The sequence below is a fragment of the Vibrio sp. D401a genome (assembly GCF_030248515.1).
In the GTDB taxonomy this organism is placed as follows: Bacteria; Pseudomonadota; Gammaproteobacteria; order Enterobacterales; family Vibrionaceae; genus Vibrio; species Vibrio rotiferianus.
The window spans coordinates 1-115,343 of the sequence record NZ_JAHGAI010000008.1 but is presented as its reverse complement, the minus strand read 5'-3'; the positions used below and the strand labels follow the sequence as shown (position 1 = coordinate 115,343).

At 43.6% G+C, this 115,343-nt stretch carries 103 protein-coding genes and 2 pseudogenes; 60 read left to right on the top strand and 45 right to left on the bottom strand.

The features are described 5' to 3' along the window. Positions 1-130 precede the first annotated feature (130 nt). On the bottom strand, positions 131-1,144 hold the full coding sequence (locus tag KIV41_RS04780; protein WP_010451711.1) for an AraC family transcriptional regulator: 1,014 nt from the start codon (positions 1,142-1,144) through the stop codon (positions 131-133). Between the two features lie 159 nt (positions 1,145-1,303). Here KIV41_RS04780 and KIV41_RS04775 point away from each other — a divergent pair, with 159 nt between their 5' ends. The 4 genes from KIV41_RS04775 to KIV41_RS04760 are packed head-to-tail and all read left to right on the top strand — an operon-like array spanning position 1,304 to position 5,232. After that, positions 1,304-2,425, top strand: a complete 1,122-nt coding sequence (locus tag KIV41_RS04775; protein ID WP_285335790.1) for an HlyD family secretion protein — start codon at positions 1,304-1,306, stop codon at positions 2,423-2,425. Continuing rightward, positions 2,415-3,428 (top strand): DUF2955 domain-containing protein, encoded by a 1,014-nt coding sequence (locus tag KIV41_RS04770; RefSeq protein ID WP_285335789.1) that lies wholly within the window; start codon positions 2,415-2,417, stop codon positions 3,426-3,428. The genes KIV41_RS04775 and KIV41_RS04770 overlap by 11 nt, the downstream gene beginning before the upstream one ends. A 29-nt stretch (positions 3,429-3,457) precedes the next feature. Continuing rightward, entirely contained in the window at positions 3,458-4,579 is a 1,122-nt protein-coding gene (locus tag KIV41_RS04765) for an AI-2E family transporter (protein WP_285335788.1), read from the top strand. Beyond that, complete coding sequence (locus tag KIV41_RS04760) at positions 4,576-5,232, top strand: potassium channel family protein (RefSeq protein WP_285335787.1); 657 nt, start codon at positions 4,576-4,578, stop codon at positions 5,230-5,232. Before KIV41_RS04765 ends, KIV41_RS04760 begins: the two co-directional genes overlap by 4 nt. A gap of 71 nt (positions 5,233-5,303) precedes the next feature. Here KIV41_RS04760 and manA read toward each other — a convergent pair whose 3' ends face one another. The 5 genes from manA to uhpT form a co-directional block, all read right to left on the bottom strand. Continuing rightward, on the bottom strand, positions 5,304-6,527 hold the full coding sequence (gene manA, locus KIV41_RS04755; RefSeq protein WP_285335786.1) for a mannose-6-phosphate isomerase, class I: 1,224 nt from the start codon (positions 6,525-6,527) through the stop codon (positions 5,304-5,306). A 118-nt stretch (positions 6,528-6,645) separates the two neighbouring features. Then, positions 6,646-7,986: an MFS transporter gene (locus tag KIV41_RS04750; RefSeq protein ID WP_038896700.1), complete on the bottom strand. Its 1,341-nt coding sequence runs from the start codon at positions 7,984-7,986 to the stop codon at positions 6,646-6,648. A 5-nt stretch (positions 7,987-7,991) separates the two neighbouring features. Further along, the gene (uhpB, locus tag KIV41_RS04745) at positions 7,992-9,491 is read right to left on the bottom strand and encodes a signal transduction histidine-protein kinase/phosphatase UhpB (protein ID WP_039839243.1); all 1,500 of its coding nucleotides are present in this window, start codon (positions 9,489-9,491) and stop codon (positions 7,992-7,994) included. Further along, positions 9,491-10,099: a transcriptional regulator UhpA gene (uhpA, locus tag KIV41_RS04740; RefSeq protein ID WP_005435246.1), complete on the bottom strand. Its 609-nt coding sequence runs from the start codon at positions 10,097-10,099 to the stop codon at positions 9,491-9,493. Before uhpA ends, uhpB begins: the two co-directional genes overlap by 1 nt. A 136-nt stretch (positions 10,100-10,235) precedes the next feature. After that, entirely contained in the window at positions 10,236-11,633 is a 1,398-nt protein-coding gene (gene uhpT, locus KIV41_RS04735; RefSeq protein ID WP_045388798.1) for a hexose-6-phosphate:phosphate antiporter, read from the bottom strand. 389 nt (positions 11,634-12,022) lie between these two features. Between uhpT and KIV41_RS04730 the strand changes: the two genes are divergently transcribed. From KIV41_RS04730 to KIV41_RS04710, 5 genes and pseudogenes are all read left to right on the top strand, one after another. After that, on the top strand, positions 12,023-13,036 hold the full coding sequence (locus tag KIV41_RS04730) for a helix-turn-helix transcriptional regulator (protein ID WP_285335785.1): 1,014 nt from the start codon (positions 12,023-12,025) through the stop codon (positions 13,034-13,036). Between the two features lie 116 nt (positions 13,037-13,152). After that, on the top strand, positions 13,153-13,413 hold the full coding sequence (locus KIV41_RS04725) for an amidohydrolase family protein (protein ID WP_045388792.1): 261 nt from the start codon (positions 13,153-13,155) through the stop codon (positions 13,411-13,413). A gap of 80 nt (positions 13,414-13,493) precedes the next feature. After that, positions 13,494-14,126 (top strand): DUF3299 domain-containing protein, encoded by a 633-nt coding sequence (locus KIV41_RS04720; RefSeq protein WP_010451735.1) that lies wholly within the window; start codon positions 13,494-13,496, stop codon positions 14,124-14,126. Between the two features lie 111 nt (positions 14,127-14,237). Further along, positions 14,238-15,465: pseudogene (locus KIV41_RS04715) on the top strand (carbohydrate porin). Positions 15,466-15,564: 99 nt separating this feature from the next. Further along, the gene (locus KIV41_RS04710) at positions 15,565-15,783 is read left to right on the top strand and encodes a DUF6500 family protein (RefSeq protein WP_005446898.1); all 219 of its coding nucleotides are present in this window, start codon (positions 15,565-15,567) and stop codon (positions 15,781-15,783) included. 44 nt (positions 15,784-15,827) lie between these two features. Here KIV41_RS04710 and KIV41_RS04705 read toward each other — a convergent pair whose 3' ends face one another. Beyond that, on the bottom strand, positions 15,828-17,531 hold the full coding sequence (locus KIV41_RS04705) for an FAD-dependent oxidoreductase (protein WP_252042717.1): 1,704 nt from the start codon (positions 17,529-17,531) through the stop codon (positions 15,828-15,830). A 151-nt stretch (positions 17,532-17,682) separates the two neighbouring features. On the opposite strand from KIV41_RS04705, the gene KIV41_RS04700 reads away from it, so the two are divergent. The 3 genes from KIV41_RS04700 to KIV41_RS04690 are packed head-to-tail and all read left to right on the top strand — an operon-like array spanning position 17,683 to position 18,858. Beyond that, on the top strand, positions 17,683-17,976 hold the full coding sequence (locus KIV41_RS04700) for a helix-turn-helix transcriptional regulator (RefSeq protein WP_010451739.1): 294 nt from the start codon (positions 17,683-17,685) through the stop codon (positions 17,974-17,976). A gap of 25 nt (positions 17,977-18,001) precedes the next feature. Continuing rightward, complete coding sequence (locus tag KIV41_RS04695; protein ID WP_010451740.1) at positions 18,002-18,403, top strand: YeeE/YedE family protein; 402 nt, start codon at positions 18,002-18,004, stop codon at positions 18,401-18,403. A gap of 14 nt (positions 18,404-18,417) precedes the next feature. Beyond that, on the top strand, positions 18,418-18,858 hold the full coding sequence (locus KIV41_RS04690; protein WP_285335784.1) for a YeeE/YedE family protein: 441 nt from the start codon (positions 18,418-18,420) through the stop codon (positions 18,856-18,858). A 16-nt stretch (positions 18,859-18,874) separates the two neighbouring features. Here KIV41_RS04690 and KIV41_RS04685 read toward each other — a convergent pair whose 3' ends face one another. Then, a complete protein-coding gene (locus KIV41_RS04685; RefSeq protein ID WP_010451742.1) occupies positions 18,875-19,738 on the bottom strand; it encodes an endonuclease/exonuclease/phosphatase family protein in 864 nt (287 codons plus the stop codon). A 307-nt stretch (positions 19,739-20,045) separates the two neighbouring features. Between KIV41_RS04685 and nrdD the strand changes: the two genes are divergently transcribed. After that, positions 20,046-22,166, top strand: a complete 2,121-nt coding sequence (gene nrdD, locus KIV41_RS04680; protein WP_010451743.1) for an anaerobic ribonucleoside-triphosphate reductase — start codon at positions 20,046-20,048, stop codon at positions 22,164-22,166. Between the two features lie 86 nt (positions 22,167-22,252). Beyond that, complete coding sequence (nrdG, locus tag KIV41_RS04675; protein ID WP_010451744.1) at positions 22,253-22,723, top strand: anaerobic ribonucleoside-triphosphate reductase-activating protein; 471 nt, start codon at positions 22,253-22,255, stop codon at positions 22,721-22,723. Positions 22,724-22,871: 148 nt separating this feature from the next. Here the strand turns inward: nrdG and KIV41_RS04670 are convergent, their stop codons facing one another. Continuing rightward, on the bottom strand, positions 22,872-24,257 hold the full coding sequence (locus KIV41_RS04670; RefSeq protein ID WP_252042718.1) for an MATE family efflux transporter: 1,386 nt from the start codon (positions 24,255-24,257) through the stop codon (positions 22,872-22,874). Between the two features lie 155 nt (positions 24,258-24,412). Here KIV41_RS04670 and KIV41_RS04665 point away from each other — a divergent pair, with 155 nt between their 5' ends. The 3 genes from KIV41_RS04665 (at position 24,413) to KIV41_RS04655 (ending at position 27,300) form a co-directional block, all read left to right on the top strand. Beyond that, a complete protein-coding gene (locus KIV41_RS04665) occupies positions 24,413-25,270 on the top strand; it encodes an AraC family transcriptional regulator (RefSeq protein ID WP_252043311.1) in 858 nt (285 codons plus the stop codon). Positions 25,271-25,425: 155 nt separating this feature from the next. Then, positions 25,426-26,613, top strand: coding sequence for an amino acid aminotransferase (locus KIV41_RS04660; protein ID WP_252042724.1), 1,188 nt, complete (start codon positions 25,426-25,428; stop codon positions 26,611-26,613). 12 nt (positions 26,614-26,625) lie between these two features. Continuing rightward, on the top strand, positions 26,626-27,300 hold the full coding sequence (locus KIV41_RS04655) for a RimK/LysX family protein (RefSeq protein ID WP_038883119.1): 675 nt from the start codon (positions 26,626-26,628) through the stop codon (positions 27,298-27,300). Between the two features lie 31 nt (positions 27,301-27,331). On the opposite strand, the gene KIV41_RS04650 is transcribed toward KIV41_RS04655, so the two are convergent. Continuing rightward, positions 27,332-27,880, bottom strand: coding sequence for a hypothetical protein (locus KIV41_RS04650; RefSeq protein WP_038883116.1), 549 nt, complete (start codon positions 27,878-27,880; stop codon positions 27,332-27,334). A 137-nt stretch (positions 27,881-28,017) separates the two neighbouring features. Then, positions 28,018-28,389 carry a YgiW/YdeI family stress tolerance OB fold protein gene (locus KIV41_RS04645; RefSeq protein ID WP_252042725.1) on the bottom strand — a complete coding sequence of 124 codons (372 nt, stop codon included), beginning with the start codon at positions 28,387-28,389 and terminating at the stop codon, positions 28,018-28,020. 164 nt (positions 28,390-28,553) lie between these two features. Here KIV41_RS04645 and KIV41_RS04640 point away from each other — a divergent pair, with 164 nt between their 5' ends. The 4 genes from KIV41_RS04640 to modC all read left to right on the top strand — a co-directional run bounded on the left by KIV41_RS04640 (position 28,554) and on the right by modC (position 32,653). Further along, entirely contained in the window at positions 28,554-30,005 is a 1,452-nt protein-coding gene (locus KIV41_RS04640) for a cobyric acid synthase (protein ID WP_285335782.1), read from the top strand. A 90-nt stretch (positions 30,006-30,095) separates the two neighbouring features. Next, positions 30,096-30,848 carry a molybdate ABC transporter substrate-binding protein gene (gene modA, locus KIV41_RS04635; RefSeq protein ID WP_252042727.1) on the top strand — a complete coding sequence of 251 codons (753 nt, stop codon included), beginning with the start codon at positions 30,096-30,098 and terminating at the stop codon, positions 30,846-30,848. Positions 30,849-30,860: 12 nt separating this feature from the next. Beyond that, the gene (gene modB / locus KIV41_RS04630) at positions 30,861-31,550 is read left to right on the top strand and encodes a molybdate ABC transporter permease subunit (RefSeq protein WP_285335781.1); all 690 of its coding nucleotides are present in this window, start codon (positions 30,861-30,863) and stop codon (positions 31,548-31,550) included. Further along, complete coding sequence (gene modC, locus KIV41_RS04625; protein WP_252042730.1) at positions 31,547-32,653, top strand: molybdenum ABC transporter ATP-binding protein ModC; 1,107 nt, start codon at positions 31,547-31,549, stop codon at positions 32,651-32,653. The genes modB and modC overlap by 4 nt, the downstream gene beginning before the upstream one ends. Positions 32,654-32,719: 66 nt before the next feature. Here the strand turns inward: modC and KIV41_RS04620 are convergent, their stop codons facing one another. Next, positions 32,720-33,157 (bottom strand): DUF3069 domain-containing protein, encoded by a 438-nt coding sequence (locus KIV41_RS04620; protein ID WP_010451758.1) that lies wholly within the window; start codon positions 33,155-33,157, stop codon positions 32,720-32,722. Between the two features lie 179 nt (positions 33,158-33,336). Here KIV41_RS04620 and KIV41_RS04615 point away from each other — a divergent pair, with 179 nt between their 5' ends. The 3 genes and pseudogenes from KIV41_RS04615 to KIV41_RS04605 all read left to right on the top strand — a co-directional run bounded on the left by KIV41_RS04615 (position 33,337) and on the right by KIV41_RS04605 (position 36,381). Beyond that, positions 33,337-34,296, top strand: coding sequence for a diguanylate cyclase (locus KIV41_RS04615; RefSeq protein ID WP_045388746.1), 960 nt, complete (start codon positions 33,337-33,339; stop codon positions 34,294-34,296). Between the two features lie 12 nt (positions 34,297-34,308). Then, positions 34,309-35,280 (top strand): Solitary outer membrane autotransporter beta-barrel domain, encoded by a 972-nt coding sequence (locus tag KIV41_RS04610; protein WP_082038737.1) that lies wholly within the window; start codon positions 34,309-34,311, stop codon positions 35,278-35,280. A 126-nt stretch (positions 35,281-35,406) separates the two neighbouring features. After that, positions 35,407-36,381: pseudogene (locus KIV41_RS04605) on the top strand (Solitary outer membrane autotransporter beta-barrel domain). A gap of 37 nt (positions 36,382-36,418) precedes the next feature. On the opposite strand, the gene KIV41_RS04600 reads toward KIV41_RS04605, so the two are convergent. Next, on the bottom strand, positions 36,419-37,663 hold the full coding sequence (locus KIV41_RS04600; protein WP_010451764.1) for a GGDEF domain-containing protein: 1,245 nt from the start codon (positions 37,661-37,663) through the stop codon (positions 36,419-36,421). 250 nt (positions 37,664-37,913) lie between these two features. Between KIV41_RS04600 and KIV41_RS04595 the strand changes: the two genes are divergently transcribed. From KIV41_RS04595 to KIV41_RS04545, 11 genes are all read left to right on the top strand, one after another. After that, entirely contained in the window at positions 37,914-38,282 is a 369-nt protein-coding gene (locus tag KIV41_RS04595; protein WP_010451766.1) for a late competence development ComFB family protein, read from the top strand. Between the two features lie 55 nt (positions 38,283-38,337). Then, positions 38,338-38,619 (top strand): HlyU family transcriptional regulator, encoded by a 282-nt coding sequence (locus KIV41_RS04590; protein WP_010451768.1) that lies wholly within the window; start codon positions 38,338-38,340, stop codon positions 38,617-38,619. A gap of 430 nt (positions 38,620-39,049) precedes the next feature. After that, complete coding sequence (locus KIV41_RS04585; RefSeq protein ID WP_252042731.1) at positions 39,050-40,606, top strand: Re/Si-specific NAD(P)(+) transhydrogenase subunit alpha; 1,557 nt, start codon at positions 39,050-39,052, stop codon at positions 40,604-40,606. A gap of 12 nt (positions 40,607-40,618) precedes the next feature. Beyond that, positions 40,619-42,013 carry a Re/Si-specific NAD(P)(+) transhydrogenase subunit beta gene (pntB, locus tag KIV41_RS04580; protein ID WP_010451772.1) on the top strand — a complete coding sequence of 465 codons (1,395 nt, stop codon included), beginning with the start codon at positions 40,619-40,621 and terminating at the stop codon, positions 42,011-42,013. Between the two features lie 154 nt (positions 42,014-42,167). Next, on the top strand, positions 42,168-43,616 hold the full coding sequence (gene vxrA, locus KIV41_RS04575; protein ID WP_071236343.1) for a sensor histidine kinase VxrA: 1,449 nt from the start codon (positions 42,168-42,170) through the stop codon (positions 43,614-43,616). Beyond that, a complete protein-coding gene (vxrB, locus tag KIV41_RS04570; protein ID WP_010451776.1) occupies positions 43,591-44,253 on the top strand; it encodes a response regulator transcription factor VxrB in 663 nt (220 codons plus the stop codon). Before vxrA ends, vxrB begins: the two co-directional genes overlap by 26 nt. Positions 44,254-44,255: 2 nt before the next feature. Further along, positions 44,256-45,134 (top strand): DUF2861 family protein, encoded by an 879-nt coding sequence (locus tag KIV41_RS04565; protein ID WP_252042733.1) that lies wholly within the window; start codon positions 44,256-44,258, stop codon positions 45,132-45,134. Positions 45,135-45,193: 59 nt separating this feature from the next. Beyond that, positions 45,194-46,321, top strand: a complete 1,128-nt coding sequence (locus tag KIV41_RS04560) for a conjugal transfer protein TraF (protein ID WP_038883094.1) — start codon at positions 45,194-45,196, stop codon at positions 46,319-46,321. 43 nt (positions 46,322-46,364) lie between these two features. Beyond that, the gene (locus tag KIV41_RS04555; protein ID WP_005427041.1) at positions 46,365-46,520 is read left to right on the top strand and encodes a YoaH family protein; all 156 of its coding nucleotides are present in this window, start codon (positions 46,365-46,367) and stop codon (positions 46,518-46,520) included. Between the two features lie 856 nt (positions 46,521-47,376). Further along, positions 47,377-47,835: a MaoC family dehydratase gene (locus KIV41_RS04550; protein ID WP_252042735.1), complete on the top strand. Its 459-nt coding sequence runs from the start codon at positions 47,377-47,379 to the stop codon at positions 47,833-47,835. Positions 47,836-48,291: 456 nt separating this feature from the next. Then, a complete protein-coding gene (locus KIV41_RS04545) occupies positions 48,292-49,359 on the top strand; it encodes an acyltransferase (RefSeq protein WP_088880163.1) in 1,068 nt (355 codons plus the stop codon). 30 nt (positions 49,360-49,389) lie between these two features. Here the strand turns inward: KIV41_RS04545 and yciH are convergent, their stop codons facing one another. The 4 genes from yciH to KIV41_RS04525 form a co-directional block, all read right to left on the bottom strand. Next, on the bottom strand, positions 49,390-49,701 hold the full coding sequence (gene yciH, locus KIV41_RS04540; RefSeq protein WP_285335779.1) for a stress response translation initiation inhibitor YciH: 312 nt from the start codon (positions 49,699-49,701) through the stop codon (positions 49,390-49,392). 2 nt (positions 49,702-49,703) lie between these two features. Then, positions 49,704-50,087, bottom strand: a complete 384-nt coding sequence (locus tag KIV41_RS04535; protein WP_038883086.1) for a DUF3319 domain-containing protein — start codon at positions 50,085-50,087, stop codon at positions 49,704-49,706. Positions 50,088-50,235: 148 nt separating this feature from the next. Continuing rightward, complete coding sequence (locus tag KIV41_RS04530) at positions 50,236-51,234, bottom strand: D-alanine--D-alanine ligase (RefSeq protein WP_010451797.1); 999 nt, start codon at positions 51,232-51,234, stop codon at positions 50,236-50,238. A gap of 149 nt (positions 51,235-51,383) precedes the next feature. Further along, the gene (locus tag KIV41_RS04525; protein ID WP_010451799.1) at positions 51,384-51,956 is read right to left on the bottom strand and encodes an SPOR domain-containing protein; all 573 of its coding nucleotides are present in this window, start codon (positions 51,954-51,956) and stop codon (positions 51,384-51,386) included. 235 nt (positions 51,957-52,191) lie between these two features. On the opposite strand from KIV41_RS04525, the gene KIV41_RS04520 reads away from it, so the two are divergent. Beyond that, positions 52,192-54,831, top strand: a complete 2,640-nt coding sequence (locus KIV41_RS04520) for a bifunctional acetate--CoA ligase family protein/GNAT family N-acetyltransferase (protein ID WP_045392132.1) — start codon at positions 52,192-52,194, stop codon at positions 54,829-54,831. Positions 54,832-54,908: 77 nt separating this feature from the next. Here KIV41_RS04520 and KIV41_RS04515 read toward each other — a convergent pair whose 3' ends face one another. Beyond that, complete coding sequence (locus KIV41_RS04515; RefSeq protein WP_252042755.1) at positions 54,909-55,796, bottom strand: LysR family transcriptional regulator; 888 nt, start codon at positions 55,794-55,796, stop codon at positions 54,909-54,911. Between the two features lie 237 nt (positions 55,797-56,033). On the opposite strand from KIV41_RS04515, the gene KIV41_RS04510 reads away from it, so the two are divergent. Then, the gene (locus KIV41_RS04510) at positions 56,034-58,172 is read left to right on the top strand and encodes a TonB-dependent hemoglobin/transferrin/lactoferrin family receptor (protein ID WP_252042756.1); all 2,139 of its coding nucleotides are present in this window, start codon (positions 56,034-56,036) and stop codon (positions 58,170-58,172) included. Between the two features lie 341 nt (positions 58,173-58,513). On the opposite strand, the gene galE is transcribed toward KIV41_RS04510, so the two are convergent. After that, positions 58,514-59,530 carry a UDP-glucose 4-epimerase GalE gene (gene galE, locus KIV41_RS04505; RefSeq protein WP_252042757.1) on the bottom strand — a complete coding sequence of 339 codons (1,017 nt, stop codon included), beginning with the start codon at positions 59,528-59,530 and terminating at the stop codon, positions 58,514-58,516. Between the two features lie 53 nt (positions 59,531-59,583). Beyond that, positions 59,584-61,545, bottom strand: a complete 1,962-nt coding sequence (locus tag KIV41_RS04500) for a diguanylate cyclase domain-containing protein (protein WP_285335777.1) — start codon at positions 61,543-61,545, stop codon at positions 59,584-59,586. Between the two features lie 424 nt (positions 61,546-61,969). On the opposite strand from KIV41_RS04500, the gene KIV41_RS04495 reads away from it, so the two are divergent. Genes KIV41_RS04495 through KIV41_RS04485 form a run of 3 tightly spaced genes read left to right on the top strand, consistent with a single transcriptional unit; the run spans position 61,970 to position 64,340 of the window. Beyond that, positions 61,970-62,725 carry a 5-oxoprolinase subunit PxpA gene (locus tag KIV41_RS04495; RefSeq protein WP_029561102.1) on the top strand — a complete coding sequence of 252 codons (756 nt, stop codon included), beginning with the start codon at positions 61,970-61,972 and terminating at the stop codon, positions 62,723-62,725. Then, positions 62,725-63,408, top strand: a complete 684-nt coding sequence (locus KIV41_RS04490) for an allophanate hydrolase subunit 1 (protein ID WP_252042761.1) — start codon at positions 62,725-62,727, stop codon at positions 63,406-63,408. The genes KIV41_RS04495 and KIV41_RS04490 overlap by 1 nt, the downstream gene beginning before the upstream one ends. Continuing rightward, positions 63,405-64,340 (top strand): biotin-dependent carboxyltransferase family protein, encoded by a 936-nt coding sequence (locus KIV41_RS04485; RefSeq protein WP_252042763.1) that lies wholly within the window; start codon positions 63,405-63,407, stop codon positions 64,338-64,340. The genes KIV41_RS04490 and KIV41_RS04485 overlap by 4 nt, the downstream gene beginning before the upstream one ends. A gap of 34 nt (positions 64,341-64,374) precedes the next feature. Here KIV41_RS04485 and KIV41_RS04480 read toward each other — a convergent pair whose 3' ends face one another. From KIV41_RS04480 to KIV41_RS04470, 3 genes are all read right to left on the bottom strand, one after another. Then, entirely contained in the window at positions 64,375-65,808 is a 1,434-nt protein-coding gene (locus KIV41_RS04480; protein ID WP_285335775.1) for an FAD-dependent oxidoreductase, read from the bottom strand. A gap of 354 nt (positions 65,809-66,162) precedes the next feature. Beyond that, positions 66,163-68,619, bottom strand: a complete 2,457-nt coding sequence (locus KIV41_RS04475; RefSeq protein WP_285335774.1) for an ABC transporter permease — start codon at positions 68,617-68,619, stop codon at positions 66,163-66,165. Continuing rightward, a complete protein-coding gene (locus tag KIV41_RS04470) occupies positions 68,616-69,311 on the bottom strand; it encodes an ABC transporter ATP-binding protein (protein ID WP_010451815.1) in 696 nt (231 codons plus the stop codon). Before KIV41_RS04470 ends, KIV41_RS04475 begins: the two co-directional genes overlap by 4 nt. Between KIV41_RS04470 and tesA the strand changes: the two genes are divergently transcribed. The 4 genes from tesA to KIV41_RS04450 all read left to right on the top strand — a co-directional run bounded on the left by tesA (position 69,310) and on the right by KIV41_RS04450 (position 75,020). After that, complete coding sequence (gene tesA / locus KIV41_RS04465; protein ID WP_010451818.1) at positions 69,310-69,912, top strand: multifunctional acyl-CoA thioesterase I/protease I/lysophospholipase L1; 603 nt, start codon at positions 69,310-69,312, stop codon at positions 69,910-69,912. The two genes, KIV41_RS04470 and tesA, sit on opposite strands and share 2 nt — an antisense overlap. Before the next feature lie 83 nt (positions 69,913-69,995). Then, positions 69,996-71,195 carry an enoyl-ACP reductase FabV gene (gene fabV / locus KIV41_RS04460; protein WP_088880171.1) on the top strand — a complete coding sequence of 400 codons (1,200 nt, stop codon included), beginning with the start codon at positions 69,996-69,998 and terminating at the stop codon, positions 71,193-71,195. 186 nt (positions 71,196-71,381) lie between these two features. Then, entirely contained in the window at positions 71,382-73,292 is a 1,911-nt protein-coding gene (locus tag KIV41_RS04455; RefSeq protein ID WP_285335772.1) for an EAL domain-containing protein, read from the top strand. Between the two features lie 72 nt (positions 73,293-73,364). Further along, positions 73,365-75,020 carry an ABC-ATPase domain-containing protein gene (locus KIV41_RS04450; RefSeq protein WP_285335771.1) on the top strand — a complete coding sequence of 552 codons (1,656 nt, stop codon included), beginning with the start codon at positions 73,365-73,367 and terminating at the stop codon, positions 75,018-75,020. 114 nt (positions 75,021-75,134) lie between these two features. Here the strand turns inward: KIV41_RS04450 and KIV41_RS04445 are convergent, their stop codons facing one another. Together KIV41_RS04445 and KIV41_RS04440 are read right to left on the bottom strand one after the other, a co-directional pair. Next, positions 75,135-75,755: a DNA-J related domain-containing protein gene (locus KIV41_RS04445; RefSeq protein WP_285335770.1), complete on the bottom strand. Its 621-nt coding sequence runs from the start codon at positions 75,753-75,755 to the stop codon at positions 75,135-75,137. A 113-nt stretch (positions 75,756-75,868) separates the two neighbouring features. Then, positions 75,869-76,708: an isopenicillin N synthase family oxygenase gene (locus KIV41_RS04440; protein WP_285335769.1), complete on the bottom strand. Its 840-nt coding sequence runs from the start codon at positions 76,706-76,708 to the stop codon at positions 75,869-75,871. 223 nt (positions 76,709-76,931) lie between these two features. Between KIV41_RS04440 and KIV41_RS04435 the strand changes: the two genes are divergently transcribed. Then, a complete protein-coding gene (locus tag KIV41_RS04435) occupies positions 76,932-77,528 on the top strand; it encodes a DUF2238 domain-containing protein (RefSeq protein ID WP_071234496.1) in 597 nt (198 codons plus the stop codon). Here the strand turns inward: KIV41_RS04435 and cutA are convergent. The 5 genes from cutA to KIV41_RS04410 all read right to left on the bottom strand — a co-directional run bounded on the left by cutA (position 77,490) and on the right by KIV41_RS04410 (position 80,538). Next, complete coding sequence (cutA, locus tag KIV41_RS04430; protein WP_045385244.1) at positions 77,490-77,822, bottom strand: divalent-cation tolerance protein CutA; 333 nt, start codon at positions 77,820-77,822, stop codon at positions 77,490-77,492. The two genes, KIV41_RS04435 and cutA, sit on opposite strands and share 39 nt — an antisense overlap. 9 nt (positions 77,823-77,831) lie before the next feature. Further along, positions 77,832-78,083 (bottom strand): hypothetical protein, encoded by a 252-nt coding sequence (locus tag KIV41_RS04425; protein ID WP_285335768.1) that lies wholly within the window; start codon positions 78,081-78,083, stop codon positions 77,832-77,834. Beyond that, positions 78,067-79,773: an SgrR family transcriptional regulator gene (locus KIV41_RS04420; protein ID WP_285335766.1), complete on the bottom strand. Its 1,707-nt coding sequence runs from the start codon at positions 79,771-79,773 to the stop codon at positions 78,067-78,069. The genes KIV41_RS04425 and KIV41_RS04420 overlap by 17 nt, the downstream gene beginning before the upstream one ends. 79 nt (positions 79,774-79,852) lie before the next feature. Beyond that, on the bottom strand, positions 79,853-80,086 hold the full coding sequence (locus KIV41_RS04415; protein WP_285335765.1) for a DUF3389 domain-containing protein: 234 nt from the start codon (positions 80,084-80,086) through the stop codon (positions 79,853-79,855). Between the two features lie 17 nt (positions 80,087-80,103). Next, positions 80,104-80,538, bottom strand: coding sequence for a hotdog fold thioesterase (locus KIV41_RS04410; RefSeq protein ID WP_038883062.1), 435 nt, complete (start codon positions 80,536-80,538; stop codon positions 80,104-80,106). Positions 80,539-80,733: 195 nt separating this feature from the next. Between KIV41_RS04410 and KIV41_RS04405 the strand changes: the two genes are divergently transcribed. Continuing rightward, positions 80,734-81,519: a M48 family metallopeptidase gene (locus KIV41_RS04405; RefSeq protein WP_138942430.1), complete on the top strand. Its 786-nt coding sequence runs from the start codon at positions 80,734-80,736 to the stop codon at positions 81,517-81,519. 73 nt (positions 81,520-81,592) lie between these two features. On the opposite strand, the gene KIV41_RS04400 is transcribed toward KIV41_RS04405, so the two are convergent. Further along, positions 81,593-82,621 (bottom strand): site-2 protease family protein, encoded by a 1,029-nt coding sequence (locus tag KIV41_RS04400; protein ID WP_285335869.1) that lies wholly within the window; start codon positions 82,619-82,621, stop codon positions 81,593-81,595. A 412-nt stretch (positions 82,622-83,033) separates the two neighbouring features. Between KIV41_RS04400 and KIV41_RS04395 the strand changes: the two genes are divergently transcribed. From KIV41_RS04395 to KIV41_RS04375, 5 genes are all read left to right on the top strand, one after another. Next, positions 83,034-84,284: an outer membrane protein transport protein gene (locus tag KIV41_RS04395; protein WP_285335763.1), complete on the top strand. Its 1,251-nt coding sequence runs from the start codon at positions 83,034-83,036 to the stop codon at positions 84,282-84,284. Positions 84,285-84,304: 20 nt separating this feature from the next. Then, complete coding sequence (locus tag KIV41_RS04390) at positions 84,305-86,701, top strand: VolA/Pla-1 family phospholipase (protein ID WP_285335762.1); 2,397 nt, start codon at positions 84,305-84,307, stop codon at positions 86,699-86,701. 136 nt (positions 86,702-86,837) lie between these two features. Beyond that, on the top strand, positions 86,838-87,047 hold the full coding sequence (locus tag KIV41_RS04385) for a YgdI/YgdR family lipoprotein (RefSeq protein ID WP_010451852.1): 210 nt from the start codon (positions 86,838-86,840) through the stop codon (positions 87,045-87,047). 258 nt (positions 87,048-87,305) lie between these two features. Further along, on the top strand, positions 87,306-87,863 hold the full coding sequence (locus tag KIV41_RS04380; RefSeq protein ID WP_010451854.1) for a PhnA domain-containing protein: 558 nt from the start codon (positions 87,306-87,308) through the stop codon (positions 87,861-87,863). A 171-nt stretch (positions 87,864-88,034) separates the two neighbouring features. Then, the gene (locus tag KIV41_RS04375; RefSeq protein ID WP_285335761.1) at positions 88,035-88,940 is read left to right on the top strand and encodes a homocysteine S-methyltransferase family protein; all 906 of its coding nucleotides are present in this window, start codon (positions 88,035-88,037) and stop codon (positions 88,938-88,940) included. Positions 88,941-89,040: 100 nt separating this feature from the next. Here KIV41_RS04375 and KIV41_RS04370 read toward each other — a convergent pair whose 3' ends face one another. The 3 genes from KIV41_RS04370 to KIV41_RS04360 all read right to left on the bottom strand — a co-directional run bounded on the left by KIV41_RS04370 (position 89,041) and on the right by KIV41_RS04360 (position 92,803). Further along, positions 89,041-89,232, bottom strand: coding sequence for a hypothetical protein (locus KIV41_RS04370; RefSeq protein ID WP_010451858.1), 192 nt, complete (start codon positions 89,230-89,232; stop codon positions 89,041-89,043). Positions 89,233-89,511: 279 nt separating this feature from the next. Then, on the bottom strand, positions 89,512-90,531 hold the full coding sequence (locus tag KIV41_RS04365; RefSeq protein ID WP_038884051.1) for a TerC family protein: 1,020 nt from the start codon (positions 90,529-90,531) through the stop codon (positions 89,512-89,514). A gap of 529 nt (positions 90,532-91,060) precedes the next feature. Further along, positions 91,061-92,803: a bifunctional UDP-sugar hydrolase/5'-nucleotidase gene (locus tag KIV41_RS04360; RefSeq protein ID WP_285335760.1), complete on the bottom strand. Its 1,743-nt coding sequence runs from the start codon at positions 92,801-92,803 to the stop codon at positions 91,061-91,063. Between the two features lie 274 nt (positions 92,804-93,077). On the opposite strand from KIV41_RS04360, the gene KIV41_RS04355 reads away from it, so the two are divergent. After that, on the top strand, positions 93,078-94,712 hold the full coding sequence (locus KIV41_RS04355) for a DUF2813 domain-containing protein (RefSeq protein ID WP_285335759.1): 1,635 nt from the start codon (positions 93,078-93,080) through the stop codon (positions 94,710-94,712). Between the two features lie 140 nt (positions 94,713-94,852). Here the strand turns inward: KIV41_RS04355 and KIV41_RS04350 are convergent, their stop codons facing one another. Next, positions 94,853-95,332 (bottom strand): DUF1097 domain-containing protein, encoded by a 480-nt coding sequence (locus KIV41_RS04350; RefSeq protein ID WP_045385212.1) that lies wholly within the window; start codon positions 95,330-95,332, stop codon positions 94,853-94,855. A gap of 288 nt (positions 95,333-95,620) precedes the next feature. After that, positions 95,621-96,526, bottom strand: coding sequence for a LysR substrate-binding domain-containing protein (locus KIV41_RS04345; protein WP_010451883.1), 906 nt, complete (start codon positions 96,524-96,526; stop codon positions 95,621-95,623). 285 nt (positions 96,527-96,811) lie between these two features. Here KIV41_RS04345 and focA point away from each other — a divergent pair, with 285 nt between their 5' ends. Next, on the top strand, positions 96,812-98,263 hold the full coding sequence (focA, locus tag KIV41_RS04340) for a formate transporter FocA (RefSeq protein WP_285335758.1): 1,452 nt from the start codon (positions 96,812-96,814) through the stop codon (positions 98,261-98,263). 120 nt (positions 98,264-98,383) lie between these two features. Here focA and KIV41_RS04335 read toward each other — a convergent pair whose 3' ends face one another. The 3 genes from KIV41_RS04335 to KIV41_RS04325 all read right to left on the bottom strand — a co-directional run bounded on the left by KIV41_RS04335 (position 98,384) and on the right by KIV41_RS04325 (position 99,906). Further along, a complete protein-coding gene (locus tag KIV41_RS04335; protein WP_010451889.1) occupies positions 98,384-98,953 on the bottom strand; it encodes a YceI family protein in 570 nt (189 codons plus the stop codon). After that, positions 98,950-99,489 (bottom strand): cytochrome b, encoded by a 540-nt coding sequence (locus KIV41_RS04330; protein ID WP_010451892.1) that lies wholly within the window; start codon positions 99,487-99,489, stop codon positions 98,950-98,952. Before KIV41_RS04330 ends, KIV41_RS04335 begins: the two co-directional genes overlap by 4 nt. A 174-nt stretch (positions 99,490-99,663) precedes the next feature. Continuing rightward, on the bottom strand, positions 99,664-99,906 hold the full coding sequence (locus tag KIV41_RS04325) for a DUF2164 domain-containing protein (RefSeq protein WP_038884045.1): 243 nt from the start codon (positions 99,904-99,906) through the stop codon (positions 99,664-99,666). A 130-nt stretch (positions 99,907-100,036) separates the two neighbouring features. On the opposite strand from KIV41_RS04325, the gene KIV41_RS04320 reads away from it, so the two are divergent. After that, on the top strand, positions 100,037-100,669 hold the full coding sequence (locus tag KIV41_RS04320) for a hypothetical protein (protein WP_038884043.1): 633 nt from the start codon (positions 100,037-100,039) through the stop codon (positions 100,667-100,669). Between the two features lie 197 nt (positions 100,670-100,866). Further along, the gene (locus KIV41_RS04315; RefSeq protein ID WP_045385205.1) at positions 100,867-101,655 is read left to right on the top strand and encodes an EAL domain-containing protein; all 789 of its coding nucleotides are present in this window, start codon (positions 100,867-100,869) and stop codon (positions 101,653-101,655) included. A 31-nt stretch (positions 101,656-101,686) separates the two neighbouring features. On the opposite strand, the gene KIV41_RS04310 is transcribed toward KIV41_RS04315, so the two are convergent. Continuing rightward, positions 101,687-102,940, bottom strand: a complete 1,254-nt coding sequence (locus KIV41_RS04310) for a DEAD/DEAH box helicase (protein WP_285335757.1) — start codon at positions 102,938-102,940, stop codon at positions 101,687-101,689. A 75-nt stretch (positions 102,941-103,015) separates the two neighbouring features. After that, on the bottom strand, positions 103,016-103,612 hold the full coding sequence (locus KIV41_RS04305) for an ACP phosphodiesterase (RefSeq protein WP_045385200.1): 597 nt from the start codon (positions 103,610-103,612) through the stop codon (positions 103,016-103,018). Between the two features lie 677 nt (positions 103,613-104,289). Between KIV41_RS04305 and KIV41_RS04300 the strand changes: the two genes are divergently transcribed. After that, a complete protein-coding gene (locus KIV41_RS04300; RefSeq protein ID WP_285335756.1) occupies positions 104,290-105,720 on the top strand; it encodes a methyl-accepting chemotaxis protein in 1,431 nt (476 codons plus the stop codon). A gap of 523 nt (positions 105,721-106,243) precedes the next feature. Here KIV41_RS04300 and KIV41_RS04295 read toward each other — a convergent pair. The 3 genes from KIV41_RS04295 to KIV41_RS04285 all read right to left on the bottom strand — a co-directional run bounded on the left by KIV41_RS04295 (position 106,244) and on the right by KIV41_RS04285 (position 109,506). Further along, positions 106,244-106,906 (bottom strand): HAD-IA family hydrolase, encoded by a 663-nt coding sequence (locus tag KIV41_RS04295; protein ID WP_010451912.1) that lies wholly within the window; start codon positions 106,904-106,906, stop codon positions 106,244-106,246. A 225-nt stretch (positions 106,907-107,131) separates the two neighbouring features. Beyond that, a complete protein-coding gene (locus KIV41_RS04290) occupies positions 107,132-108,928 on the bottom strand; it encodes an HD domain-containing phosphohydrolase (RefSeq protein ID WP_010451914.1) in 1,797 nt (598 codons plus the stop codon). A 68-nt stretch (positions 108,929-108,996) separates the two neighbouring features. Next, positions 108,997-109,506 carry a flavodoxin gene (locus KIV41_RS04285; protein ID WP_285335755.1) on the bottom strand — a complete coding sequence of 170 codons (510 nt, stop codon included), beginning with the start codon at positions 109,504-109,506 and terminating at the stop codon, positions 108,997-108,999. 151 nt (positions 109,507-109,657) lie between these two features. On the opposite strand from KIV41_RS04285, the gene KIV41_RS04280 reads away from it, so the two are divergent. The 4 genes from KIV41_RS04280 (at position 109,658) to glgC (ending at position 115,134) form a co-directional block, all read left to right on the top strand. Next, positions 109,658-110,131, top strand: a complete 474-nt coding sequence (locus KIV41_RS04280) for a CreA family protein (RefSeq protein WP_285335754.1) — start codon at positions 109,658-109,660, stop codon at positions 110,129-110,131. A 131-nt stretch (positions 110,132-110,262) separates the two neighbouring features. Then, on the top strand, positions 110,263-111,567 hold the full coding sequence (locus KIV41_RS04275) for an inosine/guanosine kinase (protein WP_010451921.1): 1,305 nt from the start codon (positions 110,263-110,265) through the stop codon (positions 111,565-111,567). A 237-nt stretch (positions 111,568-111,804) separates the two neighbouring features. Continuing rightward, positions 111,805-113,553: a formate--tetrahydrofolate ligase gene (locus KIV41_RS04270; RefSeq protein ID WP_285335753.1), complete on the top strand. Its 1,749-nt coding sequence runs from the start codon at positions 111,805-111,807 to the stop codon at positions 113,551-113,553. Between the two features lie 366 nt (positions 113,554-113,919). Further along, positions 113,920-115,134: a glucose-1-phosphate adenylyltransferase gene (gene glgC, locus KIV41_RS04265; protein WP_285335752.1), complete on the top strand. Its 1,215-nt coding sequence runs from the start codon at positions 113,920-113,922 to the stop codon at positions 115,132-115,134. Positions 115,135-115,256: 122 nt separating this feature from the next. Here glgC and KIV41_RS24865 read toward each other — a convergent pair. Continuing rightward, positions 115,257-115,343, bottom strand: an 87-nt coding sequence (locus KIV41_RS24865; protein WP_373417596.1) for a cellulose-binding domain-containing protein, incomplete at its 5' end; no start/stop codon positions are given.

Sequence of the window (115,343 nt, the reverse complement as noted above, 5' to 3'; positions counted from 1 at the left end):
GTATGATTGTTTACTTTCGAGTTCAGGACGTAGAAGTGCTTTGCGATGAAATAGACCTCGCAACGCTGATGCAAGCCAAACTCAAGCAATTACCAAATACCAAGCCTCAAATGGACTGAGCAGTATAACGTCACGAAGTGCTGGAAGCGTTCAGCGCTATCGACTGTTTATACACTTTAGGAGATAACCCGGACACTCTTTTAAATGCGCGTGAAAAGTGCGAAATACTGGTGTAGCCAAGTTGATTGGATATATAAGTGAGAGAGTGTCCTTCTTCCATCAATTCGCAAGACACAGAGAACATCAATGACTCTTTAATATGCCGAAAAGAAGTCCCTTCATTCTTTAACTTTCGTTGAAAGGTTCGAACAGAATAGCTCAGCAACTGAGCCGCTTCTTCTATCGATAAATTACGCTCTCGCACATAAGGGCGAAGGAGTTCAAACACGCTATCAGTAAAACTCGTATGCCACTGGAGCTGACTAGGTTTGGCGCCTAATTGAGAGTCTGATATTTGGATTGGTACGGCCAGAATATCTTCTGGTATGTAAACGCCAGCTTTTTCTTGACCCACAAAGATCTGGCATTGGTTAGGCACGATACTTTTTACGATGTCGCTGTTGTGCCCTTGTAGACGCACCTTGCTTGGATACCACGTGGTTTTGGTCAAAATGCTGATGAGCTCAGTAATGTAAATGACTGCAAATGCTTCTGACCAGTCGGCGATTTGAGTGTCTTTCTGTTCTGAGAAACGACAGAACCAAGCGTGACCGTGGTGGATTTCGAAAGAAACGTTACTTCCGGGTGAGTCTAAACTGAATATCTCGTCGATGTGTTGCATCGAATCACCAATGGTCTGAAATGGCACAAACTGATGCAAGACATTAGGTATGACACGACGACGAAAGATGAGTACTAATAAGTCAGTAAACTTGCGGACACCAAGTTGAGAAGAGGTTAAGTGGATTAAACGTTTTATCGATTCAGATGGAATGTAGTCGCTGTCAGACTGGAATAGATCCGCTGGTAGTCCGGCGTCACTGAGTAGTTTGTGCTTGTCCAAACCATAGTTGGCAAAGACTTCTACCATAATTCGTGCGTAGTTGCTTTGAACAACGGGGAAATGAAACGCGGGATTTGGCATTAAGCGGATACTCCATGTATAGCCAATTAACCTCAAACTATCTTAGCGCATAACTCTTGCTTTTAGATATAGCTCGATAATTATTGTTCAATTAATGGCAGGTTGGACAGGACGGTATATTCTTAAAATGTTCAATCTATTCAATGGCAAGGGGATAACATGTCCGAGAACGAAAACGAGAAACAGCCAACGGAAGTGGCGGAAAACAAAGAGACGAATAAAAAAGATAAAGTAAAGACGGTCACCAACTATCTGCTTTTATTTATTGTTGTCATGCTCGGCTTCAGCATTGTGTCAGATCGCATCATTCCAGTGACCGACAATGCGCGTGTTAAAGGTTATATCGTGCCAATAAAGCCCCAGGTTTCTGGCAATGTCCTCAATATTAATGTTCGTCCGAACCAACTTGTTGAAGAAGGTGATGAGCTCGCCGTTCTCGATAAATCTGATTACGAGATCGCGGTAAAGCAAGCTGAAGAGAGTCTTGAAATTGCTGGGCAGAACGTTGGTGCACAAACCGCGTCAATCGCTTCGGCTCAAGCAAGGTTAACGTCTGCGATTGTTGAACGCCAAAACACCGAAGCGCAAGCCAACCGTGTTCTTGCCATGGCAGAGAAAGGTGTTGTGTCGAAATCAGACGCGGACAAAGCGAGAGCATCATTGGCAACGGCGAGAGCAAACGTAGTAAATGCAGAAGCGGATCTTGAAAAAGCGAAACAACAACTTGGCGCAGAAGGTGAAGAAAACAGTCAAGTTAAGGCAGCATTGCTGGCACTTGAGCAAGCTCAACTGAACTTAGAACGTACTGTGATTCGTGCGCCAACTCAAGGTGGTGTTTCGAACTTCAGTTTGACCGAAGGCTTCTACGCTTCAGCCGGTCAGCCAATCATGACGTTTGTGTCGACAGAAGACATTTGGATTGAAGCGTACTTCCGTGAAAACAGCTTAGGCAACGTTAGCATTGGTGACGAAGTAGAAATCGCCCTCGATTTTGTTCCCGGCAAAGTCATCAAAGGTAAAGTGAGCAGCATCGACTGGGGTGTCGATTGGGGACAAAACCAACAAGCGGGTAAGCTGGCGCAAGCCAACCAACAAACAGGCTGGTTACGCCAAACGCAAATGCTACCAATCGCTATCGAGTTTGATCGTGAAGAGGTAACGGGAATGCTACGTGTTGGCGGTCAAGCAGACGTGATTGTTTACAGCGGTGACAACTTCGTGTTCAACACCCTTGGCAAACTTTGGATTCGTCTACTGAGCGTACTGTCTTATGTCCGATAATCTGAGAATTGATAACGCAACTCAACGCCGGATTCTGCGCTTCACCATTGGTGTAGGTCTGGCGGTGTTTCTCGCTGCTTGGATTAATTGGCAACTGGCGTTTGTCGCGCCAGTATTTACCGCGAAGTTCTTGGTCGATAAGCCAAACCTTCATAGAGAAACGATTTACGAGTTGCTGCTGGCATTGATTGCCACCATGGGGTTGGGGTTGCTCCTTTCAGGAGGCATTACTCAGTACCCAATTGTTCTACTGATTGCCGTCGGTTTGATGATGGCATGGGGTTACTACTTGTTTACTGACCCCAAATGGAATCTGTTCGCGACCATTTTGTTGATTGCGGTGTTGATGTTGCCGTTTATGGCAATAAATAACCCAGCAATTTCTGTTGTGCTCGCGAGTGGCTTGGCAATTTCCGGTGCGGTATCGGTGGCGATTTTTGCCCTGGTTCATATTTATCTACCAGAGCCAGACAGTGAGTTCGCGGGTTATGCGGCTCCACCAATTGGTAAAGAACAACGTTGGCATGCGTCATTTCGAGCCATGTTGATTTCGTTTCCTGTGGTGTGCTTCTTCTTTGTCTTTCAGATTTCAGAAGCATTGCTCACCATGATGTTTGTCGCGTTGCTGTCTTTGATGATTACGTCAGAGAAGTCAGTCAAATTAAGCGCGTTCTTAATCATCAGTAACGGTATCGGCGGGATACTTGCCATCTTGGCTTTCTCGATTCTCGCCATTGTGCCAAGCATATTCTTTTACACCGCCTTTATTGCGTTATTGGCGGTATTGATAGGGAAGAAGATTTACACCGTGCCAGAGAAGGCACCGATATTCGCTACGGCGTTCAGTACCTTGCTTGTCTTGATCGGCAGCACGCTAATGAGCTCCGGAGATATCGACAGCAATACATTTATCCGAATCTTCCAATTGGTGTTGGTCGGGACGTACATGATCCTCGCATCACTCTTTTTGGAAACCCGACAATGGAAGTTTTTGCAAACATAACACTTAACAGACAGTGAAAAGGTAACGCTATGAAAGCTTCAAATGATTTCTCTAAACAGGCGATAGACGCCGCTATCAAGACCGGAGCCGTAGCGTTACTGATCTGGTGGTGTTTCTCTATCCTCAATCCATTCATTATGTTGGTCGTGTGGGGCGGTATTATTGCCATCGCGCTCTACCCAGTCATGATGTCCCTTCACAATCGGTTAGGTATTTCAAAAGGTAAGGCGAGTGCGCTCCTCAGTACTATCGGTGTGCTGTTACTTTTAATCCCACTTATCGCGCTCTCATCCGGTCTATATACCAGTGGTACCGAGGTCGTCACTGGGCTGCAAGACGGCACCTTAGTTGTACCTAAGCCACAAGAAAGCTTAAAAGAGATCCCTGTCGTGGGCGACAAAATGTTCGTTGCGATTAACTATGCATCGACCAACATGGAAGGCTTCTTGGTTAAGTATGGCGAACAAGTGAAAGGCTTCCTTTCTCAAGCAGCATCTATTGTTGGCTCGGTAAGTGGTGGTTTCATCCAGTTCATCATTTCGACCATGATTGCAGGTGCGTTCATGAGCAATGCTGAAGTTTGCCAAAAAGGTTTTACCAAGCTAGCAGACCGCCTTACCAACAAGAAAGGCGAAGCGTTGATTGATCTTTCAAAATCGACCGTTCGCAGTGTCGTTCAAGGTGTGATTGGCGTTGCACTGATTCAATCTGTCATGGCAGGTGTCGGTATGGTCGCGGTTGGCGTTCCTGCTGCTGCACTTTGGATGGTTGCCGTAATTCTGATTGCGATTGTTCAACTGCCACCGATTCTGGCACTGATTCCTGCGATTATTTACGTGTTTAGCGTCGAATCGACACTGGTTGCTGGCATATTCCTAGTTTGGTGTATCTTGGTTAGTGCAAGCGACGCGGTACTTAAACCTGTTCTTCTAAGCCGTGGTTCAGACACACCGATGCTTGTGACACTGCTAGGTGCACTGGGTGGTATGGCAATGTCAGGCATCGTTGGTCTTTTTGTCGGTGCCGTGGTACTGAGTCTGACTTATCAATTGATGGTGAACTGGTTAGAAGAAGATGACACTGAAGCAAACAAAGCACTAAGCATTGACCAAAAAGCGAAGGAGGAAGATAAAGTAGAGGTGGACTCATGAAGTCTATGACTAGGGAAGATAACTTTTACTTTTTGTTTTTTGCACTGATCGCGCTGTTTTTCGGCTGTGCTGTAATGCACCAGTTCTATCCAGACGGGCAAGAATTTGTTCTTGCTCTTTTGGTGGTAACACTAGGTGCTTCGATTGCAGGTATCAACAAGAAAAACAAAACCAACCGAACATGGTATGGCGTGTTACTGATTGTGGCCGTCATCTCCTACGGGATGTCGTTCTTAGAGCATTTAGATCTGTCCATTTTGACGCTAGGTGCGTTACTGGTGTTCTTGTTTTCGCACATATACTCGGCGCTAAAGCAGGTGGTGTTAACTAAATCGGTGACGACGAACCACATCATCGGTTCGATTTGTATCTATCTGCTACTAGGGCTTGCATGGGCGGTGATTTACTTGTTGGTATTGGAGTTTTTCCCAAGCTCTTTCACAGGACTAGAAGCGAAACCTTGGCTGTCGAACTTATTTAATACTTTGTACTTTAGCTTTATTACGTTGACGACGGTGGGGTATGGAGACATTTCACCAACGGTTCCAGTGGCTCAGTTCTTCGTTTTCTTTGAGGCGATAGTCGGGAGCTTCTATCTGGCCATCATGGTGGCAAGTTTGGTGAGTATTCGTTTGGCTCAAGCGCAGAGCTAGATATAAGACGGAGTGATTTGAATGGCGGAGCTGAAGAGTCTCCGCCATTTCTATTTTACTAGGAAATGAACTTAGCCATTAAATGCACGAGCGACGCGACCTTCGCAACTGATTGTGTAGTTCCCTACATAAGCAGGAATGAAAGCCGATTGCCCTTTACCAAGTACTAATGTTTCGCCGTTTTCTGCAAGCAGCGTTACGTCCGCATCGATTGGCATTAAGATTTCTGCACTGGTCATCTCGACTTGTTGATCTTTTGGCTCTTGGAACACAGAGAACTTGAAGTCTTGCACAGGAACAGGGAAGTGATGCTCACAGCCATTGATTTCTGCTTGGTTTAGCAGTGTGTTCATTGGTTTTGGAATGAAGTCGGTACACTTAACCAGTTCTTCCACATCCATGTGTTTTGGTGTTAAACCTGCGCGAAGTACGTTATCTGAGTTAGCCATGATTTCCAGACCGGTACCTTTAATGTACGCGTGGGGCGTTCTTGCGCTTAGGTACATGGCTTCACCCGGCTTGAGCGTAATAACGTTTAGTAGCATTGGAGCAAACAAACCAACGTCATTCGGGTATTGAGCAGCAAGGTCTGAAATCAATTCGCATACTGAACGTTCTTTGTTCATTGCTGCGTAACTTAATAAGTGATCCACTGCGTTAACCTTACGTGCTTCTTCCATAGAAAGAATCTCCACGAAGAAGTGACACAAGCCGTCTTGGTTAGGGTTACGCTCAAACTGTTCTAGGTAGCCGTTAATCTCAGGAATGTCACACAGGCGGAACTCAGCGATGATTTCATCAAACGGACGAAAGCCGTTCATCGCTTGGTATTCAGTAAGGGCGTAAACCAGCTCAGGCTTGTGGTTGGCATCTTTGTAATTACGATTAAATGCATTTTGCGGTACACCTAGCTGTTGTTCTTTTGCATAACCAAGCTCTGCATCTTGCTTGTTTGGATGCACTTGAATCGACAACGCTTTATCTGCGGCAAGAATCTTGAAGAGGAAAGGTAAGTCACCAAAGGCTTCAGCCGTGCTTTGCGATAGAAACGCTGACGGATCCTGATTGATCAATTCTGATAACGAAACAATTGTACTTAAAGCAGTGGTACTTCCTTGTTTAACGATAGAGCAACCATTTGGATGAGTGCCCATCCAAACCTCGGCTTGAGGTTGTTGAGCTTCGTTAGCAAAACCAAACAAATCCTGGATAGCCGTGCGGCTTCCCCAGTCGTAGTTTTGGATCTTGTTGTCCATTTTGAAGAAGCATTTTGATGAAATAGTATTCGAATTCATGAATTTTACCCGTAGAAAACCCTCCGAACTGAATCGGAAGCAAAAAATAGTGGAGATTAGGTGGGTGAGCGGTTAACTCACCCTAAGAGGTGTAGAAGTCGCTTCTACAATGATGTGTCTACAACCTAAGCTTGGGAGCGAGCGGCTTTCTGGAAGGTTGAGCCTGTAAGAACGGTAATAACAACAAGCCAATAACGGCTGCGCATACCGAGATGGTGATAAAGAAACCAGTCCAGCTGTATTCTTCAAGAATCAATGCCAATGGGTAGCCAGAAAGTGCGGCGCCCATGTAAGCAAATAAACCAACAAAGCCCGTTGCTGCACCAGCGGAATCTTTGTGTGAACATTCCGCTGCCGCCATGCCAATCAACATTTGTGGGCCAAACACGAAGAAACCAATCGAGAATAGGCCCGCAGCTTGGAACGCGAAGTTGGTTAATGGCATCAACCACAGTGCAGCGACAGATAAGAATATACCTGCGGCAAACAAGAGGTTCATTGGGCCTCGGTTACCACCGAACAGTTTATCCGAGCCCCAACCAGCCACCAGAGAACCAACAAAGCCACCAATCTCAAACATCGACAGCGCAGCGTTAGCGTTGATTAGGCTGTAGTGGTGTTGTTCTGTCAGGTACAAGTTCCCCCAGTCATTGATGGCAGTACGCACGATGTATACCAGTACATAACTGAACGCGAGTAACCAAATGTACTTGTTGTTGAACACGTATTGTTTGAGGATTTCTTTGTAGCTCAGCCCTTGTCCGTGATTTTCTTGCGCCAGTTCTAACTTGTCATCACGCCATTGACCAACCGTTGGCAGTCCTTGAGTGGTCGGTTTATCGCGCAAGCGCCAACAAACAATGACACCAAGAATGACGCCGATAATGCCCGGTACGATAAAGCCTTCTCGCCAGCTGTAATGGAATGTAAGAAATCCAACGAGTAGGGGAATCAAAGCGCCGCCTACGTTATGGGCGGTGTTCCAAATTGCCCACAAGAAACCACGTTCTGAGCGCGAATACCAAGTGGTAAGTAACTTAGAGCACGAAGGCCAACCCCAACCTTGAAACCAAGCGTTCATAACCCACAAGGCTGCGAGTGCAACCAAAGAGCTAGAGAAGCCAAATGCGATATTGATAAGGCCAGTCGCGATTAAACCTACACCCATGAAAAATCGAGGGTTAGAACGGTCAGAAATGGTGCCCGAGATAAACTTCGACAAACCATAGGTGATGTAGAAAAGCGTACCAATCATACCGATATCGGCTTTATCTAAACCTAAATCAGCAATCATTGCGGGTGCAGCGTAGTTGAAGGTTTTACGAGTGAAGTAAAAGCCTGCATAACCAAGATACATACCCAGCATGATGTGTAGACGCCAATAGCGGTAGCGTTCATCCACCTGGTCTTTACTAAGGGGAGCTTGGTTGTAGCTCGGAGACTGAAATAATCCAAACATGCTCGTTACACCTTAGGTAATGTGATGGCGATTTGCGTGCCATCCACATGATCATTCAAAGAGTAGATATACATTTTGCCGCCGAGCGCTTGCACGCGTTCTTGCATGCCGCGAACGCCCATGCCTTTCATGCAGTCTTCGGTTTTGAAACCAATGCCGTTGTCAGCGATGTTCAACGAAATGTTCTCGTCAATCGACAGCTCGATTACGATAGACGTCGCATTCGCGTATTTAGCTGCGTTGTTTAACGCTTCCTGACACAAACGGAATAGGGTGACTTTTAACGTGTCGCCCAAAGACTCATAGTCGCCTTGCCAATCAAGCACAACGCGAGTGCCATGATTGTCGAACTCCATTTCACGGGTTAGCTGGTGAACGGAATCTTTCAAATCCAAATCATCGAGCATTTTCGGACGTAGTTTGCTCAGCAGATGTTTGGTGGTGTCATAAACATTGAGTGAGAGGTTCTCGATCATGTCGGCACAACGTGTGTTCATTTCTGCGTTATCAACGCGCTTAATGATGCTCGCTTGGGTACGAATAGCCGTGATGTTCTGACCAATCTCATCGTGCAGTTCTCTTGCCACGTCACGACGAACCGATTCTTCCGCTTGAATGAGTTGTCGGGACAAGGTTTGGTTTCTCGACAATTCGCCACGAAGCTTTTGGTTAAGATCTTTTTGTTTCTGCACCGCTAAACCGAGCATGATGCCCGTTAAGGTTTGTGCCGAAAGGGACAACAGAAGGTCGGTGATTTCCAGATTCGAAACACCACTTCGCGCAGCAATCAGCGCAATACTATTTAACATGGTCGCAAGAAGAGCGCCTTGCCAGCCATAGCGTAGCGCCAGCACAATGATTGGGATTGCCATACAGAAAGGCGCGAAACGTTTTAACTCATCTGGCAAACTGGTTTGAACTAAAATGCTGGCAATCAATAGCACGCTATAAAGCAGAATATGACGAACTTTGAACTGAACTTCGTTGGCTAACAAATTCGAGGTCAGCGGTGACCAAGGGCTTTGGAAGAGGTAGTTCCAGAGTAGGTAACACATTGGCAGCACCAACAACCCCCCCGCAATGCTCGCTAACCACGCCATGTAGACAGATTGAACGTGATAACCAACCGCAAGTACGTTAATGCAAGACGTCACGAGTAACACGACCGCCATCACCGCTAAGTGCTGATTCTGATCGCCTTTGTAATAACGTTTAGCAAGGTAAACAACCGGAATGCTCAGTACGCTGGCCACCAACACCATCAACCATTGTGGCTGTTCAAGAAGTAAAGCGAGTGCAACGGTTAATCCCCATTCGGCGAGATAAATCGTTGCCCAATACTTTGTACGCGTGTGCAGTGTTAACCCCAAACGTAATGCGAAGGGGAACAGCAAGATCGCCAGTTCAGCATCATTCACAAAGTAATAAGCGATCACCCACAGGCAGAACCACGAGCATCCCGTCATGAATAAACCGCAAATAGAGGTGATGGTGTAGCTACGCATTAAAACGACTCTTGCGAGAACAGTTTGGCAAGCTCAACGTTGTTCTTTACGCCAAGCTTGTCCATGGCGTTTGCACGGTGAACGTGAACGGTTTTATGGCTTAAGCCAAGCTCAGTGGCGATTGATTTCACATCTAAACCACGAGCCAGCAATTGGCATACTTCGTTTTCTCGGCGAGTCAGTTGAGTCAGCGTCGCCGCTTTGTCACTTGGTGTGGCGAGCTTCAACGCAATATCAGGCGTTAGGTAACAACCGCCCGATGCACTGGTTCGTACAGCTTGAATCAACTCGTCAGGGCTACAACGTTTACTTAGGTAACCTTTTGCGCCGAGTTTAAGTGACTTTTCAACCATTGCCGGAGAGTCATGCACGCTAAGCATGACACAAGCAATGCCAGAAGGGATTTCGGAGAGTAGTGTAAGCCCACTTTCGTCTGCCATCGAGATATCTAGGATAACCACATTTGGCTTGCACGCAGGTAATCCTACTCGAGCTTCTGCTACCGAGCTAAATTCACCTACAACATTCATGTCTGTTTCAAGGCTCAGCAATTGAGCAAATCCAGAACGAACAATGACATGGTCATCAACAAGCGCTACGTTAATCATCTTAAATACCAAACTTCAGCAATACACAAACGAAAATGAGCTCTCAAAGAGCTCAATAAAAACCTACTATGATACTAAATTGACCAAGTTTATTTAATGATCTAGCGCGCTTTGACTGGCAAAGCGCGCTGTTTGATTAAGCTTGGTTTTCTGCGAGTTCAAGCTTCTTCTTGTTTTGACGAATCTTTTTCTCTTCTGCGATAGCAACGAAAGCAAGCAAAATAATACAAATCATTGCTGAGGTATCTAGGGCAGCGAACGTACCTTTCCAACCCGTAAGACCAAAGATTGGTGTACCGTCTGCAATCATACCTAGACCCAGTTTCGCGAAGCTGTCACCAATTAGGTAAGCGAATGTGCCTTTTACGCCGTCTGCCACACTGATTGCTTTCTTAGGAACAAAGCCAACCGCGGCAACACCGATAAGCAGTTGAGGACCAAATACTAGGAAGCCAAGAACAAATAGCGACGCTAGGTACATGAACTCACTGGTTGCGTGTTGGTAGAACTCAAGTGATACGATGATCAAACCCAAAGAAACACAAGCCACTAGCGCACGGCGACCATTTGCAAGGTCAGATAGGTAACCCCACATCAAAGTACCCACAAGCGCACCCACTTCGAATAGGGTAAAGCCAGAGATTGCTGCTTCTTTTGATAGACCAAGTTCTTGGTATGCGTAAACCGTTGACCATTGGTCGATACCGATACGCACGATGTAAAGGAAGATGTTTGCGAAGCAAAGTAGCCAGATCACTTTGTTTTTCAGAACGTACTCAACAAAGATCTCTTTCTTAGTCATTTGATTGCCTTCAGCCGCTTCGTCTTCTTCGCTGACTGCTTCATCAAATAGCTCTTCTACTTTACCTAGACCGTAGGCTTCAGGAGAGTCGTTACCATAGCGCATACCGATGAAACCAACGATGATCGCAATGATAGAAGGGAACACGAACATGCCGATTACGTGACCGTCGAACAAGTAGTTTGCACCAAACAGAGCCACACCTGCAGCACCCGCGCCACCTACGTTGTGAGACATGTTCCAAAGACCCAGGTAAGAACCACGCTTGTTACGCGGTGTCCACTTAGTGATGGTCGAGTAACTAGAAGGACCACCAGTACTTTGGAAGAAACCACTTAGTGCGTAGAACGCTACCATCAAGAACAAGCTCGCGCTGCCTCCACCCATGCTGAAACTGAAACCAAGCATTGCCAGACCAGAAAGGATAAGCATGAAAGGAAGGAACTGCTTAGTGTTTTTACCATCAGCGTAGTAGGAAACTACGGTCTTACCGATGCCGTAAGTAATCGAGAAACCGAGGCCAATCAAACCTAGATCTGTCATCGACAAACCGTAAGTAGAAATCATGTCGTTTTGCGCGACGTTGAAGTTTTTACGGATCAGGTACATGGTCAAATAGCCAATAAATACCACTAGGTAAGATTGGATAAATGGTTTGAACCACATTTTTCTACGCGCTTCGACCGGAAGGTCTAGGGTAGGCTTCCGGACTTGTTCAAGGAATTTTAACATCGTGAACTCTCTTGTATTAGTGTGATGCACTTGCGTGCTCGCTTTCTTTTAACTGTCGGCGATTGTAGAGAGTCCGCTTTTGAACCACATGAGAGGAGGGCTTAGATCGACTAGGAAAAATTCCTAGAAAACTAAAATTGAACCTGAAAGCGTGAAAATCGTCACATTCATAGTTCTATAAATAGAAGTGCGAACAAGTATATATGGCGTGAATTGGCAAGTATTAATATGGCTGGAGAGTTATGTTCTCATATCCAGACGAATAGACTCGTCTAGCCCTGAGTGAGTCGTCTCTCAATATCACATAGCACTTAGGGCGCGACTAATGACAGCATGGACGTTTGTGCATAAACTAGAATAATCCTCGGTATTTTAAGATGATAGCTTGCATGTCCAATACAGATATCCCTTTGGTCCACTCGGAAGAAGTAAAGTTGTTTGCCACGATGCTCAACGAACTCGATGGCGATATTCATTCCTTACTTGAAACCGCACGTATGCCACAAGATATTCTGTCCAACAATTCCCTTGATACGTTTGTTCCGGAAAGTGCACTAAAGTCAGTATTCCAAACCTTAGGTGAGCGTGCATCGCCTGAGAAGTTTGCCTTGCTAACTTGGACGCTTTGCCACGACATCTACGTCCCTAGGTTTGCCAATCAAATTACCCAAACGCACTCACTTAAAGTGGCATTAGAAGAAGTCTCTGAACTACTAAAACAGATCTCCGATAACGTCAGTATTTCTGTCCAATCTGGTGGCGGTAAATGGTGGCTCGTCAGAGAAAAGCAGAACGCTGATAGAGAGTGGTTTCGTTATGCAGAAATGTTCTCTGCCATGTTTATGAATGAATTGTTGAAGAAGTTGATTGGTACGCAATGGAGACTAGCAGAAGTCGGAATCCAAGATGTCGAAGCAGAGCCGTTCCACCAGCTCCCGGGAATGAAAAGTGCCCAGTTTTTTACTGGACGCCCCGTTACCGCAATTTCTATTCCTAATGAATGGATTGATAAAGCGATAGTTTTTTCGCCATCACAAGCCGTTCATCATACAGCTATTCGTGGTGATGACGATAAGTTTAGTGCCGCCTTAGCAAGAGCACTAACCCCATACCTCTCTATGGGTAAAATCTCTATCCAGTTTGCTGGAGAGTTGATTGACATGAATGCTCGCACCATACAAAGGCGGCTAGCAAATGAGGATACGACGTATAGAGAGGTGATCGAAGGCTTGGTGCTTAAACAAACGCTAGAGCTTTTAGCGGACCGAGACCTGAGTATCACGCATATTGCGCTCAAAACAGGCTACTCCGATTCTGCTCATTTCACGCGTGCATTTAAGCGAATGATGAAAATGACACCTAAAGCGTACCGTCAATCTTTGTTGAGCCCCTCCGCTAAATGAAACGTAACACATAAAACCTCTGAATTTTTGGAGTTTTTAGTGTGAATTCACATTACAGAGTTAATATCCGCATGTTGTCATGTAAAGGCAATTAACCTTGCTTGAAGTTCTTCATTATGGTTCGGGTGGGAAAAGTCGGGTTTACGCCGTATCAGATCATGAAAATGGGCACATCGAACGCAGCGGAAGTCTTGAGCTGGTCGGGCGGTATGAACCCTTATAAATACGGAAAACTAGGCGTGGTAGAGCCGGGGGCTTATGCTGATGTTGTGCTGGTGGACGGAAATCCTCTGCAAGACATCACAATTCTTAACGATTACCAAGATAAATTCAAAGTAATTATGAAAGACGGCAAGATCCACAAGAACACCTTGTAGTAAACTCTTTCGACTATTTGGGGGCACAGGTTGTCCCCAAATTTTTCTCAAAAAGACAAAGAACCTATTCAAGGGAACGTATGAAGAAGTACCTATTGGCTGGCTTAGTTTTGCTAGCTTCATCGAATGTATCTGCCGATCAATTGAGCTGGGAGCAACTGCTGCCGGTGAATGTTCCTCAAATTGAAGACCCATTTGTAAAACTCACCGATCAACAGCTTTTCGAACTTGGTTCTCTTGCTAGGTATCGCGATTCTCAAAATCTCAATGACCAGCAAAAGCAAACCATGAAAGAGTTGGAAGATAGCTTAAAAGCTGACGATTTAGACATTGAATGGCTGTTCAAAAAGCGCAAAGAAATTACTCAACATCGTCGCATGCTAGCGTCGACGCCAAACGTAACACTAACAGAAGAAACGTATGAAATTCCTGGTTTTGTAACGCCTGTAGAATTTAACAATGACGTTGTCACAAAATTCTTTCTTGTTCCAACCATGGGCGCTTGTATCCATACGCCACCACCACCAGCAAACCAGATTGTATTAGTCGATTACCCGAAAGGCCTAAAGCTCACATCTCTTTACGAACCTATTTGGGTTAAAGGGGATCTGCACATTAAAAAGACCAAAGCGGATGTATCTTATTCGGATGGAGCTGCAAACGTAGAGACTATTTACCAAATGGATGATGTCTCTATTCGACCTTATCAGTAAGAATCGAATACAGAAAACTCAGAAAGCAGTGAGCTGTCGCTTAATGGCAATTTTCAAAAATCTGAATCATTAAACTCTTGTTGTATACATCAACTTAATGAGAAGCCAGATATGAAAGTAACTGTTCCAAAGCTTAGTTCTATTGCTCTTTCACTTGTAGTGGCGTCATCGGTTAACGCGGCAAACTTCGGTAGCCCAAATTCGGTAGACAATACTATTACAGAGAACACTCGTGAAAAACGCACATGGCGAGAGTCGCTAGCCGAAAATCATAGCTTAACGTTTGGTTTGGATTACCAAGCGCTTGGCTTAACTGCCTCTGACCCACAACGTGCCGGTGAAGATGCCGCAAGTGCTGGCGTAGCGCGTTTTTATGGTAGTTGGAATTTGGTTGGTCTTGAATCTGGTAATACTGGTGGATTGGTTTGGAAAGTGGAACACCGCCATGCTTACAGTAAATTATCGCCAAAAGAGTTTAGCTTTATTGGAAACGGGTTAGGTTACGCGGGCATGATTGGTTCTGCATATAGCGATCAAGGCGCGCGTTTGACCAACCTTTACTGGCAGCAGCAACTGAATGGTGGAAAAACCGCGTTCATGGTCGGCTTTTTAGATACAAGTGACTATGTTGATACATATGCATTAGCCAGTCCTTGGACAGGTTTTACTAACCTTGCTTTCAGTACAGGCGGAGGGGCAATTGGTCTGCCTGATGATGGTATTCTCGGCTTAGCCGTTGGACACATGCTGACAGATAAACTTCTATATGGTTGCTGGTGTGGCTGATGGTAAAGGGCGTTCAGACAAGCCTTTTGATGGTTTCGATACCTTATTCAACGATCATAAATTGTTTACGACGTTTGAACTGGGTTGGACGGCTTCTCAAGATCAAATCTATACCGATAACGTCCACCTAACGGCGTGGCATTTGGATGGTGATACGCAGCATAACTTGACGAATAAAGACAGCGGTCAGGGGATTAACTTCTCAGCAAGTTACTTTGCTACAGAGCAATTGATGCCATTTGTTCGCGGTGGTTTCTCGGAAGGTGATGTAGCGCTTTATGATCGCTCGCTAACGGTGGGGATTGGTTACTTTGGTTTAGGTAAACCAACCAACAACCTAGGCTTCGCGGTTAACTGGAGCCATGTAAACGATAACCTAGAACACGCTTATGGTGTGGATGACTCTGAACAATTTACCGCCGAGCTTTACTACAACATGCAGTTGAACGACTACATTCAAATCACACCGGATATTCAGTACATCAAAGACCCAGCATTTTCGAACAAAAGTAGCACTTGGGTATTAGGTCTTCGCGCGAGAATATTCATCTAGATGATTACGTTTATTTGCCTTACCAAGAATAGCTGTATATAAATACAGTTATTCTTGTTTTGGGTTAATTTTGCTATCGCAAAGAGAAAGGGAAAGGCAATGAACATCGCGTTAAGAGACAAAATCATTCAGGTGTGTAAGAAGAAAATAGAGCAGAAAGGCGACAATGTTGGCGTGTCCTTTTATGCCTTTTTCGCTAATAAGAATGACAATCCTGAGTTATTGATGGAAGCGGCGACTTGGTGGATTCAAACTCATCAACTCGACCACTTTGAAAAAGCGACTAAGATTATTCAATTAGTCGAATCCGAGATGTAAAAAGGGGCACATTACGTGCCCCTTTGTCCAAGCAAAATTAGAGATTAAGCTTTTGCGAACTTGTAAGTACGGTAACCGCCAAGCAGGTTACATGCTTTAAACCCTGAGTTTACAAGTTGACGATAAGCGACGTTACCGCGTAAACCGACCTGACAATAAATCACGATCTCTTTGTCTTTCGGCAGTTCATTCATACGTTGACGAAGTTGGTCAACAGGAATGTTAATAGCGCCTTCAATGAAGCCTACAGATTCCAACTCTCCCGGATTACGAACATCAAGCAGCACTTGGTCTTCTGACAGATTGTCGATTTCATCAAAGTGAATCGCAGTTGCATCGCCTTTAATGATGTTGCTGGCAACAAAAGCTGCTTGGTTAATCACGTCTTTTGCAGAGCCATACGGTGGCGCATAAGTTAACTCTAGATGCTGAAGCTGTTCTACGGTCATTCCAGCACGTTGAGCTACAGCCATTACGTCAATTCGCTTATCGACACCATCTTTACCTACGGCTTGCGCCCCTAAGATCTTGCCGGATGCAGGATCAAACAACATTTTGAATGATACAGTTTCTGAACCAGGGTAGTAGCTAGCGTGGCTTGCGGCATGAACATACACTTTTTCATAAGCGATGTTTTCACGTTTAAGCTGTTTCTCATTTTTACCGGTAGAAGCCACTGCTAAATCAAAGATCTTACAGATCGCAGTACCTTGTGTTCCTTGGTAAGTTTCTTGGCGGCCAAGCATGTTGTCTGCCGCCATACGGCCTTGACGGTTTGCTGGGCCAGCCAAGGGAACAAGCGTTTGTTCACCAGTGACAAAGTCTTTCTCTTCGACTGCATCACCAACCGCATAGATTGAGGGATCGCTGGTTTGCATGTATTCGTTGGTGTAGATACCGCCGAGGGCGCCAATTTGTAGCCCCGCTTCTTGTGCGAGTTTTGTCTCAGGACGCACACCAATCGCCATGATCAGGATATCGGTATCCAGTTGCTCACCATTGTTGAGTGATAGTGTTAGCTTGCCTTGAAGGTGTTGATGCTCATCATCTTCACCTGCTTCTGTGTTAGCGACAGATTGGTTCGCAACGTATTCGACCGAAGAAAGGGCAACGCCTAAGCGCAGGTCGACGCCTTTCTCACGAATCTCGGCATGAGCGAAGCCAGCCATTTCACGGTCTACTGGCGTCATTACTTGATCCGCCATCTCAACTAATGTGGTTTTCACGCCTAGCTGGTGGAATGCTTCCATCATTTCTAAGCCAATAAACCCTCCACCAACAACCGTTGCATGTTCAACTTTGTTAGTCTCAATTGTTTTGATGATGCCATCCATGTCAGGGATGTTACGCAGAGAATGCGTCAGTGGGTTATCAATGCCCGGGATAGGCGGGACAACTGGACCTGCACCAGGGCTTAATAGAAGAAAATCGTAGCTTTCTTGGTATTCAGAACCATCAAGTAAGTTCTTTATGGTTACGCTTTTGTCTTGACGATTAATTGAAACCACTTCGTTCATCACACGAACGTCTACGTTGAAGCGGGTTAAAAAACTCTCCGGAGTTTGAAGTAGTAATTTGCTGCGTTCTTGGATGTCACCACCAATGTGGTATGGCAAACCACAGTTTGCGAAAGAAACAAATGGACCGCGTTCAAACATAATGATTTCTGCGTCTTCACTAAGACGACGGGCACGAGCTGCTGCAGACGCACCGCCAGCAACGCCACCAATAATCACGATTTTGCTCATGGATTTCTCCTACTGAATGATCGAAAACGCCTACACCTTACTTAAGTAAATTAGTAGTGTCTAATGTTATTTATTCTACATTAGTATTGACTTAATAATGTTAATTAGTAATATCTAATAAAAGTTAACGTATTGATGAAGGGGCATAAGAATGGGCGACAGTATGCTACAAAGCGCAACTGAAGCGAGTGATCTACTTAAAATTATGGCTCATCCAGAGCGTTTAATCGTAATGTGCAAGCTGATAGAGGGCGAAAAAGGGGTTGGAGAGTTGTTTGAAGGTTCTACTTTAACCCAATCTGCTTTTTCACAACATTTAACCGTTTTGAGAAAACACGACATTATCAAAGCCCGCAAGGTTTCTCAGCACGTCTTCTATTCTATTTCAGATGAAAGAGTTGGGCCGCTTATTGAAGCGTTTAACCAAGTTTTCTGTAAGCAATAATTCAAAGTTTATTTTGGTGGTAGCTATGTTTGAAGTTCCTTGGATGTCGTTATTAGGCGGCATAATGGTTGGCGCATCGGCAGTCATATTGATGTTATTTACTGGTAAGACTGCTGGAATTAGTGGGATCTTAAATGGTGCAGTTGAGAATGCAGATCGCGTTTGGCGAATTGTCTTCTTAATTGCGATGGCATTGGGCGGTGTGTTTGCTGTTTATGCCCTTGGCAGGCATGTACCAACTGAGTACAGCGGCTCTCTTGCTTTAGTTGTCGCTGCTGGCTTATTTGTCGGTGTCGGTACCCGTATCGGTAATGGCTGTACGAGTGGTCATGGCATTTGTGGAATGGGGCGTTTCTCTATCCGTTCTGTAGTCGCTACGTGTACTTTTATGGCAACAGCCATGTTAACTGTCTTGCTAGTATCGTGAGGGATAGTGTCGTTATGAAAACTGATGTTTTGAAAAATGTTAAGCAAATTTCCATCGTTGCGTTTTCTGGTGCGCTCTTCGGAATTGGAATGGTAATTTCCGGTATGGCTGATCCGGCAAAGGTGATTGGTTTTCTTGATATCACAGGTGCATGGGATCCAAGCTTAGCCTTTGTTATGGGCGGGGCTCTTGCTATTTTCGTTCCGGCTTATCTTCTATTAATAAAGCCAAGAAATGAATCTGTGTTTGGTGACGAGATTGTCTGTCCGACTTCTAAAACGATAGACAAAAAGCTAGTTGTTGGTGCGGCACTGTTTGGTATCGGGTGGGGCTTGCTGGGAGTGTGTCCGGGTCCTGCGGTTGCCAGCCTTTTCACTGGCAACACGCAAGTCCTGCTATTTATTGCAGCGATGCTGGTCGGTTCGTTCACCGCCAAAAGAATGGTTCAACGCTAAAAAGAGTTCTTCAATGCTAAAAAGTGAGCGTCGTAGAAACCGGGCAATGGTCACTCAGTTTATAGTCAAGCACATCTTGTGTTTTGAAAACGTTTTGCACACCAGAAGATGCATTTAAATCACCGCTCACAATAATGTGGTCTATCACTGAGCGGAATTGGTGGGTTTTATTCGGATTACGATTAGAGCGCACCTTACATTCCGCTTTGGTGTTTTTGGTCACTAGCCTTGCATCGGTATTATCCGATAGCACTTCCCATAACCAATCACCTCGATAACCTAGGTTGTGGTTAAAGTCGCCCAGCACGACATATTGTTGTTGATTGTCCTCGCGCGCTTTTATCCACTTGGCTAGCGCCTGTCCTTGTTGTTTCACAATCTTACAATCGCGGTTATTGCGATACGCGCCACTGCAACCCGCTTTTAGATGTACAGAGAGTAGGTGAGTCTCTTCATCTTGATTTGGATTCAAAACAAGGTAGCTAGCGAAGCGCAGCTTGCTATTGCCTCGTGTGATAGAAAAATCGGGCTTATCTAACACACTCACACCGCTACGTACTGCGAAGCCCGTGTACTGATTGGTGTCGTTGAACTGAAGATGTTGGTTAGACTTGTTAGCGCGATCAGACAGATAGATAGTGAAATTATTACCAACGGCTTTTTGTATAGCAGCGGCGCTTTCTACTTCTTGGAAAGCAAGAATGCCCACCTGGGTTTTATCCACATAGTGGTTCAGTTTTTCAAAATCTTGTGATGTTCTAGAAACTTTACTGCCATCTATAGATAACCATTCAATATTCCAGCTGGTTAATTTGATTGAATTTTGAGCAAATGAAAAAGAACTAAAAAGTAATATCGTCGTAACAAAAAGTGATCGCATTTTGGTCTGTTGCACTCCTATTTTTTAGCGCATTCCTTTCCATCCTTTATCCTATAAGACCTCTAAAAAAAGCAAGTGGATTTCGCTCCAATTTTGCAATTTTCACAGTTTTCTTCGCAACTGAGATCAACTCCGATAAGATCGATTTGATCTTATCCGCTAGCCAATTTTTATTGATCAAAATCAATGTTTTCAGTTGGTGCTTCTCGTTAAATACGCCACAATATATTGTGTCAGTCGAATAAAAATTAGCCCTATATAGTGTGTTTGTGGATAAGTCTGTGAACATTCTGGGTAAGGAGAAAAAGTGAAACCAATCGTAATCAAGCGTGACGGCTCAAGAGCTCCGTTTAGCAGGGATCGTATTCAATCAGCAGTGGAATCTGCAGCGGAGAAAAAAGACAAAGATATCGCAATTCATGCATTAAATGTTGCGCTTGCTGTTGAGCTTAAGTTACAGGGTCACGATGAGGTTCACATTCATGAGATTCAAGATCTAGTCGAAAATGAACTCATGCAAGGTCCTTACAAGTCACTTGCACGTTCGTACATTGAATATCGTCACGATCGCGACATCGCGCGTGAGAAGCAAAGCGCACTGACTCGCGAAATTGAAGGTTTGATTGAAGAAAGCAACCTAGACCTAATCAATGAAAACGCGAACAAAGACGGTAAAGTAATTCCGACTCAACGCGACTTATTGGCAGGTATTGTAGCGAAACACTACGCGAAGACACACATCCTTCCACGAGATGTGGTTCAAGCGCACGAAGTGGGCGATATCCACTACCACGATTTGGATTACGCACCGTTCTTCCCAATGTTTAACTGCATGCTTATCGACCTTAAAGGCATGCTAACGCACGGCTTTAAAATGGGTAACGCTGAGATTGATACTCCAAAATCAATTTCAACAGCAACAGCAGTAACGGCACAGATCATTGCTCAAGTAGCGAGCCACATTTACGGCGGTACAACCATCAACCGTATTGATGAAGTTCTAGAACCGTACGTAATGACAAGTTACGAGAAACACCTAGAGATCGCTAAAGAATGGGATATTGCGCAGCCTGAAGAGTTTGCAAAAGCGCGTACAGAAAAAGAGTGTTACGACGCGTTTCAATCTCTAGAATACGAAGTAAACACGTTGCATACCGCAAACGGTCAAACACCATTTGTTACGTTCGGTTTCGGTCTTGGTACAAGCTGGGCATCTCGCCTTATCCAGAAATCTATTCTGAAGAACCGCATTGCTGGTCTAGGTAAAAACCGTAAAACAGCGGTATTCCCGAAACTGGTATTTGGTATTAAAGATGGTTTGAACCACAAATCAGAAGATCCAAACTACGACATCAAACAACTTGCGCTTGAGTGTGCGACAAAACGCATGTACCCAGACATTCTTAACTACGACAAAGTAGTAGAAGTGACAGGTTCATTTAAAACGCCAATGGGTTGTCGTAGCTTCCTAGGTACCTATGAAGAGAACGGTGAGCTAATCCACGAAGGTCGTAATAACCTTGGCGTAGTGAGCTTGAACCTTCCTCGTATCGCTATCCGTGCAAACGGAAGTGAAGAGAAGTTCTACGAGTTACTCAACGATCGTCTTCGCCTTGCTCGTAAAGCACTAGAGACACGTATCCAGCGTCTAGAAAACGTGAAAGCACGTGTAGCGCCAATCCTATACATGGAAGGTGCGTGTGGTGTTCGCCTAAAAGCTGATGACTCTATCGCAGAGATCTTCAAGAATGGTCGAGCATCTATCTCTCTTGGCTACATCGGTGTACATGAGACAATCAACGCGCTATTCGGTACAGAAGCGCACGTATACGACGATGCGGTTCTGAGTGAAAAAGCAGTAGCTATCATCAAGCACCTAAAAGATACGGTTAATGGCTGGGCTGATGAAACTGGCTATGGTTTCAGCTTATACGCAACACCAAGTGAAAACCTATGCAGCCGTTTCTGCCGCATCGACGCAAAAGAGTTCGGTGTAATTAAAGGTGTAACAGACAAAGGCTACTACACCAACAGCTTCCACTTAGATGTAGAGAAGAAGGTGAATCCATACGACAAGATCGACTTTGAGATGCCTTACCCAGAAATCTCAAGCGGCGGCTTTATCTGTTACGGTGAGTTTCCGAACATGCAGCGTAACGTTGAAGCTTTAGAAAACGTATGGGATTACAGTTATACACGTGTTCCTTACTACGGTACCAACACACCAATCGATGAGTGTTACGAGTGTGGCTACAACGGTGAGTTTGACTGTACAAGTAAAGGCTTCACTTGCCCAAGCTGTGGCAACCATGACTCCACGAAAGTGTCAGTAACACGCCGTGTTTGTGGCTACCTAGGCAGCCCAGATGCACGTCCGTTTAACTTCGGTAAACAAGAAGAAGTTAAGCGTCGAGTTAAGCACCTGTAAGGTTTACTTAAACTCAGACCCAAATAATGAAAATCAACCTGTCGTGGGTTGATTTTCTTTTCTAGCCAGCAGAACAAGGCACGATTATGAATTACCACCAATATTATCCAATCGACGTTGTTAACGGACCAGGTACACGCTGCACGCTGTTTGTGTCGGGCTGTGTACACCAGTGTCGCGGCTGTTATAACCAGTCGACACAACGTTTGGACTCGGGTGTGTTTTTCACGCAAGAAGCTGAAGATAAAATCATCGCAGACTTAAACGACACGCGCATCAAACGCCGTGGTTTATCTCTGTCTGGTGGTGATCCTCTGCATCCAGCAAACGTGCCGCACATTCTTAAGCTCGTGAAACGGGTAAGAGAAGAGTGCCCAGGCAAAGATATTTGGGTTTGGACGGGTTACACGCTTGAAGAACTCGATGACGCGCAGCGTGAAGTGACGCAGTACATCGACACCTTAATCGATGGGAAATACGAGCAAGATAAACGAGACCTCAATCTAGAATGGCGAGGCAGTTCGAATCAAATTATCCATCGATTCACTGACCTCTAAGCGTTCCAACTCAAGAAAAGCCAAATATAAAAAGGGCACATTCGTACATTTCGAATGTGCCCTTTTGGTGTGAGTTCTTTAAAGCTATTCATTATAAACAGAGACTTATGCTAGCTCTTGCTTGTATAAACATAGCATAATCTTATAGTTACGCTGTCACTCCGGAGTCATCTTCAACCATATTATTAATCCAACGCTTAGACTGGATGCGATGGGTGGTCAGAATGCCTTTCACTAGTTCCTCAAAAAGTAGGGACATCAACACCCAATGCAGTGGTAAACCCAATACCATCCCAGTGTAGTAAGTGAGCGGAATACCAATCGCCCATTGACCAAACGTGTCGATGAAGATGCTATAGCGGATATCTGCGCCACTTTTCAACACGCCGCCGATGCCGACCATGTTGAATACTCGCAGAATCATACCTAGTGCTAACACCAAGCATACATTTAGTGCCATTTGCTTATCGGTAAGTGGACTCATCTCAAGTAAGTTCAAAATCAATGGTGAACACGCCCAAACGACTAAGAATAATATTGTTGCAAGCACAGCGCTGGTAAACACATACCACCAAGCGGTTTTCTCCACTCGGTCATATTCTTGAGCACCAATGTCATTGCCCAGCAGCACGGATGCAGCGACAGCAAATCCCATAAAGGTTGAAATCAATACACCTTCAATCGGGGATAGGAAAGAGATAATCGCGAGCTCCGTGACACCTAATTGACCGTAAATAATGCTGTAGACAATCAAGCCGCCGGTCCACAACGCATCGTGGATCAACATTGGCATCGACACTTTGAAATATTTGTTTCGGTACTTCTTTACTGTCCCTTCAAGCCAATCTGAACGAGTAGGGAGAAGATGTGAATATCGACGACAAAAGAAGTAACCCAGCACTGCAGTTTGGAAAAAGCGCGAGATAAAAGTACCGACAGCAGCTCCAAATACGCCCCATTGTGGGAACCCAAGTAAACCAAAGATTAAAACCGCATTGAGGAAGACATTCACAACGATGGCAGCAATGCTTACATAAGTTGGCATCTTTGCTTCGCCTACTGATCTCAAGACTGACTCAATAGGTACCACGACAGCTGTGCCTAATAAACTCAATCCAGTCACCACCAGATATTCACGAGCATAGCTAACATACTCAGGGTCATCTGCCATGAATGAGACAATCTCTTTGTCATAAACCACATACAGCCAAATGAATGGTAAGGTAACAAGCATCGAAATAAACCAAGATTGGGCAAGTGTTCGACGTATACCAGCCATGTTGCCAGAGCCAAAATATTGAGACGCTAATACCGTCACTGCGCCACACAATCCGAATACGACGGCCAAGTTAAAGAAAAAGATTCGGTTGCCAACACCAACAGCTGCAGTGGCTGATTCACCAAGTTGACTCACCATAAAAATGTCTACAGCACCCAGCAGAGAAAACAACATGGATTGCAGTGACACAGGAACACCAATTGCAACCAGTTTTTTCCAAAATGCTTTGTCTATGTATTCGCGTGTTAAGAGCATCGCATTTCTCCTTTAAGAACAATGCGAGTAGTTTATCCCCATGATTTGACGTTGTATTTTTCAAATACATCCAAAAGTTTTGTCAAACTATCCAGTGTCTGTCGATTGTTTGATAGAGCACGCTTTCCCTTAGTGCACTTGTGAGCCATCGGATCATGGAAGAAAAGCAAGAACGTTACACAATTTCAGAGAAGACCTACCAAGAGTTCGTTGACCATACGCGAGTCCTTGCCCTCGAAGAAAGGGGGATCGTCCAATGTGGTATCGCCACTTGTCGAGAGTTCTTTTCTGTTTACCGCAAAAACCAGAAGAAACACATGTTGCTGTATACGGTTCGTGGAAAAGGCTGGTTACAGAGCGGCGCCTGCCGCTATGATTTGGAGCCAGGATCGTTAGTGATCGTGCCCGCGGGTATTGAAAATGGCTTTGGAATGGAAGATGAAACGTGGCAAATCGCGTGGGTATTCCTTTCTCAAAATAAAGGATGGCCGATGGTGAATGAAGAGATCGAATATCAACTTACATCTGCACCAGAAGTGATGTATTCCTGCATTCAAACGCTATTACGTAGTATTAATCTGCCTATCGATTATGGCGGTGAGGTAGGGGCGCATAGCGTTGCTCAGCTCGAACTCATGCTGAACATGCCACATTCAGATTCTATATCACGTAATCAATTAAAACTGCGTCGTGTGTTTGACTTGGTTCAAAGGCAGCTTCACAAAGACTGGACGGTTGAACAACTTGCTGCGTTGTACCCATGTTCTGAACCGCACCTACACCGTTTGACTCAGCAGCAGTTTGGACGAAGCCCAATGGCGCACCTAACCCGCATGCGAATGGAATATGCGGCGCGTTTATTGCGGTCAACTGAATGGTCAATTCAGCATATAGGCGAGATAGTAGGGTACCCAACAGGGGCGAACTTCAGTACGCGATTTAAAGCCTGGTCGAGCATGACGCCACGTGAATTTAGGAAAAACGGAAAGCTTGATTCGCACTTTGATGAGTGAATTGTACTTTTTGTGAACGATTGAGTTCATAAAATTCCGCAGTCACCAGAATTTTGTACTCTAATTGGCGAAATGAGTGAAAAATAGTTTCGCCATTTTTAACGAAAGTGTTACCGTGAGGTTCGATACTTGAATTTCAAAGGGTTATGACTTTCATGTTTTCTAATCTACCAACTCCCGTATTAGATCCTATTTTATCTCTTTCCGTCGCATACCGCGGCGATGAACGTCCAAACAAGGTTGACCTTGGTATTGGCGTGTACAAAAACAGTGCTGGCGAAACACCAATCATGAAAGCCATTCAGATGGCGCAAGAAGTGGTTATCGAAAATCAAAAGACCAAATCTTACGTTGGTCTAGCAGGCTGTGAAGAATTCAACCAAAGCATGATCGATCTTCTTCTGACGGATACGTCAGCAATGGATCGTGTAGCCGCTATTCAAACGCCTGGTGCGAGTGGAGCATTGCGTATGTTGGGTGACCTAATGAAGGTTGCACAACCAGATACGACAGTTTGGATTTCAAACCCAAGCTATGTAAACCACAAGCCAGTAATGGAAGCAGCTGGACTGAAAGTGAAGTTCTACCATTACTTCTCACCAGAAACGAAACAAGTTGATACGGCGAAAATGCTAGAAGACCTATCTAAAGCAGGCCCTTCTGACGTTGTGCTTCTGCACGGCTGTTGTCACAACCCAACGGGTGCGGATATTGATTTCTCTGCGTGGCAAGCGATCACCGAACTTTCGCAAAGAAACGGTTTTACGCCATTTGTCGACATTGCGTACCAAGGCTTTGGTGACGGTCTAGAGGAAGATGCAAAAGGTCTCCGCTTTATGGCTGACAATGTTGAAGAAATGCTGATCACAACTTCATGTTCGAAAAACTTCGGCCTGTACCGAGAACGAACTGGTGCTGCGATTGTGATCGGTAAGAACACCCAGGATGTAGCAAACGCGAAAGGCAAGCTGCTAACATTAGCGCGTTCGACTTACACGATGCCGCCAGACCATGGTGCCGCATTGGTAAAAACGATCCTGCAAGATGCAAATCTGACTTCAGTTTGGAAACAAGAACTAAGCGGAATGCAGCAACGCTTGCTGAATCTTCGTCAAACTTTATGTAACGAGTTGAGAAATAACCATAATACAGATCAATTTGATTTCATTGAGAGCCACAAAGGCATGTTTACTGTGCTAGGCTTTAGTGAAAACCAAATGGCGCAACTGCGTGAAGATTATGGTATTTATGGTGTCGGTGATGGTCGTATTAACATCGCTGGTTTGACCGAAACTCATATTCCTTACGTTGCTGACGCTATTCAAAAAGTATCTCAACGTTAATTGGGAGAGTTGATGAAGAACTGGAAACTGATTCTGCCGCTAATGATGAGCGGCGGTCTTATTGCGTGTACGTCGACGCCAACGACTACTGAGCCTGTTGAGCCAGATACACCAAAGGTAGAGCAACCAGTCGATGTACCGGAAGTGAAACCAGAAATTGAACCTAAGCCTGAGGTTAAACCCGAACAAAAACCTGAAGTTAAACCAGAGGTTAAGCCTAAGCCTGAAAAGCCACCGAAGGTAACAAAAACGCCGGATGGGAAATTGGTTTTAGGTGCGGAAGAATGGGTTTATGTACCAGCTATTGACCAGACATTTAAAGCTCGTATCGATACTGGAGCAACAACATCGTCAATTAGTGCAACAGATATTGTACCGTTTGAGCGGGACGGTAAAGACTGGGTGCAGTTCAAAATTGATGTGAATGGCAAGGCCAGCAAAGAGTTCAAGCTACCGGTGGAGCGATGGGCGAAGATCAAGCAGTCATCAAGTGATGAAGTTGATAAGCGAGCGGTTGTTGTGGCGTACATACAGGTTGGTGATATGAATGAACAAACCGAGTTTACGCTAGCTGAACGAGGCCATATGAAGTTTCCAATTCTACTTGGGCGTAGTTTTTTTAGAGACGTGGCAATCATAGATGTGTCTCAGAAATATGTTCAGAAAAAACCAAACAAGAAAAAGTAAATAAAAAAGCCTTCCATATGGAAGGCTTTTTTTAAAATGAAAATCTTGCAGCCATGGCTACCTGAGAACCGTAAACACCAGTATTTCTTACTTCTAAGCCAAGAGATAGCTGTTGGGTCGAATGAAAACGGCCCCCTAAAGAGTAGGTTGTTGCGTTACCGTCATTTGCAATCAACTGTCCAAATTGAGCATGTACCTCAATATCTTGCATCAACCACATTCTGGTACCTAAATTTACTTCTGCACGCCAGTTATTATCGTAGTAAGAGCTATACTGCTCGACGACTTCTTCATTAATATTATGAACGAGCATTTGGCCAAATATATCTGCAAATTGACCTGCTGGGCCATTAAAACCTATACCTCCAGCTACATCCCAATCAGAATTAAACTCGGTATCTCCACGGATGATAAAGTGAGTGTTTTCAGTAAAATAAGTTGTAAACTCACCACCAAAGGTGCCCGGGCTTGTCCCCATTCTAAACTCCAACATGTTGTAGTTGAAATTATTAGCATGTGATGAAAGTGGTAATAGGGCACACACGCCGATAGCTGTTAGTTTGAGAGCCTTTGCTAGCATGATGTCTCCGGGCTTTATAAAGTGAAAAAACAATAATATAGAAAAAGGCCTGCAATTAGCAGGCCAAAGTTGTGTTTTATATCACTTTTCTGAGATTACCTATGCTAGGTTAGACAGTAAGCATAGGTACTTGAGCTTTACAGTACCACAAGGTGCTCTACTTCAATTTCTGGTTTGTTACCACCTTCGAACTCACCAAACAGACGTACTTTCGTGGTTTGGTCGATTGGCGTCGTTAGTCGAATATCGTCATCTAGCTCAACCATGATTTCACCAGAACCGTCGCTGAAGATAAATTGGTCGGCGCGCGTTTGACGAAGTAGGTTACCTTCTACAACCACGTCTTTCTCGGTAAACATGCTTGAATCTTTAATCAAAGCGTCGACTTTCTCTACCGTAACAGGGCCATTAAATTGAATGCTTGATTGGCCGTGGTTGTCGTCTTTCGCCATTGCAACAGTAGGAGCGATAGCAAGTACAGCGATAGTAGCGATAACAGTGTTTTTCATAATTTGGCTTCTCTATATAGGTGTTCGTTTTTGATGGTGCTATTAAAACAAACCTTATTTGAACCATTACTGATTCGAACATTCATATTCGATTCATTTTCTTGAGTCCTATGCTGAGATAACGTTATGATTGTTCACCTTCTTTTTTCTCTTATTAAGCGTTCATGAAATCACCAATCCCATCATTAATGGTTCAAGGCACAACTTCAGATGCCGGAAAAAGTGTCCTTGTGGCAGGGTTATGCCGTGTGTTGGCAAGGCGAGGGGTAAAAGTTGCCCCATTCAAGCCACAGAATATGGCTCTGAATAGTGCAGTTACCAAAGATGGGGGGGAAATTGGGCGTGCTCAAGCCGTTCAGGCGCAAGCTTGCAACGTTGAGCCTACGGTTCACATGAATCCTGTGCTAATTAAGCCTAACAGCGACACAGGTGCTCAGATCATCTTACAAGGCAAAGCATTGTCGAATATGGACGCAGTCGGGTTTCATGATTATAAGAAAGTCGCAATGGGAACGGTGCTGGATTCATTTACACAACTGACGGACGAATACGAATCGATTATGATTGAAGGTGCTGGCAGCCCAGCAGAAATCAATTTAAGAGAAAATGACATCGCTAACATGGGCTTTGCTGAAGAAGCCGACGTTCCAGTCATTATTATTGCGGATATCGACCGTGGTGGTGTATTTGCCCATCTGTACGGAACGCTAGCATTACTATCCGAATCCGAACAAGCTCGCGTTAAAGGCTTCGTAATAAACCGTTTCCGTGGCGATATCAGCTTGCTTGAATCTGGCCTTGAATGGTTAGAAGAAAAGACAGGCAAACCAGTGTTGGGGGTATTGCCGTTCTTGCATGGTTTAAACCTAGAGGCAGAAGACGCCATTACGGCTCAGCAAGAGCTATCTTCACACGTTAAACTCAATGTTGTGGTGCCCGTATTAACACGCATTAGTAATCATACCGATTTTGATGTTTTGCGTCTTAATCCAGACATTAACCTTCGCTACGTTGGTAAAGGCGAAAAGATCGACAAAGCCGACTTGGTTATCTTGCCGGGCACTAAGTCAGTTCGCGACGATTTGGATTATCTGCGTAGCCAAGGCTGGGATAAAGACATTCAACGCCATATCCGACTTGGCGGAAAAGTCATTGGTATCTGTGGTGGCTACCAAATGCTTGGTAAGATTATTAACGATCCCAATGGTGTGGAAGGCACCCCTGGCCAAAGTGAAGGGTTAGGGTTGTTAGACGTCAATACGATTCTAACCAACAGCAAACAATTAACGCATACACAAGCGCAGATTTGCCTAAACGGTAAAACTGTAGATGTAAAAGGCTACGAAATTCATGTTGGTCGAAGTGAAGTGCAGGGCGCTCAACCTCTGACATTGAGTTCTGGCGAAGCAGAGGGCGCGATAAGTGAGTGTGGCCAAGTAATGGGAACATACCTTCACGGGTTCTTTGATGAGGCCGACGTTTTAAGCCTTGTGGCTGAATGGGTAAACGGGACTCAAATCGCACAACAAGACTTTGAAGAGTTAAAGGAACAAGGCATTAATCGCATTGCAGATGCGATAGAACAACATATGAATCTTGACTTTCTGTTCAAATAAAACCAGTTTTTAACTGTTTGAAGCATAAATAAAAGTGGGCACATTGTTCCACAATTTCTTTTTCTGCCAGTCTAGCACCGGAGTGTTTTTATGAAAGCATGGAAGATTCATGCTTGCCTAGCGGCAATATTGAGCGTTTCATCAGCAGCAAACGCAGCGACCGATATTAAAGTTTACGCGGCTTCGTCTATGACTAACGCGATTGACGATATCGCACAAAAATTTGAACAGCAATATGATGTGAAAGTCACTCCCGTTTACGGAGGCTCCTCATCCATTGCTCGCCAAATCCTAAATGGCGCACCAGCTGATGTGTTCATTTCTGCGAACACTAAATGGATGAACTACTTAGTAAAATCAAATGTAATTGAGAGTGACGGCGTCACTAATTTGGTGCGCAACAGCCTCGTTCTTATTGCACCACTAGCTTCAAGTGTTACTCCTTTTAACTTCTCAGATGGCAATGCATGGAGCCAAGCATTAGACGGCAATCGCCTTGCGCTTGGTAACCCTGTTTCGGTGCCTGCTGGTATGTATGCTCGAGAATCTCTTTCGCACTTTGGTGTTTGGAAGCAGATTGAGCGACAAGTGGCGCCAGCGAAAAATGTTCGTCTTGCATTAGCATTAGTTGAGCGTGGTGAGGCACCGCTTGGTGTTGTGTACAAAACCGATGCGCTTTTAACAAAAAAAGTAAAAGTGGTCGGCGAGTTTGCTAATGACTCACACGCGGATATTGTTTACCCAGCGGCGATTGTTAAAGACTCGACACAATCTAAGCAGTTTTTTGAATATTTGAAATCCGACGATGCTAAACAAGTTTTTATGCAATACGGCTTTCAATAAAAAGGGCACAGAGTGACAGAACTTGAATACCAAGCCTTAATACTAAGCCTAAAAGTTGGTGCCTATGCCGTCGTTTGGTTAATACCATTGGGCATTGCTCTGGCTTGGTTACTTTCTCGAAAACAGTTTATCGGTAAATCCATTCTCGACAGTCTGATCCATTTACCATTGGTATTGCCGCCAGTTGTGATTGGTTATCTATTGCTGATCTCATTAGGCCGACAGGGGTTTCTTGGCAGTTGGCTTTATGAACACTTTGGTTTGGTGTTCAGCTTCAACTGGAAGGGGGCGGTTATCGCTTGTATCGTTGTTGCGCTGCCTTTGATGGTCCGTTCCGTTCGCCTTAGCTTGGATAATGTTGATCCTAAGCTAGAACACGCTGCTTCAACGTTAGGCGCATCACCTTTAAAGGTATTCCTTACTATCACGCTGCCTTTAACGATCCCAGGTATTATCACAGGTACGATGCTTTCTTTCGCTCGCAGCTTAGGCGAATTTGGAGCTACAATCAGTTTTGTTTCTAACATTCCCGGTGAGACCCAAACCATTCCTTTGGCGATGTACAACTTTATCGAAACGCCGGGAGCAGAGATGGAAGCCGCGCGCTTATGCATCATTTCTATTGCTTTGGCTCTCTCGACATTAATGATATCAGAATGGTTAAATCGCAAAGCTGCTGCGAGACTGGGAGCTAAACGATGAGTATAGAAATTCAATTTAAACAATCACTTGGTGAAACTAATTTTGATATCGCCTTATCGTTACCGGGTAATGGAATAAGCGCGTTATTTGGCCGTTCTGGTGCCGGAAAGACCACACTAATCAACGTTATCAGCGGGTTGGTGACGCCAAAGCAAGGTAAAGTGTCGATTGGTGAACACGTTCTTTTCGATAGTGATGCCGGAATTAATTTACCGACACACAAGCGCAAGATTGGCTATGTATTCCAAGACTCTCGCTTGTTTCCGCATTACTCCGTGAAAGGCAACTTACTCTACGGCGTAGTCGAAAAAGATGATGATTACTTCGATAAAGTGACAGAGTTACTCGCTATTACACCGCTATTGAAACGCTTTCCAATCTCTTTATCCGGTGGTGAGAAACAGCGTGTAGCAATCGCGAGAGCGCTCCTTTCGAAACCTAATCTGCTATTGATGGATGAACCTTTGGCTTCGTTGGATATGCCCCGTAAGCGAGAAGTGATGCCATTTTTGGAAGAGTTATCTGAACAGGTCAATATTCCAATCGTCTATGTCACGCATAGTTTGCAAGAGATTCTTCGTTTGGCGCAGCATCTGTCAATTCTCGATAGGGGGCGAATCATGATGTCAGGTAAGTTAGAGGATGTGTGGGCATCTCATGCCATGCGTCCTTGGCAGTCATTCTCAGACCACAGTAGCTTATTCGAAGGAAAGATCGCGACGCACCACGATAAATACGCGCTGACGTGCGTAAAGCTCGCACCGAGCGCTTGTTTGTGGGTTCAAAAAGTCGATGGAGAGCCAGATACACCAATTCGGCTTCAAGTGCGTGCAAACGACGTATCTATCGCGATAGAGAAACCTGTATCTACATCGATACGTAACGTGTTAACAGCGACCGTCGCATCTATAGAAGAGATTAATACAGGTGAAGACAAGCAAAGTATCACAGTATCACTCAAGTTAGATGAAGAATGCCACCTATGGGCTACCATCACTCCATGGGCATTGGATGATCTGAGCCTGAAAGTTGGTGATGCGGTTTATGCGCAAGTAAAAGGTGTGAGTGTCACGCAACGAGATATAGCATTAGCACATCATTAAATTTCGCGAATTATGCACATAAAAAAGGCCGCATCTGCGGCCTTTACTTTAAACTCAGTATTGAAATTACTTTTCGAATACTTCTTTGAATTCACGTTTAAGAAGAGGGTCACGACGCGCTTTCTTAAGCTGCTTAACCATGTCTTTTACACAGTTGTGTAGGACATTGTCTAACAGTTGAGAACGGTATTCTTCTTTGTCTTCGTCTGTCATGTTTTCTGGCAGATTTAGAGTCGGGAACTCTTCCATTACATTTAGACCTGCAAATGCTTGACCTACAGTCACTAGAGCGTGGAATTGTTCAAAGTTGTCCAGAATGTTTTGTGCACTTGCTGGCATTTCATCCCAAGATGCACGTACAGCTTCTTCAGACACTTCATGGATAGAGGTAACCATCTCGAACATTTGCTCAGGTACTTCGTCAAATTCAATAACTTTGCGTAGTTCAGGAGAAATGGTTTCTAGATCGATTTTTTTGCTTTCGTTGTTAGTTGCTTCTGACATGGTGTGTCTCTCGTTACAAAAGGCGGGAATATTAATACCAAATTCATCAAATAGCTACCATAACGACCTCTTGATTACGTGATAAAGTCGCAAAAATCTCGCAGATTAGTGAGGGTAGTAATGCACATACCACTTTCATATGGTATACGTTTAATAAACAACTAGAAATGGACCATGGTATGCAGCCACTAGGAACATCGATGCGCATTCTACTCGTTGATGATGTACAACTTGATAGAATGCAGTTGGCGATTAGGTTAAAGCAGCTCGGACACGTTGTTAAAGCCGTAGGAAGCGGTCTAGAAGCTTTGAATGAATATGAAAGCTTTGACCCAGAGCTAATCCTTCTTGATATTGCCATGCCAGACATGAATGGTTTTGAAGTCTCGCTTCATATCAGAGAAGCCTTTCCAGATTGGATCCCAATCATATTTTTGAGTAGTCACGAAGAACCTGAAATGATTGCAAAAGCAATTGATGCCGGGGGGGATGATTACCTGATTAAGCCCGTAGACAAGATTGTCCTTAATTCAAAGCTTATCGCAATGCAGCGCATTGCTCATATGAGAAGAGAGCTAAAGCAGACCACGGCGCAGCTAGAGACAGTTAACGAGCTCTTACAGCAGCAAGCAAACGAAGATGGGCTTACTAAGCTTTATAACAGACGCTATATAGACCAGCAATTAACAGATATGGTGGCTTGGCATGGGAGGCGTGGTGAATCTATGGCGCTTATCCTGTTAGATGTAGACTTTTTCAAGCCTTTTAACGATAACTATGGCCATATTGAAGGTGACCGCTGCCTTCAAGCGTTAGCAAATCAACTAAAAGCGACATTCAGCCGATCGGGAGAATATGTAGGTAGATATGGTGGCGAAGAGTTTGTCATTTTACTTGGTGGGACGGACGCCAACGGAGCAGAAAAAGAAGCCGAGCGTATTCATAAAGCAATACAGTACTTAGAGTATAAGCATGAGTATTCGAGTGTTGAACCGTTCGTGACCGTGTCACAAGGGGTGTTTGTTTTCCAGGCCACGGGTAAGGAAAATATTGTCGATCTCTACGCAACAGCGGACCGAGCACTATATACTTCAAAATCTCGCGGTAGAAATACATACACAGTGGTAAACGCAAGTTAAGTTAGACAAATAATGAAGTATTTTGTGGTGACGTTGTCACTAATTTCGACCATTTCTCACGCTAGTCCAGTACAAGACACATTACAAAAGGAATTTGAGCGTAATTTTGCAATAGGCATTGTGTTGTCTGATAGCGATGTATTTAACCTTGGCTTTCATGACTTTGATCCAAATAAATATCTCAACATCGACAACGAAGATATTGGGACTCAAGACTCCGTTGATTTAAGAAAGCAGGTTGCGCTTTCTACACTCCCTTATCATCTATCCCTCACTGAAGACGATGAATCTCTTACTCAGTACAGCTTGAAAGGGCGTCTCTATGTTTTGGGCATCGACCAAGACGTTCATTTGAACGAAAGTAAAACTCCAGACAGAAACAAAGAGTGGATTCTTGGTGCATACAGCGAGGTAGAGCGCAAAAACAAGCTATCTGACCATATAACGTTCACTGCAGCTGCTGGTGCACATCTCATGTATTATCGTAACCAGTATGAATATCGTAGTGATGCTCTTGATGAGCTTAAGCCTTACCTAGAAGGCATCTATCTTAATACCGATGCATGGGCTTTGATTGGAGAGATAAACGCAGAGCTGAAATACAAAGACACCGTAAACTGGGGCAAGTGGTATGTTTGGTCTTCACCACATTATTTTTATGGTACAGGCTGGGGCGACGGCAATAACGGTGATATCGGCAATCCAGAAGGATGGTATTGGGTAAATGGCGTAAAACTCTTCTATGACTTTACCAAAGTTGGCCGCACCGTTCAGTCGATCTATACGAGTTTTAATCGCGTTGATGTGGGAGGAGACACAAGCAAACCAATGAATACCTCACACTATTATGAAGCAAGTGTTGGGTGGTTAATGACGCCGCCATTTAAGTCTGACTGGATAGATAACATTGGCCTTGGAATCACCGTGAACTATGGCAGTGCGCTAAGGGGAGGCAGTTTAGTATTGTTCTTCAATCAAGAGTAATAAATACGCAAAGAAAACCATTGCATTAATCACTTATTCGAGCCAAAATCGCGCCCCATTTCGGCTCATAGGAACATAAGCACATAACCTTCGTCATCGGATGACTCTTGTCAATATTAAAGACTCATGCGTAAGTTGGCTTATTTAGCGATGATTTTCGCTTCAACTTCATCTCACTCCAGCTCCATTCAAAAGCAACTTGAGAAAGAATTCGATTATAACTATGCGGCAAGTATCGTACTTTCGGATAGTGAAGTGTTTACTTTCGGTTTTTCAAATTTTGATCCTAATGAATATCTAAACCTAGATGAAGACCTGTCGGGTAGCAGTGAATCCGTAGAGCTCCGTAAGCAGCTTTCAGTGATGTCGCTACCGTTTAGTGTTCCAGTTGGCCATAATCGATATTCACCATATCAAACCAAAGTCAATGGACGTGGATACCTGCTTAGCGGTAACCAGGAGGTATATGCATTGGATGCAACTAAGCCTGATGATCTAGATGAGTTTGTCTTGGGTGGATATTTAGAAGTCGAGCAAGAAGCATATTTAAATTGCAGCTTCATTTTGAGCGGTGCAGCAGGCACACACCTAATGTACTACCAAAATGATTACCGCTATCAAAGCAATGCGCTTGAAGATTACTAAAGCGAAATAGATGGTGTATACGTTAATACCAGTTCATTGGCGATGGTTGCGGAGCTCAATGCAACGCTAAGATATAGCCCTTACGGGCAGTTTGAGCAATGGTATTTATGGTCTTCTCCGCACTATTTCAATGGATTTGGAGCAAACCTTGGTGGCGTTGACACTTTGATTAACCCAGAGGGTTGGTATTGGGTGAATGGGGTAAAGGTTTTTTATCGCTTAGCGATTTGGCAAAACATGGTTCAATCTTTCTACACTAGTTTTAATCGTGTTGATATCGGAGGGGATACGAAAAGACCTCTCAATACAGATCATTACTATGAGGCTAGTATGGGATGGCTAATGACACCACCAATTAAAATTCCATTTGTTATCAACATGGGAGTAGGCATGAGTCTAAACTATGGTAGTGCTTTTAAGGGTGGCAGCTTGGTTATGTTTTTCAATCAGGTGTAATTAGGTTTAGTATCATCACTCATTTTGAAAAAGGCCATTAAGTTCGGCAGAATTTAACGCAATTTCGCCCAGCTTTTTTGGCCTTATACAGGGCTTCATCTGCGAGCTTAATGACATCTGAGGGGTTGCGGGCACTGCGGCTATCAGCGACACCAAAGCTTGCTGTTACACTTACCACACCTCTTTTTTCGGACGCCTTGCCGCGTTGCTTTTTACCTTCTTTATGATCGTCAGGGCGGCCGTCTTGATCTCGAAGTACCATTTCATACTGTGCAATGGACTCACGAGTTTCTTCAATAAATTCTTCACAGTCTTCTGCGAATTTACCTTTAAAGACGATGGTAAACTCTTCTCCGCCGAATCGGTAAACCTTGGCACCACCCTGCGTTTTGCCCAACCGAGCTGCTACCATTTTTAACACGTCGTCACCTGTGTCATGGCCATAGGTGTCGTTGAACTTTTTAAAATGGTCAACATCCAGCATTGCAATTGTGAACTTTCGTCCGGTGTGTTTCAGGTCAAGATCTAAAGCTCGGCGACTTGGAATCAGCGTTAAGCTATCGGTAAACGCAAGTTGATGGCTCGCAGAGGTAGAATAGATGATGATCAAGAGTCCAGACAAAGTAAACATGGTACTAGATATGTACTGAACATCAAAAAACACAAAAGTTGCAGTGGCTAACACCATGGCCGAATAGGTGATCGCGTGAATGATTCTATTTTTTTTGAGAACAAGGATTCCTAGGAAGCAAGCAAGAGCAAAGCAATACAGCACTAAAACGAAGGGTAACTTCGACACACTCGGTACGATAAACAAAGAACCCGCAGTCCATTCATCAAACCCACCCTCGACATAATAAATAAGCGTGATGTAAGACCAAAAAGAAAACATAAACAGCATAAAGACGTACGCTGCGGTCGATTTTGAGTTGAACCCTTCTTTACTAAATAAAAATACAGCTAAAAAAGAGACAGGTAACAGGCATGTCAAAATGGCCAGTTCAAGCAACGTTGTGCCAACGTGCAACGGAACTTGCAACCGAGTTTGAATAATGAAATAGGCAAAAATCATGCTAATGCACACCATAGACTCTCGCCCTTGTTTGAACGAGTAGCACATGATCAACGCACAGCTAAGTAAGATATAAGGTAGGTTTGATGCTATGCCCCAGTTCGCTCTGGTCATTTCAATAATATTATCCATGCCCAAGCTGACAGCTCCCAGTAACAGGAGTGGGAACAGAAAGCGAAAAGCGGGAGAGGTCATTAAAGATGAAACCATCTACAGTTCAAAACCTTATCTTAATCGTATGTTATTCAAATAAATTATGAATCTTGTTTAATGCTTTAAATTAGGTATTAATTATCACAGACTCGAAACTAACAAGAATACGTTTATTTGCGGATTTTCCAAGTATTTTAGGACGTATTAACACAAAAATGGAGAGGTTGACTAAATTTAGACCAATCAATGAGTTGCAGGGCTTTATCGACTGCTATACTTTAGGTCTGTTGCCTAAAGGAGAAAGTTGATGCAAATCAGTTCAGACGTACACAATTATATGGAAACATTAGTTGGCCAGGTGTTAGCTTCAGACGTCTATGTTGAGCAATTCGATAACGAACAATTAGCTGATATCGCGTGTCTCGCATTGATCCAGCTAAAGCCTGTCTACATCCGTCATGATATCGACTTCTTGTCGGCGTTACCTGAAAGCAAGCTGACTCAGTTTAAGCTAAGTGTCGATGTGGCCGTTGAAAATGCAGCTGCTATGATTCGTGAGGACCGACGTGAGAATCGCGACCACGAAGTTCCGGTCATATTGACCCACACCAGTTATGATGAAGAACAAGAACTGGATTGGTTTGAAAAACCAATCCTCAACATCAACATTAAGTAATTCTAGTTTGTCTCTGACTATTGTAAGAGACGCAGAGAAAAACCAAGGAGGAGTCGTGGGATTTTTTTCACGCTTGTTTGGTGGCAGTCAAAAGTCTGCTGAGGTAAAAACTGTTGAGCCTGTCGAATACAAAGGCTATCTAATCTACCAAGAGAGCATTTCAGAAGGAGGTCAATATCGTATTGCAGGCCGCATTGAAAAAGCTTTCGAAGGGGAAGTGAAGTCACACCGTTTCATTCGGTCTGACTTGTTGGGTTCAGAACAAGATGCCAATGAGTTGATGTTGAAAAAGTCGCAGATGTTTATCGACCAAATGGGTGAAAAGATCTTCGATTAACAATTCACTCCAACTTGATACGAATCATCAAAAAGAGAGTCATTAGTGTATATGCTGATGACTCTTTTTTTATTTACTTAAATATTTGTTAAATAAGCGGTTAGCACTCATCTGGTTAGACCTCTGCTTAGTAAAGTCAGTCGTTGTTATTTTTCAGGTTGAAGTAGAGAATTATTCATTACTAGACGTTATATGTAATGAAATTTAGTATTTTTATTACAAAATACTTGAAGTCACGATTGACGTTCGCTAAAAACAGAATAATAACGGACTGTGAGGCGAGAAGTGGCAGTGCAAATGGGTGACCCCAAACACCATCATTCGTTTGCGTTTTCTTGCGTAGTGAACAGATAGAAATAAAAAAGAATTAGAGTAGAGCATTGCTCTGTTTTGGGACTAATTATTGATATGTATACAAGGAGTATGCGTTTTGCAAATCGGTGTACCTAGAGAAATACTCGCGGGTGAATCGCGGGTAGCTGCATCGCCTAAGTCGGTTGAGCAGCTAATTAAATTGGGATTCGATGTCGCAATCGAATCTCAAGCGGGGGTGCTAGCCAGTTTCGACAATGCAGCTTATGAAGCAGCAGGTGCGAAAATTGTTTCTAGTGAAGAAGTATGGACATCAGGCTTAATTCTTAAAGTTAATGCGCCAATCGTGGATGAAGAAAATGGCATTGATGAAATCGCATTACTACAAGACGGTGCGACACTAGTCAGCTTTATTTGGCCTGCTCAAAATGCAGAGTTAATGGAACAGCTCTCTAGCAAGAACATTAACGTTCTCGCAATGGACGCGGTTCCTCGTATCTCTCGTGCGCAAGCATTAGACGCACTTTCTTCTATGGCGAACATTGCTGGTTACCGCGCAGTGGTTGAAGCCGCTCATGAATTCGGTCGATTCTTCACCGGTCAAATTACCGCAGCAGGTAAAGTACCGCCAGCGAAAGTACTGGTTGCAGGTGCAGGTGTAGCAGGTCTTGCTGCTATCGGCGCTGCTGGTAGCCTTGGCGCTATCGTTCGCTCTTTTGACGTTCGTCCTGAAGTAAAAGAGCAAGTTGAATCGATGGGCGCAGAGTTCCTAACGGTAGACTTCAAAGAAGATTCAGGTTCAGGTGACGGCTACGCGAAAGAAATGTCGGATGAATTCAACAAAAAAGCGGCAGAGCTATACGCTGAGCAAGCGAAAGACGTTGATATCATCATCACAACGGCACTGATTCCTGGTAAACCTGCGCCAACGCTTATCACCAAAGAAATGGTGGATAGCATGAAAGCGGGTAGCGTGATCGTTGACCTTGCTGCCGCAAACGGTGGTAACTGTGAATACACGGTAAAAGATCAAGTAATCACCACGGCTAACGGCGTGAAAATCGTTGGTTACACCGATATGGTAGGTCGACTGCCAACACAATCTTCTCAGCTTTATGCAACCAACCTTGTAAACCTTCTAAAACTGCTTTGCAAAGAGAAAGATGGCAACATCAATATCGACTTCGAAGACGTCGTGCTTCGTGGCGTAACAGTAGTAAAAGAAGGCGAAGTGACATGGCCTGCGCCACCAATTCAGGTGTCTGCACAGCCACAAGCTAAACCGCAAGAACCTGTTAAACCTCAACCTAAAGTTGAGGAGCCAACGTCACCAGTGAAGAAGTTTGGTGCGCTTGCTGTGGGTTTAGGTGCCTTTGCATGGGTTGCTTCTGTTGCTCCGGCAGCGTTCCTATCTCACTTCACCGTATTCGTACTGGCGTGTGTGGTAGGTTACTACGTAGTTTGGAACGTAACACACGCACTGCATACTCCGCTTATGTCTGTTACCAACGCGATTTCAGGTATCATTGTAGTAGGTGCGTTGCTACAAATTGGTCAGGGTAATGGTGTTGTTACCTTCCTATCATTCATTGCTGTACTCATAGCAAGCATAAATATCTTTGGTGGCTTTACCGTGACCAAACGTATGCTTGAAATGTTCCGCAAAGATAGATAATAGGAGTGACAAATGTCTGCAGGATTAGTACAAGCGGCATATATCATTGCTGCGCTATTTTTCATCTTAAGTCTCGCGGGACTTTCTAAACAAGAATCGGCAAGAAACGGTAACTACTACGGTATTGCGGGTATGGCGATTGCGCTTATTGCGACGATCTTCAGCCCAAATGCGGAAGGGTTTGTTTGGGTCATCATCGCGATGGTCATCGGTGGTAGCATCGGCATCCACTACGCTAAGAAAGTAGAAATGACTCAAATGCCGGAACTGGTTGCTATCCTACACAGCTTTGTAGGTATGGCAGCAGTATTGGTAGGTTACAACAGCTACCTAGAGCCACCAGCGCCAGTTTCAACTGACCTTGCTGGTATGCACGCTGAGCATGTGATTCACCTAGTGGAAGTATTCCTTGGCGTGTTCATCGGTGCGGTAACCTTCACTGGTTCAGTCGTAGCGTTTGGTAAGCTACGTGGCACGATCTCTTCTTCGCCACTTAACCTGCCTCACAAACACAAAATGAACCTTGCTGCGATCGTCGTTTCTACGCTTCTTATGATTTACTTCGTAAAAGCAGACGGCAGCATGTTCGCATTGATCGTAATGACGTTGATTGCATTCGCGTTTGGTTACCACTTAGTAGCATCGATCGGTGGTGCAGATATGCCGGTTGTGGTTTCAATGCTGAACTCATACTCAGGTTGGGCAGCAGCAGCAGCAGGTTTCATGCTAGCAAACGACCTATTGATCGTAACAGGTGCACTAGTTGGTTCTTCAGGTGCGATCCTTTCGTACATCATGTGTAAAGCAATGAACCGATCGTTCATCAGCGTTATCGCTGGCGGCTTTGGTCAAGAAGTTGTGATCTCAAGTGATGAAGAGCAGGGCGAGCACCGCGAAACATCAGCAGAAGAAGTTGCTGAAATGCTGAAGAACTCAAAATCAGTGATCATCACTCCGGGATACGGTATGGCAGTAGCTCAGGCACAGTACCCAGTGCATGAAATTACTGAAACACTACGTAATCAGGGTATTGAAGTGCGCTTTGGTATTCACCCTGTAGCAGGTCGTCTGCCAGGTCACATGAACGTTCTACTGGCAGAAGCAAAAGTACCTTACGATATCGTACTAGAGATGGACGAGATCAACGATGACTTCTCTGAGACTGATACGGTTCTGGTTATTGGTGCGAACGATACTGTAAACCCAGCAGCGCTTGACGATCCGAACAGTCCAATTGCGGGCATGCCTGTATTAGAAGTTTGGAACGCGCAAAATGTCATTGTATTCAAGCGTTCAATGAATACTGGTTATGCTGGCGTTCAAAACCCACTATTCTTCAAAGAAAACACATCAATGTTGTTTGGTGATGCAAAAGAAAGTGTCGAAGCAATCTTCAAAGCTTTGTAATTTGGAATTGCCATTAATTGAAAAGACCAGCGTATGCTGGTCTTTTTTTTGTACATTCAATGTAATAGAAATGCAAAACCTTTACTTGTATCGATGACAACTTTAATTTAGATGATGTATAGTTTCTAGCAATGGAACGAACAACGGTTACAGTTTGATTAAACGTTTATTACTTAGTGTCGCAATACTAGCAGCAGCACCAATCGTGAAGGCAGACTCACTGCCAGAAAGAATAGACACTTTTACCGAGTTGTTTAACTACCAATCGGCCGAGAAATCGTACGATATACGGGTTTTGCAATCCAATTATCCGACTAAGCTGTTGTCGCCGGATTCTATGTTGCCTCAAACTGCTGATTACCCGTTGAAGGATATACAGCAGCTGTACCAACTAGCGAACACTTGCCGTGGTAAGCTACCTTTGAGCCCCTTAATCACCGAACCTTTGGTGTTTACGAGAGCTATCTGTAAAGGTACGCAACTGACTCCAAGATGGTTTTCTAGAAGTGGGCTTATCCATCCCGGTGGCGGTAGTTATGCCGCTCGGTATGTTGATAAGTATCCAGAGCTCCAAGATAAACTTGCGCAATACATGCACATTAAAGAACGCAAGAATGTGCAAGGCGATGAATTACTCGCAAGCCTAAAGAGTATGAACGATGACGCGATAAACGCTTTAATCGCAGGTGCGAGCATGTTTATCGAACAAAACGAGCTTTGGCTTAGAAGAGGAGATCACTACTTCGTATTTCCCAAGTCAGTCTGGCAGGAAAACGTTGCCAACGCAGGACTCTCTTTTAAATTAGCGAGTCAAACCAAAAGCTGCTTCGTTAAACGCGGCAATATATGTTGGGATGTAGAAGATCATTCGCAAGTGCTGCGGATCAGCATGATCATCCTGGTGATTGCCAACATATTTCTTGTTATCGGTTGGGCTGTTTATCGCTGGAATAGCAAGCGACAAGAGCTACGTAGCAGAATGCTTGTTTTACAGATTTTGACTCATGAGCTTAGAACTCCAATCGCCTCATTATCGTTAACAGTAGAGGGGTTTAGGCGTGAGTTTGAACGTCTTCCTGAAAGTGTATACGACGAGTTTCGTCGTTTGTGTGAGGATACAAGACGTTTAAGGCAGTTAGCTGAAGCAAGTAAAGATTACTTGCAATCGGACAACCAACCGCTTGCAACAGAATGGGTTCCTTCTGTTCAAGAGTGGTTAGAGTTTAAGATTGAAGAAGAATTTAACGAATCCGTTCAATTTGTTATCAACCAGGATATCTCGGCCAAAATTAACGTATACTGGCTAGGTACTTGTATCGATAACTTGTTGAGAAACGCAATTAAATATGGTGAAGCACCGGTAAGACTTGATGTTGAAACCAGTGCTCAAAAATTAGTCATTCGTGTCATCGATGAAGGGAAACTTTCATCTAAAGACTGGGCTCACTTAAGAAAACCATTTGTAAGTAAGAGTGGCCTAGGATTGGGATTAACTATTGTCGAATCTATGATGGGACGTATGGGAGGCAAAATGTCTCTGATAGGTCCACCTACAACATTTATACTGGAGATACCTTGTGAAACAGACTCTGCTTCTCGTTGAAGATGATAAAAACCTTGCTGATGGCCTACTTGTGAGCCTTGAACAAGCAGGGTATGAGTGTTTGCATGTGGAGCGTATTTCAGATGTAGAACCACAATGGAAAAAGGCTGATTTAGTGATTCTAGATCGCCAACTACCGGATGGTGATTCAGTAGAATCTCTGCCAGAGTGGAAGAAAATTAAAGATGTCCCGGTTATTCTATTAACCGCATTAGTTACTGTGAAAGACAAAGTCGCAGGACTGGACTCAGGTGCAAACGACTACCTAACAAAACCTTTTGCTGAAGCAGAACTGTTTGCTCGTATTAGAGCTCAGCTTCGTGCTCCTGATTCAGCAGAACAGGGCAGTGCGGACAAAGTTATTACAAACGAGCTCGAAATCGATCGTGCAACACGTGAGGTTCTTTTTAAAGGCGAACTTATCACCTTAACCCGTACTGAGTTTGATTTATTGTTGTTCCTAGCTTCAAACCTAGGCCGTGTATTTACGCGTGACGAGCTATTGGACCACGTTTGGGGTTACAACCATTTCCCAACGACTCGTACAGTAGACACACACGTGCTACAGCTTCGCCAAAAACTGCCTGGTCTTGAAATTGAAACGTTGCGTGGCGTTGGCTACAAAATGAAAGCGTAACGATGAAGTTAGTCCTGCCAATATTATTAGCGGCAACTTTGATGAAACCAGTCCATGGTATGGACTGGTTTTCGTCTAACACGCCTTTAAGCCAAGCCCACCAACATCTATTGGAAGATAACTTGCCAGATATGTTTCTTTCTCTAGTGGAACTTTGGCAGTCAGAACCGAATAAGGCTATTACCCCGCATTTAAATGACCTGTTAGCACAATCTCTTACTAAGGATTGTGGCAAATCACTATCTACGGTTACGTTACCAGAATGGATTAGTGGCGTTAATATCATTCGCCAAACCATTCAGAGCCCTGGACGCGATACTTACCGCTTGGTTATAAAACTTAGGGCGGTGACTGAGCTAGATGACATCATGTTTGAACGTTGGGTTGATGAGTCTATCTCAGCCGACGCTTCATTAAGCCAAGAAGACGTCGTTACCAACACGATTGCGAATGAAAAGCGTTACCTAAAACGCTACAACCTAACAGGAAAAATCGAAGCTGGTCTTTATCACCTATCTATCGTTGCCATTGATGGTCGAGTTTTTAGAACATGGATAGTCTTGGGTGACTCCAATTCTTCACAATATGTACGATGGACATCAAAAGAGAATTGGAAAGTCGAAAAAAGTGCCTTGAGAAATCCACACTGTCCACTTCCTGAACTCAATGTTGGCCTCTATGATTATGTAGATGGTCAGTACGAACAAGTTTGGCAAAAGAGTTACGAATCCAATTACCCTAACTCTCTTGAGCTAGAAGGAGTCCCTAACGATCGGTACGTGCTCGCAGTTGGTATTAACAGCCGACGTTGGCAAGGGGACATAATTGTTGAGCAAGCTCAAACTATTAGCCGCACTTATGATCTTTCCCTAGAAGAATAGCTAAAGAATCTTCATATTGGTCGATACAAAGTTCATAACGCAAAATGAATTAGTCCCATATGAAGATTCAACACAAACTATTAGCACTCAGCGTCACTAGCGCATGCCTTTCTTTTTCAACCAATGCAGCGACATACGCAATCGAAGCTCGCAGTGATGCGATGGGTGGAGTAGGCACAGTATCTGCCTCTTACCTAACCGCACCTTTCTTTAACCCAGCACTCACAGCAATCTATCGTAGAAACGATGACGCCGGCATGATAGTACCAAGCTTTGGTATTAGTTATGACGATCAGGATGGATTGATCGACGAAATTGATCGTATTAGCAAACTCACCGACGACACTGAAATCGTTAACTCGCTAAATAACATCGATAACGCTAAATTAGACTTCGACTTAGGCGGTGTAGTGGCGGTTGGTATTCCAAACAAGTTTCTTTCCGCGACCGCTTACGGCAAGCTATATACTGAATCCTTTGTTACTCCTGAAGTCGACACTTCGGTACCAGCTAGTTCTCTCGACAACAGTTATGTGCGTGGTGTTTCAATCGGTGTTGCTGAAGCAGGTATTTCACTTGCTAAGTACACGACATTCATGAATCAGCATCTTTCTTTTGGTTTTACGCCGAAACTGCAACGCATTTATACATACTCTTATGCAAGTAGCTTTGCCGCGTTTGACACAAAAGATTTAAGAGAAAATGAGACGGCTGACACCATCTTCAACTTGGATGCAGGTGCTCTCTGGTTTTATGGACCTTTCCGCGTAGGTTTAGCTGCAAAAAACTTAGTGGGTCGAGATATTAAGACTAAAGCATTTACAGCTCCGAATGGCGATCCAATCGCTTCGTACGAATACAGCATGCGTCCGCTCTATACAATTGGTGCAGGTATCGTCGCCGACTACTTCACAGTAAGTGTTGATTATGACTTAAATGAAGAGAAAAAGTTTTCAACATTTGATGATAATAGCCAAATGCTAAGAGCTGGCTTTGAAGTCGACATTTTAAGACAGATGGCACTGCGCGGAGGCTATAAGAAAAACATGGCTCGCTCAAGTGAGGATGGCACGATTACCGCAGGTATCGGATTATCACCACTCAATCTGATTGAACTCGATATCGCGGCTCAATATACCAACGAAAATGCAATGGGTGCTTCGATTAATTTCCTTGCGACCTACTAACTGAATCGTTATAGTCAGCTCCTCACATTGAGGAGCTTTTTTTATGTTTGACGATTTACCACCTCTGTCCCATCAAGAACAACAACAAGCAGTAGAACGTATTCAAGAGCTAATGCAAAAGGGTACCAGTACCGCAGAAGCGATAAAGATCGTTGCCGAACAAATTCGAGCCGAATACGCCGCAAAAAAACAAGACTAAGAAATTACGAAGAGCAGGGCACAGACCCTGCTTTTTTACGCCCGTCATATACACAACTAAAACAGACAACTCACCACCTTTCTTCTAACAAGAATTTCGTTACCACGTCACACTAATAACCCCAAAGTAGAGAAGAAAACTCTACTATAATAAGCAGGTAAAATTTTACCAACAACGATTAACTGTCACCTATTATAGATAGGCAAAAACACTACCTAAAGCTTGGCATTATCGGTTATCTATTTAAATACAATTACTTAGGGTGGAATAAGTATCTAGTTTACACCTAAGCATTTATCGGGCTTGTAATTAAATTACAGGGTGTAGTTTCGTTGTCGAATTAAGTAGTAGAATGTTCTGAAGAAATCTAAAAGAGACGCCGTCACTTTATGAGCTGACAAATAGTGTAGACAAATAGGAGTTAGTGGCTGCAGTAAGTGCTTGCAATCAAATTTGGCTTTCAAGCCTGGTCCGATTTTGAGATGCGAAAATAACGGACGAATTCGTCTTGCCGAGTTGGATTAAGGCGAAATTGGTGCAGGTAGATTTTCAATAAATGATCATTTGCTTACATTGGCAGCTTATGTAGTTTCATCGTTTGATTTTACTTACGTGTTACGCTGTGACTTATTTGGGTAAAAGAGGATACTGAGGAATGCTAGCGAATCCAGATTTGGGCGAGGAGAGTTATATATCGTTGGTTTAGCTTTGATCCTAGTCACAGTTCCAAGCTCTGTTCTAACGCTGGGTAATATGCTTAATGATTAGAGTATCAACTCGATGTCATTCCAGTTGACGTTAGCTTATTTGATACACTTGGCGGCATAGAAAAATCTAGTTCGACGTAAAGGAAGCTATGAAAGTAATCTCAACGAATGACATCGATAAGTATATCGGTGTTGATATCGAGCCAACAGATTGGTTTGTTGTGAATCAGGACCAAATTAATCAATTTGCAGATTGTACCTTAGATCATCTGTTTATCCATACGGATCCGGCTAAAGCACGGGCTACAATGTTCAAATCTACAATAGCGCATGGCTTATTATCTTTGTCTATGCTTCCATATTTTGCAGAGAGTTTTGGGTACCATTTGGAGGGTGCTAGGCTTGGTCTCAATTATGGGTTCGATAAGGTGCGTTTTATTCATCCAGTGAAAGTGAATAGTCGTATTCGGGCGCATGCCAAGTTGATAGCCGTTGATGAAAGGAAGCCCGGACAGTATGTCTTTAGTACAGAAGTGGTTGCTGAAATCGAAGGTGAAACAAAACCAGCGTTGTCCGCTGTATGGTTAGCTATGCAGATCGTGCCTTAGTGGCAAACGTAACGCATGGAATTTTACAATGCGTTACGTTAAGCACCTTATAACTGCGTGTTAGCTTAATCGGGCAATAACTTACATCTTGGTATACTTAAAACCTAGAAGTCACAAAGTGCGCATTATATGTGTTATGTTAAATAAACTGTCCATGTGCGCCAAATCTTTTCTAGTTTGGTCTCCTATCCCGCTCAGATTTTAAAATACCGCGCTTTTTGGCAATGCCATTAAACATAATGGCGATTTACCATAAAATACTTAATATAGATCTTAATAATCTACGATTGTTAAGATCTATATTAATCAAGTCTCGCTCTCAGCCCTTGGCTAGACATCATTAGAAAAGACCTATTACCTCTAAGTGTTATCGACTGAGTTGCTTCTGATTTTTACCCGGCTTAATACACAACGTGTCCTAAACCGATAAACTTATTGATTTTAGGAGGGCTTGTATTGGCACGCCATATATCTTCAATCGATAATTTTCGTGCGATCGCTATTATATTGGTCGTCGCTGTACACTGCATGCCTTATGGAATGTCGGTTAACTCTGGTCCTTGGCTAGTCTTCCAGAACCTAATCTATGGTGCGACTGCTGCATTTGTATTTATATCTGGCTACATGTATCACCATGTGTTCTTCAAACAGAAAACGCCATACATTGAATTCCTGAGTAGTAAGTTTCGAAACGTTTTGCTGCCGTATCTGCTATTGGGAACCGGAGCTATTTTTCTCTTATACATCTCTAAAGCCGGATTCTTTTCTGGTGAGGAGCTATTTGAAGGAAAAACCATTTTCAATACTGATGATCACGCTCTTATTATAATTGGTAAATACTACTTAAGTGGACGGATGCTTACAGCCTATTGGTATGTACCGTTTGTTGTCATGCTTTTTTCAATGGCACCATTGCATGATAGGTTTCTCGTCGTGCGTAGAAAGTACAAGTTATTGATAATATTTACTTTAAGTCTTGTGTCGATGCTAGTTCATCGCTCGTACGAAAATACCAACCCCTTGCAAATGTTAATCTACTTTACACCATATTATTTAATCGGCATGTATGTATCTTTGTACCGAACTTCCCTCGCCTCTAATGCAAAAATTAAGTCTCTTCTGTTTCTATCGTTAGCAATCGCTCTCGCTATATACGATGCAAGTATCGGCCATCAAGGTAATTACATTAAGCCGCTAACCACTTACAACGGCATCGATACAATGTATCTTCAAAAGGTATGTTTAGTTGTGGGGATTTATTTTCTGCTTGAAGCCTTCCCATTTAAAATTGGGTGGCTATCATTTCTAGCAAAAATTAGTTTTGGTGTATTTTTTATACACCCTTGGGTATTAACTGTAATGAAGCGAACTCCTTTGTATCAACACGCAAACGGGCTTCAGGCAGATATAGTTCTATTTCTAACAGTGCTTATTTTGGTAGTGACATTAAGCATGTTGATCGCTGTTTGCTTCAAAAGAGCACTGAAGAACAGCCACTATTCAAAAGCAGTTATTGGTTACTAAAAAGCCTTCTATTTCTAGAAGGCTTTGTATTTAACCGCCGGCAAGTTTGACTGTCATGCCTTTCTTTTCAAGGTGCGCTTTAATTTTATCTCTAGCGTCGCCTTGAATCTCAATGTTGTCATCCTTAACTGAGCCACCACAACCACAAACCTTTTTCAGCTCTGCTGCTAGTAGCTTTAGTGCTGTATCTTCCAAATCAAGGCCGGTAATGATACACACGCCCTTACCTTTTCTGCCTTTAGTTTGACGCTGGATTCTCACAACACCATCGCCCTTCGGACGTTCGGTTTTCTCAGGCTCTTGTTTGATTCTTCCGGTTTCAGTTGAGTATACTAAAGTCATTGTTACTTCTTCTGTTGCTGTGCCTGCAGTGCTTTTTGCTTCGCGACTAAGTAAGCTTCAATATGCCTTTGTATGGCCGTTTTTGACCCCTTGATTAACTTGCCATTAAACATGCAATACCAAGCATTTGGTTCGCCAGTGTCATTTTTAAGTGAGTAACCGTTGAAATTCTCAACTTGATTAGCACCACCTTCACCTCGTTTTTGTCCAAGGGAAGCAAACTCTTTTGGGTCAATGATTGACGCGGTGTCGCACCACCAGTCTATGCTCTTCTTTACAGCACTTAGGTTACCTTGTAGCACGTGATTTTTAATTTTAACTTTCCATGTACTTCCATCAGGTCCGCCGGACTGAAGATTGAAGCCTCGATAATTTGAAATTGCCATATCACTGAATCGTCTTTTCTTGCGGTAATTTAATCATAAATGCTATGTAATGAATCGCAAACACTTTGTAGTCACATTATTCTAAATAACTAAGCAAAAAGTCACCAAAATCACATAATTAAAATATAAAGTTCACTGCAAAAGTGGCTTATTTTTCGAAAGTTGCGTGATTAATGCAAGATTCTAGAAATAGATGAAATTCATCGCCGTTATTCTGTAGCATTTTAGGGAACATGGAGATTGGAGTCATGCCTGGGAAAGTATTTACTTCATTTAAGTAAATCTCACCCTCTTCGGTTAAGAAGAAATCAATACGTGACAAATGGCGTAAGTTCATTTGCTTAAAGACCGTCTCTGAAGCTTGTTGAATAATTTCAACCTGTTCGACAGTTAGATTACTAGCTTCGACTTCAGTCAGTGAGTGACTCGTACTACTGTATTTCTCATCGTATGAATAGAATGCACCATCTGGAGCTATTACTTCCCCAGGTTTTGTGATGCGTAATTTACCATCTATCTCGTAGGCCGCTACTTCAAGTTCACGTGGCTTCACCGCTTTTTCAATCAAAACTTGGTCAGAGTAGCCAAATGCATCATTGATAGCTTGGGACAAATCATCTTCTTTTGTGACACTGTAACAACCAACAGAAGAACCTTGTCGAGCGGCTTTGACAAATACTTTGCCCCATTTATCAAACGCTTGCTGCGCCTGGGTATGAGCCTGCTCATCATTACGGGTGAGGAACAAATAGGGTGTGTTAGCAATTCCAATTGCGTCATACCATAGCTTCGAAGTAATTTTGTTGAAGCTATTGCTGCTCGCTTCAGGGCCGCAGCCTAGGTAAGGAATACCTGCGATTTCAAACATCGATTGGATGTCACCAGTTTCGCCGGGAAAACCGTGTATACAAGGAACAATGAAGTCGATGTCTAAGTTTTGATCTTCAGAACACAGCTTTTTGGTGTTGAGGTCTAAATAAACCAACTCACCTTGGTTCGTCACCCAACCTTCGTTTTTGATTTCTACACGTGTAACGCTTACATCATCAATAAGGTTTAATTGCTGCTCAACGAAATTTGCTGACAGTAATGAAATCTCATGCTCAGAAGAGCCGCCACCGCATAGTAAAAGGATATTTTTAATCATGAATCAATCTTTCCGTGATCTACAAAAGATACTATTCAGTATGATAAACCTTTGTGTAGCTACGTACAGTAATTTTACTGTGAGGAATACTGTTCGAATAGGATTTAACCAAAGAAAGAAGGGAGCAAACGCTCCCTTCTCATATTCAATTAATTAAGCTTGTTAAGCGTTGGATAAGCCGAATTTTTGATAGAATCAATGCTTTTCACGAAAGGCTTTAACTGTCTGAACTCAAGAGGAAGAGTTGAAATTGCCGACTTAGCTTCTTGCTGTGTCGCGTAATCGCCATATAGAACCGTGAACCATTTTGTACCGTTCACTACTTTATAGTTTTCCCATATCGGCTGCTCGTTACTTGGTAACTTCGACGCGAATCGGTCAACTTTAGCTTGGCTACCCACTGCTACAACCTGAATTGTATATCCAAAGCGTTGGACAGCCTGTTGCTGCTTGCTAGGTGGTACGATTTTAACGGGTTTCTGTTGGCTTTGTGGTGTGAGCTTCACCACTTTCTTTTCTTCTTGAACAACCGGAACTTTGACAACTTGGGTTGTTTCAACACTCGTTTCTACGATGCCGCTTTCTGGCGCCATTACCGGCTTAGAAACAGGCTGAGTTTGATAGTCTTCACGGTAGCTTTCACTAGTTACATCTGTGAGATAAGTTTCAGATGCACAAGCAGATAATAGTACTGACAGACTGATAATTGCGATTTTTTTCATGAAGTAACAAACGCTCTGAATAAATATTACGATAAATCATGCCGATAGCCGGCTATTTTATCAAGCACCAAACACAATAAACTGTGATTTTGGTGTGATGAGTGACACAAACTGTATAAGCATGGCTCATCTTTTCGTCATTGTCTGAGTTGCCATTGTTAAATGAAAGCAATCTTCGTTTATGATTGTATGAAGAATGAGCAACTATCGTGGAACTATAGGCACAGGAGTGACAATGAATAAACTACAAAAGCTCTTCAAACCTAACTCAGTGGCAGTCATTGGCGCATCTCAAAAAGAGTTACGTGCGGGGCAAATAGTAATGCGCAACTTACTGCAAAGTGGCTTTGGTGGCGCGATTATGCCTGTCACGCCAAAGTACAAATCCGTTTCCGGGGTGATTGCATATCCAAATGTCGCTTCCCTGCCCTATACGCCAGATATTGCGATTCTGTGTACCAATGTATCTCGAAACAACCAATTACTAAAAGAGCTTGATGAACGAGGAACTGAGTTTGCAATTGTTATTTCAGATGACGCCGAAAGTATCGATTTTTCGCAGTTAAATATCCGAGTATTAGGTCCGAACAGCCTTGGTCTCATCCTTCCTTGGCATAATTTTAACTGCTCTTTTTCTCCCGTAGCTGCAAAGCCTGGTAAGATCGCTTTTATCTCTCAATCAGCGGCTGTCTGTACCACAGTGCTCGATTGGGCAAACGATAAGAACATTGGGTTTTCCTCCTTTATTTCGATTGGGCAAGGTCAAGATATAGATTTTGCAGAACTGCTTGATTACTTGAGTATGGATGGAAGAACTGAAGCTATTCTCCTTTATGTCGATTCAATTAAAGACGCTCGCCGGTTTATGTCTGCTGCTCGTGCGGCTTCCCGTAACCGACGTATCTTAGTGCTAAAAGCGGGTAAGTCCTCCCAGGCCCGCCCTATTGGCGCTAGTAGCATTGATTCTCTCGATATCATTTATGACTCTGCTATTCGAAGAACGGGTATGCTGCGTGTTGGCAATACTCATGAGTTGTTTGCTGCAGTAGAAACCCTTACTCACTCAGTACCACTCCGTGGTGAGCGCCTTGCCATCGCAACCAATGGCGGGGGCCCTGCAGTAATGGCAGTTGATACATTATTAGAGCGTGGTGGCAAGCTAGCATCACTTGATGAAGAGTCTGTCGCTCAGCTAAAAGCTGTATTACCGAGTAATTGGCGTGGAGCAAACCCAATAGATCTGGCTGGTGATGCCACTAAAAAACGCTATGTTGATACACTCAACTCGCTTATGAATGGTGATTGCGCAGATGCAATCTTAATTATGCACAGCCCCTCTGCTGTCTCAGATTCTTTAGAAACAGCAAATGCTGTCATTGAAGCTATTCAAAATCACCCACGGCATAAGCATTTCAATATTCTAACGAATTGGTCTGGAGAACAAACCTCAAGAGAAGCCCGCTTAGCATTTACTCAAGCTGGAATCCCAACGTATCGAACGCCAGAAAGTGCGGTAGTTGCTTACATGCACTTGGTGGAATATAGGCGAAATCAAAAGCAGCTCATGGAAACGCCGACAACAGCAGAGCCTTTGCACTCCGGTAGTGTAAGTTCTGCGCGTGAATGGGTGGATGAACAACTACTGGATAAAAACACAGTCACGCTAGATACGCATCAAACAAGCCCTCTGTTTGAAGAATTTGGCTTTAATATCCTCCCTACTTGGATTGCATCCGAAGTAACTGAAGCAGTACATATGGCCGAAAATATCGGTTATCCCGTCGCTGTTAAACTTCGTTCACCTGATATTCCTCATAAGTCTGATGTACATGGTGTCGCACTTAACTTGCGCAATAGCCAAGAAGTATCAAGCGCAGCACAAGCCATTCTTGACACTGCAAAATTGAGCTATCCCTCTGCCAACCTTCAAGGACTATTAGTTCAAGGTATGGCGAAATTAGGTAGCGCTGAAGAGTTACGAGTGAGCATCGTCGTTGATAAGGTATTTGGCCCTGTCATTCTACTTGGACAAGGTGGCTCTGATTGGAATATTACTCAGGATGCCGTAGCAGCGTTGCCACCTCTTAACATGAACTTAGCGCGCTATTTAGTGGTTATTGCGCTAAAATCTGGGAAGGTACGCCTGCAAAAACACAAAGACGCAATCGATGTAACCGAACTATCGAAGTTTTTGGTTCGAATTTCTCAAATGGCAGTAGAGTTACCTGAAATTGAAAGGCTGGATATACATCCAGTACTAGCATCAGGCAGTGATTTAACCATTATTGATGCCGATGTTACACTTAAGAAGTACCAAGGTGATGCGCAAGAGCGTTTGGCAATTCGCCCTTTCCCCGCAGAGTTTGTTGAAACTGTCACGCTTCGCGATGGTCAACCTATCCTACTTCGCCCAATTTTACCCGAAGATGAGCCTACCCACGCTCAGTTCATAAATAGCGTTTCTAAAGAAGATCTCTATAACCGATTTTTCTCTGACGTCGGTGAGTTTAATCATGAGACGCTCGCGAACCTTACACAGATTGACTACGACCGCGAGATGGCGTTTGTTGCTGTCGCCTTCGATGATAACGGACCTTCAATTATTGGTGTATCTCGTGCACTGATTACACCAGACAATAGTGATGCAGAGTTTGCGATTCTGGTTCGCTCTGATTTAAAAGGCAAAGGGTTAGGTAAAGTGCTGATGCAAAAAATCATTGGTTACTGCCAAGCGAAAGGTACCAAGCAAATTTCTGGTATGACGATGCCGACTAACAGAGGTATGTTATCTCTTGCTCAAAGTCTAGGATTTGAGTTAGACGTACAATTTGCCGATGGCACTGCTGATATGGTGTTGCCGCTCAGCAACGATTAGTGACTGTATCAAGAACATAACACGATAAAAAAGGGACAACGAATTGTCCCTTTAGACTAACTCATAATGTGACATTGTCACTTGAGTTTCCAGTTTTTCTTCAAGTACTGTACACACCAAGATTTGGCTTCGCCCATCGTATTCCTGCGCCACGCTAAGATAATATCAATTGGCTGCTCCTCCGTACCTTCGATACGTTTTAGAACACCGCTATCAAGCAAAGGTTGTGCGATTTGACTCGGTAGTGTGCCGATACCTAACCCGGAAGTTAGTGCTTCAACTTTAGCTGGGAAATTGGTGACTGTGAGTCTCGGTTGCTTTTGCATGACATTAATTGACATGGCTGGCTGCTCTCTCGCTGTGTCAGCGATGGCAATAACGCGATATTTTTCTCGGGCGCTATCATTGAATTCACCACTACGTTTATGAACATAGTGATCGGCCGCAGCCACCCATACCATGCTCATTTTACCGATTTTCTCCGCTTTGACATCTTGCGGCAGTGTATCTAGAGCTGGACAAATCAGTAAATCGGCTCTTCCTGTATTCAAGGACTCCCAACTTCCTGCGAGAATTTCTTCTTGTAGGCGTACTCTCGTGCTACTGACGTTGGCTAAAGCGTCTACCATAGAAAAGAAGTTTGAAATCGGAATAATTCCATCGAACGCGACGGTAATATCAAGCTCCCAGCCATTCGCAAGCAAAGTCGCATCATTTACAAGTTTCTCGCTTGCCTGAAGAATCGCTCTTCCCCGTTCCAAAATTAGTTTACCAGCATCCGTGAAATGCGCTTTGTGCCCCGAGCGATCGAAAATAATGATGTCGAGGTCTTGTTCTAGCTTTTGTATTTGGTAACTAAGAGAGGATGGTGCGCGATCTAACTCATTCGCGGCAGCCGCAAAACTTCCTCTTCTATCAATAGCATCCAAGATATGAAGTGCTTCTAACGTGATTGGGCTCTGCACAATAGCTCCCTATTTATGTGATTCAAATCACAGTAGTGTCATTTAAAAACTAATTCTAAAAAACGATTTAAAATAATATAACAGATTGATAATTAAAGACTAGCTTATGAATAACGCAAACGGTCACTGACAAAAACTACGAGTTAATCGCAATGGTAATGATAGTAATTATTATTTATATAAACTAAGATACCGCACGTTGTTGTTACCTATTATGGATCAAGGTATTTAAGTCAAATGTATAAGAAATCACTTTTGTCAGCCTCTATACTAATCGCTCTATCTCAAGGGGTATACGCTGAAGAGCAATCGACGTTTAATGAAGTCGTCGTGTCTGCAACTCGAACCAACCAAACTATGGATACAGTAGCCGCTTCTGTTGCCGTTATTTCTGAGAAAGATCTCGAAGAAAGCATGGCGAAAGATCTCAGCGACGTATTCGAGTATACACCTGGAGTAACAGTCAATGGTACTCAACGTCAGGGGGTTCAGAGTATTAATATTCGTGGTATGGAAGGCAAACGAGTCAAGATCTTGGTAGACGGAGCATCTCAGCCAGGTGCATTTGACGGCGGTCCTTACTCTTTTATCAACTCAAGCGCGGTTACTGTTGACCCTGACATGCTAAAAAGCGTTGAGATTGTAAAGGGCGCAGCTTCTAGTTTACATGGTAGTGATGCTATCGGTGGTGTTGTCGCGTTTGAAACCAAAGACCCGCGTGACTTTCTAAAAGACGGTAAAGACTTCGGTGGGCAGGCTAAGCTCTCTTATTCATCAGAAGATAACTCTTTTAGTGAGCATGTCGCTGTAGCCAAGCGATTCGATAACCTTGAAGCATTGGTCGCATACACTCGCCGTGATGGTTCTGAGTTACAAAACTTTTCAAAAGCACCTTATGAGAATTACTCTGTAACCGGTCAGGATTACTACAAGAATGACTTGTTGGTTAAACTTCAATCGCAACTGAATGATGACCACCGTTTGGAATTTTTAGGTGAAGCCATCTATAACCAAACAGACTCAGACATTGCACATCAGTCCTACAAAAACTTCAATTCTGAAGACCAGACTAAGCAAAACCGTCTTGGCTTGAAGCATATTTGGTTTACCGACTTCGTAGTGTCTGACACCATTACCTCTCAATTAACTTGGACGAGCAAAAAAGAAAATGGTGTCACCAATCGTTTTAAAGAGGCAAGTCCGGGCTTTCCTCCTTACGTGCCAGCGAGTGGAGATAATCAACAGAAGAAAGACTACGATTACACCGAAGACAAAATTGAATTCGAGACTCAGTTAGATAAAGAGATTCAAAACCATTACTTAGTTTATGGTTTGTCTTACAAGCACAGTGATATTAGCAACACAAACCGAGAGTTCAACTCTGATCCAGGTACACCGGATAAAATCTATGTATACACTCCGGATGCCAAAGAGCAGAGCTTCGGCCTATTCTTGCAAGATGAAATCACGCTGCTTAACGACAAGTTAATCATCACTCCTGGTGTTCGTTACGATTATTTCTCTACAGATCCATCAAGTACGTCCGAAGAAACATTCAATAAATTCAGTGACTCTGCATTCACTGGTCGTTTGGGTGCGACTTACAAAGTCAACCAACCAGGTACTGTATTTGCGCAGATTAGCCAAGGCTTCCGCGCCCCATCATTTGATGAGTTGTACTACACATATGACAACCCTGGACACGGTTACGTCAATCGCCCTAACCCGGATCTAGAATCTGAAAAGAGCTTGTCATATGAATTGGGTTACCGTCATAACACTTCAGCATCGGCGACTGAGTTCTCACTATACTACAGCGACTACAGCGATTTCATTGAGCAAACGTCTACAAATAATGGTGGAATGTTGGAGTTTACGAACATCAATATTGCTGAAGCAACGATTAAGGGCATTGAGCTATCAAATAGCCTCGATTGGCACGAAATTGCAAATCTGCCGAAAGGTACGACAACTCGCTTTGTAGCTGCGTATACAGATGGTGAGAGCGGCGATGGCAAACCACTTAACAGTGTCAACCCTTGGAATGCAGTTGCAGCAATCAACTATGATTCGCCAAATATGCTTTGGGGCACAAGCTTGAAAGTCAACTATACGGCGAAGAAGTCTAACAGCGATATCAACTCTGACGGTGACAATGGTGGAACTAGCGACCAAGTGGAACTTCCATCAGCAACCGTGGTTGACTTGACTACATACTATAAACCAATGAAAGACCTAACCGTTCGTGCTGGTGTGATGAACTTGACTAACGAAGAGTACCATTTATGGAATGATGTTCGTGGTGCGACTGAGCTTAGCCCTGATAACACTCAAGCGGAGCGAAACTACAACATTAGTGTGAAATACGAATTCTAAGTGTTACAAAAACAAAAAAGCCAGCATAATGCTGGCTTTTTTTACGCGTTTTCATTTCAAAAATGTTAAGAAAAGAATGAAAAATGAAAAACTACTGCTTTGCCATCTCTTTCTTCACCATGACTGCTGCTGCCACAATGAATGCGATGATTAGACCAAGTTCCATTAACTACCCCGATAGTCTTAAGAAAATTTACGCTCTAAATTAAGAGTCGCGCATAGTTTAACACTTCTGTTCACCTTAGCTAGCTTTTAACCAGAAATTTACGAATTTTTCCGATTTAGATCAAAAAAGGCGCAGAGTTGCGCCTTTATGTTAAAAAAGTGTAAGCTTCAATCTTTTAAGCGTCTGGGTAGCCTTGAGGGTTATTTGATTGCCAACGCCAAGTATCGCCGGTCATTTCTTCTAACGAACGTTCAGCTTTCCAACCAAGTTCGTTCGCTGCTTTAGAAGGATCTGCCCAACATTCTGCAATATCTCCTGGACGGCGCTCTACTAGCTTAAACGGCACATCTTTGCCTGATGCATTTTCGAATGCTTTAACCATTTCTAAAACACTATATCCATTACCTGTACCGAGGTTGTAGATATGAAGTCCCGCTTTACGGCCTACTTTCTCTAGCGCAGCAACGTGACCATCAGAAAGATCCATTACATGGATGTAATCACGAACGCCAGTACCATCTTTCGTTGGGTAATCGCTACCGAATACTGATAGGAACTCACGACGACCTACTGCGACTTGAGAAACGAAAGGCATTAGATTGTTAGGAATACCCTGGGGATCTTCACCAAGTTCACCCGTCGGATGAGAACCTACAGGGTTAAAGTAGCGTAGAAGCGTAATACTCCAATCTTGATTCGCTTTTTGGAAGTCCGTTAGACATTCTTCGACCATTAATTTGCTACGACCATAAGGGTTTGTCGCACTGGTTGGGAAGTCTTCAGTAATTGGCACTGTCGCAGGGTCACCATAAACCGTCGCTGAAGAGCTAAATACGATCGATTTAACGTTGGCTTCACGCATAGCTTCTACAAGAACAAGAGTGCCACTGACGTTATTGTCGTAGTACTCAAGCGGCTTTTCAACTGATTCACCAACCGCTTTGAGGCCAGCAAAATGAATCACAGCTTCGATACGATGCGTAGTCATTGCGTCTACTAACGCTGCTTTATCGCGAATGTCTGCTTGAATGAATTCAGGTCTCACACCACAAACCTTTTCAATGCGGTCAAGCACTGTTGATTTACTGTTGTAAAGGTTATCGAAGATCACCGGACTCATACCAGCTTCGATCATTTGAATACAAGTGTGACTGCCGATATAGCCCATACCACCCGTAACAAGTACTTTCATTTTTTGTTCCTTCTGACGCAACTTTCGCTAGTCTATAGATTTCTTTTGTCTTTTTAAACAGTACCTTCTAACTCTGCACCAATCAGTACTGCTTGCCCTTTACCGGCTCTCTTAGCTTCGTACATCGCGTTATCAGCATTTTTTAAGACTCTAGATGCATCTTTTTCATTATGCCCTACCAGTTTGACACCAATACTTACACCAACCGTGAGTTGGGCTCCTTTATATTCTATTGGTTGGCTGACACATTTAATTATTTTTTCGACAAATCTCGTCACTTCAGTTTGGTTTGTTGGGGTCATTAAATAAACAAACTCGTCTCCTGATAGGCGAGCAACTAAATCGTCATGTCTGGTTAAGCCACTTAACCTTCGCGAAATCACAGACAAGACTTCATCACCAGCATCATGACCATAGGTGTCATTTACTGCTTTAAACCCATCCAAATCCAGATAAAGAACAGCAAACTCATCTCTTAAATACCCTGATTGGTCAAGCAATGCATCGAGTTGTTGATGAAACTTCGCTCGGTTAGCGAGTCCAGTAAGGGGGTCATGATGAGCCAAGTACTCTAATCGCTCCATCTCTTTTGAACCAGAAAGATCGGTCAGCAAAATAACAATGTCGTATTGATCTGTTCTTCCTTCTTTGAATATGCGGTTAACCTTTACAAATAGTGGGATAAGCTTGCCGAGGTGATTTAGTTCAACAACCTCTCCTTGCCATTGACCATAGTGCTCGATACTTTCTATGATGCTAGGTATGCGGATTTGCAGCTCTCGTAGTTTTATACACTTGAAGAATGGCATGCCTGTCAGTTTCTCGGAAGTACTACCAAATAATGACGTAACGGCCGAATTGACCATAGTAATAAGGCCATCTTGATTCAGAACCAATAGTCCATCATCACTATTTTCAAACACCCTCGTGGCTATCCGTTGCCTGCTTAGTGCTTCCTCTACTCTCGTGATGTCCTCAATGACAAATAACATTTTGTTCACGCCAGTAAGACGAACACTGGTTAAACTAAATTGACGTGTTTCTTCTCCCATCTGACTGAGATGGATCTGACTTCTTTCTAATGAGAGCTTCACTATTTTGTCCAAAATCTGTGGCTCACGAGTTCGAACGAGCTCTAGGATATTGCTCGGAGCCTCACTTGATGGCGCTGTATTGAACGACTTCTGGGACTGTTGGTTCTGATAATGTATATGTCCGTCATTATCAGTGACGATTATCGAATATTGCACACCATTAATGATCGATTCTAGAAACGCTCTTTCTTTCTCTAGTTTCTGCATTGTAAATTGTGCCTGGCTTTCTTTTAGCCGAGATCTGGCGGCCATCGTTTGAAAACTCGTGATTAAATCGCCAATCTCATCGGCAGATTCAAATGGAATAAAGGGTTTTGAATCTCTTCCTTCCGCAAAGTCTTTCATCGCATGACTTAATGCACTAATTGGTGAGACAACGATTTTATTTAGTAGGTACACGAGTAAAGAGCTAGTGACAAGAGTGAGTAATACGAAGAGTGAAGCGTCTTTAAAGAGTGATTTTTTTATCTGCTTTAAGCTTTCTGATGATAGGGTCACGCGCACAAATGCGATGACTTCTCCATTTGAAAGAATGGGTTCCATGACATAAACGAACTGAGGAGAGAACGCGTAACCAATAGAAGTGATCTCTTGTTTTTCTCTGTCATTAGGAACCCGTGCCACACCAGTATCAGACTCAAGCATTGCAAACAATGATCGTTCAGAATCAAGTATCTTCACACGAACGATCGAAGGTTCAGCAAAGAAAGCACTCATTAGAGACTGAGTTCCAACTATGTCTCTTTCGCGTATAGGGGCTTCGAAACCGTGTGAGATTCCCTTGATTAACACCTGAGTGCTTTCTATCAACTGTGACTTTTCTACTTGATAGATCTTATAGGAGTGATACCCCTTCAATGTAATGAAAGCGAACAAAACAAGAAGCAGAATAGGCCAAAGTAATTTGGTACGAACAGACATAATAATTCCTGACACAATCTATGTGCATAGTCTGATTAATATAGCTATGCATATAATCTCACATCTAAGAAGAAAAGGTTAGTATAGAACCGTAATTAATAAACCTTATTAGGCAAAAAGATACAGTATTAAGTTATTAATTTATTGAGAATTCGCGTCATCTCAAATAAAGCTAATGCTAAAATTGTCGTTTCGTTATAACCAAACGCACGAATGATGATTCTCGTCACTGAAGCGGGAACCATTTTCATGCACTTTTATATATGCCCACGTGATATCGAGGTACTTGGTTCAGTTCAGCAATTAACAACTGGTAGGCAATAGCGATTGCGCTGCGTTGTTGTTCTTGAACTTGAATCACTGGAGGCACACTGAATGCTTCACTTCGAAGTCACATGGATATAATCATACAGTTAGAAGAATCATTACTTTGAATAAAGCAGACCTGACTTTAAATTGTGATATGGGTGAAAGCTTTGGTGCTTGGAAAATGGGCGCTGATGAGCAGGCAATGCCCTATATTGACATGGCAAATATTGCCTGTGGATTTCATGCGTCCGATCCCTGTGTCATGCATGACACTATTCAACTTGCCAATCAACATGATGTTGAAATAGGAGCCCATCCTAGCTACCCGGATTTACAGGGATTTGGAAGAAGAAGTTTGCGTATGACCGATGAAGAAATTACTAACATGGTCATCTATCAAGTTGGGGCACTTCAGGCACTGTGTAAGGCACAATACACCGATATTGGCTATATAAAGCCCCATGGTGCGCTATACAATGACATGATGCAGAGCGACAGCGTATTTCTTGCTGTCGTTAAAGCCGCAGCACTATTTAAAGTCCCATTGATGATTCTCGCCTCTCAAGAAAATGAAAAGTATCTCGAAATAGCAGATGACTTTGACGTCCCCTTATTATTTGAAGCGTTTGCTGACCGTCTTTACCAAGATGATGGAATGTTAACACCAAGAGCGCAACCTAATGCGGTGTTAAACAGTGAACACGCTATCCTAGAACAAGTCAAAATGCTTGCAGAATCAGGGCGAGTCAAAACCGCGTCTGGGCAATACATTCTATTAGAAGCAGATACAATCTGCGTCCATGGAGATAATGACGAGTCTATCGCTTTGATTCAAAAGATTCGACAAAGTCTCTACACCGGAGGAAATTAATGAATCAAGGGCAGTTCTCTATCTCTCCCATCTCGGAGTGCAGCATTTTAGTTCGCTTTCACGAAGAGATTACGGTTGAACACATTGGTGAATTAGCACATCAAATTACAGATAAGCTTAGCCATATTGTCATGAATGTCGTTCCTTCACACCGAACCATTTTAATCGATTACCTGCCCTTTAGAATTCATGAGTCCCAAATCCTGCAAGAGCTAAACCACATCATCGCTCGTTTTGATGTGCAGTCTATGGACAATAAGCAACCTAACTATATTTCAATTCCAGTTTACTACTCTGACGAAACCGCACTTGATTTAGATCGCTTTAAGGATATTGGCATATCATTGGCGCAGATAATTGAACTGCATACCCAATCCGTTTTTACGGTATCAGCGATCGGATTTGCTCCGGGTTTTGCATTTCTTTCAGACGTACCAAAAGCATTACAGATGCCAAGGCACAAAACTCCGCGCACTTGTGTCCCTGCAGGCAGTGTTGCTATAGCTGACAGTAAAACGGCAGTGTACCCATCAGACAGTCCGGGAGGCTGGAATATCATTGGCCGAACGCCTATCTCATTATTCACTGATACACCTCCGTTTATTCCTTTCGAAGTTGGTGACAAGGTCACCTTTGGTTCAATAACAAAACAAGAGTACATCAACTTAGGGGGCAAATTATGAGTTTTACTGGCTTAATCGTTGAAAAACCGGGCTCGCTCTCTTTGATTCAAGATTTTGGTCGTTTTGGGCTAGCACACCTTGGTATCACACAAGGTGGTCCTGTTGATGACTACGCTTACAGTTGGGCAAATCACCTCTTAGAGAACCCTGTTAATTGCTCGACCATTGAAATCACCTTGGGTAATGCCAGCTTTAAAGCGCTAGAAGACTGCCATCTGGCGATTTGTGGTGGTGATTTAAACGCTTCCATAAATGGGAAGCCAATTTCCAATTGGTCTGATTTTTCATTAAGAAAAGGGCAAACACTCAAGTTCGGTATGCCACGTAACGGCCTACGGTCATATCTAGCAGTTAAAGGCGGATTTGAAGTCGAGAAACACTTAGGAAGTACTTCCACTGTGGTAAGGGAGTCTTTAGGCGGAATCGCGCGAAATGGTGATGCGTTAAAAGCTGGTGATATCATAGGATTCAAGCCACATCCCGTCCCTACTCGAAAATCTAGGCAAATGACTTTTCGCTTCAAACCGGATTATAACCTCCCTATCACGCTTCGAGTCATTGAGGGCTACCAGCATAATGACTTTTCCCCAGAATCAGTAAGCGAGTTCTATTCTGGACATTTTGAAATCTCACCGAATTCTAATCGCATGGGATATCGGCTAGAAGGTCAAACGATCACCCCCCCATATGAAGGCATTTTATCAGAAGGCATTGCACTCGGTTCAATTCAAATTCCTAACGATGGCAACCCAATTATTTTGCTTAATGATCACCAGACAATTGGCGGTTATCCAAAGTTTGGCTGTGTTGCAAGAATCGATTTACCGCGCCTAGCCCAAGCTAAGCCAGGACAATCCGTTAGCTTCGTACAAGGAGATAGACAAGGGTTGCAAGATGTTTGGTGCCAATGGGCTCAGTTTTTTGGCTATTGAGCCCATATAGTAAGCTGATGGTTGGGAGTTAGCGTTACAATCCGTAACGCTCAGCCAATGCTTTTGGATAACCTCGCTCTTGAGTGAGGTTGACAGCGAATCTCTCCACCTCATCTTCACTCCAGCTAACGGTCGCGGGATGTTGTTGCTCTATATTGTCATTAGGTTCAATGCCGAACCAACAGTGTGCCATTTTTTGTGCTGCAAGTAATGTCGATGATGCCTTCACGACTTCTATACGAGCATAGTTTTTATCTTCAAACGTGACGTCAGCCGCTCGTAACACCGGGTCTGTCCCAGGGATTTGCTGTGCACCAAATAATGCCTTCCCACCTTTAACTGCTTCGTGGAATTCCGGAATGAACTGCGCCATGTGCTTTATCGCGTTATCGGTACGTTCATCCAAAGCCTCTTGTCGCCAACCATTACGAATTTTCGACAACAGACGAGTTGGTAGTTCAGGCTGTGCCGATGCCGTCGAACTCTCGACTAAACCATCGTCGAACAATGTAATGCCTTTGGTCATGCCGTGTAGCTGAAAATACCCATCGCCATAAGGCGTTAATTGAGCCATACCTTTATCGGTACCACGAGGACCATGAAAAATAACTTCTGGCCATTGCTGAGAACATTCATTCCAACGTGTAACGTAAGCAGCTTTGAACTCCACAAGTCGATCGCGCTTTACACCAATCGCATCGTCTACTGCCCCCGTTTCAAAGCCACAAGCATTAACCAAGTAATCACAACGCAGAGTTTTTTGCTCATCAGCTTGAAGGTAAGCCAGCTCCCAATCAGAACCATTCCAATGTGTTTGCTTAAGTTCTGCTTGCGCAAATACATCAACATTTGGAAGTCGCTCTAGGGTCATATTCGCCACAGCAGCAAGTCTGAATACACTCCACCCATATTCTTGAACGGCAACGACTGGATATTTTAGCGTATCGAGATCTGCATGCTGAGCAAATGGAATACACCATTCATCAATACTTTGAGGTTGTTTAGGTTGAATCTGCTTTGCAAGTTCCAAGAGTGCTTCTTTTGAGTACAACTTATAATACTCTTCAGGCCTCCCTAGCACTTGGTTACGCTCATCTTTCGATACAAGAGTTTGATAAGCTTGCTTAATGATGTCTAAACGCGGTAACAAGACTGCTGGATCACCACCATCCGAATGTGGAACGGCAATAATGGTTGGACGGATGTTCAATGAGTGAGGATACAGACGAATCGTATCAATAGATTGGGTAAGCAGGTCTAAGCACTGTTGCTCAGATATTTCTCGGTAAAGGTTACCACCCGCGTGTAAGTGACAAATCGGAGGGCCATTAACCAAAGAGACACCTTTCTCAATCACAGACACTTTAAAACCTAGTTCGGCAAAATGAATGGCAGCAGTAGAGCCTGCTACTCCTCCACCAACAATAGCGATGTGTTTATCTTTACGGCTTGAAAACTCAGACTTCATTGCTTCACTGAAAACTTTATAAGAACAAATCTTTACTTAAGGTGGATTCTACTCGGGTTTGTGAACGATTAAAATCACAAAAAGTTCATGGGTTTGCGTTTGTTAAGGGTTTACGTAAAAAGTTACTTTTGAAAGCAAAAAAATTCCAAAAAAAATGCTTGACGAGATTGTAGAGAACCCCTGTTTTTGCACCTATGTGAATAATATTTTTCCGCTAACACCCATGGCATAAAGCCTGCGGAAATACCCCATATAACTATGACTTCAGTTATCCCAAAAGTTATCCACTGTTTTTGTGGATAACTAAAATAAAACTGTCATGGAGTACTCCCGCAGTCGTTAAATAGAGGCTATTTAAGTGTTTACGGGCGTTAACAATCTTTTCAACAGACTCATGACCACCAGCGCAAGTACGACAAACGTCACAAATGGCAAAGCTATCCACAATTCAGGGTGGATCTGTGCATTAAGTTCAAACCCATAGGTCATTACCGCTGCTACACACGCTTCTGCCGCAAATACGGCAACCCCGCTCGCCACTATCGCCATGATGCCATATTCAGCCCACAGTGTCGTATTGATACGCTTCTTGCTTGATCCTAATGTTCGGTATAGTCGGATCTCTTGTTGACGCTGAGATAGACTCAATCGAAGTAACGTGAATATCAATAACAGTCCCGAAACAACACCTAACAATGCTAGGATCGTTATCGCTGATACAATCTGTTGGATCAATTCTTGAATTTTATTTCCCATCGTACGAATGTCGAGCACAGACACGGTCGGGTGCGCTCGTGACATCGATGTTAACAGCGCTTCGTTATCCTCATTAATTCGATAACTGATCAGGTATGAGCCAGGCAAACTGGCCATGACGTCTGAAGAGAATATGAAATAAAAGTTCGGTTTCATATCCCGCCATTCAACATGACGAATGCTGTCTACTGTCGCATCGAAGTTCTGACTGTTGATAACAAATCGTAATTTGTCGCCCAACTCAATGCCAAGCTCACTGGCAACTTCTGCTTCTACCGATACACTGCCTTTGTTGGTCCACTCTCCAGAAAGAATGTCATTGTACTCTGGCAGAGAATCTCCCCAAGTAAGATTGAGTTCACGACTCACCGCGTCAGAGCCCTGACCTTCTGATTTTAGTTCTTTAACGCTGACGTCATTAATTTCCGATAATCTACCCCGAATGATCGGGAAAGCCTGTGACCGCGTCACGTTGTTATTATCTAATGTTTCCAAATAGCTATCTAACTCATAGTCGGCAATGTTCAAAGCAAAAACATTAGGAGCATCCGCAGGTAGTGTCCTCGCCCAATCGGCAAGAATGTCACTACGAACTAGCCAGATAATTGAAAGCAACATGAGAGAAAGTGATAAGGCACCAAACTGCAAACCACTCGTCACTGGCGTACGGTTAATTCGACTGAGTGCGAGTTTCATCGCTGGGCGAGTTGAGAAGCGAGCAAATAATTTGGTTAATGCAACACTCACCGCAGCAAGTACAACAAACAGTCCCGCGATGCCTGCAAGCACAATCCAAACCAACGTATTGTTTGCGTAAAGAACAAGTAATGGTACAACCGGCACTAGGACCAACCACATACGTTTCCATGAACGCTTACCTGAACTTTGTTGAAGCACTTCAAGGGCTGGTGTTTTAATCAACCCAAGTAGAGGAATACCCAAAGCAGGCACTGTGATGAGAACCGCAGATACAACTGAAATTAAAATTGGAGTGACGCCGTAACTTGGTAGTGGATTAGGCAGCAGATCTTTTAATGGAATTCTCAATAAATATTCCAAGCCGCTACCAAGCAGCAAACCTACGATGCTCGCACTAACCAACAAGATGGTAACTTGAATCAGCAACCATTTTTCAATCCAACGACGACTAGCACCCAGACTCTTCAGCATCGCGATAGTTTGGGTTCGACTGTTTACGTAGCTTTGGCAAGTTAAAACCAACGTTGTCGCCGCCATGATGATGACAATTGCCACGGTCAATGAAAGATACTGAGTCGTGCGCTCAAAAACTTCATTACTTCGGCTTGCCGTATCTTGCGTACGCCAACGATCACTTGGCGAAAGCTCAGTACTGTCTTGCAGTTGTGTTAGTGTCGCATCATCCCCTTTAAGGAATAAGCGATATTGCACTCGACTCCCCACCTGAATAGCCCCTGTCTTATCAACGTCACTGTTATGAATGTAAGCGGAAGGCATTTGTTGAAAAGGGTTAAAGCTCAATCCGGGTTCCATTAAGACTGCACCAGAAACGGTGAAATCGGCATCGCCTATTGTGACAATGTCACCCTTATCTACATCCAACTGCGCCATAATGCGTTCATCTAACCACAGTTGGTTTTCTTTGATATGACCTGACGAGTTGTTGTCGAGCACTAAATCCCCCATCAAAGGGTATTGCTCGTCAACCGCGCGAACATTAATGAGCTGCATACCCGAATTACTAAAAGCCATGGTAGCAAATCGTGTCATGGAAGATCGTTGCATCTCATCAGTAGCAGCTAGTAACGTGTCTGGGATTGGATTGGCAGATACAAACACCGCGTCTGCCGTTAAAGCGTCCTTACCTTGCTTAACAATCACTTGCTCCATTCGTTCAGCTAATGCAGAAAGCGCAAAAATACTCGCAATCACTAAAATCAGAGCAACACTGATCGGCCACAGATTGCCTTGACGTATTTCACTTAAGCTCCAGCGCAATAGGCTTTTGTTTGGTGATTGTTTCACATGATTGCTAGCTTGAGTTTGCTCTTGTTCTCTGGAAGAGATCACGGTCATATTGTCTCCTCCTGTAATTCTCCTGCTTCCATTCGATAAACTCGGTCACAACGGCTGGCTAAATGACTATCGTGCGTTACAAGTATTAAGGTCGTGCCATGTTGCTCATTCAAATCAAAGAGGAGCTCAATAACTTTCTCTGCCGTTTGGTGGTCAAGGTTTCCAGTCGGTTCATCCGCAAATAAGAGTTCTGGCTGAGTCATGAAAGCACGTGCAAGCGCCACACGTTGTTGCTCGCCACCGGATAACTGACTTGGCAAGTGAGTTAGGCGCTGTTCAAGCCCCACGGCAGTGAGCAGCTCTTTCGCTCTTGCATCATTCTCAGCTTCGCCACGTAAAAGACAAGGTAGGGTCACGTTTCTTAACGCATTTAAACTTGGGATTAGAAGGAAACTTTGAAAAACGAAACCCAGTGAGTCTGCACGAATTTTGGCACGCGCTTCATCGTCTAATTTTGACAGCTCATGACCGAGCAATGTGATTTCACCTGAGGTTGGTGTATCCAATCCAGCAAGCAATGTCATTAGTGTCGATTTACCCGCCCCAGAGGTGCCTACAATGGCGATCTTTTCCCCTTTTCTAATATCAACATTTACATTTTTAAGGATTGTTAAATGCTCGTGATTAGTAGAGACTTGTTTAGAAACCAAATTAGCTTGAACAATAGGTGCTTTAAGTAAAGGTGTTTGCATGATTCGTATACTTTCCTTAGTTCTCTTTTTCTGTCTTTCCGCGACTACTCAGGCAAGCGAAAAATTGCTTGTTTTAGGAGACAGCCTAAGTGCTGGTTATCAAATGCCAATCGAGGAGAGCTGGCCCAGCTTACTTCCTGATGCGCTATTAGAACATGGTCAAGATGTAAAAGTTGTAAACGGCAGTATCTCTGGAGACACTACAGGTAATGGCCTTGCTCGTTTACCATCCCTCCTTGAACAACATTCTCCCGATTTAGTCCTCATTGAGCTCGGTGCTAACGACGGTCTTCGTGGTTTTCCACCTAAACTTATTACGTCAAACTTATCGAAAATGATTACCATGATCAAAGATTCTGGTGCGAATGTGATCATGATGCAAATCCGTGTTCCACCCAACTACGGTAAACGCTACAGCGATATGTTCTATGACATTTATCCGAAATTAGCTGAGCACCAACAAGTCACTTTGATGCCATTCTTCTTAGAGCAGATAATCGTAAAACCCGAATGGATGATGGACGATGGCTTGCACCCTAAACCAGAGGCACAACCGTTTATCGCGGACTTCGTTGCCCAAGAATTGGTTAAACATCTCTAATTTTACTGGTCTAGCTCAATAAGTTTTACCAAACTTTACGTTACTCTGAGCGGTATCTTATTCACCAAGGTCAGATAATAACAATGCAAATAGAACCGTTAATTAAAGGTGTTGTCGCTCGCTCTGCACATCCGTATGGGTGCCGAGCTTCTATCAAAGAGCAAATCGATTACGTACAACAAGCACCACAAATCAAAAAAGGCCCCAAACGTGTTTTGATCATCGGTGCTTCTTCCGGTTTCGGTTTAGCAGCCCGCATCGCTCTCACCTTTGGCGGTGCAGAAGCCGACACTATCGGAGTCTCGTTCGAACGAGGCCCTTCTGATAAAGGAGTTGGTAGCGCGGGTTGGTACAACAATATTTACTTCAAAGAAGAAGCCATTCATCACGGCCGTACCGCCATAAATATCGTCGGCGACGCATTTTCCGATACTGTTCGTAGCCAAGTAATTGAAGCTATCGAAACTTACTTTGAAGGTGAAGTCGATTTAGTGATTTATAGCTTAGCAACAGGTATTCGCCCTAAAGCAGGATCTGACGAGTTCTGGCGCAGTGTCATTAAGCCAATTGGCGAGTCCGTCACTGGTGCATCTATCATGCTAGAGAACGACCAGTGGGTTGAATCAACGCTTGAACCAGCAACCGAAGAAGAAGCTGAAGCAACGATTAAAGTTATGGGTGGCGAAGATTGGGAAAGCTGGATCGACGCACTAATCAACTCCGAGTCGGTGGCAGAAGGCTGCAAAACTATTGCGTTCTCTTACATGGGACCAGAAGTAACCCACCCTATCTACCTTGATGGCACTCTGGGTCGCGCAAAAGTCGATCTTCATCAAACCAGCCACGCTCTCAATATCAAGATGGCAAACTTTGGAGGCGGCGCGTACGCAACCGTATGTAAAGCTCTGGTGACCAAGGCTAGTGTTTTTATACCAGCACTAAGCCCTTACCTGCTTGCTCTATACCGAGTGATGAAAGAAAAAGGCACGCATGAACGCTGTATAGAACAAATGCAGCGCCTATTTACGACTAAACTGTATGACCAAGAAAAAGTACCCGTCGATGGTGAGCGTTTGATTCGTATTGATGATCTTGAACTCGATCCTCAGGTACAAGGAGAAGTGTCGCTATTATTAGAGCAAATGAATGCGGAAAACTTCAAAGATCTTGGTGACTACGAAGGCTTTAAAGATGAGTTTATGAAGCTAAATGGCTTTAACTTTGAAGATGTCGACTATTCACAAAGCATTTCTATGAAGACATTGAAGGCGCTAAAACCTTAATTTCTTCAGTCTCACTACTGAGATAGTGCGCAGTATTTCAAAGTCCTGAAACGTTTTCAGGACTTTTTTTTGTTTCAGAACCCGTCCCCCCTATACTTATATAAAACAAGTGGTAAAAAGCTAAAACAATAAAAACAACAAAATGTATTTTTCACAGGACGTGAATTTAAGGGAAAGGATGACCTTATGGGAACATTTCAAACACTAGATTATGAAATCCCAAAATCAATGCGAAAGAGTTGGCAAAACATAGTCAATCTTTTAGCTCGCATCGCCGATGTGCCAACGACACTGATAATGCGTGTCCATCCAGAGCACATTGAGGTGAACACTGCCAGCGAAACACCGGAGAACCCCTATCGCGTCGGGGATAAAGAAGAGCTTGGGCACGGGTTGTATTGTGAGCATGTCATTGAAAATAAGCGCGAGCTAAACGTACCTAACGCGCTGCTTGATGAGCAATGGCAAGATAACCCAGATATTAAACTAGGAATGATTTCTTATTGTGGCCTACCACTCTATTGGCCAAACGGTGAAACCTTTGGCACCATCTGTATGCTCGACACACAAGAGAATCAATATTCCGACACTTATCGTGAGTTATTAAGCACGTTTAAAGAATCCATTGAAGCGCAACTCGCTGTTGTTTTTCAGCAACACAAACTATTGCGATTGAATAATGAACTTAAACATCGGGTAGAAAACCGGACGACGGACCTTGCCCAACTCAGTTACTCATTGACCAAAGAAATTGACCGCCGCAAAGCCGCTGAGAAGCAAGTGGATTACCAACAAACTCATGATCAAGGGACTGGTTTTTTGAATCGTGGGGCCCTTGAAGCGCTCTTAGATGATACGCTGAGTGCAATGAATCACGACACAGAATCTTTAGTCGTCCTTAACATCGGTTTCAGTAACGCGCGCAGCATTCAGACAAAGTATGGGTTCGAAGCCTTTGACGAAGTGCTTAAAGAGTTTCGCTTCCGCCTCGGCCACAGTGAGTCAAGTTATTTCATTACAGGAAGACCCAGCTCTAACGACTTGGTGATTGTTGTTTCGGGTGAGAACATCGAATCAAAAGTTCAGCACCTATTGGAAGACATTACTCACATTAGTGTCGGTAACTTCTATATCAATGAGAGCGAAGTCCACCTACATTCTTATATTGGCGTTGTTCAGGCAAGTAAAAGTAGTTACGCAAAACAGTTGCTACAGAATGCCTGTTACGCAATGCTGTTATGTAAAGAATCCGGTGAGTCATTCAGTTACTTCTGTGAGAGTCACACCCAGGCCCTCAATAACCATAACCAATTAGAAAGCTATTTACTTCAAGCCGTGCGTAATGACGACCTAATGTTGTACTTCCAACCTAAAGTGCTGCCCCATACGCACAAGTGGATTGGTGCAGAAGCTTTGTTACGTTGGCGACACCCAGTGCTCGGAGATGTTTCAAATGAAGCTTTAATCCATATGGCAGAACAAAATGGATTGATATTTGAAGTGGGTGCGTTTGTTCTTCGCACCGCTATCGACAAGGCGAAGCAATGGTCTGAACTGGTAGACAACTTTAAGATAGCCGTGAACGTCTCTCCAATTCAGCTACAGAATGTTAATTTTGCCGAGCAGATTGAGCACTTGCTGGAAACCTTCCATTTGCCTGCGCACTTCCTCGAGTTGGAAGTCACGGAAAGCGCGCTCATTGCCGACGAAGTTGTCGCACGCAACACACTGAATAAGCTTCATAAACTAGGCGTGACATTGTCACTTGATGATTTTGGTACTGGTTACGCATCGTTCAGTTATTTGAAGAAATACCCTTTCGACGCGATAAAAATCGATAAGAGTTTTGTGCAACAAATGGAAAAATCTGACGATGACAGAGCCATTATTTGTTCGATCATTCACATTGCTAAAAAGCTCGAACTTCAAGTGGTCATCGAAGGGATCGAATCCCATCAGCAAGAGCAATTTTTAATTGGAGAAGGTTGCGATATCGGGCAAGGCTTTTTATATGGTAAACCCATGCCTTGCAATGAATTTGAGCAAAGTTTGTTTAATCAAAACCTATTAGGTGGTCAATACCACTATTCTTCCTAAGCATTTTCTTTACTCTGATAGCGGTGGTTTCTATAATCCCCGCCCGCTTCCAATAAAAAGGCCATTATCTTCATGGATCAGTTGACTGCCACGCTTAAGAAAATCGAAAAGCAGAACTACCGCGCATACCAACAAATCAAAGGTCAGTACGACTTTAGTGATTTCGATTTGTACATCGACTATGTACAAGGTGACCCATATGCTTCTGCTTCTCGCCTACGTGCTACTCGCGCTTGGTCTTTAACCGGTCTTGAATGGCTAAAAGATGAATCTCCGGCATTCCAACGTGCAGCACGCGATTTCATTGCTCGCAGCTTTGATGAGTTTGCAAAACAAGAAAATGCAGTCTCTATTGCACTTAACGGTCAAACGGTTCTAGATAATACAGCTGTGCTCTTTACTGAGGAAGGCATCGAACTTCGTTTTCGCGTAAACCTACCTGCTGAAGGTCGTTCTGTTTTAGGTAAGAAAGCCAATAACATTCTAACCTTCTACTTACCGAAATTCGTTCGTCGTGCAACACTTGAACGTGAACTTAACAAAGAAGCTTTGATTGAACACTGTAAAGTTGTAGAAGACCAAGCCGCTTTGCGCGAGCAATTGGAAGTAAATAACCTTATTGCTTTCGTCGCTAATGGTAGTGTACTTCCTCGTATTGCAGGTAACTGTGATTTACCAATGAAAGACGCAGTGGAATTCAAAGCTCCAGAGTCACTGCAAGTAACACTGCATGCGCCAAATAAAGGCTATGTGACTGGTTTGGGCATTCCTAAAGGTATTACACTGATTGTCGGTGGTGGCTTCCATGGTAAATCAACGCTATTGAATGCGATTGAGCGCTCTATCTACGATCACATTCCTGGCGATGGCCGTGAGTACATCGTTACTGACGCTAATGCGATGAAGATTCGCGCTGAAGATGGTCGCTGTGTTCATCATTTGAACCTGTCGAACTACATCAACCATTTACCAATGGGTAAAGATACGGCAGATTTTTCTACACAAGACGCTTCAGGTTCAACCTCTCAAGCTGCTTGGCTGCAAGAGTCTATTGAAGCAGGCGCAAGTTCACTGCTTATCGATGAAGATACCTCAGCAACCAACTTTATGATTCGTGATGAACGTATGCAGGCGTTGGTCGCTAAAGGCGATGAACCTATTACCCCGCTTGTTGACCGAATTGGCCAGCTGCGCGATGAGCTCGAAATTTCAACTATCATCGTTATGGGCGGTTCTGGTGATTATCTAGACGTAGCTGACACAGTAATCCAAATGCACGATTACCAAGCCGTAGATGTGACAGAAAAAGCAAAACAAGTCATTGCACAGCACCCTACTCAACGTCATAACGAATCTGAAGAAAGCTTACAAATGTTCCGTCCTCGTGCGTTAAACCGCTTAGCACTAATGAACATTTTGACCGACGGTAAGTTCCGAGTAAGTGCAAAAGGTAAAGACTCTCTTCGTTTCGGTAAAGAGTTCACTGACCTAAGTGCTCTCGAGCAACTTGAGTCGGCTGATGAAGTAAATACTATTGGTTGGCTATGGTTCCAAATCGCACAGCTACCAGGTTGGTGTAACCACCCAGCAAAAGAAATCGAAGAGATGCTGTCTGGTGAGTGGTACGCTACGCTACCAAAACAAGGTGATCTAGCGAAGCCACGTACTCTTGATGTGATGGCTGCGCTAAACCGCATGCGTAAGTCTCAGTTCAAACCTTCTCGTTAATACTGAGCAACCCGAATAGTAAAAGGCAGCGATAGAACGCTGCCTTTTTTGTTTGAAGTAGATTGGGGAGTATCACAAATAAGCTCAACTTGTTACGTCGTAACGAAAAACCTATCATCCATTACGTAAAACATTCCATGCATCGCATAAAACCCGAAAGCGCTCTGAATCCCCATTATCTCTGTCTGGATGCCAACGTAGTGCGAGTTTGCGCCACTGCTTTCGTATTTCTACTTTAGTAGCATCTGCACTTAACTCAAATAAACTCAGCGCCTTGGCGCGGTCTAAATCAGAAGATGAGTTTCCACCTATATAACGTTGGTATCGACTCCAGAATTCATTAAGCAGCCTGCGTACCTCACCTTCATTAGCTTCGTAATTTTTCCAATCAAGGTAATACTCTCTGAGAGGATCGTTGGTATCGATACTGTGACGAGAGGCTTCAATGGCCGACATCAGGACAATATTCATTGCTTCAACTTGCAGCCAGCCGTCGGGGTATAATGTTTCTTGTAGCTGAAAAAGCGCGTTCATCAGTAAGAAGTTACGTTTAAACAAGTCTTTATCTGGAGATGAATCCAATTGAGGAATGTAACCGTGCTCACTGAGCTCCTGCGCGAGTGTGTGCACCTTCCAGTCCGAAGGTTGCTTTTTGAGGATTTCTAGAATGGGCCATAACAATGGGTTTTCCATGTATTGCTGGCTGTTTTGGCAAACGTTACATTGCTCGTCCATGAATCCCCTAACCGTTTTAAGTACCTGTTATTAAAGCTAGTCAATTTGTACCATAAATACAAAAAGGCTGACAGTAATATACTGTCAGCCTTTTGAAGCAAGATCTCGTTAGCTTAAATAACGCCTAGCTCTCGCAAACGTTCCATCAGGTAACTGTGCGCAGTGTAACGCTCAGAAAGAACTGTATCTGGTTTAGGGTGGAGGAATAACGGCAGAGAAATACGAGAATTCTCTTGGCGGCCGCCAGTTGGGTTGATCACGCGATGCGTCGTTGATGGGAAGTAACCACCCGACGCCTCTTGCAGCATGTCACCGATGTTAATGATCAGATTACCAAAGTCACATGGCACGTCTAACCACTCACCTTCTTTACTCATCACCTGTAAGCCCGGCTCATTTGCAGCAGGCAAAACCGTCAATAAGTTAATATCTTCATGAGCTGCTGCGCGGATAGCGCCTGGCTCTTCTTCACCTGTCATTGGTGGGTAATGCAACACACGTAGAAGCGTCTTGTCACTGTTGTTGATCATTTCAGAAAGTGCAATAGAAAACTTAGCTTGCACCTCTTTTGGTGCGTATTCTTCTACCCAACCAAGCAGCTCTTGAGCAAATGCATTTGCACGCTCATAGTACTCTAAGATTTCTTCTTTTAATTGCTCAGGCATCTGACCCCAAGGGTACACATGGAAGTACTCTTTGATGTCTTTTACGGAATGACCTTTAGCGACTTCAGAAACTGATGGAGGAAAATATCCGTCTTGTGTTTCAACATTGAAGTGGAAATCGTTCTTTTGCTCTGAGCAAAAAAACTCGTACCAATTTTTGTAAATAGACTCAACTAGCTCTTGAGGGATTGGGTGGTTTTTAAGTACACCAAAGCCCGTTTCGCGCAGTGAGGTGACGAACTGTTGAGCAGCGTCGTCAGCAAGATAATCGACAGTTTCCAGTTTCATGACTTAACTTCTTTTTTTATTAGACTGAACGGTGAATTCTATGGATGGGTATGTTGTAAATCAAACTTTAATGAAATGTTTACGCGCAAACGTTTTATTGTTGAGCAGTTTGCCAATATATCAACATAAAAAGTAATCATCTCTCTGTTAAAATTATTAATTGCACACTGTACAATTAAGTGTAATCATAGACTCAGTATTCAATTGAAGGATCAATTTCTGTATGAAAAGTACTTCCACCCTGTTGGGTTTGACCATTTTCTACGCTATCGTTTTCTTGTTCTCAGCCCTAGAACCAAGCTCTCGCGCGGTTTGGTTTGCGGAAATCGTCCCAGCCATCGGCATTCTTATCGCTATTTGGGCTCTTTCTATCCGTTACCAGTTTAGTAACACCGCTTATGTGCTGATGTTTATTTGGCTTTGCCTTCACACGATTGGTGCCAAATATACCTTCGCGGAAGTCCCTTTCGATTGGTTTAATAACTTAATTGGCTCTGAACGTAATAACTTTGACCGTGTTGCGCACTTCTCTATCGGCTTGTATGCCTACCCTATTGCTGAGTATCTGATTAATAAGAAAAAGATCAGCGCTAGCTTTGCATCTTGGTTTGCGTTGTTTGCGATTATGTCACTCGCAGCTGGCTACGAAATCATTGAGTGGTGGTATGCAGCAATCGCTGGTGGTGATGAGGGTATTGCCTTCCTAGGATCACAAGGTGATATTTGGGATGCCCAGAAAGACATGCTGTGTGACACCATGGGTGCAATAGTGTCACTGTTTTTACTGACAACTCAACGTCGATTGGCGAAGCCATTCTAGATAAGGGTTAAAGCCTTCTACTATTGGGACCTGTACGATTTGAGCCACTTCATATTCGTGCAGGTCTTTTATTTTGTCCTCAACTAACGCGTAAAGATCTTTTCGCGTCTTGATGATCAACAACCATTCGTTGTCGCTGCACACCTCACCTTTCCAAACGTAGTGACTTTCAATCGCCATGGTTTGAATGCACGCAGCAAGCTGGCCTCCTAACAAACCTTTAATGATTTCGTCTCGATTCTGTTCTGAACCAGCAGTGCTCAGTACCATACAGTATTCATGTTGTTCGCTCATAACTGACTCTTATTTCATCGTTACCTTGCCACCAATCATTTTGTAGGCAGGTGTTCCTCGTACTAACGTATCTCTTGCAAACTCTTGTTCACAACCTGGGCAACTGCAAGGCGTATTAGTGAAGTCTTCAACAATGCGTTCTTTGAAGCATTTCACCAGCGCGCCTTTGCCACCTTTACGATATTTAAACAACTGTGTTTTACATTTCGCGCAATATATCTCAACCGTCTTAGTTGGTTGCTTTTTATTTGGTTTCGCCATCTTTCTCTATTTTTGGTTTTACCCATACGTTGCTGAAATCAAACCATCCAAGGGCATTACACTTGGCGTTTTGTAGCGCACCACTGTGATCTTTATTTACTCCTAGCCAACAGTGGAACATAGGAATAACTTGGCAACTTTTCACAAGCTGTCTACCTAACTCACGAGCTGGAAAATCACTGTGTTGACCAGCTCGCCATTGGTCCACCAGCCCCGCCCAGCGGGAGAAATCGTAACCAACACTAAACTTGTCGATGTCGCTATAATCCAATAACCAACCTGCTAAAGCATCGTTACGGTTAGTCGCTATACCCATAGCTTTAATCCAAACATCCACTGCCTCTGGTGACGGTGGCTGCGTATCATATCGGATGAACTCAACGTCAACCCCATAGGGTTTAAGTAAGGTTTTGATTGCTTTTGCAATAACAGGGAACATCGGATGTTTCTTTTGGTAGGCCACGCAAATGGCCTTGTCTTTTTGAGGTACCTCACCCATTGAACTTGGTCTGAGATCAATCCATCCTGGTTTCAGACCAAAGGCTTGAAGCACCCCCAGCTCGATGACTTTGTCTTGAGGCACATGAGCGTATACTTGGTAACTGTTTAACGTTTGGCTTAGAAATTCAGCCCATCGCGGATCTTTAGCGATACCTGTATTTTTATTTAGTAGTAAGAAAGTACACCCAGGATCGAGCTCAACTTCGTCGGTAGAAGCTTGTTTATCCATTTGCGGCTTGGTTAAGCTTGGGTACACCATCGACGAATACGCTTCATCGATGACCCACACCTCCACTTGGTCAAGTAACGGACGTAGTCCAAAATAGCCATCGAACGCCGTTAGGATTAAACGCTTGTCATCGTTCACTTTCACTTGAAATGGCCCGGTGCCCACGGGTTTTCTATCAAACTCCTCTGAACGAAGGGTTTTGGATAACAGCACTTTCGCCTGTGATTCGCTCAGCGCGAGCGGTAAGTACTTATCTGGGCGAACCAGATGGATATCCACCGTCCAAGGCTCAGGTGAAACCACTTTTTCGATATGAGAGAAAAGGTTCAGTTCACTTAATGCACTGATGCTTTCAATGACGCAGTCAGTGGAGAGCAATTCACCATTATGAAAACGTACACCACGGCGGAGATAAAAACGCCAGTGAGTATCAGACAGCGCCTCCCAATAATGCGCTAAGTCAGGTTGAAGTTGTTCGTTGTCATCGAGCTTGGTTAAACCACTGAATACCTGGCGGGCAATATGCTGCTCAGACCGACGCATCGGCTTTTGCGGATTTAACATAGAGAGTGGTCGGTAATACGGCAAACGTACCACTTGCTCGCCTTGACGATGTTGGAGGCCAAGGTAACCTTGAATAACTTGGGTAAGCTTGGCAGCGTCATTATCTAACGCTTCCAACGCTTGACCAATCTTGCCTTCATCTAAGTAACGGCGTGCAAGGTTCTCGCTAACATCACTGCGATTACGTTTAAAAATGAGTGTAGAGAGCTTGCCTCGACCAGCGGCAGGATGCCACTCAATCCACCCTTCTTCCTCTAATTTATTGAGGACGATTCGAGCATTTCGGCGAGTACAGAAAAGCGCGTCGGTAATGTCTTCGAGTTGAACTTCCGTGTCATTACCAGAGAATTTTTCAAACAGTGTTTCGAACTGAACACGTAAACGAGGGCTACTCATAAAGAGGAAATTTTAGTTTTCATAACGATAAACTAAGTTTCCTCATTTTTTGCAAAAAGTGCAAACTCAGACGTGCAAATTATTGAATGTCGATGCCAATTTCTTGCGCCAGTTGGCGTAATTGATCTTCAGCGTCGAGTTTGATCGACCATTTACTTTCCGCTCCATTTGCCAATACAACGTTTGCACCGCGACCAAGTAATTGAATAGCATCGGTTTGAGCTTGCATTGTAACCATTCCATTACCGCTCAGTTTAATGACGATTTCTCGCTGCGTTGCTATAATTTTTCCAAGAGAAAATTCTATAACCATCTTCGCTGTCTTCTCTCTTACACTGACTTTTCTTTCTGGTGTTTAACAGCAATTGTTAATCTACTGGTGCAGACTAATCGACCACGTTCATCGGTGATTTCAATTTGCCATACCTGAGTTGAAACACCAAGGTGGACGGGCTTTGCAGTACCAATAACATGTCCACTCCGCATAGCTCGAACATGGTTTGCATTGATGTCTAAACCAACACAGTAACTGCCCTCACCTACGCTAAAGTTTGCGGCAAGCGAACCTAACGTTTCAGCCAATACTACAGACGCACCACCGTGAAGCATGCCAAGAGGCTGATGAGTAAAACTACAAACAGGCATAGTCGCAGTAAGCGAGTCATCCGTAAAATCGGTATAGATGATTTGTAGGTGCTCCATCATAGTATTTTTTGACGTTGCGTTAAGAATGTCCAGATCGATCGGCTTTTTCCAAATACTCATTTGTTTGCTCTTGTTTTACCCAGTCTTGCACCGGTTGATGTTTCTTTTAAAAGTGCGTCTAGCATAGTCCTGAACGCATCCTGACTTCAAGACGAAACACAACTCTAAATGTAATCCACATAATGACTTAACGTTTCTTCACTAAGCGTTATACTATTGCTTCAAAACAAAAAATATTTGTATATGGAGCCCATTATGAAGACATGGATCAAAGCGTCTGTTCTTTTTTCGCTCGTCGGTCTCACTGCCTGTAGTGCTTCGCCGACCGGTCGAAATCAAATACTCATGTTCTCTGATCAGGAGATGTCGTCCTTAGGTGCCAACTCTTTTGATCAGATGAAGAAAGAGATCCCGATCAGCAAAGACAAAAAGACCAACGCTTACGTACAATGTGTCGCAAAACGCATCACAGACACTATCCCACCTCAAGCGGGATTCAAAGATTGGGAAGTCGTTGTATTCGATAGTGACCAAGTTAATGCATTCGCGCTACCTGGCGGGAAAATAGGCGTCTATACAGGCTTATTGAAAGTTGCAAAAAATCAAGATCAACTCGCCACTGTTATTGGTCACGAAGTCGCACACGTCTTAGCAGACCACAGTAATGAGCGTCTTTCTCAGAGCCAACTCGCCAATGCTGGGCTTTCTCTAGCAAATGTCGCTATTGGCGCTTCTGAGTACAAGCAATACCAGCAAGCAACCATGGCCGCGTTAGGCCTTGGTGTACAATATGGTGTCATGCTACCGTACGGTCGCACACAGGAATCTGAAGCTGATATTGTTGGCTTGGGTTACATGGCCAAAGCTGGGTTCGATCCAAATCAAAGTATCGACCTTTGGAAAAATATGAGTAAAGCTGGCGGTGAGCAGCCTCCTGAGTTCTTCTCAACTCACCCTTCGCATAGTACTCGTATCAAAGACCTACAGGCTACGATCAACACATTGCCAGCTTATAACGTAAAGGCACCTAAGTGCAGTTAGTTTGACGCACTGCACCCCGAACTCTAATAAAAAAGCTCCATTCACGGAGCTTTTTTTGACGAACGCTTTATGACTAGGTCCCAAGAATTTGCAGTGGCAAACTGAGTAAGCTATCCCCAAGCCCTGCAAAATACCAAATAATGGCGACAAAACCACCGACAGAAACCAAGTACCAAGCAAACGAGAACAGTTGACCATATCGGGTTAATGGCAGTAAATGACTGTGGTGTCGAGTTCGCCATTCCATTACCACCTCTAACATCCCCATCAATAGCAAGAAACCAAGCAACGTTAAGCCGAAAGTGTAACTGATGTAGATGCCGAGCAAAGCCGTGACAATACTCCCTGCCAAACCAATCCATGTATTCATTGAAAAGGTGATACTTTTAAGAACATGTCCGCCATCTAACGGCAAGATCGGCAGCAAGTTGAAGAGGTTTAACAAGGCGTTAAACACAGCAAGGCCCGCAAAGATCATCTCCCCTGTCATCCAATACAAGACGGTGAATAGAATGCTGAGGACTAACCCAAAGAACGGGCCCATGATGGAGATAACCACATCTTGCCAACGTGTGTTTATCTTTTCGTCGCTTAGCGCTAAGCCACCTAAAAATGGGATGAGATAAATGCCTTTGGTCTTCATACCAAAGTACTTCATTGCTCGGATATGACCATATTCGTGAAAAACTAAACACGCCACCAATGCGAGAGCGAACTCAATCGAAAACAGCCATGAGTATGCCGCAAGGCTTGCAGAGGCTAACGCCACCTTAATGACTTTCGCGCTTTTCAACGCTTTCATGCCGAGCGACACAATACCAATGAGACTAAAACGCTTTTCTGCCGGTGGCGGTTCGACCGGTACTTGGCGTTCGATGTCTTTTTCGTCACGAGTCCCTTCGACAACCAGTGAGTCATTTACTGTCGCTTGATACTTAAAATCAAATGGTTGCCAGTTTAGTTCACAGCTCAATTGGCAATGTAAAACGTCCTCTCCAGCAGTGAGCTTGAACTCATGCTGTGTCTTGCCTGAGTCATCATCGCTCGCAGCAATCTGCGACACCAAGGTGTTATCCCAAAACAGTTGTTGCCAACCAGCCATAGAGCCTTCAAGCCTGAGCGACTTTCCTAAAAATTCAATGTGTAGTAATTCCAACGCGATTTCCAATGCGATAAACACAAAGTGCGAATTATGCCTGCAATGGCATCGAACGAAAAGCATGTTAACAACACGTATTTGATTAGCTTTTAATCATAAGATTCGCAAAACAACTCTGGTCATACCATTCTTTATAAAAATATCACCATAATACATGGCCTTATTAATTGCGGTTTGACCTATGCATCAAATTTAAAACGCAATATACGTCTGATCTTTGACAAGTTAATAAACATACAATTAACATTATATTTACATTGCAGTTGTAATTCTAACCGACAGCAACTGGTGTAAAAGGCATACAACAAATACAAAGACTTCGGTCTAACATAATGACACCCTAGGAGGGTCAAGGATGAACAAGAAGCACTGCTCTCTGCTTACAATTTCAATATTGTTTGCGTGTAATGCCCAATCTGCGGGCTTTCAGGTTGCTGAACACTCGGCATCTGGTCTTGGTAGAGCATTTTCAGGTGAAGGCGCGGTTGCGGATAACGCAAGCGTTTTAGCGCGTAACCCGGCTGCGATGACACTTTTTAAAGAGGCTCAGTTTTCAGGTGCACTATCTATCGTTGACCCTGAAGTAAATGTTTATGACACCTACCACAAGGAACACGCTGACGACGTAGCTCCACTACAAATTGTTCCAGCTGCTTACTACATCAGCCCAATCAATGAGCAATGGGCGTGGGGTATTGGCATGTTTACGACTTATGGTGTTGCAACAGATTATCCGAATGATATCTCTGCAGGCGATATGGCCGGTGACACATCTCTGCTATCAGTAAATATTAACCCAAATATCGCTTACCGAATTAATGAACAATTCAGTATTGGTGGTGGTATTAACCTTGTCTACGCCCATGCTGAGCTCACTCGCCACAAAGGTTCGCTAGCTCCTCTTTTTGGCCCTGGTAGCAAAAAGTCTGACAACCTCATCGGAATGGAAGGTGATACCATTGCTTGGGGCTGGAATATCGGTGGTCTCTACGAGCTGGATGAAAACAACCGTTTTGGTTTCGGCTACCGGTCCAAGGTAGACCTAGACTTCGATGAAGGTGAATTTAGTAGTTACGATTCAGGTATCGCTTCAGCCGCAAAAGTAGATGGTCGTTTACAAATCTCTCTTCCCTCTATCATCGAGCTATCTGCATTCCACCAACTTACTGAACAGTGGGCTATCCATTACGGATGGCAACAGACTGACTGGAGCACCTTCGAGGAGCTAAAAGCAACAAGTCCGCAATGTAACGATGGTGTTGCTGGTCAATGCTTCTACAAACCAGAGAAGTACGAAGACAACAACCGTTACTCATTTGGTGGCACATACACATTGAACTCTGAATGGACATTGCGCGCAGGTATCGCATTTGACGAGCAAGCAGGTAAAGCAACACTGAGTATCCCTGATAGCGATCGTTTTTGGTACAGCGCTGGTGTGACTTACGCAATGAAAGAAAATCTGACATTTGATGCAGGCTTTGCCTACGTGAAAAGTAAGTCTGGTTCTTTCAAAGAAACCAATGCTGCAGATCAAGAAATCACGTTCGACTCAGAAGGTAGTGCATACATCAGTGCAGTACAGATGAACTACACCTTCAAGTAATGGGATAACGGAGTAAACCAATGAAACACACATTTAAACTATCACTGCTTTGTTCTGCAATCCTTCTTGCTGGTTGTGGTGATAACACATCAAGTTCAGGCACGTCTGAAACCGTCACATTTGAACCTGCAGTGCAAGCGCTGTTGGATAGAAACACCGAAATTAGCTTTACCCTTCAAGGAGCAAACGCAGATGTCCCTGCCCCGTCATTCCTACTAATGGACTCGAGCGACGGTACACTTGCGATCCCTACCGATGGCGATGATCAGCTAACAAATCCTCGCGCTGCAATGAATACGATGGATGGTTGGTCAACCACTATGCCTGTCGTACTAAACTTCAAGGGCGAAGGTTTTGCTACAGGTATGCTAGCATCTGGTGTTAGCGTGATTAAAATTAATCAACGCCTGACTGACTGGGACGGTGCTTCAAACCCTATCTCTGAAGTCTTGACTATCAACCAAGACTTTGTCGTTCAAGCAAATGGTAACTCTCTATACATTCAGTTTGCAGATGCTCTTGACGAATCAAGCGAGTATGTATTCGCGGTGACACAAGAAGTCAATGATGTAAACGGAGATCCTATCGGCACCTCTTCTAGCTACGCGGTCGCCAAGTCTAAAGAAGTTAAGTACGAAACGGGTGATCTTGCACTCGTACAAGCGGCAACAACTGGCATTGAGGGTATCTTTGGCATAGCCACTCAAGCTGGCTTAGCGAACATTAACCCTACCGATATTGTTTACTCTTCATGGTTTAGCACTCAATCTGTTGGGGATACGCTTGCAGCAGTAAAAGGTGTAACTGCAACAGGCTTCGCTACCGGTGCAAACACACTTAACGCCCTGTATAAAAACGACCCAGCGGAAACGGGGATTGAACTATCGACCGCTTACACACTATCTCTGGGGCAAACTCAAGATTTTATTACTGCATTTGATAACGACGAGGATTTCGATAAATACTTCTCTTCTTCTCCTGAATTAAAACAGGCGATTAAAGGGTTGTATGCGATGTCTGGTGCTAACGTCAATGTTACTCAAGGCGTGGTTCGCCTGCCTCACTATCTAGAGCAAGGTACAAACTGGAACATGCAGCCGATGGAATCGGCAATGCCAAGCTTGGCTAAAGTAAGTGGTTCTATTGAAGACCCGGCCATTCTTGCATCGCTGTTAGAACTTGGTATTGACCCGACTAAACTTGCTACTGATGTGAATGAACAGCTCAAGCTTGTTGGTACCGAGCTACACCTTTCTAACGGTCAGCAGTTGGATGAAGAGCGCCTTATTACGCGTTATTCACCAGTACCACAGGTTAAGTCAGTTGAAGATGTTGAAGTGTTACTATTCACTCCTGCGGATTCTGTGGCAAAAGACGTTGTTATCTATCAGCACGGTATTACTTCAGCAAAAGAGAACGCGTATGGCTTTGCGTTCAACATGGTCAAAGAAGGTGTCGCCGTTATCGCCATTGACCTGCCAATCCACGGTACTCGTAGCCTAGATGACCAACGTTCAGCAAATGCGGATGTACTGGCTTACCTAAACCTGTCTAACCTCGCGGTAGCACGTGACAACCTTCGTCAAAGTATTCTTGACGTACTTGGCCTTCGAGCTAGCTTAGTTGTATCTGCACAAGGTGGGTTATTCGTTGGCGGCCCTCTTCAAGGTTTTAACCCTCTAACGGGCTCGCAAGTGAAGATGCTAGGTCACTCACTTGGTGGCATTGTTGGTGCGTCTACCGTCGCTGCTGCAAACAATACGCTGGGCTCAGACCAAGCTGATGCTCTGTATAAATTTAGCTCCGCGTCACTATTTAATTCAGGCGGACAAATTGGCAATTTGCTACTTGGTTCAGCAAGCTATGGTCCACAAATCAAACATAACTTAGCGTATGCTGCATCAGCTGACTATCGAAGCTATGCAGACGCAAGTTGTGCAGATATAGAAGACAAAGCATGTTATGAGACATTTGAATCGGTAGCTTCCCCTGAACAGCTCGCCGCTTTAAGTGCTGGGTTTAGCTCATTTATCTATGCAGCACAGACAGCTTTAGACACCGTTGACCCATTTAGCAACGTCAGTGATCTAACTGCAAATGGTACCTTATCAACGCCATTCTACATGGCTCAAGTCGAAGGTGATGACACCGTACCAAACAGCGTCCCTGGCGCTCCTTTTGCTGGTACTCAACCACTCGCAGCGAAGCTAGGGCTGAAAGTGGTCAATGCATCCGATACAAGCGTTGTCGGCGGTGCGAGCTTCGTTCAGTTTGGTAGCGATGGTAAACACAGCACCTTTGCTGTGCCGCTAACGACGATTGAACAACCGTACTACTTTGAAATGCAGGCTCAAAATGCTGACTTCATTAAAGACAACTCTCTATCCACTGTTACGAATACAACAGTACTAAAATAGAGCGTCATCGATGAGTATTAAGCGCCCAGTCTTTTGGCTGGGCGTTTTTATTTCTTTCAACAAGCAGTCCTTTTCACTGCCTCTGCTATATTTGAAGAGTTATCGTAGTTCACCAACTTAACACAAGGAAACTTCTATGCGAGCTTTAGCCGTTATAGTGACAGCTGTTCTTTTAGTGGCTTGTGGTAGTAGCCAATATCTCATGTCTACAAATGAAGGGAAAATGATCACCTCATACGGAAAACCAGATTTAAATGAAGAAACTGGGATGTATGAGTATGAGGATGTAGACGGCAAAGAAATGAGTATTTCGAAAGATGAGATAGTACAAATAATAGAACGCTAAACCTCTCGCCTTCTGAGAAATTGGGAGGCGTTATCTTATCTTTTTTGTGGTTTATCAATACGATTAATTCATCACTTCAAACAATTAGCATCATTATTTATATTCTATATATTATTTGTTTAGCCAATATTTTACATCTTCGCTCCTTTCAGGTTGGAATATTGTAAAATCTCGCCTTTAATTCTCTAACACCCTTTTATTTCTCAGGATAAAGTGGATAATACCGCCACCCAAAAAACATTACTAAGGTGAGTCCTTATGTCTATCGAAGCTACTCTGCTTGCTCGCTGCGAGTCAAAATGTGAACTGTGTTCTTCTGAATCTCAACTAACTGCTTACGCGGTACCACCACACGGTAACGTAACAGTTGATACCGCTATCATGGTTTGTGATAAGTGCCATGGTGAGATCGAAGATCCTAAAGACATTAACCACTGGCGCTGCCTAAACGACAGCATGTGGAGTCAGGTTCCAGCAGTACAAGTAACTGCATGGCGCCAACTTACTCGCCTAAACACAGAAAGCTGGGCTCAAGATGCTCTTGACATGATGTACATGGAAGAAGAGCAAATGAACTGGGCTATGAAAGGTATGTCTGCTGACGACAAAACTGTTGACTGCAACGGCACTGAACTTAAGAAAGGTGACGATGTAACAGTAATCAAAGACCTACCAGTTAAAGGTACTAACCAAGTAATCAAACAAGGTACTGTTATTCGTGGTATCAGCCTTGGTGACGACCCTAAACTTGTTTCAGGTAAGGCAAACGGCGGTCAGTCAATGTACGTGATCGCAGAATACTGCCGTAAGAAGTAATCTCAACATTACTTTGTTTGACGGGGTTCCAATCGGAACCCCGTTTTCGTTTCTGTGTTCCTTCTTTCCCCTGTCTTTCTTCCTTCCCGCGTAATCTCCTAAATTGGTTGCTTTCGATCTCATCCATTTTCGATTAATGTTCGAGAAGGAAAAAATAAGATGGATTATAGTATGAAGAAGTTAACCATCCTTGATGGCGGCATGGGACGTGAACTAAAACGCATGGGCGCCCCATTCTCTCAACCGCTTTGGAGCGCACAAGCTCTAATTGAATCGCCAGAATTCGTTTACCAAGCGCACAATAACTTCATTCAAGCTGGCGCTGAAATCATCATCGCGAACAGTTATGCCTGCGTGCCATTCCACCTTGGACAAGCTCTTTACGATCAGAAAGGCAGTGACTTAGCACGCTTTGCCGCGCAAATTGCGCGTGAATGTGCAGACAAGTCGCTGAAACCTGTTCGAGTAGCGGGCTGCATACCGCCTGCATTTGGTAGCTATCGCCCTGACCTTTTCGAACCTAAACAAGGCGAAGTCATTTTCCGTACTTTGTATGAAGCTCAAGAAGATTATGTTGACCTTTGGTTAGCAGAGACCATCTGCAGCCTAGAAGAGCTAAAGTGCTTACAAAAAGTCTTCGAAAACAGTGTCAAACCTACTGCGTACGCCTTTTCTCTTAATGATGACTCATTAGAAACCGCGTTGTTACGCTCTGGGGAAACCGTTATTCAAGCCATTGAATGTCTGGCACAAAGTGGGCGCACAAAAAATCCCATCACCATTTACTTTAACTGCTCGGTACCTGAAGTGATGGCAAAAGCCGTCAGTGACACCAAGGCGGTTTTAGACCAACACATGCTCGATATTGAAATTGGGGTGTACGCGAACAACTTCACCGCTATCAAATCTAAACACGAAGCGAACAGCGCATTACAATCAATGCGAGAACTATCACCAGAGGAATACTTAACTTTTGCGCAAGAATGGCACGAACAAGGGGCAACCATTATAGGTGGATGCTGCGGCATAGGGCCAGAGCACATCAAAGCTCTGTCAGATTGGAAAAGTTCCGTTTAAATACAAAGCTAGTCCGCACTATTCCTTAGTGGAAGTGTAGATTTCAGATACAAAAATGCCGGCGATGAAGCCGGCATTTTCAATTCGCTTTCCAGTCAGATTAACGGTACATACCGATGTCTTTCTGAATATGAGAAGACAAGTCTTCTGCGTAGTAACTGCGCGGTGCAGAGTTATCTACGAAAAGAATGTCTAATAGGTGAGCAATCAATCCTTTGAAGTTAACCGAGTAGGTCTTCTTATCCATAGAGGTTGGTAAAGCTACATTTGTCATTTGCATTGCTTGTGCCATGATTGCCTCTCTTTAAAAGCAGTAATTTGTTTCGTTGGTTGTATATTAGTCATTTTTTCTCTGAGCAAAAAATGACAAAATTTGGTAATTCAGATTAGTTTTTCTTATAAAACAAACTCATTACAAATCATTGAAATACAAAACCCAATCAAATGCATGCTTATGCAGATTGGCATATCTATTGTTGAATAACTTGGATTTACGCCTGTAAATCCAAGTTATTTGGTAACATTATTTTAACTAACAATTATTCCTAATGTTTAGGATTTTACAAAATCACTATGGATTTTGATTAGTAATTTTAACGCTAACTGTATTGGTTGTTTTGTTCTTATAGATAGAAGCAATAACTGCAGTTGTCATTACCGTCACCAAGAACGTAAGTGACCAAACCGTTGGAATTTCGTATTGTGTGCCCACCAAGAGCATTTTCGTACCAATGAACATCATGATTACAGATAGAGCTGGTTTTAGGTACACAAACTTGTCCAACATCGCTTGAAGTACAAAGTACAGAGAACGTAAACCAAGCAGAGCAAATACGTTAGCTGCTAATACCAAGAACGGTTCACGCGTTACTGCAAAGATTGCAGGGATCGAATCCAAAGCAAACATTACGTCCATCACCGCAATCACACCAACAACGATCAGCATCGGCGTCGCGACCCACTTACCCGCTTGTTTCAGCAGCAAGTGGTTTCCTTGATACTCATCTGTCACCGGTAAAAATTTGCGAATGAACTGCTCTGGGTACGGGTTAACCTCTTCTTCTTCGCCTTTATCTCGCGCTAGTTTAATACCAGTCCAAATTAAGAACGCTGCGAATAGGTAAAGTACCCAATGGTATTGTGCAAGTAACTGAGCACCAACTCCGATCATAATCGCACGTAGTACAAGTGCACCAATCACGCCCCATAATAGAGCACGTGGACGCAAATGCTCTGGCACCTTGTATTGCGCAAAGATAATCGCAAATACAAATAGGTTATCAACGCTTAATGACTTCTCAAGTAAGTAACCTGTTAAGAATGATATCGTTGCTTTCTCGTGACCATACACGCTGTGTGGCGCGTAATAATCCCAGAAGAAATAGATAGAGCCTGCAAAGACAAACGCTAGTAAGAACCAAAAGACACTCCAGCCAATTGCCTTTTTCATGGTAATCACGCCGCCACGAGTCTGATAGATATCAAGTGCGACTAAAACCAAGGTAAATAGACCGAACACACCGTACATTGTCAGTGATTCTTGCAGTGGAACAGACTGGGTTAATTGGGTGGTATTTTCGATAAGAGACATGCTTCCTCCCATGCGGAAGGACATTATTCGGGCTGACCTTCCGCAAACAATACAAACCAGCAGTCACATTACCCATGTGTCTGCTAATCAATGAATGCGTTGGTCTCGTTGAAGTGATCACGTGACGAATCAGGTGACACCTTTATTTACCGGATAAGCTGATGCTTAACGAGATGACGATAAATAAACTTGCGCTAACTACTCCCCAAACGCCGCCATCATACGCCTGCTCGGAGGGATCTCCAACAAAAAATCGTTATCGATAAAAATACAGTATTTTATTGAGAACAATTTATCAACAGCATGAATTCTAAAAGATTCAAACGTAAAAAAGGAGCACATACGTGCTCCTAATTTTCTGAATGCTTGGTCTTTATAAACCCGTTAGTGGTACAAAGTAAACCAGTGTTGACCAAACAGTAACCCACGCAACAACAACCGCTGCATCAGCCCAATCGCTATTCCACATACTCTCTTCCTCTTACTCGCATGTGCAATAACACTTGAGCAAAAAAGATACCAATTTATGTCATTGGTTTCTCTGGGAGTAAAGTTTGTGACTTTGGTTCAAACAGTTCGGTTGGTCCGTCAGTAACTCGATAAAGCAATCTGCCATGGAAAGATTGCTAACAAAGCCTTCATCCTTCATATTGAGCAACGCTTCATAGCCCTCTTTACCCTTCATGGTGTATGCAGAAGAAGCGCCACAATACCAAGACTCATCTTCCATTTCACACCAACGACTACCATCGAAAACCTCCAGATTTTTAACGCGTTGCCCCTTCGGTGCCTCTGCTTGGTATTCAAAGTTTAAGTTATGCGTATAAGGGTAGCTACCTGAACCCGTTCCTTCGACACCGTTATTCAGGGCGTTATTGATTGCGCCTTCCAATGCCAAGCGAACGGCTTTTCCTTGCACCTCATAACAACCGATCGGAACGGCAAATGGCAACAATCGTCCGGCAACATCTGCCACGGTAATATTTCCCGGGTTGAGAGATGTACGCACTCCTCCCGCGTTATGAATAGCGAACTGAACTTTATGTCCCCGCTTGTTTAGCGCGTACAAAAAAGAATGTGCGACTGCTGGAGCAAGTTCACTTCCGCCAAATTCATCAGGAATCCGAACATGACGTTTCTTCTCAGCTACGTTGGCAATCACTTGTGATTGAAGTTTACGCACTCTAGGTATGTATTTATCACTTAAGATCGCTTGTGTCTCTGGATGCTTTTTGCAGACAACCACGTTTGGTTGACCGTGGATAAAATCACATGCCTCTTCAAACACACCTTGGTCTAACTGCTCGTTTAACGTTGAGTCCCAGAAAATGCGACGTCCCAGCAATAGCTCATTTTGACCACTTAACATGGTTGCTTTGCCGTTTTCATCAAACTCAAGCACACAGTGACCCATGGTTAATGCGTGATAACCAGCTTGTACAACATAAGTATCGTTTACTTGGATGCCGTAAGGATCATCTTCACTTAAACCAATAGCTGAAAAGTTATCTTGTAACCTATGACTATGGCCTCCCACAATAATACCAATGCCATCCACTTGTGCTGCAAGCTCTAAATCCCCTTCATAACCTAAGTGACTTAAAAGGATGATGTTTTTAATGCCCACCTGATGAATTTGTTCAACAGTATGTCTAGCCGTTTCAATGGCAGAGATGAATGGCGTATCCGCATCGGGGTTGGCAATGTCGCTCATCTTGTCGATAGAAAGACCAAAGATGGCAACTTTCTCTCCGTGAAACTCTTTCACCAGATATTGCGCACTTTGGGTGCCAGTATCGAAGCTCAATACGTTATCGCAATCGCCCATGCGGTGATCTTTCGTTGGCAACTCATTCGATAAATCCCAGTTACCGGCAAGCAAAGGGAAGTTGGTACGCTGACAAAACAGAGCAACGGGTTCATTACCCATATCAAGTTCATGATTGCCTAAAGCCATCGCATCGATGTTTAGCGCGTTTAATAAGTCGGCGTTTGCTTTGCCTTTGAATAACGAAAAATACAACGTACCTTGGAAACAGTCGCCGGCGTGAAGAAACAACATGCCCTGACCTTGACGTTGTGCGTCGTCGCGTAACTGCTCTACGCGCGTTGCAATACGTGAAAATCCACCAGCGCTCACGTAAGGTTCTAGTGTTCGTTCGTTATCGATATTGAGTTTCAGCTGTAATGACGTTGGCTCAAAGTAGGAATGAGTGTCATTGATGTGTGCCAGTTTGATTCTGACTGGCTTATGATTTTTATTCATCGTCATCTTCTCTCTTTTCATTCCTTTTAATTATTAGAACTGAATCATGACAGAATCATGAATTTTATGAAACAGAGAATTAGTTATTTCATTTTTACGTGATCAACACACGTTAGACGTACAAGTTTGAAAGTGACTCTACGCCTAAACGGTCTGTATTCATAGGGTGAATGCTCTTAAATTTGTGAACTGAGCTTAACTTGCCTAAATCAATTTAATATATGCTTTAGGGGAAGCAAAAGAACTCTCGATAATTCAAATAATTGCAAGGAGGAGTGAGATGAGACTAGAACGCATCGAAATCTCTGGGTTTAGAGGCATTAAACGCCTTTCACTCTCTTTTGACGAACTGACCACTTTAATCGGTGAGAATACGTGGGGGAAATCATCCCTACTCGACGCCTTGTCTCTCGCCTTACCCGCTGATGGTTCGCTCTATCAATTTGAAATGACCGACTTTCATGTCGACTATGCGATTTCGCACCCACAAACTCAACACCTTCAAATCATCCTCTGTTTCAAAGCACAAGATAAGCACGAGGCAAATGCAGGACGTTATCGACGAATAAAACCAACCTGGTGCATTAATGAAGATAACGAGCATGTCATCTATTACCGTTTAAGTGCAACTCGCGACGGGCACAATATCACGACCAAATACGCATTTTTAAATTGTGATGGCGAACCAAAACAACTGCATCATTCAGATAAGTTAGCCGTCGAGTTAATGACCTTACACCCAGTCATTCGACTTCGCGACTCTCGCCGCTTCCCACAACAAAATCATGTCAATGGGGATAGTAAAAACGCACGTATAGAAAAACGGATTGATAACACTTGTCGACGTCTGTTTGCTATGCCAGGGCACGTAAATAAAGGTGAAGTTCGCAGTAGTTTAGACTCAATGCAAACATTAGTGGAACACTACTTTGCGTTCCGCAGTGTGAAGAAAGGTAACCCTAGAAAACCGCGTGATGGCCTTTTCTACGCGAGTCCTTCCGCTGAAAAAGGGCTATCGCAGTTTTTGAGAGAGACGAATAACAAGCAAACACGTTTATTATTGATGGGGTTGCTCAACGCTTATCTTCAAGCAAAAGGGCCTAATGACCTTAGACGTTGTGCGAGACCCATACTGACGATTGAAGATCCAGAAGGTCGATTACATCCCACTCACCTGTCAAGGGCATGGGGCTTGTTACAACTACTACCCATGCAAAAAATCCTAACCACGAACAGTGCTCGTTTACTCGGTTCCGTCCCTCTGGCATCTATCCGTCGCTTGGTTCGTTTGTCAGATCGAACTGTGGCTCGATCGCTTAACACGAACCGATTCAGTGTCGATCAGCTACGCAGGATTGGCTTTCATATTCGTTTTCATAGGGCCGGAGCACTATTTGCACGTTGCTGGTTGTTAGTTGAAGGTGAAACAGAGGTATGGCTATTCAATGAACTCGCTCGACAGTGTGGTTATGACTTAGCGGCAGAAGGCGTTCAAATTGTCGAATTTGCACAATCTGGTTTGAAGTCACTGATAAAAGTCGCTCAGGGATTCGGAATCGACTGGCATGTTGTCACCGATGGCGATCCTGCCGGTAAGAAATATGCTAATACCGTCCGAGCCCATCTAGAGCATGACCAAGAGCGCCATCGCCTTACCGAACTACCAGATCGCGATATCGAACACTTTCTATATAACAATGGGTTTGAAATTTTCTTTAAGGACATCATCAAAGTTCCTCATGAGCACCCTATTCCCGCTAAAAAAGTCGTTAATCGCGTCTTGAAAAAACACGCTAAGCCCGATTTAGCCTTAGCCATTGTGGCTCATTGCGAGGAGAAAGGCATGGAGTGCATCCCGGTGTTGTTACGTTGGACACTTAAACGTGTTGTCACGATGGCAAACGGAAACACTTAGTCATGAGCCATCAATAAACAGCATGCAAAAAAAAGCACACCAATTTGGTGTGCTCGTATCAAGAATCAGTAATTTTGATTAACTGTATTGAACGGGATAAGTCTCAATACACAGCGGATACAAATAAGATCGGGGGTTCACTACTGTACTTGCTCAGCGAGCGAAGAAGTAGCGGCTGATTTCGCATGTAACCAAAGTCCTGTTGCTTTCATTAAGTAACCAAATACGCCACCTAAGATCAGCGATGGCACAACAAGTTGCCAATTGCCGTCTGCAGCAAAAGTCGCGCATGAACCAATAAAAGTACCAGGGATGTACGCTAACCAAGCTTGCTTAGCTTGAATACACATGAAGAACGCAACAACAGCAGTAATTACGTAACCGATAATCTCTAAACCCACGTATGTTGAGCCATAGATGATAACCATCGCCCAGAATACGCCAGTCATATTGGTAAGTAAGCTTTCTGCCAACCCTTTCAAGCCACTTGTCGGGGATGCAAAGTAGCTTGTACAGCCAAGAAAGCCCGCCCAAGATAAAAGGCCAAGGGAAATAGCGATCCAGCCCCATACGCCAGAGAGAATGCCAGTGGTAATCGAAATTGCTAAAAGTGTGGTCATGGTATTCTTACCCGCTTTGCTCGTTTCGTACCGTTATGGTTCGAAAACTGCCTTCATACATTGAAATCAGGCAGTCAATACTAGGCATATCCACCGAGGAGTTCGGTGATCAAGATCTCATTAACACCCTACTAAGTTGCATGTTTTACACGTTAAATTTGACGCAACCGATAAATCAACAGATTTCGAAAATAACAAAAACGCAGTGAATTGAGCGAAAATCACAAAAAAGGCCCTACAAAATGCAGAGCCAATTCCAAAATTCTACCATTTTGTTTTGGATATCACTTAAAGAACGGAAGGTTTGCCTTTCATCATTCTTAATCCTTCACGCTTAATACAGTCAACAAGCGGGTTTTCCGCCATATCAGCACGCCAGATAAACGATAAGGTTCGATCCATCTTCAGATCGGGTACGTTCAGCGCAACCAAGTCCCCTGCTTCAATATAGCGTTCTACATCAAGGTAAGGCAGACAGGTTAGATACTGCCCATTGGATACCAAGCTTCTGAGTACTGGTACGTGCTCATACTCACGCCACACGTCCAAATCTTCAATAAGATGGTGAATAGAGCTATCAAAAATCTTGCGAGTACCAGAACCATGTTCACGCAACACCCATTTCGCTTGTTCAAGTTGAGCTAAGCTCACCGAAGGGTTACGTGCAAATGGATGGTGAGAAGCTGCGACTACAGTAAGGTGGTCACGACACCAAATCTCTTGGTGCAAACGGTTATCGTCACAGCGCCCTTCAATGACACCCAGATCGTATTTGTAATCCAAGACGCCATCGATGACAGCCTGCGTACTCTGTACCCCTAGTGAGATACGCATCTCAGGAAAATCATTATCAATGATACTGATAAGGTCAGGAACTAGGTGTTCTGCAGGTGTTTGGCTCGCACCTAATCGAATGTGTCCACTCAACAAGTGTTGCTCGTAAAAACCCATTTCAATTTGTAGCGCATCTTGCAGTAAACGCTTTGCTTTTGGTCTTAACCACATCCCCCAATGGGTTAAAGCCATTTGCTTGCCTTGCCTTTCAAATAAAGGCCTACCAAGCATTTTTTCCAACTGAGCAAGCGACATGCTCGTCGCCGATTGTGTCAGAGCCAGTTTATCCGCGGCCTGGCTTACACTGCCGGTATCTGCAACTGCGTCAAAAACCGCTAATTGCTTAAGTGAGTAGCGCAAAGTGTCCTCCCTAATTGGCGAGTATTCCCCATACTCTCGCAACCCAAAAATACATGCGCTAATACGCAATGAGGTTCATTTTACCTGCCTTTAAAAACTTATCAAATAATTTGATGAGGATTCTAAATATTATCAATTTTACCTGTAGCTCTGACCTGCTTAATCTGGATATGCGGTTCGGGAACACCGCAACAAAAAACAATAACACCTTCACTTTCGAGTACAGAAAACACTCGAGTTCATTAACCAAGGAGTTCATATGGAACCACAGACTAAGGAGTCATTATGGCGGTGACCAGCCCTCAAAATCACCAGTATTTCTCTCCAAAAGAGATGATGGCTGAAGCTGAGAAGTTTGCTCTTAGTAAAGCAAACAAAACCAGCGGCATGACACTGGGTTTGGCAATTATGGCAGGCGCATTCATCGGTTTAGCATTCTTGTTTTACATCACAGTGACTACAGGTAGTGCGGATGCGGGTTGGGGTCTTAGCCGTCTTGCAGGTGGTTTAGCATTCAGTATGGGTTTAATACTCATCGTTATTTGCGGTGGTGAGTTGTTTACCAGCTCAGTGCTTTCGAGCATCTCATGGGCAAACAAACAAATCTCATTCGGCAAGATGTTGTCGATTTGGGGCAAGGTTTATGTGGGCAACTTCATCGGTGCAATGTTCCTACTTGCATTGGTAAGCGCAGCAGGCTTGTACCAAATGGATGCCGGTCAATGGGGTTTAAATGCACTAAACATCGCACAGCACAAGCTACACCACACATTGGTTCAAGCATTTGCATTGGGCATTTTATGTAACTTGTTAGTTTGTCTTGCTATCTGGCTGACATTCAGCTCTGCAAATGCAATGACAAAAGCAGCCATGACGATTCTACCAGTAGCAATGTTCGTCAGCAGCGGCTTTGAGCACTGTGTAGCAAACATGTTTATGGTACCGCTAGGTATCGTTATCGCGAACTTCGCACCGGAATCATTCTGGACTGCAGTTGGTGTACCGGCTTCTCAATATGCAGATTTAAATGTCGGTCACTTTATCACTGCAAACCTAATTCCAGTAACACTTGGCAACATCGTCGGTGGTGCCGTATTGGTTGGCTTAGCTAACTGGTGCATTTACCGTCGCCCAGAATTAAAAGCAGCAGAAGTTGCATCTATTACAAACACTACAACACTCACGTCAGTTAAGGAACGCACTATGAAAAACGCATCGATTGTAAAAGAGATTATGAACCCGAGCCCAGTTACTCTGAGCGTAGAAATGCCAGTATCAACTGCACTAGATACCCTATTAGACAACAATCTAATCAGTGCTCCTGTTGTTGACATTGAAAATCGTCTAGTCGGCTTCTTCTCTGCTCACGACGTAATGGTAGAGCTTTGGTGTCAAGATTACATCCCAGCTCAAGAGCAGAAGGTTGTCGATTTGATGAGCCGCGACGTGGTAGCAATTGACGCAAACGACCGTTTAGTGGATGTAGTTGAGTTCTTGTGTATCGACAAAGAGCAACTTTACCCAACAACAAGCATGGGTATGGCAACACGCTTTACTTCTCTTTCTCTAGAAGAGCGTGCTAAGAGCATCAAAGTAAGTAAGCCTCAAGTCCTTCCTGTACTAGAAAACGGTTTGATGGTTGGCGTAGTGACACGTTGCGAAGTTCTTAAAGCTCTTCGCCCTGTGTACGGCGAGCGTCTAAACCTAGTTGAAGACAAAGTACTAGAAACTGCATAAGACAATAAAAACTAGCAAGACAAGTTGGCACCAATAAAAAAGCGCTCTATTTAGAGCGCTTTCTTCGTTCAAGCCATGCGAGTTTAAGCAGTGCAAGCTCGCATCATGAAAGTTAAGAAATTACTTCTTAACACCTTCAATGTGCAGCTCCATATCAACGTAGCTAGAAGAACCCATTACCGGGATTTCAAAATCAGCAAGCTCTAAACGAGTTTGGCCGATGAAGCCCGCACGCTCACCACCCCATGGGTCGTTACCCGCACCAACAAATTCTGCTTCGATCGTGATTGGTTTAGTCACACCGTGAAGAGTAAGGTCACCTGTTACATCCAGCTTACCGTCGCCTTTATCTACGACTTTTGTGCTCTTGAACGTCGCTTCACTGTATTTACCTGCATCGATAAAATCACCGCTGCGGATATGTTTGTCACGCTCAGCATGGTTTGAATCAAGGCTAGTTGTATCAACCACTACGTTGACTTTAGCGTCAGAGATGTTGTTTTCATCAAAAGAAAAGTCACCAGAAAATGTATTAAAACGACCTTTGATGAAGCTGTAACCTAGGTGGCTAACTTTAAAGTTAATAGATGCGTGAGCGCCTTTCGTATCGATAACGTAATCGGCTGCATTAGCACCAAACGGTAGTGCCATTGCAATAGCTAATCCTGTAGCGAAAAGTGACTTTTTCATTTTGAAGCTCCTAACATTTTTCTTAATGTGTTGTCTTTATCGATAATGTGATGTTTGAGTGCAGCAGCGGCGTGCAAACCAGCCATTAGGATCACAGCCCAAGCCGCATAGAAGTGAATTTCACCTGCAATATCTGATTGACCAGGGAATAATTCCCCTGCACCAGGTACGGTAAACCAATTAAATACTTCGATACCGCGCCCATCAGATGTTGAGATGAGGTAACCTGAAATAAAGATAGTGATAAGCAATAGATACATCACACCATGCGCAGCTTTTGCTGCGACCACTTCATAAGGTTTCCCTTCCACTTTTGGTGACGCCGTCACATGCTTCCATACGATGCGCGCTAAAGTGAGTATTGCGAGTAGAATGCCCACAGAGCGGTGATAATGTGGTGCCGTACGATACCATTCGCTGTAGTAGCTAAGGTCGACCATCCACAACCCCACAGCAAACAAACCGATGATACAAAGTGCTGATAGCCAATGCATAAATCGCGCAGGTAGGTTGTAGTTCTTTACCAGTGTTTCCATCTCACGTTCCTAGATATGTTCCTAAGTTGATGTTGAGCAAGAAACACAACATTAACTTATTTACCTTGTGTGAAACAGATTATTTACCATCCTTTACATCTAACCAATATAACTCGTTAAAACAACTTGTTCGAAAAATTTGAAGGAACTTAAAACCGTTTGTAAAACGGAAACTTAGAGTTGGACTTCTTGTTCTATTTCATACAACTCATCACTCATTTCTAGCATGCGTCGTTCGATTACTGCTTTTGCGTCTTCAATCCCTTTGTTGTAATAGATTGGAGCCAGTTTCTCCGTAATGAAATCAATCAAAAACTCACTGTCGAACTGGCCAATCTCAACGCTCAGTTCATCTTGCATATAATCTTGAATGGCGACAGCTAGGATTTCTTTTTGTGCTCTTTCTAGTTTAATCATATATATCTCGCGGAACTCTATTCTCAATTTTGATGTTTAGATCAAGAAGTTGCCCATCTAAATTAGTCTATCCTGAAAAGACTATGCTAACCTTTTGCCGTCCTAATTTGTAACCGTTAAGGGAATATACTTGCTACTCGACTTAGTTATCCAAAGCGTCAATGATTTTCAAGACGATTGTCTTAAGCTGTGTGAGAAGCATTACCCAGCGGTACATAATCAGGGCATGAGTGAACACCACCTAGGTATTGCGTTTGCTCGTCGTATGGAACATACGCTTTCACATTTTGGTCATAACAGCGTGATCAAATCCTTAGAGGTGCTCGACACTCCAGAACAGCCTCACCACTACCGAATTTCATCAGAAATTGGCACTGTATGGGTGTTAACTCATCACTTGGTCAGTGCGGGAAAGGCGTGCCGTGAAAACTTATTGTCTTCTATTACAGAGTGGCAAAGCGAATATGGTTATGCTCTTCAACCAAATGATCTGTTGCTGCTGGTAAGTGATCATTGGATTAGCCGAAGCAAAACAAGTAGAGAGTTGCTGCATTGGTGGATGGGAGAGCTACCTGACTCAATAAATGAGTACACAGAGCAAGGAATAACCTTGTACACGAGTGAATCCCAATTAACCCACTCTCTGGACTCACGATTTGGTATCAGCCCTTGCTATATCAAGTTTGGGCATCCACTTCGACGCTCAAACAAAGAACAGCTCGTAAGAAAATACCTTCAATTGTATGCGGTTTTACAGTGGTGAACCTCATAAAATAATCTTGTCGCTATCACATTTGACACCATTAAATTTGATACGACTCGACATTTCTAATCATCTCGTACGACATCACTTGCTAACTGTAATAACAATCTATTAGATAAAGATTATTGGCGAAAAATAAGTAACCCTCATACTTAAAAGTCTTTTAAAATAAGAAGTTGGCGTAGGTTTACGTAATAATGATGAGCATACAGCAACTAGTGAGTTGCATTCATAAACAGTTAGATGGGCAGTTTATTGCAAAGTACAAACATCTTACTTTGCGAAGTGTCTTTCAACCCATATATCAGAATGAGTTGAAGATCATTGGTCTCGAGGCTCTAGTGAGAATCTCAAATAAAGACGGGTTAATGATAAGGCCTGATGCTTTTTTTCATTCAAACACCGTTAACGAAAGTGATCAGCTCAATGTTGAACGCTTAAGTCGACTCATCCATATTCAAAACTTCGGTCAATCCAGATTTCACGCCAAAAAACTGTTTTTAAACGTGCTCCCAAAAGCCGCAGAAATGCTGGCTCTAGATCGCTCCTACTACAACCTACTAAAAAGAACACTCAAACAAGCAGGAGTTCAAAAACAACAAGTTGTGATGGAACTCGTCGAAGTAGATGCAAGTAGCGAAGCGACACTTCACCATGCAACGAGAAAACTAGGTCACAGCGGTTATATGCTGGCGATTGATGATTACGGAATTAATGCGTCAACTAAAGAACGGGCTAAGAGTGTCAAGCCCCACATTATCAAACTCGATAGATCGCTACTGCTGCAATACGAAAATGGTGATAGCCAGAAACTAACACAAGCCCTTACTCTAGCGCGGGAAATCAACTCGAAAACGGTTATCGAAGGAATTGAAACCGAGCATCAACTTAACTTAATGAAAAAACTCGGTTTCGATATGTATCAAGGCTACTTATTGGCGATGCCGCAAACGCTTGAGGCGTACCAAGAAGCAAAGACTGCTTAATCAGGGTTACTGATATCTCCCATCACCTTTTCTAGCGGCGGTTTTTACCACGGTTTTTGTGGATAGCTAACTTAGCCTTTAGTTTACGTTTTTCAGATGAACGGCTCTTACGACGAGTACCACCATTACGCTCCGGTTCAACCTCTTCGATCAGACTTGGTTCAAACCCTTCTAACCATTCTTGTGGTAAACGTTGATCGAGTAGATTTTCGATAGCATGCAATAGATACTCTTCATCACGGCTCATCAAAGAAACCGCAAGACCAGATTTACCTGCGCGACCTGTACGACCAATACGATGGACGTAGTCTTCCGCCTTAAATGGCATATCAAAGTTAACCACTTGCTCAAGTTGCTGAATGTCTAAACCACGAGCTGCTACGTCGGTTGCAATCAACGCACGTACTTTACCTTCTTTGAACTCATCAAGCGCACGCTGTCGCGCACCCTGGGATTTATCACCGTTGATAGAAACCGCTTTAATGCCATCCAACTTAAGCTCTTTCGCCAGTTCATCGCTGCCTTGCTTGGTCTTTGTAAATACCAACACCTGCTGCCAGTTTCGAGAACCAATCAAGTAAGCAAGCAATTCACGTTTACGCTTCTTATCGACCGGGTAAACCATTTGTTTCACGGTTTCTGCGGTCGTGTTTGCAGGTGAAACTTCCACTTCAACCGGAGAATCCATCAGTTTGTAAGCGATGGTTTTAATGCGTTTTTCAAACGTAGCAGAGAACAGCATGGTTTGTTTATCTTGAGGCAAACGGCGAAGAATACGTTGTAGGTCTGGCCAGAAGCCCATGTCTAACATGCGGTCTGCTTCATCAAGCACAAGAACGCCCGTTTTAGAGATGTTTACATTGCCATTAAACAAATGGTCAAGCAAACGACCCGGCGTCGCGATAAGGATATCTGCGCCTTCTTCTAGATTTCTCTTTTGTACACCAATGCTCGTACCACCATAAACACAAACAATCTTAAGGTCAGTGTTTGTCGCGTATTGCGTCAGGTTATCCATCACTTGCTGCGCTAACTCACGTGTAGGCACAAGGATCAAAGCTTGTGGTGTTCCGTTACGTTTCTGTTGCTGAACCGTTTGTATCATAGGTAAGCCAAATGCTGCAGTTTTACCAGTACCAGTTTGTGCAGCAGCCAGTAGATCTTTACCTTCCAATACGTGTGGAATCGACTTTTCTTGCACTGGCGTTGGAGTCACGATATTCATACCACTTAGGGTATCAACCAGCTGTTGTTCAATGCCAAGATCAGCGAAATTAACGGACATGATAAACCTCATAATTTTTGGAGCGCAGAGTTTACCAGAGCGCCTTTGGTCATACTACCTTTTGCACTCGAGGCGTTATGAATTAATTAACTGTTGATGATGCTCAGCGGCTTGATTCAGCACATCTTGATAAAGCGCAGCAAATTTCGCTTCCAGCTGCTCATATTCGTTATCTAGAACCTCGAACGTTGTGGTGAGGTCAGCCATACGCGGCGTTCTTTGTGACATTCGATGAAGCGCAAACTCGATGTTTTCTAAGTCTTGATAGGACTGCAACCAACCCCCACTCCACATCCGGCTATGGAGCAATAAAAAGCGAGGTGGTAGATCATTCGATATTTGCTCATTCACTTGCTGATAAGCATAACGAACAAAGGAATCTAACGATTGATCACTAAATGAATGCCAATGCTTGGCTAAACAGTGATCCCAAAACATATCGAGGGCGATGGGAGCAAAGCGACGTGCAACGCCAGTAAAGTGCGGTTTGCACTCTTCAACAATGGCGTGGTGATCGGTAATACGGTCGACAAAGCGATGAAGTTTGATGCCATTGGAAATATCGGTCTGATACTGCTTGCTTGGATCTCCCTTTACGAAATCTCCAAGCAAGTTTCCCATTAAATGGCTATTACAGTGGTCTGCAATATGCAGGTGGGCTAGAAAGTTCATTAGACGCTGTGAGTGGCCTTTTGGCTCGTCTTACATGAACTTAGTATAACGTCTGTTGTGACGCGGTGAGAGTACTAATTGTACTTATTCGGCTTCGTCTTCTGAGCCAATGTAGTCCGACAAGATAATACCGATTTCAAGAGCATCAAGCATCTCTAGGCATTCGTCGTTTTGGTATTGGTCGCTCATTGTGACCTCCTTTGTTTATATCTCCTGAAGCAAACATGCTTCCATTTTTACCGCCATATCTCTTCTTCGTTGATGACAGTAACTCCTTTTTATAGCCTTTATATGACACATTCATGACAGCGAGAAGTAAAGTTTTAGAAAGCTATGACAGGAATCATAAGTAAACGTTTGCTATAAGAGCTCAAAACAAGATTCTACAGTTATTTCTTCCTTCCCACGCCCAAACTGACGTTCGTCACCGATCGCTTTTCGATTAGTAAATAACTGGTTTACCCCTCACGAAATCACTACTCAATCATTTGCACTTGCCATTTTATTAAATAGCTCAAGTTATTAGAATGGGATACTGTTATATGCGATCTAAGATCGCATTTATTGAAATCCAACAATGAGTTGTTACATTATTTGCTGCGCTCCATCGCATATTTTGTTTCGATATACCTTTACCTTTAACCATCTCCCCCCAACCATCTCAAATGGAGCAACGAATGAGAGAAGTTGAGTTTAGAACCATAGATCGACTCTTTATCAAAATGTCGATCAACGACAAAATGTGGGTCATATTCTTAATGTTCTTCGTGACATTGACGTCACTCGCAACCACACGGTATTTCAACGAAGTTGAACAATTTGAAAATCACGCAGTTGAAGTAGCACAAAGTAAGCTTGAAGGTATTATTTCTTCAAGTAGCGATTCCGTGCCAAACATATCCGGCCTAACTCAGGTGAATGCAATCAACAATTCATCTTTTAACAACGGTGTTGCAACTGTATCTGGCCAACTCGGTAATGGCCAAAATGTGCAGCTGACCATTGATAGTAGTAAAGGCTACGAAGATGCCAAATCAGATGCCCTATCCTCTTTCTTTATCAGTTATCTGTGGGCTGTTCCATTTGGTATCTTTATTTACTGGGTCGCGACCTTCTTAGGCGGCGCACTTTGGGTGCTTTACACAACAACTGAAAAAATTGGTAACGGAGATCTAACATCACGCTTAGGCTTCCATCCAGGGCGCGATGAGTTTGGAACGATCGGTTGCGCTCTTGATAAGTCAATGGATACGCTTTCTGAGTTGGTAAACAACGTTAAAGACAATGCGAATACCTTGAGTGAAACATCTTCATCGTTTGAACAGGATATGAAGTTGAGTGAAACTCAAATCACCCAGCAATATCAGTCTCTTGATTCTGTAGCTACTGCAATGGAAGAAATGACCGCTTCTTCAAATGAAGTATCATCTATTGCACAAAATGCGATGCAACGTTCTGAGCAGGACACTCATCAAATTGACAACAGTCGTCAACGTGTACAGTCAGTAATTTCAGAAATTGAAACACTTTCCAGTTACATTGAACAAGCATCAAGCTCTGTTACAAGCCTGAATGAAAACACTACTCAGATTAACGATGTAATTACTACCATCAATGCTATTTCTGAGCAAACCAACCTTCTTGCGCTAAACGCTGCGATTGAAGCGGCTCGAGCAGGTGAGCAAGGGCGTGGTTTTGCGGTTGTTGCTGATGAAGTTCGCACACTAGCAAGTCGAACACAGCAAGCTACCGTTGAGATTCAAGCGATGATTGAAAAGTTACAATCAGAAAGCCAAAACATTGCGTCCATTACTCAGCAAACCGTAAAACAAGCACAAACAAGCAGCCAGTTGATTGATGAGATTGGTCAAGATGTACAATCGATCGCCGATTCTGCTCGTTCGTTAATGGACATGAGCATTCAGATCTCTACTTCAGCAGAAGAGCAAAGCGCTGTTGCTAACGATATTGCCTCAGAATTATCGGATATTCGTACCCAGTCAAATACCATCAAAGATGTCGCTGAACAATCTACCGTTGGTGTTGCAAACCTTACTCAAGCGTCAGTTTCGCTCGGTAAGATACTAGAAAGGTACCGAACAGCTTAAATTCTAACTCAATAAAAAGGGCTCCGATTGGAGCCCTATTTTTTTGCCTAATTAACACGCGTTCTAAAAAGAATTCGGTAAAGGAAAGAGACAACTAAAGACAGAGAGAAAGCAGATCGTTTTACAATAAATTCGTTGATTAATAGAATCCACTGCCCCATAACAGAATAGCCCCTGCAAATCATACGGAATGATATACTTTGAAGTGAGTCTCAATTAAATTAGACTCTTGTTCAAAGATCGTTCAAATACGTTTTGATTGGGCTATTCTCGGAGTGTCAACATTGATTTGCTGCTGGTGACTATATGAAAAAAAAAGAATATAAGAATAATTTGGAAGATCTAAACTGCCCCCTTTGCCAAGGCGACGAATACATTGTCTCCACTGATGGAGAAAAGTTTACTTGTGCTTCATGTGGATTCCACACAAAAAACTTCTCGTCCATTCAATGCCTACATCAAACCCCTTTGATACAAACAAAATTCAAGCACATACACACTCTCAGTAAAGTTTGTCATTAAATCATAAACAAGCAATTTGCTCTTTGAGTTCTTCTAAGTGGTGCACACGAATGACACGTTCATCGTCAACAAGGTTAATCGGTGCGCCATTATACAGCTGAACCGTTTTTATTCCGGCGTTCAAACCTGCCTCAATCCCCTTAGGAGTGTCGTCAACATACAAACATTCACTAGGGAGAAAACCCATGTTCATCGCACTGTAAAGAACAAGATCTGGCTCTGGCTTCCAACTGTTCGCATCGAACGCGGAAAACACTTTCCCTTTAAACGCACGCAGTAGCCCGGTTAATTCCAAAGAGAACTCAATTTTGTCTTTGGGGCCATTAGAAGCAACACAATACTCGATGCCCTTGTCGTTTAAGTATTCAATGAGCTCCTTGGCACCTTGCATTGGCTCAAGGTTACGGACGAATAGCTCTTTTACTTGTTCACGATACTGTGGTTCAAGAACATCCAGTGAAACACGCAAGCCAGCACGCTGTTTTGCATCACTTAAAATATCGGCTAACTTGCCACCTTTAAAGTGTGCAACACATTCATCGAAAGGCATTTCAACATTGTAGTGACTAAAAACATTAACCAGAGCTTGGCAACATAACCTTTCGCTATCTACTAATGTGCCATCACAATCGAAAATGACACATTTGACACTATTTATCGCCATGACGTTTCTCCCAAAATCGCGGTACATTATCGTTGTAGTTAAGTTTGGATGTACTTCCGATTCTATTGTCGATATTAAAACTCGACTTAATTCTTTTTACTAAAAATGTAATCCCATGATATTTAAGTTTAGAAATGTTTAAACGACATAGTTTGCATTTTCTGTAAAATGGCGGTGAAAAATAGGAAAACTCTGGACAAGATCACCGATTTATTTTCAGTACTCTCAATTAGTGAGATCTCTATCCGAGCAAACGCTCGCAATATTCTCGAAATCCGGATGCATGTTTCTTACTTCTACAAAATCATCTAGGTTATCCAATAGCAATTGGCACAAAAACGGGTCGAACTGCTGCCCTCTTTCTTTTTCAAAAAGCTCGATCACTTCTTGAATGCTCCAGGCTCTCTTATAGCAACGCTCACTCAATAGTGCGTCAAAAACGTCTACAATTGCCGTGATCCGGGCGAATAAGTGAATAGACTCGCCTTCTAAACCATTTGGGTAGCCATTTCCATCCCAGCGTTCATGATGCTCATGAGCAACGATTGCCGCCAATTTGGTAACATCACCTTCTTTGGTATTCAGTAAGTCGAAACCCTTCGTCGTATGGAGTTTCATCACTTCCCACTCATCTGGTGTCAGTGGTCCACATTTGTCCAAAATAGATTCCGGAACTGCAATTTTTCCTACATCGTGCATTGGAGAGATAATTTCGATCATCTCAATTTCCCGATGACTCAGTCCGCACAGCTCAGCTAATTTGGCGGAAAGTTTGGCGACACGCTTAACGTGGTTCCCAGTCTCTCCCGAGCGGGATTCAATCGCTTCACCTAATACGTGTATCATCTCTTTTTGGACACTCAATGTACGTTTTTGCAAAACCACTATTTTACGGTTCTTTCGGTCAATTTCTTTTCGTTGCCGAATAACCATAAACTGAACTACGACAATTAACGAAAGTACACCAATAATCGCACCTACAACTAATAAGGTTTTGTAATTTATCGTTATTAACGGTGCTGGTTTGTTGATGATTTTTGCCGATTTCGGTATCAAATAACGGCTGATGTTGTATTTCTCAATGGCAATGTGGTCGAGTACCGCTTCAGTAACCGGTTGCTCTTTTATGGTTGGTAATAGCGATAAGCCTACTTTCCCAGCCATCAACTCAGCGGCTTCAAAGCCAAAGTTCTTAGAGCGATTTAAGTAGCCACCAAGAATGCCAGGTTCACCTAAATAGTGCTCCCAAAAAACAAAAACAGGCGCAGCACTTGAGGTACCAATAACATGAGAGATTTCTTGGTAAGTATGGTATTTGCCTTTGCTTGTCTCGGTATTATAGTGAGTCAGCAATACCGCATCATCTGGAGAGATATGCTTCAGCAGCTCAGCAGTCTCACTCAAGGTCTTGCTGCGAATTTCTACCACTTTGATTTGTGGGAAGCGCTTCATATGCTCTAATACAAGTTGGCGAATGTGTTCACTTGTAATGCTGTGATCGGCTAAATAATAAAGAGTCTTGATTTTAGGACGCAGTTTATTAATCAAGTTGATATTTTCATCAATTCGATCAACTTCATATAGCACACTGCCATTTGTAGAAACGTTGTCTAATGTTGCTTTGAGATTGTTAATACCAACCGCAACTATTGGAGTTTTGCGTTCAGCATTGGGGTAATAAGTTTTAATAAACTGAAGAGCAGCATCATCAGTTACAACGACACCATCAAACTGATAGCCTTCATATTTGAGTTGAAGGTAGTTCCCCATTCTCTGCAGGTAACCATGAGAATGTACACGTTTGGAGTCCAGGTACTCGATAGACAGCTTTACTTCACCAGTTGCTTGGGCAAAGCCTTCTTCAATACCGTGTTGAATATCATTCGTCCATTGATAAGATGGGTCATAGGAGTGAAGCACCAAAATACGCTTCACGTCCCAAGATTCATCATTGCTCGCACTTACCGCGGTTGTCCCTAACCATAAAATAACAGCTAACCAACGCGTTAAACGCTTCTTCATTTTTATCTAACCAATGGCAAATTTGCCGATATAGTAGGTCTGCTCGTATGCGCAGATATCGACTTAGATCAAGTTTCAGCGATTATTGTTTCATATAACTTGTCTGATTCCGCTAGTTTTTTAGCTAAATCACCAATAAAGGTCTGTTTGTCTAAGTTTTGAGATACAACGACATCAGATATTAACGTTTGCTTCTCGTACTGGCTAACAATCGCTGCTGCGGTAGGCTCACCATCATGAAAACCAACGTACAGTTCATACTCAGAGGACAAAATAATCTGAGTTAGGAACTCAATAATGAGGTCTTGTTGCTCTTTATGTTCCCATCGACTTGATTGAAGCAAGGCAAACATAATAGTCAGACGATGAAAATCAACTAGATAGATATTCTCAGCAGAAGTCTGTGTTGCTTTAGAGAGAAGAGAAGATGAATCAAGGAGCGAAAACTCGCATTGTGTGCTTGAATCAAGATAGAGCTCACGCCCTTTAATGCTTTCTGGTGTAGGGAATTCCACTTCCACCAAGTTATACAGCCAATCGTTCTTTTTGTTAACGGCTGTTAACTGCTGTGCGTTCATTTAAAACAACCCCATAGGCTTTGGTTTGCCGTACATTAGCATGAAGACTGTAACAAACATAGCTAAACACCTGAGGTAAGGCCAAATTTTGTTTTAATCGTGTGCGTCTGATAAATTGAATCAATAAATTAGCCTATTTAAGGGATGAAAAATGAAAAAACGCTTGCTTGCTTTAGGTTTGGTAACGGCCTTAGCTGGATGTGGTGACAATGAAGTCGGCGACGTCTCGCTAGGTATGTTCACAATGAAAGACATTAAGATAGGTCATCTACAAGATGAAGTCGTAACGGGAGTGACTTGTCATATTGCGTCGATAGAAGCAAACCTTAGCCTGTCTGATCCAAGTGATAGCTCCATTTCTTGTCGTCAAACTGGCGACATCACGCCAGAAATGATCGCGAAAATCGACAAGAGCAAATCAGGGGAAGTAGTATTTAAGAAATCGAAAAGCATCTTCTTTAAAACAATGAAAGTAAGACGCATCTACGATCCGGAAAATCAAACTCTACTTTACTTGTCTTACACGACCAAAGAGACTGAGGGTAGCTTTAAACACAGCTTATCAACGGTACCATTGTGGGGAACCAAAGCTTACGTAGAACCAGTTGTAACTACGACAAATTAATCCCTGATCGTTGCTAAAAACATCAGCCCGCTGCTTTTTTCAGCGGGCGAACTTCTTTGCAATAAAACGCAACGATTTTTCAGAATTTTGTGATACAATCCCGCCTCTTTTTTTCTCAATCAAGAACAAGCATGAAGTTTCCCGGTCAGCGTAAATCTAAACACTACTTCCCAACTCACGCTCGAGATCCATTAGTCCACCAAACTCGACAGGCGCCAAAGCTGTATCGCCCTACCATTGTCGGTGTTGGTCAAACCATCGTTGATATCGAAGCGCGTGTAGACGATGCGTTTTTAGAAAAGTACAACCTTAGTAAAGGACACTCTCTCGTTCTTGAAGAGAGCAAAGCAGACGCACTATATGAAGAGCTAGTAGAACAAGGCCTGATCACTCACCAATACCCGGGTGACACGATCGGTAATACACTGCATAACTACTCTGTACTTGCGGACAGCAAGTCAGTACTTCTTGGTGTGATGTCAAAGAACATCCAAGTAGGTTCATTCGCATACCGTTATTTATGCCGCACCTCTTCACGTATGAACCTGAACCACCTACAAACCGTGGATGGTCCTATTGGTCGTTGCTACACACTTATTTCTCAAGATGGTGAGCGTACTTTCGCGATCAACGAAGGTCATATGAACAAACTCTCTCCAGAGAGCATCCCTGAAGAAGTATTTAAGAAAGCATCAGCTCTAGTAGTATCTTCTTACCTAATGCGTGGTAAGAAAGAAGACCAAATGCCTCAAGCGGTTCAACGAGCAATTGATTTTGCTAAGAAGCACGATGTTCCTGTTGTATTGACGCTAGGCACAAAATACGTAATCGAAGGCAATGCTGAGTGGTGGCAAGAGTACATTCGTGAAAACGTGTCTGTTGTGGCGATGAACGAAGAAGAAGGCGCTGCGCTAACAGGTGAAACAGATCCACTAACTGCTGCAGATAAAGCACTAGAGTGGGTTGACCTTGTTCTATGTACCGCTGGCCCAGATGGTCTATACATGGCAGGTTACACGGAAGAGAAAGTTAAACGTGAAACCACGCATGACATCCTTGAAGGCTCTATCGAAGAGTTCAACAAGTTTGAATTCAGCCGTGCGATGCGTAAAGAAGACTGTAAACAACCGATGAAAGTATACTCTCATATTGGCCCTTATCTAGGTGGCCCTCTTGAGATCAAGAACACTAACGGTGCAGGTGATGCGGCATTGTCTGCACTTCTACACGACATGGCAGCAAACTCTTTCCACCAGAAAGAAGTGCCTAACTCAGAAAAACATGAAGTCCGCTGCCTAACTTACTCTTCTCTATCTCAGATTTGTAAGTACGCAAACCGCGTAAGCTACGAAGTGTTAACTCAGCACTCTCCTCGCCTCTCTCGTGCGCTTCCTGAACGCGAAGACAGCCTAGAAGAGACCTACTGGGATCGCTAAGAACCGGGCACTTAGAGCGAAAAATATGCGAAGGTCACCATTTGGTGACCTTTTTGTTTTGATCTAGCGCAGTATTTAGTGTTTTTTGTTATTATGTAGCACGCTAAGGCGCATGAACTGCTTTACACCTCTTATTTAACCAGTATTATTCTCGCGCAAACGTTTGCGCAACAGCAATACAGTCTTTCGATTGCTTGATGTTGAACGCCACGTGTTAGCCATTTTTTTGGAGTATCCATGCAGTCTGATATTGAAATTTGCCGAAACACACCGTTGTCTTCTATCGCTACTGTCGCAGCAAATGCTGGTCTTTTGCCGCACGAATTCGATACACACGGAAAACACAAAGCTAAAGTTCATCCCCAATGTCTTGAACGCTTAAACGCTAACCAAGATGGTAAATTGGTGTTGGTCACTGCAATTACGCCTACCCCATTAGGCGAAGGCAAAACCGTAACCACAATCGGCCTATCCCAAGGCCTATCTAAAATCAATCAATCGGTAATCGCGTGTATTCGTCAACCTTCGATGGGGCCAGTTTTTGGCGTCAAAGGTGGTGCTGCTGGTGGCGGCTATTCTCAAGTCGCTCCCATGGACGAGCTAAACCTTCACCTTACTGGTGATATTCATGCAGTCACAGCAGCACATAACTTAGCTTCAGCGGCACTTGATGCTCGCCTTTACCATGAACAACGTGAAGGCTACAGCGCATTTGAAGCGCGCACTGGTTTAAAAGCATTGAAAATCGATGTTGAGCGAGTCACATGGAAGCGCGTTATGGACCACAATGACCGTGCGCTGCGCATGGTGAAGATCGGTTTAAACGAAGAAGGTAAAACCATCAACGGCTTCGAACGTGAAGAAGGTTTTGATATTTCTGCCGCGTCCGAGCTCATGGCTATCCTTGCCCTTGCAAAAAATCTTAAAGACTTACGTCAGCGTATTGGTCGCATTGTCGTTGCATATGATCTAGATGGCAACCCAGTGACAACCGAAGACTTGCAAGTTGCTGGGGCAATGGCAGTTACACTAAAAGAGACGATTGCACCAACATTGATGCAAACACTTGAAGGTGTCCCTACGCTTATTCACGCTGGCCCGTTTGCAAACATCGCCCATGGTAACTCTTCCATCATTGCAGACCAGATTGCATTGAAACTTTCTAGTTACGTTGTCACTGAAGCAGGTTTCGGCTCTGATATGGGGTTTGAGAAAGCCTGTAACATCAAAGCTTCTGCTGCTAACCGAGCACCAGATTGCGTTGTAATTGTCGCGACCCTTCGTGGTTTGAAAGCAAACTCAGGTCACTACGATTTGCGCCCTGGTATGGCAATTCCAGATTCTATTTTCAACCCAGACCAAGCTGCACTTGAAGCTGGCTTCGAAAACCTGAAATGGCACATCAATAACGTGCATAAATACGGAATCCCTGCGGTTGTTGCCATCAACCAGTTCCCACAAGATTCAGAACAAGAATTGGCAGAACTAAAAGCGTTAATCGAGCGTTTTAATCCTGAAGTAAAAGTGGCGGTCAGTGCTGCATTTGGTCAAGGTGGTGACGGCGCTATTGAGCTTGCACAGCACGTAGTGGCAACTTGCGATCAGGCCTCTGAATTCAAGCCTCTTTACACCAAAGAGCGATCCTTAAAGGAAAAATTGATGGCGGTGTGTGAAGTCGGTTATGGTGCCTCAAATATTGAAATGAGTGATCTAGCGAAACAGCAATTAGCACACTTCGAAAAATTAGGCTTTGATGATTTAGCCGTGTGCGTCGCGAAAACACCTCTATCAATCACGACGGATTCGGCAATAAAAGGCGCACCAAGTGGCTTTACCGTACCAATTCGTGAATTGCGTTTATGTGCAGGTGCGGGCTTTGTTTACGCTCTCTCTGGTAACGTAATGACTATGCCTGGGTTGCCAGACAAACCTGCATTTATGAACTTGGATCTTGATGAGCAAGGCAATATTATTGGCCTTTCATAGCCTTGATTGCATTTAGTTCAACAAACAGGAGCTTTTGAGCTCCTGTTTTGCTATCAATTTACGCTATCTCTTTGTTTTAAAGTTACTTTACAATGTAAACTCAATTTTGAAGTCGATTATCACCCTGCTGCCCTCACCAATACAGTGCACGCCATATTTCCTTACTCCCTAATATAGTGCAGCGCTCACGCACCCACCCTCAAAGAGCATTGATTTCATTGATAAAATTCGATGGCTCGAATCTTGTACTACGTTATATAAGCACAAAGGACACTCTACAACATCACTCGTAAAGCAACTGTAGTGGCTAACTCCTCAGGCTGAATATTGCTTTCGAGCCACGTAAAATAAGGGAAAGGGAACATTATGCAAGACGCACTCGCTGTAATTTTAGCAGGCGGTATGGGATCAAGGCTGAGCCCACTTACCGACGATAGAGCCAAACCAGCCGTTCCATTTGGAGGGAAATACCGCATCATTGATTTTACGCTAACCAACTGTCTTCATTCAGGTTTAAGGAAGATTTTAGTGTTAACTCAATACAAATCACACTCACTACAAAAGCACTTGCGTGATGGTTGGTCTGTCTTCAATCCCGAACTTGGTGAGTACATCACCGCTGTTCCACCCCAAATGCGCAAAGGTGGTGCATGGTACGAGGGTACCGCAGATGCTATCTACCACAACATGTGGCTGCTCTCTCGTAATGATGCGAAATACGTCGTTGTTCTGTCTGGTGATCATATCTATCGTATGGACTACGCAGCCATGCTTGAAGAGCACAAAGAGAACGGCGCAAAGCTAACCGTTGCTTGCATGGATGTGCCCGTAGAAGATGCCACCGCATTTGGCGTCATGGCTATTAAAGGAAACGGCTTAGTCGAATCGTTTATCGAGAAACCAGAAGACCCACCCACTCTACCTGATGACCCAACTCAGAGTCTCGCATCCATGGGGATTTACATCTTCGATATGGATGTCCTACAAGAAGTACTAGAAGAAGACGCAAAACTTGAAGACTCAAGCCACGACTTCGGAAAAGACATCATTCCTAAACTCATCGATACCCAATCCGTTTACGCTTATAAGTTCTGCGGAAGCAAAGGCCGTGTAGACAAAGACTGCTATTGGCGAGATGTAGGTACGATCGATTCCTTCTACGAGGCCAATATGGATTTGTTAGAGCCGGTGCCACCAATGAATTTATATCAACCGAACTGGGCAATTCGCACTTACGAAGCTCAATTCCCACCAGCAAGAACCGTATCATCAGCAACGGGTAATGAAGGGATTTTCATTAACTCAATCATTGCCAACGGCGTCATTAACTCGGGCGGTTCTGTTCAGCACTCTGTCATCGCGTCTAACGTGCGCATTCAAGATAGCGCAACGGTCGTCGACAGTATTATTTTCGATGATGTCGAGGTAGGTGAAGGCTGTCAGCTTGTGAGTTGTATTATCGATAAGCACGTTCGTATCCCGCCTCACACACAAATTGGTATAAACAAAATCGAAGACTCAAAACGATTCCATGTATCAGAAAAAGGGATTGTGGTTATTCCTGAAGGTTACGAGTTCTGAGCGTTTACTCAAGCGTCTTTGCACAATCATCCAAAGTTCAAAGCAACACAATAATATCAAACACACACAATAAAAAAGCGCGCGATGTAAATAGCGCGCTTTTGTCATCCTTTCAATCTGTATTAGATGTTACATACTGTCGACCAGCTACCATCACTCCCCGGCTCTGATGCTGTCCACCAGTTTGCTTGGTATACCACACCATTGTG

What these genes read in the sequence shown, in the direction of transcription:
- KIV41_RS04780 (WP_010451711.1), bottom strand. Translation starts at nt 1,144, where the DNA reads ATGCCAAATCCCGCGTTTCATTTCCCCGTTGTTCAAAGCAACTACGCA.
- KIV41_RS04775 (WP_285335790.1), top strand. Translation starts at nt 1,304, where the DNA reads ATGTCCGAGAACGAAAACGAGAAACAGCCAACGGAAGTGGCGGAAAAC.
- KIV41_RS04770 (WP_285335789.1), top strand. Translation starts at nt 2,415, where the DNA reads ATGTCCGATAATCTGAGAATTGATAACGCAACTCAACGCCGGATTCTG.
- KIV41_RS04765 (WP_285335788.1), top strand. Translation starts at nt 3,458, where the DNA reads ATGAAAGCTTCAAATGATTTCTCTAAACAGGCGATAGACGCCGCTATC.
- KIV41_RS04760 (WP_285335787.1), top strand. Translation starts at nt 4,576, where the DNA reads ATGAAGTCTATGACTAGGGAAGATAACTTTTACTTTTTGTTTTTTGCA.
- manA (WP_285335786.1), bottom strand. Translation starts at nt 6,527, where the DNA reads ATGAATTCGAATACTATTTCATCAAAATGCTTCTTCAAAATGGACAAC.
- KIV41_RS04750 (WP_038896700.1), bottom strand. Translation starts at nt 7,986, where the DNA reads ATGTTTGGATTATTTCAGTCTCCGAGCTACAACCAAGCTCCCCTTAGT.
- uhpB (WP_039839243.1), bottom strand. Translation starts at nt 9,491, where the DNA reads ATGCGTAGCTACACCATCACCTCTATTTGCGGTTTATTCATGACGGGA.
- uhpA (WP_005435246.1), bottom strand. Translation starts at nt 10,099, where the DNA reads ATGATTAACGTAGCGCTTGTTGATGACCATGTCATTGTTCGTTCTGGA.
- uhpT (WP_045388798.1), bottom strand. Translation starts at nt 11,633, where the DNA reads ATGTTAAAATTCCTTGAACAAGTCCGGAAGCCTACCCTAGACCTTCCG.
- KIV41_RS04730 (WP_285335785.1), top strand. Translation starts at nt 12,023, where the DNA reads ATGTCCAATACAGATATCCCTTTGGTCCACTCGGAAGAAGTAAAGTTG.
- KIV41_RS04725 (WP_045388792.1), top strand. Translation starts at nt 13,153, where the DNA reads ATGGTTCGGGTGGGAAAAGTCGGGTTTACGCCGTATCAGATCATGAAA.
- KIV41_RS04720 (WP_010451735.1), top strand. Translation starts at nt 13,494, where the DNA reads ATGAAGAAGTACCTATTGGCTGGCTTAGTTTTGCTAGCTTCATCGAAT.
- KIV41_RS04710 (WP_005446898.1), top strand. Translation starts at nt 15,565, where the DNA reads ATGAACATCGCGTTAAGAGACAAAATCATTCAGGTGTGTAAGAAGAAA.
- KIV41_RS04705 (WP_252042717.1), bottom strand. Translation starts at nt 17,531, where the DNA reads ATGAGCAAAATCGTGATTATTGGTGGCGTTGCTGGCGGTGCGTCTGCA.
- KIV41_RS04700 (WP_010451739.1), top strand. Translation starts at nt 17,683, where the DNA reads ATGGGCGACAGTATGCTACAAAGCGCAACTGAAGCGAGTGATCTACTT.
- KIV41_RS04695 (WP_010451740.1), top strand. Translation starts at nt 18,002, where the DNA reads ATGTTTGAAGTTCCTTGGATGTCGTTATTAGGCGGCATAATGGTTGGC.
- KIV41_RS04690 (WP_285335784.1), top strand. Translation starts at nt 18,418, where the DNA reads ATGAAAACTGATGTTTTGAAAAATGTTAAGCAAATTTCCATCGTTGCG.
- KIV41_RS04685 (WP_010451742.1), bottom strand. Translation starts at nt 19,738, where the DNA reads ATGCGATCACTTTTTGTTACGACGATATTACTTTTTAGTTCTTTTTCA.
- nrdG (WP_010451744.1), top strand. Translation starts at nt 22,253, where the DNA reads ATGAATTACCACCAATATTATCCAATCGACGTTGTTAACGGACCAGGT.
- KIV41_RS04670 (WP_252042718.1), bottom strand. Translation starts at nt 24,257, where the DNA reads ATGCTCTTAACACGCGAATACATAGACAAAGCATTTTGGAAAAAACTG.
- KIV41_RS04665 (WP_252043311.1), top strand. Translation starts at nt 24,413, where the DNA reads ATGGAAGAAAAGCAAGAACGTTACACAATTTCAGAGAAGACCTACCAA.
- KIV41_RS04660 (WP_252042724.1), top strand. Translation starts at nt 25,426, where the DNA reads ATGTTTTCTAATCTACCAACTCCCGTATTAGATCCTATTTTATCTCTT.
- KIV41_RS04655 (WP_038883119.1), top strand. Translation starts at nt 26,626, where the DNA reads ATGAAGAACTGGAAACTGATTCTGCCGCTAATGATGAGCGGCGGTCTT.
- KIV41_RS04650 (WP_038883116.1), bottom strand. Translation starts at nt 27,880, where the DNA reads ATGCTAGCAAAGGCTCTCAAACTAACAGCTATCGGCGTGTGTGCCCTA.
- KIV41_RS04645 (WP_252042725.1), bottom strand. Translation starts at nt 28,389, where the DNA reads ATGAAAAACACTGTTATCGCTACTATCGCTGTACTTGCTATCGCTCCT.
- KIV41_RS04640 (WP_285335782.1), top strand. Translation starts at nt 28,554, where the DNA reads ATGAAATCACCAATCCCATCATTAATGGTTCAAGGCACAACTTCAGAT.
- modA (WP_252042727.1), top strand. Translation starts at nt 30,096, where the DNA reads ATGAAAGCATGGAAGATTCATGCTTGCCTAGCGGCAATATTGAGCGTT.
- modC (WP_252042730.1), top strand. Translation starts at nt 31,547, where the DNA reads ATGAGTATAGAAATTCAATTTAAACAATCACTTGGTGAAACTAATTTT.
- KIV41_RS04620 (WP_010451758.1), bottom strand. Translation starts at nt 33,157, where the DNA reads ATGTCAGAAGCAACTAACAACGAAAGCAAAAAAATCGATCTAGAAACC.
- KIV41_RS04615 (WP_045388746.1), top strand. Translation starts at nt 33,337, where the DNA reads ATGCAGCCACTAGGAACATCGATGCGCATTCTACTCGTTGATGATGTA.
- KIV41_RS04610 (WP_082038737.1), top strand. Translation starts at nt 34,309, where the DNA reads ATGAAGTATTTTGTGGTGACGTTGTCACTAATTTCGACCATTTCTCAC.
- KIV41_RS04600 (WP_010451764.1), bottom strand. Translation starts at nt 37,663, where the DNA reads ATGGTTTCATCTTTAATGACCTCTCCCGCTTTTCGCTTTCTGTTCCCA.
- KIV41_RS04595 (WP_010451766.1), top strand. Translation starts at nt 37,914, where the DNA reads ATGCAAATCAGTTCAGACGTACACAATTATATGGAAACATTAGTTGGC.
- pntB (WP_010451772.1), top strand. Translation starts at nt 40,619, where the DNA reads ATGTCTGCAGGATTAGTACAAGCGGCATATATCATTGCTGCGCTATTT.
- KIV41_RS04565 (WP_252042733.1), top strand. Translation starts at nt 44,256, where the DNA reads ATGAAGTTAGTCCTGCCAATATTATTAGCGGCAACTTTGATGAAACCA.
- KIV41_RS04560 (WP_038883094.1), top strand. Translation starts at nt 45,194, where the DNA reads ATGAAGATTCAACACAAACTATTAGCACTCAGCGTCACTAGCGCATGC.
- KIV41_RS04555 (WP_005427041.1), top strand. Translation starts at nt 46,365, where the DNA reads ATGTTTGACGATTTACCACCTCTGTCCCATCAAGAACAACAACAAGCA.
- KIV41_RS04550 (WP_252042735.1), top strand. Translation starts at nt 47,377, where the DNA reads ATGAAAGTAATCTCAACGAATGACATCGATAAGTATATCGGTGTTGAT.
- yciH (WP_285335779.1), bottom strand. Translation starts at nt 49,701, where the DNA reads ATGACTTTAGTATACTCAACTGAAACCGGAAGAATCAAACAAGAGCCT.
- KIV41_RS04535 (WP_038883086.1), bottom strand. Translation starts at nt 50,087, where the DNA reads ATGGCAATTTCAAATTATCGAGGCTTCAATCTTCAGTCCGGCGGACCT.
- KIV41_RS04530 (WP_010451797.1), bottom strand. Translation starts at nt 51,234, where the DNA reads ATGATTAAAAATATCCTTTTACTATGCGGTGGCGGCTCTTCTGAGCAT.
- KIV41_RS04525 (WP_010451799.1), bottom strand. Translation starts at nt 51,956, where the DNA reads ATGAAAAAAATCGCAATTATCAGTCTGTCAGTACTATTATCTGCTTGT.
- KIV41_RS04520 (WP_045392132.1), top strand. Translation starts at nt 52,192, where the DNA reads ATGAATAAACTACAAAAGCTCTTCAAACCTAACTCAGTGGCAGTCATT.
- KIV41_RS04510 (WP_252042756.1), top strand. Translation starts at nt 56,034, where the DNA reads ATGTATAAGAAATCACTTTTGTCAGCCTCTATACTAATCGCTCTATCT.
- galE (WP_252042757.1), bottom strand. Translation starts at nt 59,530, where the DNA reads ATGAAAGTACTTGTTACGGGTGGTATGGGCTATATCGGCAGTCACACT.
- KIV41_RS04500 (WP_285335777.1), bottom strand. Translation starts at nt 61,545, where the DNA reads ATGTCTGTTCGTACCAAATTACTTTGGCCTATTCTGCTTCTTGTTTTG.
- KIV41_RS04490 (WP_252042761.1), top strand. Translation starts at nt 62,725, where the DNA reads ATGAATCAAGGGCAGTTCTCTATCTCTCCCATCTCGGAGTGCAGCATT.
- KIV41_RS04485 (WP_252042763.1), top strand. Translation starts at nt 63,405, where the DNA reads ATGAGTTTTACTGGCTTAATCGTTGAAAAACCGGGCTCGCTCTCTTTG.
- KIV41_RS04480 (WP_285335775.1), bottom strand. Translation starts at nt 65,808, where the DNA reads ATGAAGTCTGAGTTTTCAAGCCGTAAAGATAAACACATCGCTATTGTT.
- KIV41_RS04475 (WP_285335774.1), bottom strand. Translation starts at nt 68,619, where the DNA reads ATGACCGTGATCTCTTCCAGAGAACAAGAGCAAACTCAAGCTAGCAAT.
- tesA (WP_010451818.1), top strand. Translation starts at nt 69,310, where the DNA reads ATGATTCGTATACTTTCCTTAGTTCTCTTTTTCTGTCTTTCCGCGACT.
- KIV41_RS04470 (WP_010451815.1), bottom strand. Translation starts at nt 69,311, where the DNA reads ATGCAAACACCTTTACTTAAAGCACCTATTGTTCAAGCTAATTTGGTT.
- fabV (WP_088880171.1), top strand. Translation starts at nt 69,996, where the DNA reads ATGCAAATAGAACCGTTAATTAAAGGTGTTGTCGCTCGCTCTGCACAT.
- KIV41_RS04455 (WP_285335772.1), top strand. Translation starts at nt 71,382, where the DNA reads ATGGGAACATTTCAAACACTAGATTATGAAATCCCAAAATCAATGCGA.
- KIV41_RS04450 (WP_285335771.1), top strand. Translation starts at nt 73,365, where the DNA reads ATGGATCAGTTGACTGCCACGCTTAAGAAAATCGAAAAGCAGAACTAC.
- KIV41_RS04445 (WP_285335770.1), bottom strand. Translation starts at nt 75,755, where the DNA reads ATGGACGAGCAATGTAACGTTTGCCAAAACAGCCAGCAATACATGGAA.
- KIV41_RS04440 (WP_285335769.1), bottom strand. Translation starts at nt 76,708, where the DNA reads ATGAAACTGGAAACTGTCGATTATCTTGCTGACGACGCTGCTCAACAG.
- KIV41_RS04435 (WP_071234496.1), top strand. Translation starts at nt 76,932, where the DNA reads ATGAAAAGTACTTCCACCCTGTTGGGTTTGACCATTTTCTACGCTATC.
- cutA (WP_045385244.1), bottom strand. Translation starts at nt 77,822, where the DNA reads ATGAGCGAACAACATGAATACTGTATGGTACTGAGCACTGCTGGTTCA.
- KIV41_RS04425 (WP_285335768.1), bottom strand. Translation starts at nt 78,083, where the DNA reads ATGGCGAAACCAAATAAAAAGCAACCAACTAAGACGGTTGAGATATAT.
- KIV41_RS04420 (WP_285335766.1), bottom strand. Translation starts at nt 79,773, where the DNA reads ATGAGTAGCCCTCGTTTACGTGTTCAGTTCGAAACACTGTTTGAAAAA.
- KIV41_RS04415 (WP_285335765.1), bottom strand. Translation starts at nt 80,086, where the DNA reads ATGGTTATAGAATTTTCTCTTGGAAAAATTATAGCAACGCAGCGAGAA.
- KIV41_RS04410 (WP_038883062.1), bottom strand. Translation starts at nt 80,538, where the DNA reads ATGAGTATTTGGAAAAAGCCGATCGATCTGGACATTCTTAACGCAACG.
- KIV41_RS04405 (WP_138942430.1), top strand. Translation starts at nt 80,734, where the DNA reads ATGAAGACATGGATCAAAGCGTCTGTTCTTTTTTCGCTCGTCGGTCTC.
- KIV41_RS04400 (WP_285335869.1), bottom strand. Translation starts at nt 82,621, where the DNA reads ATGGCTGGTTGGCAACAACTGTTTTGGGATAACACCTTGGTGTCGCAG.
- KIV41_RS04395 (WP_285335763.1), top strand. Translation starts at nt 83,034, where the DNA reads ATGAACAAGAAGCACTGCTCTCTGCTTACAATTTCAATATTGTTTGCG.
- KIV41_RS04390 (WP_285335762.1), top strand. Translation starts at nt 84,305, where the DNA reads ATGAAACACACATTTAAACTATCACTGCTTTGTTCTGCAATCCTTCTT.
- KIV41_RS04385 (WP_010451852.1), top strand. Translation starts at nt 86,838, where the DNA reads ATGCGAGCTTTAGCCGTTATAGTGACAGCTGTTCTTTTAGTGGCTTGT.
- KIV41_RS04380 (WP_010451854.1), top strand. Translation starts at nt 87,306, where the DNA reads ATGTCTATCGAAGCTACTCTGCTTGCTCGCTGCGAGTCAAAATGTGAA.
- KIV41_RS04375 (WP_285335761.1), top strand. Translation starts at nt 88,035, where the DNA reads ATGAAGAAGTTAACCATCCTTGATGGCGGCATGGGACGTGAACTAAAA.
- KIV41_RS04370 (WP_010451858.1), bottom strand. Translation starts at nt 89,232, where the DNA reads ATGGCACAAGCAATGCAAATGACAAATGTAGCTTTACCAACCTCTATG.
- KIV41_RS04365 (WP_038884051.1), bottom strand. Translation starts at nt 90,531, where the DNA reads ATGTCTCTTATCGAAAATACCACCCAATTAACCCAGTCTGTTCCACTG.
- KIV41_RS04360 (WP_285335760.1), bottom strand. Translation starts at nt 92,803, where the DNA reads ATGACGATGAATAAAAATCATAAGCCAGTCAGAATCAAACTGGCACAC.
- KIV41_RS04355 (WP_285335759.1), top strand. Translation starts at nt 93,078, where the DNA reads ATGAGACTAGAACGCATCGAAATCTCTGGGTTTAGAGGCATTAAACGC.
- KIV41_RS04350 (WP_045385212.1), bottom strand. Translation starts at nt 95,332, where the DNA reads ATGACCACACTTTTAGCAATTTCGATTACCACTGGCATTCTCTCTGGC.
- focA (WP_285335758.1), top strand. Translation starts at nt 96,812, where the DNA reads ATGGCGGTGACCAGCCCTCAAAATCACCAGTATTTCTCTCCAAAAGAG.
- KIV41_RS04335 (WP_010451889.1), bottom strand. Translation starts at nt 98,953, where the DNA reads ATGAAAAAGTCACTTTTCGCTACAGGATTAGCTATTGCAATGGCACTA.
- KIV41_RS04330 (WP_010451892.1), bottom strand. Translation starts at nt 99,489, where the DNA reads ATGGAAACACTGGTAAAGAACTACAACCTACCTGCGCGATTTATGCAT.
- KIV41_RS04325 (WP_038884045.1), bottom strand. Translation starts at nt 99,906, where the DNA reads ATGATTAAACTAGAAAGAGCACAAAAAGAAATCCTAGCTGTCGCCATT.
- KIV41_RS04315 (WP_045385205.1), top strand. Translation starts at nt 100,867, where the DNA reads ATGATGAGCATACAGCAACTAGTGAGTTGCATTCATAAACAGTTAGAT.
- KIV41_RS04310 (WP_285335757.1), bottom strand. Translation starts at nt 102,940, where the DNA reads ATGTCCGTTAATTTCGCTGATCTTGGCATTGAACAACAGCTGGTTGAT.
- KIV41_RS04305 (WP_045385200.1), bottom strand. Translation starts at nt 103,612, where the DNA reads ATGAACTTTCTAGCCCACCTGCATATTGCAGACCACTGTAATAGCCAT.
- KIV41_RS04300 (WP_285335756.1), top strand. Translation starts at nt 104,290, where the DNA reads ATGAGAGAAGTTGAGTTTAGAACCATAGATCGACTCTTTATCAAAATG.
- KIV41_RS04295 (WP_010451912.1), bottom strand. Translation starts at nt 106,906, where the DNA reads ATGGCGATAAATAGTGTCAAATGTGTCATTTTCGATTGTGATGGCACA.
- KIV41_RS04290 (WP_010451914.1), bottom strand. Translation starts at nt 108,928, where the DNA reads ATGAAGAAGCGTTTAACGCGTTGGTTAGCTGTTATTTTATGGTTAGGG.
- KIV41_RS04285 (WP_285335755.1), bottom strand. Translation starts at nt 109,506, where the DNA reads ATGAACGCACAGCAGTTAACAGCCGTTAACAAAAAGAACGATTGGCTG.
- KIV41_RS04280 (WP_285335754.1), top strand. Translation starts at nt 109,658, where the DNA reads ATGAAAAAACGCTTGCTTGCTTTAGGTTTGGTAACGGCCTTAGCTGGA.
- KIV41_RS04275 (WP_010451921.1), top strand. Translation starts at nt 110,263, where the DNA reads ATGAAGTTTCCCGGTCAGCGTAAATCTAAACACTACTTCCCAACTCAC.
- KIV41_RS04270 (WP_285335753.1), top strand. Translation starts at nt 111,805, where the DNA reads ATGCAGTCTGATATTGAAATTTGCCGAAACACACCGTTGTCTTCTATC.
- glgC (WP_285335752.1), top strand. Translation starts at nt 113,920, where the DNA reads ATGCAAGACGCACTCGCTGTAATTTTAGCAGGCGGTATGGGATCAAGG.